Source organism: Flexivirga caeni (assembly GCF_003724155.1).
GTDB lineage: Bacteria > Actinomycetota > Actinomycetes > Actinomycetales > Dermatophilaceae > Flexivirga > Flexivirga caeni.
In genome coordinates this window covers 57,672-171,584 of sequence record NZ_RJJQ01000002.1, presented here as the reverse complement: position 1 = coordinate 171,584, position 113,913 = coordinate 57,672, and the positions used below count along the sequence as shown (strand labels likewise).

114 protein-coding genes and 2 riboswitches (2 of these 116 running past the window's edge) are annotated in these 113,913 nt (G+C 68.1%); of the genes, 56 read left to right on the top strand and 58 right to left on the bottom strand.

The genetic code is table 11. The features are described from left to right. From EFY87_RS03180 to EFY87_RS03140, 9 genes are all read left to right on the top strand, one after another. Positions 1-847, top strand: partial view of an MFS transporter gene (locus tag EFY87_RS03180; protein ID WP_148043223.1) — the 3' portion only. Its footprint begins 401 nt before the window's first position; 847 of the gene's 1,248 nt are visible here — the last part of the coding sequence; its start codon lies off the left edge, out of view; the stop codon is at positions 845-847. A 119-nt stretch (positions 848-966) separates the two neighbouring features. After that, the gene (locus EFY87_RS03175) at positions 967-2,103 is read left to right on the top strand and encodes a lactonase family protein (protein ID WP_123270008.1); all 1,137 of its coding nucleotides are present in this window, start codon (positions 967-969) and stop codon (positions 2,101-2,103) included. Between the two features lie 40 nt (positions 2,104-2,143). After that, positions 2,144-2,755, top strand: coding sequence for a sigma-70 family RNA polymerase sigma factor (locus EFY87_RS03170; RefSeq protein ID WP_123270007.1), 612 nt, complete (start codon positions 2,144-2,146; stop codon positions 2,753-2,755). Next, positions 2,752-2,991 (top strand): hypothetical protein, encoded by a 240-nt coding sequence (locus EFY87_RS03165; RefSeq protein WP_123270006.1) that lies wholly within the window; start codon positions 2,752-2,754, stop codon positions 2,989-2,991. The genes EFY87_RS03170 and EFY87_RS03165 overlap by 4 nt, the downstream gene beginning before the upstream one ends. Positions 2,992-3,092: 101 nt before the next feature. After that, positions 3,093-3,575: a redoxin domain-containing protein gene (locus tag EFY87_RS03160; RefSeq protein ID WP_123270005.1), complete on the top strand. Its 483-nt coding sequence runs from the start codon at positions 3,093-3,095 to the stop codon at positions 3,573-3,575. Between the two features lie 69 nt (positions 3,576-3,644). Further along, entirely contained in the window at positions 3,645-4,271 is a 627-nt protein-coding gene (locus tag EFY87_RS03155; protein ID WP_123270004.1) for an FMN-dependent NADH-azoreductase, read from the top strand. Positions 4,272-4,309: 38 nt separating this feature from the next. Continuing rightward, positions 4,310-5,164, top strand: coding sequence for an alpha/beta fold hydrolase (locus EFY87_RS03150; RefSeq protein ID WP_123270003.1), 855 nt, complete (start codon positions 4,310-4,312; stop codon positions 5,162-5,164). Between the two features lie 3 nt (positions 5,165-5,167). Next, complete coding sequence (locus EFY87_RS03145; protein ID WP_123270002.1) at positions 5,168-5,788, top strand: TMEM175 family protein; 621 nt, start codon at positions 5,168-5,170, stop codon at positions 5,786-5,788. After that, a complete protein-coding gene (locus EFY87_RS03140; RefSeq protein ID WP_123270001.1) occupies positions 5,788-6,651 on the top strand; it encodes an alpha/beta fold hydrolase in 864 nt (287 codons plus the stop codon). The genes EFY87_RS03145 and EFY87_RS03140 overlap by 1 nt, the downstream gene beginning before the upstream one ends. A gap of 21 nt (positions 6,652-6,672) precedes the next feature. Here EFY87_RS03140 and EFY87_RS03135 read toward each other — a convergent pair whose 3' ends face one another. Then, positions 6,673-8,514 carry an ABC transporter ATP-binding protein gene (locus EFY87_RS03135; protein ID WP_220093476.1) on the bottom strand — a complete coding sequence of 614 codons (1,842 nt, stop codon included), beginning with the start codon at positions 8,512-8,514 and terminating at the stop codon, positions 6,673-6,675. Continuing rightward, positions 8,511-9,215: an ATP-binding cassette domain-containing protein gene (locus EFY87_RS03130; protein WP_158607480.1), complete on the bottom strand. Its 705-nt coding sequence runs from the start codon at positions 9,213-9,215 to the stop codon at positions 8,511-8,513. The genes EFY87_RS03135 and EFY87_RS03130 overlap by 4 nt, the downstream gene beginning before the upstream one ends. A gap of 282 nt (positions 9,216-9,497) precedes the next feature. Between EFY87_RS03130 and EFY87_RS03125 the strand changes: the two genes are divergently transcribed. The 3 genes from EFY87_RS03125 to EFY87_RS03115 all read left to right on the top strand — a co-directional run bounded on the left by EFY87_RS03125 (position 9,498) and on the right by EFY87_RS03115 (position 10,844). Further along, positions 9,498-10,016, top strand: a complete 519-nt coding sequence (locus tag EFY87_RS03125; protein WP_123269999.1) for a TroA family protein — start codon at positions 9,498-9,500, stop codon at positions 10,014-10,016. A gap of 270 nt (positions 10,017-10,286) precedes the next feature. Then, a complete protein-coding gene (locus tag EFY87_RS03120) occupies positions 10,287-10,511 on the top strand; it encodes a DUF433 domain-containing protein (RefSeq protein ID WP_123269998.1) in 225 nt (74 codons plus the stop codon). A 3-nt stretch (positions 10,512-10,514) separates the two neighbouring features. Then, the gene (locus EFY87_RS03115) at positions 10,515-10,844 is read left to right on the top strand and encodes a DUF5615 family PIN-like protein (protein WP_123269997.1); all 330 of its coding nucleotides are present in this window, start codon (positions 10,515-10,517) and stop codon (positions 10,842-10,844) included. A 3-nt stretch (positions 10,845-10,847) separates the two neighbouring features. On the opposite strand, the gene EFY87_RS03110 is transcribed toward EFY87_RS03115, so the two are convergent. From EFY87_RS03110 to EFY87_RS03095, 4 genes are all read right to left on the bottom strand, one after another. Then, positions 10,848-11,510: a DUF2268 domain-containing putative Zn-dependent protease gene (locus tag EFY87_RS03110; RefSeq protein WP_158607479.1), complete on the bottom strand. Its 663-nt coding sequence runs from the start codon at positions 11,508-11,510 to the stop codon at positions 10,848-10,850. A 92-nt stretch (positions 11,511-11,602) separates the two neighbouring features. Continuing rightward, positions 11,603-12,883 (bottom strand): phosphopyruvate hydratase, encoded by a 1,281-nt coding sequence (gene eno / locus EFY87_RS03105; RefSeq protein WP_123269995.1) that lies wholly within the window; start codon positions 12,881-12,883, stop codon positions 11,603-11,605. A 10-nt stretch (positions 12,884-12,893) separates the two neighbouring features. After that, the gene (locus tag EFY87_RS03100; RefSeq protein WP_123269994.1) at positions 12,894-14,492 is read right to left on the bottom strand and encodes a MutS-related protein; all 1,599 of its coding nucleotides are present in this window, start codon (positions 14,490-14,492) and stop codon (positions 12,894-12,896) included. Further along, complete coding sequence (locus EFY87_RS03095; protein WP_123269993.1) at positions 14,489-16,030, bottom strand: MutS-related protein; 1,542 nt, start codon at positions 16,028-16,030, stop codon at positions 14,489-14,491. Before EFY87_RS03095 ends, EFY87_RS03100 begins: the two co-directional genes overlap by 4 nt. Before the next feature lie 14 nt (positions 16,031-16,044). Next, positions 16,045-16,117: riboswitch (Fluoride riboswitch) on the bottom strand. Positions 16,118-16,173: 56 nt separating this feature from the next. Then, a riboswitch (Fluoride riboswitch) is annotated at positions 16,174-16,248 on the top strand. A 275-nt stretch (positions 16,249-16,523) separates the two neighbouring features. On the opposite strand from EFY87_RS03095, the gene EFY87_RS03090 reads away from it, so the two are divergent. Together EFY87_RS03090 and fabG (EFY87_RS03085) are read left to right on the top strand one after the other, a co-directional pair. Continuing rightward, complete coding sequence (locus EFY87_RS03090; protein WP_123269992.1) at positions 16,524-17,720, top strand: acetyl-CoA C-acetyltransferase; 1,197 nt, start codon at positions 16,524-16,526, stop codon at positions 17,718-17,720. Between the two features lie 116 nt (positions 17,721-17,836). Then, positions 17,837-18,580 (top strand): 3-oxoacyl-ACP reductase FabG, encoded by a 744-nt coding sequence (fabG, locus tag EFY87_RS03085; RefSeq protein WP_123269991.1) that lies wholly within the window; start codon positions 17,837-17,839, stop codon positions 18,578-18,580. 1 nt (position 18,581) lies between these two features. Here the strand turns inward: fabG (EFY87_RS03085) and EFY87_RS03080 are convergent, their stop codons facing one another. After that, positions 18,582-19,235, bottom strand: coding sequence for a GntR family transcriptional regulator (locus EFY87_RS03080; protein WP_123269990.1), 654 nt, complete (start codon positions 19,233-19,235; stop codon positions 18,582-18,584). 345 nt (positions 19,236-19,580) lie between these two features. Here EFY87_RS03080 and EFY87_RS03075 point away from each other — a divergent pair, with 345 nt between their 5' ends. The 6 genes from EFY87_RS03075 (at position 19,581) to EFY87_RS03050 (ending at position 28,575) form a co-directional block, all read left to right on the top strand. Continuing rightward, a complete protein-coding gene (locus EFY87_RS03075) occupies positions 19,581-20,729 on the top strand; it encodes an acyl-CoA dehydrogenase family protein (RefSeq protein ID WP_123269989.1) in 1,149 nt (382 codons plus the stop codon). Positions 20,730-21,071: 342 nt separating this feature from the next. Then, positions 21,072-21,671 carry a peroxidase-related enzyme gene (locus EFY87_RS03070; protein ID WP_123269988.1) on the top strand — a complete coding sequence of 200 codons (600 nt, stop codon included), beginning with the start codon at positions 21,072-21,074 and terminating at the stop codon, positions 21,669-21,671. Positions 21,672-21,841: 170 nt separating this feature from the next. Next, on the top strand, positions 21,842-24,580 hold the full coding sequence (locus tag EFY87_RS03065) for an aminotransferase class I/II-fold pyridoxal phosphate-dependent enzyme (protein ID WP_245988365.1): 2,739 nt from the start codon (positions 21,842-21,844) through the stop codon (positions 24,578-24,580). Further along, the gene (locus EFY87_RS03060) at positions 24,577-26,274 is read left to right on the top strand and encodes a biotin carboxylase (protein ID WP_181445427.1); all 1,698 of its coding nucleotides are present in this window, start codon (positions 24,577-24,579) and stop codon (positions 26,272-26,274) included. Before EFY87_RS03065 ends, EFY87_RS03060 begins: the two co-directional genes overlap by 4 nt. A 108-nt stretch (positions 26,275-26,382) precedes the next feature. After that, positions 26,383-27,570 (top strand): serine hydrolase domain-containing protein, encoded by a 1,188-nt coding sequence (locus EFY87_RS03055; RefSeq protein ID WP_245988363.1) that lies wholly within the window; start codon positions 26,383-26,385, stop codon positions 27,568-27,570. A 33-nt stretch (positions 27,571-27,603) separates the two neighbouring features. Then, positions 27,604-28,575, top strand: coding sequence for a hypothetical protein (locus tag EFY87_RS03050; RefSeq protein WP_123269987.1), 972 nt, complete (start codon positions 27,604-27,606; stop codon positions 28,573-28,575). A gap of 39 nt (positions 28,576-28,614) precedes the next feature. Here EFY87_RS03050 and EFY87_RS03045 read toward each other — a convergent pair whose 3' ends face one another. The 4 genes from EFY87_RS03045 to EFY87_RS03030 form a co-directional block, all read right to left on the bottom strand. Continuing rightward, the gene (locus tag EFY87_RS03045) at positions 28,615-29,379 is read right to left on the bottom strand and encodes an SDR family oxidoreductase (protein ID WP_123269986.1); all 765 of its coding nucleotides are present in this window, start codon (positions 29,377-29,379) and stop codon (positions 28,615-28,617) included. 76 nt (positions 29,380-29,455) lie between these two features. Beyond that, positions 29,456-30,241: an ATP-binding cassette domain-containing protein gene (locus EFY87_RS03040; RefSeq protein WP_123270220.1), complete on the bottom strand. Its 786-nt coding sequence runs from the start codon at positions 30,239-30,241 to the stop codon at positions 29,456-29,458. Then, the gene (locus EFY87_RS03035) at positions 30,238-31,266 is read right to left on the bottom strand and encodes an ABC transporter permease (RefSeq protein ID WP_123269985.1); all 1,029 of its coding nucleotides are present in this window, start codon (positions 31,264-31,266) and stop codon (positions 30,238-30,240) included. The genes EFY87_RS03040 and EFY87_RS03035 overlap by 4 nt, the downstream gene beginning before the upstream one ends. A gap of 6 nt (positions 31,267-31,272) precedes the next feature. Then, positions 31,273-32,241, bottom strand: coding sequence for a substrate-binding domain-containing protein (locus tag EFY87_RS03030; protein ID WP_245988361.1), 969 nt, complete (start codon positions 32,239-32,241; stop codon positions 31,273-31,275). A 340-nt stretch (positions 32,242-32,581) separates the two neighbouring features. On the opposite strand from EFY87_RS03030, the gene EFY87_RS03025 reads away from it, so the two are divergent. Both EFY87_RS03025 and EFY87_RS03020 read left to right on the top strand, forming a co-directional pair. Then, complete coding sequence (locus EFY87_RS03025; RefSeq protein WP_123269983.1) at positions 32,582-33,598, top strand: LacI family DNA-binding transcriptional regulator; 1,017 nt, start codon at positions 32,582-32,584, stop codon at positions 33,596-33,598. After that, the gene (locus EFY87_RS03020) at positions 33,595-34,263 is read left to right on the top strand and encodes a nucleoside/nucleotide kinase family protein (RefSeq protein WP_245988358.1); all 669 of its coding nucleotides are present in this window, start codon (positions 33,595-33,597) and stop codon (positions 34,261-34,263) included. The genes EFY87_RS03025 and EFY87_RS03020 overlap by 4 nt, the downstream gene beginning before the upstream one ends. Before the next feature lie 79 nt (positions 34,264-34,342). Here the strand turns inward: EFY87_RS03020 and EFY87_RS03015 are convergent, their stop codons facing one another. After that, the gene (locus EFY87_RS03015; RefSeq protein WP_123270218.1) at positions 34,343-35,473 is read right to left on the bottom strand and encodes an aminotransferase class V-fold PLP-dependent enzyme; all 1,131 of its coding nucleotides are present in this window, start codon (positions 35,471-35,473) and stop codon (positions 34,343-34,345) included. Between the two features lie 73 nt (positions 35,474-35,546). On the opposite strand from EFY87_RS03015, the gene EFY87_RS03010 reads away from it, so the two are divergent. Further along, positions 35,547-36,221: a Dph6-related ATP pyrophosphatase gene (locus tag EFY87_RS03010; RefSeq protein ID WP_123269982.1), complete on the top strand. Its 675-nt coding sequence runs from the start codon at positions 35,547-35,549 to the stop codon at positions 36,219-36,221. A 177-nt stretch (positions 36,222-36,398) separates the two neighbouring features. On the opposite strand, the gene EFY87_RS03005 is transcribed toward EFY87_RS03010, so the two are convergent. Next, a complete protein-coding gene (locus EFY87_RS03005; RefSeq protein ID WP_123269981.1) occupies positions 36,399-37,235 on the bottom strand; it encodes a uracil-DNA glycosylase in 837 nt (278 codons plus the stop codon). Between the two features lie 45 nt (positions 37,236-37,280). Between EFY87_RS03005 and EFY87_RS03000 the strand changes: the two genes are divergently transcribed. Both EFY87_RS03000 and EFY87_RS02995 read left to right on the top strand, forming a co-directional pair. Continuing rightward, a complete protein-coding gene (locus tag EFY87_RS03000) occupies positions 37,281-38,081 on the top strand; it encodes a PIG-L deacetylase family protein (RefSeq protein ID WP_123269980.1) in 801 nt (266 codons plus the stop codon). Continuing rightward, complete coding sequence (locus EFY87_RS02995) at positions 38,078-38,533, top strand: MaoC/PaaZ C-terminal domain-containing protein (RefSeq protein ID WP_220093475.1); 456 nt, start codon at positions 38,078-38,080, stop codon at positions 38,531-38,533. Before EFY87_RS03000 ends, EFY87_RS02995 begins: the two co-directional genes overlap by 4 nt. 4 nt (positions 38,534-38,537) lie before the next feature. Here the strand turns inward: EFY87_RS02995 and EFY87_RS02990 are convergent, their stop codons facing one another. From EFY87_RS02990 to EFY87_RS02970, 5 genes are all read right to left on the bottom strand, one after another. Next, entirely contained in the window at positions 38,538-39,296 is a 759-nt protein-coding gene (locus EFY87_RS02990; protein ID WP_123269979.1) for a methyltransferase domain-containing protein, read from the bottom strand. 32 nt (positions 39,297-39,328) lie between these two features. Next, positions 39,329-40,699 carry a DNA polymerase IV gene (locus EFY87_RS02985; protein WP_123269978.1) on the bottom strand — a complete coding sequence of 457 codons (1,371 nt, stop codon included), beginning with the start codon at positions 40,697-40,699 and terminating at the stop codon, positions 39,329-39,331. A gap of 33 nt (positions 40,700-40,732) precedes the next feature. Next, a complete protein-coding gene (locus tag EFY87_RS02980; protein ID WP_123269977.1) occupies positions 40,733-41,782 on the bottom strand; it encodes a glucose 1-dehydrogenase in 1,050 nt (349 codons plus the stop codon). A 64-nt stretch (positions 41,783-41,846) separates the two neighbouring features. After that, complete coding sequence (locus EFY87_RS02975; protein ID WP_123269976.1) at positions 41,847-43,937, bottom strand: RecQ family ATP-dependent DNA helicase; 2,091 nt, start codon at positions 43,935-43,937, stop codon at positions 41,847-41,849. Between the two features lie 129 nt (positions 43,938-44,066). Continuing rightward, positions 44,067-44,771 carry a lysophospholipid acyltransferase family protein gene (locus tag EFY87_RS02970; protein WP_123269975.1) on the bottom strand — a complete coding sequence of 235 codons (705 nt, stop codon included), beginning with the start codon at positions 44,769-44,771 and terminating at the stop codon, positions 44,067-44,069. Between the two features lie 73 nt (positions 44,772-44,844). On the opposite strand from EFY87_RS02970, the gene EFY87_RS02965 reads away from it, so the two are divergent. Beyond that, positions 44,845-45,864 (top strand): LLM class flavin-dependent oxidoreductase, encoded by a 1,020-nt coding sequence (locus EFY87_RS02965; protein ID WP_220093474.1) that lies wholly within the window; start codon positions 44,845-44,847, stop codon positions 45,862-45,864. Between the two features lie 18 nt (positions 45,865-45,882). After that, a complete protein-coding gene (locus EFY87_RS02960; protein WP_123269974.1) occupies positions 45,883-46,422 on the top strand; it encodes a YbhB/YbcL family Raf kinase inhibitor-like protein in 540 nt (179 codons plus the stop codon). Between the two features lie 18 nt (positions 46,423-46,440). Here the strand turns inward: EFY87_RS02960 and EFY87_RS02955 are convergent, their stop codons facing one another. The 4 genes from EFY87_RS02955 to EFY87_RS02940 form a co-directional block, all read right to left on the bottom strand. Further along, a complete protein-coding gene (locus tag EFY87_RS02955) occupies positions 46,441-47,073 on the bottom strand; it encodes a hypothetical protein (protein WP_123269973.1) in 633 nt (210 codons plus the stop codon). A gap of 37 nt (positions 47,074-47,110) precedes the next feature. Next, the gene (locus EFY87_RS02950; protein ID WP_123269972.1) at positions 47,111-47,533 is read right to left on the bottom strand and encodes a PIN domain-containing protein; all 423 of its coding nucleotides are present in this window, start codon (positions 47,531-47,533) and stop codon (positions 47,111-47,113) included. Continuing rightward, the gene (locus EFY87_RS02945; protein WP_123269971.1) at positions 47,530-47,745 is read right to left on the bottom strand and encodes a type II toxin-antitoxin system VapB family antitoxin; all 216 of its coding nucleotides are present in this window, start codon (positions 47,743-47,745) and stop codon (positions 47,530-47,532) included. Before EFY87_RS02945 ends, EFY87_RS02950 begins: the two co-directional genes overlap by 4 nt. 220 nt (positions 47,746-47,965) lie before the next feature. After that, entirely contained in the window at positions 47,966-48,778 is an 813-nt protein-coding gene (locus EFY87_RS02940) for a TrmH family RNA methyltransferase (RefSeq protein WP_123269970.1), read from the bottom strand. 53 nt (positions 48,779-48,831) lie between these two features. On the opposite strand from EFY87_RS02940, the gene EFY87_RS02935 reads away from it, so the two are divergent. Both EFY87_RS02935 and EFY87_RS02930 read left to right on the top strand, forming a co-directional pair. Next, entirely contained in the window at positions 48,832-49,152 is a 321-nt protein-coding gene (locus EFY87_RS02935; protein WP_123269969.1) for a hypothetical protein, read from the top strand. Continuing rightward, positions 49,153-49,569: a hypothetical protein gene (locus EFY87_RS02930; RefSeq protein ID WP_123269968.1), complete on the top strand. Its 417-nt coding sequence runs from the start codon at positions 49,153-49,155 to the stop codon at positions 49,567-49,569. 6 nt (positions 49,570-49,575) lie between these two features. Here EFY87_RS02930 and EFY87_RS02925 read toward each other — a convergent pair whose 3' ends face one another. Together EFY87_RS02925 and EFY87_RS02920 are read right to left on the bottom strand one after the other, a co-directional pair. Further along, positions 49,576-50,343: a sulfite exporter TauE/SafE family protein gene (locus EFY87_RS02925; RefSeq protein ID WP_123269967.1), complete on the bottom strand. Its 768-nt coding sequence runs from the start codon at positions 50,341-50,343 to the stop codon at positions 49,576-49,578. Between the two features lie 30 nt (positions 50,344-50,373). Further along, positions 50,374-51,186, bottom strand: a complete 813-nt coding sequence (locus EFY87_RS02920; RefSeq protein ID WP_123269966.1) for an ABC transporter ATP-binding protein — start codon at positions 51,184-51,186, stop codon at positions 50,374-50,376. Positions 51,187-51,267: 81 nt separating this feature from the next. Between EFY87_RS02920 and EFY87_RS02915 the strand changes: the two genes are divergently transcribed. Continuing rightward, entirely contained in the window at positions 51,268-52,026 is a 759-nt protein-coding gene (locus EFY87_RS02915; RefSeq protein WP_123269965.1) for a hypothetical protein, read from the top strand. A 92-nt stretch (positions 52,027-52,118) separates the two neighbouring features. After that, positions 52,119-53,114 (top strand): IS5 family transposase, encoded by a 996-nt coding sequence (locus EFY87_RS02910; RefSeq protein ID WP_123269964.1) that lies wholly within the window; start codon positions 52,119-52,121, stop codon positions 53,112-53,114. Positions 53,115-53,263: 149 nt separating this feature from the next. Here EFY87_RS02910 and glgA read toward each other — a convergent pair whose 3' ends face one another. After that, positions 53,264-54,460, bottom strand: a complete 1,197-nt coding sequence (gene glgA, locus EFY87_RS02905; RefSeq protein WP_123269963.1) for a glycogen synthase — start codon at positions 54,458-54,460, stop codon at positions 53,264-53,266. A gap of 42 nt (positions 54,461-54,502) precedes the next feature. On the opposite strand from glgA, the gene glgC reads away from it, so the two are divergent. Genes glgC through EFY87_RS02880 form a run of 5 tightly spaced genes read left to right on the top strand, consistent with a single transcriptional unit; the run spans position 54,503 to position 61,447 of the window. Then, positions 54,503-55,753 (top strand): glucose-1-phosphate adenylyltransferase, encoded by a 1,251-nt coding sequence (gene glgC, locus EFY87_RS02900; protein ID WP_123269962.1) that lies wholly within the window; start codon positions 54,503-54,505, stop codon positions 55,751-55,753. Then, positions 55,750-57,027: a phosphoserine phosphatase SerB gene (serB, locus tag EFY87_RS02895; RefSeq protein ID WP_123269961.1), complete on the top strand. Its 1,278-nt coding sequence runs from the start codon at positions 55,750-55,752 to the stop codon at positions 57,025-57,027. Before glgC ends, serB begins: the two co-directional genes overlap by 4 nt. Beyond that, on the top strand, positions 57,020-57,904 hold the full coding sequence (locus tag EFY87_RS02890) for a cyanophycinase (RefSeq protein WP_123269960.1): 885 nt from the start codon (positions 57,020-57,022) through the stop codon (positions 57,902-57,904). The genes serB and EFY87_RS02890 overlap by 8 nt, the downstream gene beginning before the upstream one ends. A 33-nt stretch (positions 57,905-57,937) precedes the next feature. Further along, positions 57,938-60,766: a cyanophycin synthetase gene (gene cphA / locus EFY87_RS02885; RefSeq protein ID WP_123269959.1), complete on the top strand. Its 2,829-nt coding sequence runs from the start codon at positions 57,938-57,940 to the stop codon at positions 60,764-60,766. Positions 60,767-60,775: 9 nt separating this feature from the next. Next, positions 60,776-61,447: a hypothetical protein gene (locus EFY87_RS02880; RefSeq protein ID WP_123269958.1), complete on the top strand. Its 672-nt coding sequence runs from the start codon at positions 60,776-60,778 to the stop codon at positions 61,445-61,447. A 168-nt stretch (positions 61,448-61,615) separates the two neighbouring features. Here the strand turns inward: EFY87_RS02880 and EFY87_RS02875 are convergent, their stop codons facing one another. The 7 genes from EFY87_RS02875 to fabG (EFY87_RS02845) all read right to left on the bottom strand — a co-directional run bounded on the left by EFY87_RS02875 (position 61,616) and on the right by fabG (EFY87_RS02845) (position 67,384). Then, positions 61,616-62,038: a type II toxin-antitoxin system VapC family toxin gene (locus EFY87_RS02875; protein ID WP_123269957.1), complete on the bottom strand. Its 423-nt coding sequence runs from the start codon at positions 62,036-62,038 to the stop codon at positions 61,616-61,618. 9 nt (positions 62,039-62,047) lie between these two features. After that, positions 62,048-62,266, bottom strand: a complete 219-nt coding sequence (locus tag EFY87_RS02870) for a hypothetical protein (RefSeq protein ID WP_123269956.1) — start codon at positions 62,264-62,266, stop codon at positions 62,048-62,050. A 294-nt stretch (positions 62,267-62,560) separates the two neighbouring features. Continuing rightward, positions 62,561-62,869 carry a nucleotidyl transferase AbiEii/AbiGii toxin family protein gene (locus EFY87_RS20490; RefSeq protein WP_220093473.1) on the bottom strand — a complete coding sequence of 103 codons (309 nt, stop codon included), beginning with the start codon at positions 62,867-62,869 and terminating at the stop codon, positions 62,561-62,563. Further along, positions 62,866-63,444 (bottom strand): type IV toxin-antitoxin system AbiEi family antitoxin domain-containing protein, encoded by a 579-nt coding sequence (locus EFY87_RS02860; RefSeq protein ID WP_123269955.1) that lies wholly within the window; start codon positions 63,442-63,444, stop codon positions 62,866-62,868. The genes EFY87_RS20490 and EFY87_RS02860 overlap by 4 nt, the downstream gene beginning before the upstream one ends. A 181-nt stretch (positions 63,445-63,625) precedes the next feature. Further along, positions 63,626-65,815, bottom strand: coding sequence for a tetratricopeptide repeat protein (locus EFY87_RS02855; RefSeq protein ID WP_123269954.1), 2,190 nt, complete (start codon positions 65,813-65,815; stop codon positions 63,626-63,628). A 31-nt stretch (positions 65,816-65,846) separates the two neighbouring features. Beyond that, positions 65,847-66,614 carry an enoyl-ACP reductase FabI gene (gene fabI, locus EFY87_RS02850; RefSeq protein ID WP_425459345.1) on the bottom strand — a complete coding sequence of 256 codons (768 nt, stop codon included), beginning with the start codon at positions 66,612-66,614 and terminating at the stop codon, positions 65,847-65,849. Between the two features lie 59 nt (positions 66,615-66,673). Continuing rightward, positions 66,674-67,384, bottom strand: coding sequence for a 3-oxoacyl-ACP reductase FabG (gene fabG, locus EFY87_RS02845; protein WP_123269953.1), 711 nt, complete (start codon positions 67,382-67,384; stop codon positions 66,674-66,676). 124 nt (positions 67,385-67,508) lie between these two features. On the opposite strand from fabG (EFY87_RS02845), the gene EFY87_RS02840 reads away from it, so the two are divergent. Next, complete coding sequence (locus EFY87_RS02840) at positions 67,509-67,808, top strand: DUF3099 domain-containing protein (protein ID WP_245988355.1); 300 nt, start codon at positions 67,509-67,511, stop codon at positions 67,806-67,808. Then, entirely contained in the window at positions 67,805-68,053 is a 249-nt protein-coding gene (locus EFY87_RS02835) for a hypothetical protein (RefSeq protein ID WP_245988352.1), read from the top strand. The genes EFY87_RS02840 and EFY87_RS02835 overlap by 4 nt, the downstream gene beginning before the upstream one ends. Here EFY87_RS02835 and moaA read toward each other — a convergent pair. Beyond that, positions 68,050-69,066, bottom strand: a complete 1,017-nt coding sequence (gene moaA / locus EFY87_RS02830) for a GTP 3',8-cyclase MoaA (protein WP_123269950.1) — start codon at positions 69,064-69,066, stop codon at positions 68,050-68,052. The two genes, EFY87_RS02835 and moaA, sit on opposite strands and share 4 nt — an antisense overlap. A gap of 78 nt (positions 69,067-69,144) precedes the next feature. Here moaA and EFY87_RS02825 point away from each other — a divergent pair, with 78 nt between their 5' ends. Then, on the top strand, positions 69,145-69,897 hold the full coding sequence (locus tag EFY87_RS02825) for an SURF1 family cytochrome oxidase biogenesis protein (RefSeq protein ID WP_158607478.1): 753 nt from the start codon (positions 69,145-69,147) through the stop codon (positions 69,895-69,897). Between the two features lie 16 nt (positions 69,898-69,913). Here EFY87_RS02825 and EFY87_RS02820 read toward each other — a convergent pair whose 3' ends face one another. Together EFY87_RS02820 and EFY87_RS02815 are read right to left on the bottom strand one after the other, a co-directional pair. After that, a complete protein-coding gene (locus EFY87_RS02820) occupies positions 69,914-71,791 on the bottom strand; it encodes an ABC transporter ATP-binding protein (protein ID WP_123269948.1) in 1,878 nt (625 codons plus the stop codon). Positions 71,792-71,949: 158 nt separating this feature from the next. Then, positions 71,950-73,548: an ABC-F family ATP-binding cassette domain-containing protein gene (locus EFY87_RS02815; protein WP_123270214.1), complete on the bottom strand. Its 1,599-nt coding sequence runs from the start codon at positions 73,546-73,548 to the stop codon at positions 71,950-71,952. 163 nt (positions 73,549-73,711) lie between these two features. Between EFY87_RS02815 and ypfJ the strand changes: the two genes are divergently transcribed. Continuing rightward, positions 73,712-74,677 (top strand): KPN_02809 family neutral zinc metallopeptidase, encoded by a 966-nt coding sequence (gene ypfJ / locus EFY87_RS02810; protein WP_123269947.1) that lies wholly within the window; start codon positions 73,712-73,714, stop codon positions 74,675-74,677. Between the two features lie 104 nt (positions 74,678-74,781). Here the strand turns inward: ypfJ and EFY87_RS02805 are convergent, their stop codons facing one another. From EFY87_RS02805 to EFY87_RS02770, 8 genes are read right to left on the bottom strand one after another with little or no spacing between them, the layout of a single operon-like run. Continuing rightward, positions 74,782-75,108, bottom strand: a complete 327-nt coding sequence (locus EFY87_RS02805; RefSeq protein ID WP_123269946.1) for a metal-sulfur cluster assembly factor — start codon at positions 75,106-75,108, stop codon at positions 74,782-74,784. A gap of 5 nt (positions 75,109-75,113) precedes the next feature. Continuing rightward, the gene (gene sufU, locus EFY87_RS02800; RefSeq protein ID WP_123269945.1) at positions 75,114-75,572 is read right to left on the bottom strand and encodes a Fe-S cluster assembly sulfur transfer protein SufU; all 459 of its coding nucleotides are present in this window, start codon (positions 75,570-75,572) and stop codon (positions 75,114-75,116) included. Further along, a complete protein-coding gene (locus EFY87_RS02795; RefSeq protein WP_123269944.1) occupies positions 75,572-76,888 on the bottom strand; it encodes an aminotransferase class V-fold PLP-dependent enzyme in 1,317 nt (438 codons plus the stop codon). Before EFY87_RS02795 ends, sufU begins: the two co-directional genes overlap by 1 nt. A 36-nt stretch (positions 76,889-76,924) precedes the next feature. Next, entirely contained in the window at positions 76,925-77,683 is a 759-nt protein-coding gene (gene sufC, locus EFY87_RS02790) for a Fe-S cluster assembly ATPase SufC (RefSeq protein ID WP_123269943.1), read from the bottom strand. 58 nt (positions 77,684-77,741) lie between these two features. Beyond that, the gene (locus tag EFY87_RS02785; RefSeq protein ID WP_123269942.1) at positions 77,742-78,083 is read right to left on the bottom strand and encodes a non-heme iron oxygenase ferredoxin subunit; all 342 of its coding nucleotides are present in this window, start codon (positions 78,081-78,083) and stop codon (positions 77,742-77,744) included. Then, the gene (gene sufD / locus EFY87_RS02780) at positions 78,080-79,264 is read right to left on the bottom strand and encodes a Fe-S cluster assembly protein SufD (protein WP_123269941.1); all 1,185 of its coding nucleotides are present in this window, start codon (positions 79,262-79,264) and stop codon (positions 78,080-78,082) included. Before sufD ends, EFY87_RS02785 begins: the two co-directional genes overlap by 4 nt. 44 nt (positions 79,265-79,308) lie before the next feature. Beyond that, positions 79,309-80,727 carry a Fe-S cluster assembly protein SufB gene (gene sufB, locus EFY87_RS02775; protein ID WP_123269940.1) on the bottom strand — a complete coding sequence of 473 codons (1,419 nt, stop codon included), beginning with the start codon at positions 80,725-80,727 and terminating at the stop codon, positions 79,309-79,311. Position 80,728: 1 nt separating this feature from the next. Next, a complete protein-coding gene (locus tag EFY87_RS02770; RefSeq protein ID WP_245988351.1) occupies positions 80,729-81,415 on the bottom strand; it encodes a helix-turn-helix transcriptional regulator in 687 nt (228 codons plus the stop codon). 126 nt (positions 81,416-81,541) lie between these two features. Between EFY87_RS02770 and EFY87_RS02765 the strand changes: the two genes are divergently transcribed. The 4 genes from EFY87_RS02765 to EFY87_RS02750 all read left to right on the top strand — a co-directional run bounded on the left by EFY87_RS02765 (position 81,542) and on the right by EFY87_RS02750 (position 85,154). Then, a complete protein-coding gene (locus EFY87_RS02765) occupies positions 81,542-82,270 on the top strand; it encodes an ABC transporter ATP-binding protein (RefSeq protein ID WP_425459344.1) in 729 nt (242 codons plus the stop codon). Further along, the gene (locus EFY87_RS02760; RefSeq protein ID WP_123269938.1) at positions 82,267-83,010 is read left to right on the top strand and encodes an ABC transporter permease; all 744 of its coding nucleotides are present in this window, start codon (positions 82,267-82,269) and stop codon (positions 83,008-83,010) included. The genes EFY87_RS02765 and EFY87_RS02760 overlap by 4 nt, the downstream gene beginning before the upstream one ends. Then, positions 83,007-83,975, top strand: coding sequence for a COX15/CtaA family protein (locus EFY87_RS02755; protein ID WP_123269937.1), 969 nt, complete (start codon positions 83,007-83,009; stop codon positions 83,973-83,975). The genes EFY87_RS02760 and EFY87_RS02755 overlap by 4 nt, the downstream gene beginning before the upstream one ends. Positions 83,976-84,119: 144 nt before the next feature. Beyond that, on the top strand, positions 84,120-85,154 hold the full coding sequence (locus EFY87_RS02750) for a class I SAM-dependent methyltransferase (RefSeq protein ID WP_220093472.1): 1,035 nt from the start codon (positions 84,120-84,122) through the stop codon (positions 85,152-85,154). Positions 85,155-85,269: 115 nt separating this feature from the next. Here EFY87_RS02750 and EFY87_RS02745 read toward each other — a convergent pair whose 3' ends face one another. After that, entirely contained in the window at positions 85,270-86,253 is a 984-nt protein-coding gene (locus EFY87_RS02745) for a heme o synthase (protein ID WP_123269936.1), read from the bottom strand. A 154-nt stretch (positions 86,254-86,407) separates the two neighbouring features. Here EFY87_RS02745 and tkt point away from each other — a divergent pair, with 154 nt between their 5' ends. The 6 genes from tkt to pgl all read left to right on the top strand — a co-directional run bounded on the left by tkt (position 86,408) and on the right by pgl (position 94,684). Next, entirely contained in the window at positions 86,408-88,570 is a 2,163-nt protein-coding gene (tkt, locus tag EFY87_RS02740) for a transketolase (RefSeq protein WP_425459343.1), read from the top strand. A 1-nt stretch (position 88,571) separates the two neighbouring features. After that, positions 88,572-89,684, top strand: a complete 1,113-nt coding sequence (tal, locus tag EFY87_RS02735) for a transaldolase (protein WP_123269934.1) — start codon at positions 88,572-88,574, stop codon at positions 89,682-89,684. Then, a complete protein-coding gene (locus EFY87_RS02730) occupies positions 89,681-91,300 on the top strand; it encodes a glucose-6-phosphate isomerase (protein WP_181445425.1) in 1,620 nt (539 codons plus the stop codon). The genes tal and EFY87_RS02730 overlap by 4 nt, the downstream gene beginning before the upstream one ends. An 84-nt stretch (positions 91,301-91,384) precedes the next feature. Beyond that, positions 91,385-92,929 (top strand): glucose-6-phosphate dehydrogenase, encoded by a 1,545-nt coding sequence (gene zwf / locus EFY87_RS02725; RefSeq protein ID WP_123269933.1) that lies wholly within the window; start codon positions 91,385-91,387, stop codon positions 92,927-92,929. Further along, positions 92,926-93,849, top strand: coding sequence for a glucose-6-phosphate dehydrogenase assembly protein OpcA (locus EFY87_RS02720; RefSeq protein WP_123270211.1), 924 nt, complete (start codon positions 92,926-92,928; stop codon positions 93,847-93,849). Before zwf ends, EFY87_RS02720 begins: the two co-directional genes overlap by 4 nt. A 121-nt stretch (positions 93,850-93,970) precedes the next feature. After that, positions 93,971-94,684, top strand: coding sequence for a 6-phosphogluconolactonase (gene pgl / locus EFY87_RS02715; protein WP_123269932.1), 714 nt, complete (start codon positions 93,971-93,973; stop codon positions 94,682-94,684). A gap of 32 nt (positions 94,685-94,716) precedes the next feature. Here pgl and EFY87_RS02710 read toward each other — a convergent pair whose 3' ends face one another. Next, entirely contained in the window at positions 94,717-95,370 is a 654-nt protein-coding gene (locus tag EFY87_RS02710; protein WP_281276154.1) for an RDD family protein, read from the bottom strand. Between the two features lie 88 nt (positions 95,371-95,458). Continuing rightward, positions 95,459-96,577, bottom strand: coding sequence for a PheS-related mystery ligase SrmL (gene srmL / locus EFY87_RS02705; RefSeq protein ID WP_123269931.1), 1,119 nt, complete (start codon positions 96,575-96,577; stop codon positions 95,459-95,461). Between the two features lie 261 nt (positions 96,578-96,838). On the opposite strand from srmL, the gene EFY87_RS02700 reads away from it, so the two are divergent. The 3 genes from EFY87_RS02700 to EFY87_RS02690 are packed head-to-tail and all read left to right on the top strand — an operon-like array spanning position 96,839 to position 98,168. Then, on the top strand, positions 96,839-97,192 hold the full coding sequence (locus EFY87_RS02700; RefSeq protein WP_123269930.1) for an ArsR/SmtB family transcription factor: 354 nt from the start codon (positions 96,839-96,841) through the stop codon (positions 97,190-97,192). Further along, entirely contained in the window at positions 97,189-97,680 is a 492-nt protein-coding gene (locus EFY87_RS02695) for an SRPBCC domain-containing protein (RefSeq protein WP_123269929.1), read from the top strand. Before EFY87_RS02700 ends, EFY87_RS02695 begins: the two co-directional genes overlap by 4 nt. Beyond that, positions 97,677-98,168: a VOC family protein gene (locus EFY87_RS02690; protein ID WP_245988345.1), complete on the top strand. Its 492-nt coding sequence runs from the start codon at positions 97,677-97,679 to the stop codon at positions 98,166-98,168. The genes EFY87_RS02695 and EFY87_RS02690 overlap by 4 nt, the downstream gene beginning before the upstream one ends. A 15-nt stretch (positions 98,169-98,183) precedes the next feature. Here EFY87_RS02690 and EFY87_RS02685 read toward each other — a convergent pair whose 3' ends face one another. From EFY87_RS02685 to uvrA, 11 genes are all read right to left on the bottom strand, one after another. Continuing rightward, positions 98,184-98,534, bottom strand: coding sequence for an RNA polymerase-binding protein RbpA (locus EFY87_RS02685; RefSeq protein WP_123269928.1), 351 nt, complete (start codon positions 98,532-98,534; stop codon positions 98,184-98,186). Between the two features lie 40 nt (positions 98,535-98,574). Next, entirely contained in the window at positions 98,575-98,817 is a 243-nt protein-coding gene (gene secG / locus EFY87_RS02680; protein ID WP_181445424.1) for a preprotein translocase subunit SecG, read from the bottom strand. Positions 98,818-98,920: 103 nt separating this feature from the next. Next, a complete protein-coding gene (gene tpiA, locus EFY87_RS02675; RefSeq protein ID WP_123269927.1) occupies positions 98,921-99,733 on the bottom strand; it encodes a triose-phosphate isomerase in 813 nt (270 codons plus the stop codon). Positions 99,734-99,736: 3 nt separating this feature from the next. Next, positions 99,737-100,939 (bottom strand): phosphoglycerate kinase, encoded by a 1,203-nt coding sequence (locus EFY87_RS02670; RefSeq protein ID WP_123270208.1) that lies wholly within the window; start codon positions 100,937-100,939, stop codon positions 99,737-99,739. Between the two features lie 19 nt (positions 100,940-100,958). Continuing rightward, a complete protein-coding gene (gene gap, locus EFY87_RS02665; protein WP_123269926.1) occupies positions 100,959-101,954 on the bottom strand; it encodes a type I glyceraldehyde-3-phosphate dehydrogenase in 996 nt (331 codons plus the stop codon). 186 nt (positions 101,955-102,140) lie between these two features. Beyond that, positions 102,141-103,121 (bottom strand): DNA-binding protein WhiA, encoded by a 981-nt coding sequence (gene whiA, locus EFY87_RS02660; protein WP_123269925.1) that lies wholly within the window; start codon positions 103,119-103,121, stop codon positions 102,141-102,143. Between the two features lie 63 nt (positions 103,122-103,184). Further along, complete coding sequence (locus EFY87_RS02655) at positions 103,185-104,129, bottom strand: gluconeogenesis factor YvcK family protein (RefSeq protein ID WP_123269924.1); 945 nt, start codon at positions 104,127-104,129, stop codon at positions 103,185-103,187. 2 nt (positions 104,130-104,131) lie between these two features. After that, on the bottom strand, positions 104,132-105,025 hold the full coding sequence (gene rapZ, locus EFY87_RS02650) for an RNase adapter RapZ (protein ID WP_123269923.1): 894 nt from the start codon (positions 105,023-105,025) through the stop codon (positions 104,132-104,134). Next, positions 105,022-107,037 carry an excinuclease ABC subunit UvrC gene (gene uvrC, locus EFY87_RS02645; RefSeq protein ID WP_123269922.1) on the bottom strand — a complete coding sequence of 672 codons (2,016 nt, stop codon included), beginning with the start codon at positions 107,035-107,037 and terminating at the stop codon, positions 105,022-105,024. The genes rapZ and uvrC overlap by 4 nt, the downstream gene beginning before the upstream one ends. 268 nt (positions 107,038-107,305) lie before the next feature. After that, positions 107,306-107,773 (bottom strand): Rieske (2Fe-2S) protein, encoded by a 468-nt coding sequence (locus EFY87_RS02640; protein WP_123269921.1) that lies wholly within the window; start codon positions 107,771-107,773, stop codon positions 107,306-107,308. A gap of 78 nt (positions 107,774-107,851) precedes the next feature. Beyond that, positions 107,852-110,989 carry an excinuclease ABC subunit UvrA gene (gene uvrA / locus EFY87_RS02635; RefSeq protein WP_220093470.1) on the bottom strand — a complete coding sequence of 1,046 codons (3,138 nt, stop codon included), beginning with the start codon at positions 110,987-110,989 and terminating at the stop codon, positions 107,852-107,854. A 62-nt stretch (positions 110,990-111,051) separates the two neighbouring features. Here uvrA and EFY87_RS02630 point away from each other — a divergent pair, with 62 nt between their 5' ends. The 3 genes from EFY87_RS02630 to EFY87_RS02620 are packed head-to-tail and all read left to right on the top strand — an operon-like array spanning position 111,052 to position 113,410. Beyond that, positions 111,052-111,717 (top strand): MBL fold metallo-hydrolase, encoded by a 666-nt coding sequence (locus EFY87_RS02630; RefSeq protein ID WP_123269919.1) that lies wholly within the window; start codon positions 111,052-111,054, stop codon positions 111,715-111,717. Positions 111,718-111,753: 36 nt separating this feature from the next. Further along, a complete protein-coding gene (locus EFY87_RS02625; protein ID WP_148043222.1) occupies positions 111,754-112,524 on the top strand; it encodes a C40 family peptidase in 771 nt (256 codons plus the stop codon). 7 nt (positions 112,525-112,531) lie between these two features. Continuing rightward, positions 112,532-113,410, top strand: a complete 879-nt coding sequence (locus EFY87_RS02620; RefSeq protein WP_245988344.1) for an EamA family transporter — start codon at positions 112,532-112,534, stop codon at positions 113,408-113,410. 18 nt (positions 113,411-113,428) lie between these two features. Here EFY87_RS02620 and EFY87_RS02615 read toward each other — a convergent pair whose 3' ends face one another. Beyond that, on the bottom strand, positions 113,429-113,913 hold the 3' portion of the coding sequence (locus EFY87_RS02615) for an MFS transporter (RefSeq protein ID WP_245988342.1). Its footprint extends 943 nt past the window's final position; only the last 485 of its 1,428 coding nucleotides appear in the window; the start codon falls outside the window, past its right edge; it ends in the stop codon at positions 113,429-113,431.

Sequence of the window (113,913 nt, the reverse complement as noted above, 5' to 3'; positions counted from 1 at the left end):
CTATCTCGGTGAATTGTTCGCAGGTCATCGCCTGGCCGGGCAAGCGCGCAATCTGGCGTTGCTGTCGACCGCCGTGGCCATCGGAGGGCTGGGAGCCGGGCCATTGCTCACCGGCCTCGTGGCCGAGGTCGCCGGGCATTCGCTGGTCTCGCCATACCTGGTGATGCTGGTCATCTTCGTCGCCGGCTTCGCGGCGCTGCTGTTCGCACCGGAGACCCGCGACCGGATGGTTCCGCGGCCGGCATACCACGTGCAGCGCGTCAGCGTTCCGCACCAGCACCGACGCCGGTATGGCGCAGCATTAGCAGGCGTCGCAACGGTTTTCGCACTCTTCGGACTCTTCGTCGGCCTGGCCGGCACGATCCTCGGCCAGCGTCTCGGGCACATCTCGATCCTGCTCACCGGCGTGCTGCTCTTCATCGTCTACGCCACCGGTGTGGCCAGTGTGGCCATCACGATCCGGCTCGCGCAGCGTCGGCAGACCACGGCGGCCGGTGTCCTGATGATCGCCGGTCTGGCACTGCTTGCCCTGTCGGTGTGGCTCACCTCGGCGCCGACCGCGGCTTTCGTGGTGATGTTCCTGTGCGCCGGATCGCTGATCGGCGCGGGTGGCTCGACACTGTTCACCGTCAGCCTCGCGGTCGTCACCGGGCTGTCGCCGAAGGAGCGAACTGCGGAGACGCTCGCCGGGTTCTTCCTCGCCGGCTACGTGGCTCTGTCCGCCCCGGTCATCGGCGTCGGCGTCGCGCTGCAGCACTTCAGCCTGCGCAGCACGCTCAGCTGTTTCGCCGTCCTGGTGGGCATCACGGCGTGCTACGCGCTGGCTGGACTGGGACGGGAATCCTGACCCCGATCCTGGTGAGCAAGCCGAGCACGCGAGTCCAGTAATGAACGGTCCGACCGCTGCCACTAACCAGGTGCCGGAGCAAACTCCGGGCAACTCCACCCGAGCACTCAAGGAGCGTCATGCAGACCATCTCGAAGATCGCATCCGCTGCTGCGCTGGCCGCCGCCGCAGGCACCGTCTTCGCCGCGCCGGCCCACGCCGCGACTCAGCACCACGGCCACACACGCGCCGGGGCCGTATTCGTCCAGAACAACTCCACCTCCGGGAACAGCGTCATCGCCTACGACCGCTCCGCGAACGGCAGCCTCACTGAGGCCGGCAGCTACCCGACGGGCGGCAAGGGCGGGCAACTGTCGGGTTCGGTCGCCGACCATCTGTCCAGCGAAGGTTCCGTCGCCTACAACGCGCGGGCGCACCTCCTCTACACCGTCAACGCGGGCAGCGACACGGTCACCGTGTTCTCGGTGTGGGGCGACCGGCTCACCCGCTTGCAGGTGGTGCCGACGGGCGGCGACTTCCCGGTCAGCATCGCCGTCCACGGCAGCCAGGTCTTCGTGTTGAACGCGCGCGACGGCGGCACCGTGTCCGGTTTCGTCCAGTTCGGCGGAGTGCTGATCCGGATCCCCTTCTGGCAGCGCCACCTCAACCTGAACACCTCGGCGCCCGGACAGCCGAACGAGTTCGTCAGCACTCCGGGCCAGATCGGCTTCACTCCGGACGGGCGCCAGCTGCTGATCTCCACCAAGAACGGCGGCAACAGCGTTCTGTCCTTCGCGGTCGGACCGTTCGGACCAGCCGCCACTCCCACGACCACCTCGCTGCCGGGCACGGTGCCCTTCGGTTTCGACTTCGACGCACACGGACACCTCGTGATCACCGAGGCCGCAACCAACAAGGTCGCGACCTTCACGGTGAACCGCAACGGATCGCTGACTGCGCTGGACAGCGCGGCCACCGGGCAGACGGCGACCTGCTGGCTGGTCACCTCCCACAACACGGCGTACGCCTCCAACGCCGGCAGCGGCACCGTCTCGATCTACCGGACCGACCGCGCCGGAATGCTTACCAGCAAGGGCACGGCGGCGACCAACCCTGGCACCGTGGACGCGGCGACCTCTCACGGCTTCCTGTATGTCGAGACGGGTGTCGGCGGGGTCGTCGACTCCTACCGGATCAAGCCCGGCGGCGGGCTGGCCATGACCGGTTCGGTCACCATCCCCAACGGGATCGGCGCCGAAGGCATTGTCGCGAGCTGATGTGCAACTCCGAGTCCACGCTCGGCATAGGATCACGGGCGTGGACTCGGAGAGTGCTCACTGGATTGCTGCGCTGCAGGACAGCGGCATCGGCCACGACGACGCCGTCGGCAGGCTGCACGAGATGCTGCTGCGCATCGCCCGGTCCGAACTCAACCGGCGCCGCGGCAGCCACGGCCTGGCCGGTCCGGAGCTCGATGACCTGGCCTACCAGGCTGCCGCAGATGCCGTCGTGTCGATCACGGCGAAGCTGGAAGATTTCCGCGGTGAGTCCCGATTCACCACGTGGGCATACAAGTTCGCCATCCTGGAGGTCTCCAGCAAGCTCGGCCGGCACTACTGGACGCGACACCCGACGACCTCGCTGGATGCCGAGGACTGGGAACGACTGCCGGATCGGTTCGGCCTCCGGCCCGAGGAGTATGCCGGCCAACGCGATCTCGTGTGCGCGATCCGGGACGCGGTCGACGGCAGTCTGACCGTCAAGCAGCGGGCCATCTTCGTCGCGCTGGTGGTGCGCGGCATACCTCTCGACACTCTCGTGGCGCAGACCGGGTCGACCCGGAACGCGATCTACAAGATGATGTTCGACGCACGACGCAAGCTGCGCGCCGCACTGGTGGCGGGCGGGTATCTGGAGGAGGACGGATGACGAAACCGATCCCGCAGCAGCTGCGGCACTTCCTGCAGACCGACCCGGACGACGTCGCGTGCGACGAGGCGATCAGGCTGCTGCATGTGTATGCCGAACTGGTGGCGTCGGACCCTGGCGAAGCCGCGACCCGCTATCCCGGTGTCGCCGCTCATCTCGCCGCCTGTGGACCGTGCGGCGAGGACTTCGATGGTCTGCTCGCCGCAATCACCGCGTCCGAGCACGACGACTCGTGACCTGACACCGACGATTTCGGGTCAACTCCTCCGGTAAGACCGGCGGCGCTGCACGCACTAACCAGGGTGACAGCGTTTCGCCAGCCGATTGAGGAGAGCCCATGAGCCTGCTGAGCCCCGGTGACCAGTTCCCGGACCTGACCCTGAACATCCCGGGAGGCGAAAGCCTCACGCTTCCGGACGAATTCGCCGGCAACTTCGCCGTCGTGCTGTTCATCCGCGGTGCGTGGTGCCCCTACTGCAATGCGCAGTTGCGTGCGTTCCAGCGTGCCACGGACACCTTCGCGGCGGGAGGCATCAAGGTCGCGGCCCTCACCGTCGACGATGAAGAGACCACTGCCGGCCTGATCACCAAGCACCGCCTGAGCTTCCCGGTCGGTCACAGCGCGGACGCGGCAGCCGTATCAGCGGCGACCGGCGCCTTCGTCAACCCCGACCCGGTCTACCTGCAGTCGACCGGTTTCGTGCTCGACCCGGCCGGAAAGGTCCTGGTCAGCGTCTATTCCAGCGGCGCCATCGGCCGGCTGGTCCCCGAGGATGTGCTCGGCATGATCCGGTACGTGCGCGAGCACACCGAGTCCTGAAACCTCCGCAACCACCGCGATCGCTGATTGCGGCACCGTCATACCTCAACCACGAAGGACATACCGGCCATGACCACCTTGCTCTACGTTTCGTCCAGCCCGCGCGGCACGGACAGCGACAGCGGCGCGATCGCGCAGGAATTCCTCGACAACCACCGCGCCACTCGACCTGACGTGACCGTCGAGCACCTCGATCTGTTCGACGGATCACTCCCCCAGTTCGGCCGCCTCGCAGCCGGCGCCAAGATGGCCGCCTTCGCCGGTGGTGAGCCCAGCCCGGAACAGAGCGGCGAATGGCATTCCGCTCGCGAGGTTTTCGACCGCTTCGCGGCCGCCGACACCTACCTGTTCTCCGTCCCGATGTGGAACGGCGGCGTGCCCTATGTGCTCAAGCAGTGGATCGACATCATCACCCAGCCCGGATGGGCCTTCGGTTTCGACCCGGTCACCGGCTATAGCGGCTTGCTGAGCGGTAAGAAGGCCGCCGTCGTCTACACCAGCGGGGTGTATGCCGTCGGGGCGCCGCCGGCTTTCGGACGCGACTTCCACTCCACGTTCTTCACCGACTGGCTGCACTTCGTCGGCATCGAGGACGTCGCCGAGGTGAGGTGGCAGCCCACCGTCCGGACGGCTACTCGCGACGAGGACCGAGCCGTCGCGCTGGAGCAGGCGGCCGCCGCCGGCCGCGCCTTCTGACTGTCTCGTCATACCCGAAATCCGAAGGGAGACAAGCAATGTCCGCAATCCGTCACCGCACCATCTCCGTCGACGGCCTGGAGATTTTCGTCCGCGAGGCGGGCGACACGGACCGGCCCACGCTCGTGCTGCTGCCCGGCTATCCGTCCAGCACCCGCGCCTACGTCCGGCTGATAGACCGCGTTGCCCCTGATTGGCACGCGGTCGCGATCGACTACCCCGGGTTCGGCAGCTCCGACCCGTTGTCCGAGGCGCCCACCTTCGACCGGCTGGCCGAGGTCACCGCCAAGACCATCGACGCGCTGGGCATCGGTGACTACGCGGTCTACATGTTCGACTTCGGCGCTCCGGTGGGTTTCCGCATCGCCCTCGAGCACGATCAGCGGGTGCGCGGCCTCGTCGTGCAGAACGGCAATGCGTATGCCGAAGGTCTCGGGTCCGGGCTGAGTGCCATCTCCGACTGGTGGAAGGATCGCGCAGCCGGACAGGCCACCATCGATGCATTCGTCGGCCTCGCCGGCACGCAGTCCCAATGGCAGGCGGGAGCGCGCGATCCCGAGCTCATCGACCCGGAACAGGCGGTGGCCGACCAGCTGGTGCTGGACCGGCCCGGGCGCGCGGACTACATGCAGGCGTTGCTGTGGGACTACCAGACCAACCCGCCGCAGTATGCGCAGTGGCAGGCCTGGCTGCGCAGCCGTCAGCCGAAAGTCGTTGTCGCCTGGGGCAAGAACGACCCGTTCTTCATCGCGCCGGGTGCCGATGCGTACCGGACCGACGTGCCGGATGCGCGGGTGGAACTGCTGGACACGGGCCACTTCGCGCTGGAGGAAGAGGCGGATACGATCGCCACCCTCACCGACGGGCTGATGCGTTCAGCATTCGACGGGTGAGCGATGCCGGCCGACAAGTCGCGCGACACCGATCGGCTCTCGACATACTCCGACGGCGTCTTCGCCGTGATCGTCACGATCATGGTGCTGCAACTGCACGCGCCCAAGTCGCCACACCTGTCCGCCTTGATCACCATGTGGCAACCTGCGGTGGCCTATCTGGTCAGCTACGTGTTCATCGCCATCGTCTGGATCAACCACCACTACATCTCGCGGCTGGTTCACGAGAGTTCGCTGCCGATCATCTGGATCAACTTCGTCCATCTGTTCTTTGTGTCGCTGGTGCCATTCACCACCGCGTGGATCGCACAAACCAGGCTCGCGGCGGCACCTGTGGCTGTCTACACCGCATTGTTCGTCTGCGCGGACGCGACCTACAACGTGTTCGAGCGCCGAGTGCTGCGGGACTGCGGTGAACTCTCCGAGCAGCAGCGCAGGATCGCGCGCTATCGGTCGACAATGGCATTCGCACTCTTCACCAGCGCCGCGGTGCTCGCAGCGTTCGTGCCATGGGCCGGCTTCGGACTCACCTGTCTCGCGCTCGTGCTGCACCTGAAGCCCGATGTGGGCGTCCGAGGCACCGCCGACCGGACCTACCCGGCACCCATCGAAAGAGAGGCATGATGACCACCTACCGCACCGTCGATGTCGACGGGCTCGACATCTTCTACCGCGAGGCCGGCCCGGCCGATGCCCCAACGATCCTGCTGTTGCACGGCTTTCCGTCGTCGTCGCGGATGTGGGAGCCGCTGCTCACCCGGTTGAGCGACGCGTTCCATCTGGTGGCGCCCGACTATCCCGGGTTCGGGCACAGCGCTACTCCCGACCCTACGGACTTCTCCTACACCTTCGACAATCTCGCAGCGGTCGTCAGCGCATTCGTCGACACTCTGGGGCTGACACGCTACGCGCTGTTCCTGCAGGATTATGGCGGTCCGGTCGGCTTCCGGCTGGCCGTGCAGCGGCCGGAGCGGGTGCAGGCGCTGGTCGTCCAGAACACCGTCGCGCACGAGGACGGGCTCGGCCCGTTGTGGGAGGTGCGCCGGCAGTTCTGGGTGAACCGTGCGGAGCATGAAGCTGACTTCCGGGACAACTTCTTCTCACCCGCTGCCACCCGCGGGCGGCACATCGGCACCAGCCCCCATCCGGAGCGCTACGACCCCGACCTGTGGACCGACGAGCTCGCCTTCCTGTCGCGGCCGGGACAGGCCGACATCCAGACGGACCTGTTCTTCGACTACCAGACCAACGTCGCCAGCTATCCGCAGTGGCAGCAATGGCTCCGGACCCACCAGCCACCGACACTGGTCACCTGGGGGCGGTTCGATCCGTCTTTCGAATCCGCTGAGGCAGAAGCGTTTTCACGTGATGTCCCTAACGCCGAGATTCACCTGCTGGACGCCGGCCACTTCGCCCTCGACGAGCGGCCCGACCAGATCGCGCAGCTGACTCACCGGTTCCTGCAGACCATCGACTCCCACACGTGAGTCGGTGGGTGTCGCGCCGGCTCAGGAGTCGACGGCCGGCCTGGTGCCTGCCCAGTCCTTGGACCACGCCTCGAACAACCTCGCGTACGCGCCGTCGACTGCGAGCAGCTGCTCGTGCGTGCCGCGTTCGAGGATCCGCCCGCCGTCCATGACGATGATCTGGTCGGCATCCGCCGCCTGACTGAGCCGGTGCGCGATCACCACGGCTGACCGCCCGCGCAGCACGGCGGCCGCCGCACCGTCGAGGCTGCGCGCGGCGTCGCTGCCCGCCTCCGCGGTCGCCTCGTCCAGCACCACGACCGGCGGGTCCAGCAGCACGAGCCGGGCGAGCGCGAGGTGCTGGGCTTGGCTGGCGGACAGCGGCGTGCCACCGCTGCCCACGACCGTCCGCACGCCGTCGGGCAGCGCAGCCACCCAGTTCGCACCCACCGTCTCGAGTGCCCGCGCGAGGTCGCCGTCCGCGGCGTCCGGGCGCACGAGTCGTAGGTTGTCCGTGATCGTGCCGGCGAAGACGTGCGTCTCCTGCGTCACCAGCGCCACCTCATGACGCAACCAAGAGGATCCTTGAGCGGCGCCGGAACCGTTCCACGAGAGCGTGATCCGCCCGGAGCGCGGCGAACGCAGACCGGCGAGCAGCGTTGCGAGAGTGGACTTCCCGGACCCGGTCGTGCCGACGACCGCTACGTGCTCGCCGGGGGCGACATACACGCTCACCTCGTGCAGCACATCGGGGCCGTCCAGGTAGCCGAAACTGAGCCCGTCTGCCTCCAGCGCGGGCGGTTTCACCAGCGCTGCCGGGACCGCCGCGATGGGCTGCCCCGCGCGATCGGGTCCGGCGAGGGTAAGACCGACCAGTCGCTCCAGACCGGCCCCGGCCTGCTGGATGGAGTCGAAGACACCGAGAACGGTGTTGATCGGGTCGAACAGCCCGGCGAAGAACAGCGCAGCCGTCGTGGCTGCTCCGATGCTGGCACGACCGTCTCGCACCAGCACGAACGCGACGACCAGGATCGCGCCCAGTCCGACGAATTCGGCACTGTTCAGCCGCCCGAAGAATCTGGTGGCGACCCGGGTCGCACGGAATTCGTAGTCCATCGCCGCCTCAGATGACGCCTCGATACGATCGCGTTGCCGGTCGCCCATGCGCAGCGCCCGGAGCGTGGGCAGCGCCGCGAAGCCGGCCAGCAACGCCGACGCACGTCGTCCGTCGGCGATCCGGCCCCCCGCGTAGATCGGCCGGGAAGCGCGCAGATACCACCGCAGGGTGATGGCCTGGATCGGCACGGCGAGCAGGCCGGCGAGCGCGAATCGCCAATCGAGACTTGCCAGCCCGGCCAGGGTCGCGAGAATGGCGAGCCCGGCGCCCAGGAAGCTGCCCAGCGACCCCTCGGCCGCGTCGCTGATCCGGTCCACGTCGCCGGAGACTCGCGAGACGAGGTCCCCTGTTCCGCCCGCCTCGACCTCATCGATCGGCAGCTCCACGGCCGCGCTCAGAGCCTGCTCGCGCAACCGCCCGACGGCCGGCAGCACGACCCGCGCCAGCAGCACGGTCGAGCCCCAGCTGCTGACGGCGCCCGCTACTGCGGCACCCGCCAGCAGGACGACCGGCGCGATCAGGGCAGCCACCTGCCGGTGGTCGGCGATCGCCTGGGTGATCCAGCCGATTGCGATGGGACTGGCAAGCCCCAGCACGCTGTCGGCGAGTAAGACCAAGACAGCCGCGAGCAGCGCTCGCGAGCGGCCCCGCATCAGGATCCGGACCTGCCGCCGGGTGTCGGCACCGGTCGCGACCGGGAGCAGGGCACGCCCGGACTTCTCACGAGCCGCTCCGTCATACACTGCCGTCGACATCCCGGTGGTCATCGCCGCACCGCCAGTCGGTATGCCGGGTCATGATCAAGCAGTTCGGCGTGGCTACCGGTCACACAACTGTTCCCGGAAAGGTGCACCACCCGGTCGCAGCGAGCCAGCCACGCCGGACTGGTGGTCACGACGATCGTAGTCCGGCCGGCCCGCAATCCGGCCGTGCGCCGGGCGATCAGATCCTCGGTCGCCGCGTCGACTGCCGTCGTGGGGTCGTGCAGCACCAGCACCGGCGGCTCGGCCGCTAACGCACGAGCCAACGAGACCCGCTGACGTTGGCCGCCCGAGAGCGTCTCACCACGATCGCCGACGAGGCCATCCGCGCCCGCCGGCACCGTCTCGAGCACCTGGTCGGCCTGCGCGGCCCGCGTCGCATCGGTCACCGCGCGCTCGTCGGCGGTCAGTGCACGCAGGTTGTCGGCGATGCTGCCCGGCAGGAGCACGGCGTCATGCGGTGAGACGAGCGCGGTCCTGCGCAGTGCGTCCAGGGCAAGGTCGGCGATGCCGATGTCGCGACCGTCCGCAAGCCTGAACAGCAGCCGCCCGGCTGGCGGATCCGATTCGCGCGCAAGCAAATCGGGCAGCCGAGCCGCATCTGCGTGCTCGTCACACACGATACCGGTCAGCGCTCCTGCGCGGGCGGTTGCATCGAGCACAGGACCGCCCGGCAACACCTCGACGCGGTCGAACCGCACCGCCACCGACGGCCTCTCCGGCCAGAGGGGCAGCCCGGTCGGCCGGCGTGCCGCGACAAGGCGGGCTCGGCGATCAGCACCTCATGGATCCGGCCCGCGGATGCCAGTGCACGGGCGTACGCCGCGCTCGTTCCGGAGACCACCTGCATCGGTGAGATCACGAACCGGGCCAGTCCGAGCGCGGAGACGAGCTCACCCAGCCCGAGATGTCCTCGTAAGGCGAGCCACCCGCCGACACCCGCGACGAGGGTGAGATAGACGCCGCCGAGCAGCGACCCGACGGCGGAGATGATCGCCGCCGACGAGGTCGCGTGCAGTGCGGCGCTGACCGCCCCATCGCTGACCTGCCGGTACTCGTCCGCCGCCGCATGCTCGGCGCCGACTCCCGGCGCCGTCCTGTACGGCCCCGAATACACCCGGCTCGGCTGCATACTCGGCACGGCGGAGCGCAACCTCACCGGCGTCGACGGAACGCAGTTCTCTTCGGAGCGGCTGGACGCGCTTGCGGACGCCGACGTCATCGTGCTGTGGGATAACGGCGCGAAGCCGACGGCGGAGGCAACGACGCTGGTCGCCCAACCACTCTGGCGTCGGCTCAAGGCGGTGAGAAAGGGCCACGTCTACCGAACCAGCAACCCCAGCAGCTACGGGCGAGGCCGAGGCGTTCCTCGGCCTCGTCACCGGGATCTGCACGAAGCTGCAGGAGAACCACTGATGCCCACCGAGGCCGGCACCGCCAAGCTCGCTGATCGCGTTCCCCACCCTGTGCAGTCGCGGTGTCCGACCAGTTCCATTGTGACGAGGTGAAGGGTGTCATGTCCGTGGAGTGAGTCATCGTGCTGTCGTTACCGGGAGCCTTGCGACAGGAGCAGGTTTGCTCCTTGCTCGTTGCGGGAGTTCGTCGTCGTGCGGCAAGAAGAGCAGCGTGGCGGGCTCGATGACGGGAGCGTCGGCGGCGTCATCAGCGTTCCCGGTCTCGGTGGCTCACGCGTTCGATCCTGCGGTATTCCTCGGCCGAGGTCCCCCATCCGGCCGTCACGGCGTCCCGCAACGCGTGGACCCGGCTATCCTCGATGCATGCCGCTCCTTGATCGCATCGCCATCGACCCGGAGGTCGCCCACGGGCGTCCGACGGTGCGTGGAACCCGTATGCGTGTCGGCGACGTGCTCGCCCTGCTGGCCGCAGGTGCCAACGAGGCTGAAATCCTTGGGGACTACCCATATCTCACGGCGGACGACATCAAGGCCTGCCTCGAGTACGCCGCGGCGCAGGCCGACCACGCGATCCTGACCGCCTCGTAGGCCGTGCGGTTCCTCGTCGACGCCCAGTTGCCACCGGCGCTGGCCCGACTTCTGCGCGAGCACGGACACGAGGCCGACCACGTCATCGACATCGGGCCGGGTGACGCATCCGACCGGGAACTGTGGCGCTTCGCGCTCGACCATCAGGCTGTCATCGTGGCCAAGGACCAAGACTTCTCGAACATGATTGCCCACGGCGGTGAAGCACCATCGGTGGTCTGGGTGCGGATTGGCAATACCCGCCGCACCGTTCTGCTGGCGTGGTTTGAGCCGCTGATCGACGAGATTGTGCGCCTGATCGAAGATGGTCAGCGCCTCATCGAACTACGCTGACACTCAAACCCGGCCGTCCGGCCGTGTCAGTTCGTCGCTTCGTGCGGGGCTGTGCGCGGTTACCTCCTTGGCGGAGATGTTCACCAAGGCGGCTGCGCTCAACCCGCACGCTTGGGCGTAGGAGCGGGCCCATCGATAACCGACCGTGTAGCCCAGCCACAGGGGCATGTCACCGGCGTGGAAGCACCACCGACCGTCATCGGCGGGGTCCTCGTCCAACGATTCGATCATTCGCCCGACCTGATCGTCCGTGATGGTCTGATGTGCGAACTCCGACGCCGCGCCCAGGATCTCTTCCTCGAACAACATGGCCAGGCCCTCGGACACAACGCGATCTCGAAGGCTTGTACCGCACCCAGGTCCCCGCTCGCGCGCAACGTGGTGAAACTCGTGGACCAGAGTCGTGCGCACCGCAGACATCGTCGCCGGGTGTGACGAATCGACCGCAAGGACCACGGATCGCGCACTGTAGGTACATCCACCGCAACCCCAACTCGGGATCACCATGTCGGGTGCGTCGACAGCGAAGACATCGAGACGGTCCAGCTGCAAGACATCCCGGACCAGCCGGACAGCCGCCTGATGTCCGTCCTTCAGCACCGTCAACTGCTCCCCGGAATACGCACCAGATCCGGTGGGTAGGTGGAGTTCGATCTCGCCGGTCACAGCACCACCGTAGAAGGCACCAGAGCCACCAGGCACCGATCACCGCGCCGAGGGTCAGTTTTCGGTCGGCACCATCGCCGTAGCCAGGCAGCTCAGCTGGAACGTAGCTCGGCATAACGCAATTCGGGATGCAGCTCCTCGATCCGAGTGAGCCGGTTGTACTTCGCCACCCGTTCCCCGCGTGCCAGTGCGCCTGCCTTCAGTTGACCCACACCGGCACCGACGGCGAGGTCGGCGATGAATGTATCGAGTGTTTCCCCGGACCGGTGCGAGATCATCGCCGCAAGCCCGACCTCGCGGGCCGTGCGCAATGCCTCGAACGTCTGGGTGACCGTGCCGATCTGGTTGGGTTTGATCAGCGCCGCCGTCGCGATGCCGTCCTGCGCACCCTGCCGGATGCGGCGCGCGTCCGTGACGAAGATGTCGTCGCCCAGCACCTGCACGCGACCGCCGAGCTGATCGACGCACGCACGCCACGCCGGCCGGTCCGACTCGTCGAACGGGTCCTCCAGGCTCCAGATCGGGAAATCGCGGACCAGCTCGTCATACCGGTCCAGCAACTGATCTGCGGTGCGCCAGCGGCCGTGCAGCCGGTAGGCGCGACCGTCATAGAAGCCGTTCGCAGCCGAGTCCAGGGCGATCTGCACCTCGTGTCCCGGGGTGAACCCGGCATCCTCGATGCTGCGCACGAGCACACCGAGGATCTGCCGCTCGTCGTCGGTGTCCGGGGCGAATCCGCCCTCGTCGCCGACGCCGACGGTGCCGAACCGGCTCCGCAATTGACCGGCCAGCGCGGCGTAGATCTCCGCACCCATCCGCACCGCCTCGGCCATCGTCGACGCGCCGGTCGGAGCCACCAGGAACTCCTGGAAGGCCAGCCCGTTGGCGGCGTGTATGCCACCGTTGACGACGTTGAAGTGCGGCACCGGAAGCGTCGGCGTCGTCCCGAGGCGCGCGGCGATCCACGCGTGGAGCGGAAGCTCGTCGCGTGCGGCGAACGCCCGCGCGCACGCGGTGGAGACGGCGACGGCGGTATTGGATCCGATCCGGGCGAAGTGCCCGGTCCCGTCCGTGCGTTGCAGCGCGTCGTCGATGTCGTCCAGGCAGGTCCACTGCCCGTGGCGCAGCAACGGCTCGATCTTGCCGGCCACGACAGCGATCGCGTTGGTCACTCCCAGACCGCCGTATTCCGGCCCGCCGTCGCGCAGTTCGCGCGCCTCGTGTTCGCCGGTGGAGGCCCCGGACGGCGCGAAACCGTGGTGGACCGCACCGTCACCGGCCGTGAGTTCCACGTGCAGGGTGGGGTGACCGCGGGAGTCGAGAATCTGCTCGGCGTCGATGCCGGTGATCCGGAGTGGTTCCTTTGAGGGCATGGCGGTCCTTTCAGTCGGTCTGGTACGAAGCGGATTCCGGTGCCGATCGGACGACTCGCCGACGACCGGGCGGATCGCTCGACGCACCCTGCGCCGGCAGCCCGTGGTCATCGAGCGCGACCCCGAACACGGCGCGGTAGATGTCGCCGCCGAAGCTCGTCCGCAACGGTGGCGCGGGCTCCAGCTGGTAGGGACGCCTGCCGTCCGCGCCTCGCTCGGCGCGCAGGAAGCGCGACGGGCGCGAGTCGTCATACAGCTGCTGCGCCAGGGTGAACAGGTGTGTGACCAGGACGACGGTCACCCCGCTGTCGACCAGCGCGGTGAGGACGTCGAAGCCCACGTCCGACGCCTCCTGCTCGTTCGTGGACGCGAAGGACTCGTTCGCGAGCAGCAGACACCCCGGGCTGATCGCCTCGACGATGCGGGCCATCCGATCGAGTTCCTCGTCGAACTTTCCGTGCTCCATCGACGCGTCTTCCTCGCGCTTGAAGTGCGTGAAAACTCCTGCGCACACTGCGAACTCGAACGCGTCGGCGGCGACGAACATCCCGGCCTGCGCCATCAGCTGTGCGACGCCGAGCGCGCGCAGAGCCGTCGACTTGCCGCCGCGGTTGGCACCCGTCACCACGATGAGCGGCGCGTCGGCGGCCTTCACCGTCACCGGGACAGGGGCACTGCTGGTCCGCAGCGCGAGCGGCACGTCGCGCAGTTCGGTGGCGTTGAGCGCCCGGACGCCGGTGTCGATGACGGCCGGAACGCACACCGGCACACCGAGGTCGTCGAGGGATGCGTGCAGTCGCGCACACCCGAGGTAGAACGCCACCTCGCGCCGCAGGCAGCTCAGGAACGTCAGGATGTGCGTCGCCGATGTGTCCGCGGCGTGCGCGACCTGAGTCAGGCTCCTGTCCCGGAAGCTGCTGAACGCCTCCATGCCGGCCTGGTCCCGGTCGGCGATCGTGTAGGAGAAATTCGGTTTGCTCAGCCGTGGACGTCGCCCGATCAGCCGGTTGCCGGACAGGTTCGCCAGCTTCGGGCGCATGCCGGAGACGGCATCACCCTGGTCCAGCGACGCCGACACGAGCAGCCCGTGCGTGAGTTCCAGCTCATCGATGCGCTGGCGCGCCTCCTGCAGATAGGCATCGCCCAACTCCGTGCTGAGCGTTCGGCACATCTCACGCAGTGCCGCCGAATGCGCTTGGCCCTGCAGGGAATCAGTGACTTCACGCAGCTGCGCCACCGCCCCGAGCAGTCGGCGCAGGACGCGGACCGCACGCCGCAGGGTCGCCTCGGAACGCCACTCGAACGTCGTGCGGTAGATCTTGCGCTCGTCGGCCATCGCCTGGCCGGCGATGGTGTAGAGCTCTCGCAGCTCGGCGGTGTGCGCCAGCGCGTCGGCCAGCATCTCCTGCCGGTAGCGGACGGTCTCCGGTGTGGTGTCGGTCGCCGTCACCACCTGAGCGCACACGTCGTACACCAGGGGGTCGTCCCCGGCCATTGCGGTCAGCAGCGTCTCGAGCTCCAGATCGGTGACCAGGTCCGCGACCAGCGGTGCCACGCTCTCGGGCGGCTCACCGAGGTCCTTGTCGGCGAAGAGCAGGTGCGGTCTCACGAAGCCACCTGCTGCCGAATGTCCTGGTACGTCAGGTGATACCGCCGGGCGATCGCGGCTGCGTGCACCTTCCCGTCGGCCCGCTTGCGGACCACCTTGAACGTCCGCACGGAGTCGTCGCTGGTGTCCGTGGTGCTCATCATGCTGACCACGTGCTCGTCCAGCCGGGTCAGCTCGTCGACGAAGGTGACGTAGACACCGATCGCGCCGACATCGATGACGCGTCGCAGGACGCTCGCACCGAGCGCGTAGGCATCGGCGAGCGAGGTCGAGCCGAACGTCTCGTTGAAGATCACCACGCTGTCCTTGGTGGCCCGCTCCAACAGGCTTCTGGCGCGGCGCAACTCGTCCTCCAGCTTGCCGGCGAGCGTTTCGATGCTCTCAGCGCGTTCGAAGTGCGTGTAGACGGCATCAGGGAGGAAGAGGCGCGCCTCGACGGCTGGCACCGGCAGACCGAGTGAGGCGAGGTAGTGCAACTGGCCGAACATCCTTGCCGTGGTGGTCTTTCCGCCCTGGTTGGGACCGGAGACCGCGAGGATCTGCTCCGGCGGCGTCAGCTGCCAGTCATTGGCGACGCACCGCCGGTGGTCCTTGGCCAGCTGGCGGGCCAGGGCGACGTCGCACCCGGCGACGACGCGCTCGGTGCGGTCCGTGCGCGACAGCGTGGGCAGCACCCAGTGGGTGCCTGCCGCGTCCAGAGACTGCATGAAGTCGACGTACTGCAGGAAGAAGGCTGCTTCACGTTCATCGTCCTGCAGCCATTGCGGGACGAATCCGGCGTTGTTGCGGTGGAATTCGGCCGCATCGGTGAACAGCTTCGGATAGAGCTGGCTCAGCAGATGCAGCACGGCGGACTCGACCCGGTCCAGCTGGTGGGTCCCGCGGTGTTCCTCCCTGCGTTCTCCGGACCCGACACTCGCGAATCGCTCGAAGGTCGCGAGCACGGACCCGGCGAAGTCGGGTTCGTCGCCGGGCGCGGCGACGGTGATCTTGCCGGCGTGGGTGAACACGACGAACCGCAGCTCCTCGAACGCCTTGTCGAGGCGTGTGGCCTGGTCGAACAGCTCCGTGAACTCCGTGCTCTGCCGGTATGCCGCCAGCCGCCCGCGCAATGCACACAAACCCGCCGACGACACGGGAGCGCCCGCGAGGCCGTCCCCCGCCGCGGCCACCGCCCGACAATGCGCGAGCACTGTGCCCAGGAACCACCGGTGCGCCTGCAGGTCGTCATACAGTTTCTGGGCGAGCCGCGTGCGGACCGCTGCCGCGTCGACGACGAAATCCCGCAGCACGTGGAGTGTTTCGTCGTTCTCGAGATCACGGAACACCTCGTGCCGGTGCTCGACCACCTCGAGATCGTCGGCCGGACATTCGAAGATCTCTGCGAACTGGTATTCGTCGGCGCCGGCACTGATCGAGGCGAAGACCTGGTCGAGATTCAGGTCGTGCAGGGTGTCGGCCGGGGGCCGTCGAGCGAGCCGGCGCTCGTCGGGAGGCCGCGGGTACAACGGCGTGGGGCGATTGCGGAGTATGGGCATGGCTCACCTTCGTATCGATCGAAGGTGCCATCAGCCACGGGTGGCGGTTCGCGAAATTCGCGGGCGGGCTCCATCACCAGCTGTCACTGTAGCCGATGGCGCGGGCCGCGATGTTTCGGCGCTCGTCACGGCGTGTGGCTATGTTCGGGCTCGGTGATGGAGCCCGCCCGAGGCACGCCGTGCCCGAACCGCTGACCGCTGATGGCCCCTGTGATCCCTTCGTAGAAGGTGATTACAGGTGAAGACGAATGTCATCAGATGCTCCGCGGTCGTCCTGCGCGGATCGCGCGTGCTCCTCCTCGAACGCCGTGGGGACTGGGTGCTGCCGGGCGGCGAGCCCAACCCCGGTGAAAGCCTCCAATCGTGGCGACGGGGTCGACCTCGGCCTGGTCGGGGCTGGTGAAAGTTGGCCTGTGTGCGCGTCTTAGATTGTCGGCAGCCTCACGCGTCGCCGGGAACACCCGACCATCCAGGACAAGAGAAGAGCCCAGCCATGACCAGAGCCGCGATCGTCGCCCCAGCCCGCACGGGTGTCGGAGTCTTCGGGAAGTCCCTCCAGCCGGTGTCCGTCGAGCAACTCGGCGCGACGGTCGTCACGGCCGTGCTCGAACGTTCGGGCATCGACCCGGAAGCCATCGAGGACGTGGTCTTCGCGCAGTCCTACGCGAACAGCGAGACGCCATGCGTCGGCCGCTGGATCGCGCTGCAGGCCGGGCTGCCCATCCACACCGCCGGGATGCAGCTGGACCGGCGCTGCGGCGGCGGGCTGCAGTCAATCGCGACGGCGGCGATGATGGTGCAGACTGGCGCGGCCGACGTCGTGATCGCCGGCGGGGTCGAGAGCATGAGCAACATCGAGTACTACTCGACCAACCTGCGCTGGGGGAAGCGCGCCGGAAACGCCGCCTTCTACGACCGGCTCGACCGGGGCCGGGAGCGCTCGCAGCCCGAGGAGCGTTTCGGCTACATCTCCGGGATGATCGAGACCGCCGAGAACGTCGCGAAGCGCTACAGCATCACCCGCGAGGAAGCCGACGCCTTCGCGGCCCGCAGCCAGCAGAACGCCGCCGCCGCCTGGGAGCGTGGCACGTTCGACGACGAGGTCGTCCCGGTCTCGGTGCCGCAGCGCAAGGGTGACCCGGTGATCTTCGCCCGCGACGAAGGAGTGCGGCCCGGCACCACCGTCGAATCGCTAGCGGCACTACGCCCGCTGATGAAGGACGGCGTGACCACCGCCGGAAACGCCAGCCAGCAGAACGACGCTGCAGCCGCGTGCCTGATCGTCGCCGAGGACAAGCTCGACCAGTACGGCCTGGAGCCGATCGCCTTCCTGGAGGGCTGGACGGCCGTGGGCTGTGAACCGGCCGAGATGGGTCTCGGCCCGGTGCCGGCCGTCGAGAAGCTCTTCCGCCGCACCGGCCGCTCCTGGTCCGACATCGACCTCATCGAACTCAACGAGGCGTTCGCGGCACAGGCGCTCGGCGTGATCTGCGGCTGGGGGCTGGACGACATCGACCGCCTGAACGTGAACGGCTCCGGCATCTCGCTCGGCCACCCGGTGGGCGCGACCGGCGTCCGGATCATGACGACGCTCGTGCACGAACTCCACCGGCGCGGCGGCGGTCGCGGGCTGGAGACGATGTGCATCGGCGGCGGCCAGGGCGTGGCCGCGATCTTCGAGGTGATCTGAACAAAGGCAGTGGGGTGTCGCGGACCCGCGAGACCCAGCCGAGCACCTCACCGACCTGCGTGCACGCGGCGTGCTCGCCTCCTGAAATACCCACGACCACAACCAAGGAGAGACCCATGGCACTTCTCGACCAGCGCACCGCCGTCATCACCGGCTCCGCCCAGGGCATCGGCTACGCGATCGCCGAGGCGCTCGCCGCCGAGGGCGCGAACATCGTGATCGTCGACCTGGACGCGGATGCGGCCGGCGCCGCTGCGGCACGCCTGAACATCGGTGACCGCGCCGCTGGCGTGGCGTGCAACGTCGCCGACGGCGCAGACGTCGAGGGGGTCGTGCGGGCCGCGGTGGACCGCTTCGGGTCACTCGACGTGTTCGTCAACAACGCCGGCATCACCCGCGACGCGACTATGCGCAAGATGACCGAGCAGATGTTCGACGAGGTCATCGCCGTGCACTTGCGCGGCACCTGGCTCGGCACCCGTGCCGCGTCCGCCGTGATGCGGGAGCAGGAGCAGGGCGGGTCGATCGTGAACATCTCGTCGATCTCCGGCAAGGTCGGCCTGCTCGGCCAGACCAACTACAGCGCGGCCAAGGCCGGCATCCTCGGCCTCACCAAGGCCGCGGCCAAGGAGGTCGGCTTCGCGGGCGTGCGGGTCAACTCGGTCATGCCGGGCCTGATCCGGACGCCGATGACCGAGGGCATGCGGGAGGACATCCTGCAGACCCGGCTCAAGGAGATCGCGCTGGGGCGCATGGGCGAGGCGGCCGAGATCGCCCAGGCCGTCCTGTTCATGGCCAGCGACATGTCCAGCTACATCACCGGCGCAGTGCTGGAAGTCACCGGCGGCCGGCACATGTGAGCTACTTCGTCGAACGCTGCCGCTTGGCGAAATACTCCGAGAGCTTCTCCCCGGCGTCGCGGACGTGCTGCGCCATGAGTTCGCGCGCCTTGTCCGCGTCGTGGTTCTCCAGCGCGGCGAAGATCTCCCCGTGGTCGGCGGCGGTAGCCTCCGGCCACCCGTCGATCTGGGAGTAGAAGGTGCTGGGCACGTATTTCGCGAACGAGCTCAGCGCCCAGCGCAGCCGCTTGGATCCGGCGATGAGATAGACCTGCCGGTGGAAGTCGTGGTTCAGCTGCTCCAGTCGCTCATTCTCGCCGTTCTTCGCCGATTCGAGGAGTTGCTCGTGCACGGCGCGCAACTCCTGCAGCTGCGCGGGATCGACCCGGGCGGCTGCACGCGCGGTCAGCTCCCCTGCGATCAGCGCGTACGCTTCGAAAATGTCGCGGATGTCCTCGCCGGTGAGCGGCGCGACCGTGAACCCCTTGCGCGGCACCAGGTCGAGAAACCCCTCCACCCGCAGGGCTTGCAGCGCCTCGCGCACCGGAGTCGCAGATACGTCGAGATCCCTCCCGACGGCCTCCGTGCGGACTGCCTGACCGGGCACAAATCCACCCGCCAGAATCTGCTCACGGAGGTAGGTAGCGACGTCGTCACTGAGCTGACTCCTGTGCACGCACTTCCTCCGAACGACGTCGAACCGACGATCGGCGTGTCATCTACGCCGCCCATCAGCAATTCTCAGTATTCTATATAGTACCACGCCACCGTGATCGCCCTCGGGCCGCCAAGTCCGCCGCAGTGGGAAAGTCTTGGTATGAAGGGCAACTCCGATTGCATCGTTCGACGGCCCCAAGGTGAGTCACTGGCGCGTGATCGACGGCGCTCACGGCCTCTCGGCAACGGTCGCTTCCGGCACGCACGACCTTCAGCCACCAGGACGGAAACCGGCGACCGCTCGGTGCGCGTGGCCACGATCGTGACACTCTTCACCGCATAAGTCAGAACGAGGAGAAACACCATGGACGACGACGACTTCACGGACATCCTGGCCAGCGTGCGCGAGTTTGTGCGCACCCGGGTCGTTCCGCTCGAGGAGCAGATCGAGGCCGCGGACCGCATCCCGGACGAGCTGATCGCCGAGTCCAAGCAGATGGGCTTGTTCGGCTTGGCCATCCCCGAGGAGTATGGCGGCATCGGCCTGGACGCGCTGCAGGATGTCCGCCTGGCGATGGAGCTCGGCTACACCACGCCGGCCTACCGCTCGCTGTTCGGCACGAACAATGGCATCGCCGGCCAGGTGCTGGTCAACTACGGCACGGAGGAGCAGAAGCAGCAGTGGCTGCCCCGGCTCGCTTCCGGCGAAGTGATCGCCTCGTTCGCGCTCACCGAGGACGGCGCCGGGTCCGACCCGAGCGGCATGCGCACCGCGGCGGTCAAGGATGGCGACACCTACCTGATCACCGGCTCGAAGCGTTTCATCACCAACGCCCAGCTGGCTCAAGTGCTGGTTGTCTTCGCCCGCACCAACCCGAACGCCAGTGGCACCAAAGGCATTTCGGCATTCCTGGTCGACACCGACTCCCCCGGTCTGACGATCGGCCCGCACGACAAGAAGATGGGCCAGGAGGGCGCCTGGACCAGCGAGCTGTTCTTCGACGACGTCGTCGTCGGCACCGACCGGCTGATCGGCGGCAAGGAGGAGGTCGGCTTCCACGCCGCGATGGCCTCGCTCGCCAAGGGTCGGCTGCACATCTCGGCCATCTGCGTCGGGCAGGCGCAGCGGATCCTGGACGAGTCGGTGCGGCATGCCGCGACCGCGACGCAGGGCGGCAAGCCGATCGGCACCTTCCAGCTCATCCAGGGCATGATCGGCGAGTCGTATGCCGAGCTGCGCGCCGCACGAGCGCTGGCGCTGGAAGCAGCGCACGAGTTCCGCGACGGCACGGACCGCAAGCTCGGACCGTCGGCGTCCAAACTCTTCGCCAGCGAGATGCTCGGCCGGGTCGCCGACCGAGGGGTGCAGATCCACGGCGGCATGGGCTACATGCGCACCGTGCCCGTCGAGCGCTTCTACCGCGCGGCTCGCCTCTTTCGCATCTACGAGGGCACCAGCGAGGTGCAGAAGCTGGTGCTGGCACGGCAGCTGCTCAAGGCCGAAGGGCTGTGACGGAGCTTCAGAACCGGCAGATGCGCCTGGCGAGCCCGGAGCATCAGTCGCCGCTGCTCTGTGAGATCAGTTGCAGTTCGTCGTCCTGGACCACCGACCAGTACACCGAAGTGACGCCCGGCTTCAGACTGAGCCGAGCCACCGGGCGGTCGGCCGCGCACCGCTACGACCAGCAGAGCAGCGATCACCGCCGGGACCGGATACCCCGCACCGCACAGAGTCCCCCCGGCCGCAGGCAGGCCACGCGCACCACGGCACACGGCGACCGGGCTGCTCCAGCCGAAGGCACGGTCAGGTCTGACACGATCGAGGTGCCGCACCCAGCTACCCAAGGAGACCACGATGCCCAGCCACCTGGATCCCGAGATCATGAAGCGCTTCCCCGTCGTGGATGTCGCAGACCTGCCGCAGGACCTGCAGGACCGCATCATGGCGGTCGACGAGAAGTCCGGCTTCATTCCCAACGTGTTCATCGGCATCGCGCAACGGCCCGACGAGATGCGGGCGTTCTTCGATTTCCACGACTCGCTGATGGACCGGGAGACGCCGGGGCTCAGCAAGGCCGACCGGGAGATGATCGTGGTGGCGACGAGCGCCGCGAATTCCTGCCTCTACTGCGTCGTCGCGCACGGCGCCATCGCCCGCATCCGGGCCCGAAACCCTTACATCGCAGACCAATTGGCGACCGACTGGCGCAAGGCCGACCTCGACGCCCGGCAGTACGCCATCATCGCGGCCGCGATGAAGCTGGCGACCCGGCCGGCCGAGATCATCGACGCCGACCTCGACTCGCTACGCGAGCACGGGCTCTCCGAGGAGGACGTGTATGACGTCGGCACCATCACCGCCTTCTTCGCCATGAGCAACCGGCTGGTGCATTGGAGCGGCCTGATGCCGAACGCGGAGTTCTACCTGATGGGACGCGTCCCGAAGGGCAGTTGAGCGCGCGAACAGCCGCGTTCCACGGCCGGACCGCGCCGCAGCTAAATCGAGTCCAATTAGTTCTCGCACTCACCGTCCTGGCACGTCGGACTCCACTAATGTCGTTCGTGCATCAGCGCACGCGCCCCATTGTGATGGGAGGCGGGCTGCCTAACTACGCAGGAGGCGTCGTGGCCAGTCGATCCCGTACCCGTGTCTACAACAGCTGGTGGAGCTACCGCGCCGACTGCTGGTCGCGCCTCGAAGAGGCCGTGAACCGCGTTGTCGTCGCGCAGCGCCGAGATTCCCCGATCGACGGACTCGTCGAGCCGATCATGGAGCAGTGCACCGCACTGGTGCCCATCGAGCAGTTCTGGGCCTTCCCGGGTCCGGAGCTGTTCGCCCGGGTGCAGGAGCTGGCCGCCTCGGCCGACTACCCGCGGCTGCTGCACCTGGTCGCATCGATCAACCGGGCACTGGTGACCGAGTCCTACCGGCACGGGTCGATGGCCCTGCGCGATAATCAAGAGGCATCCGAGGACGACCTGCCGGAGCTCGAGCACAGCGACAGCGACCGGCCCTACTTCGAGGTGCTCGTCGTGGACACGCTCACCCCCGAGCAGGAACACGACCTGCGGGAGGAGATGCGTTCCTGGCGCCGGGCGGACGACAAGTTCGTCTACGAACTCGTCGTGGTCGGCTCCGGGCCGGAGGCGCTGGTCGCCATGCGGCTCAACGCCAACATCCAGGCGTGCGTCATCCGGCGCAGGTTCTCGCACGGCTCGCTGCACGACCTCACCGACCTGGACGAGTTCATCGATCCGGACCTGAGCGCCGAGCTCGCCGACCACACCCCCGATGAGCGCGCGCAGATCCTGGCCCGGCGGATGGCTCGCGAACGTCCCGAGGTCGACCTTTACTTGATGACCGAGGTCGGCGTGGAGGAGATGGCCGGTCGCCTGAGCCACCACTTCCGCCGCGTCTTCCACGCCCGTGAGGGATCGCTCGATCTGCACCAGAGCATTCTCGCCGGGGTGATGCACCGCTACCGGACCCCGTTCTTCGACGCCTTGCGCGCCTACGCCCACCGGCCGACCGGGGCGTTCCACGCGCTGCCGATCTCGCAGGGCAAGTCGATCGTCGGCACGCACTGGATCCGCGACATGGTCGGGTTCTACGGCCTGGACATCTTCCTGGCCGAGACGTCCGCGACCGGCGGCGGCCTCGACTCCCTGCTGGAGCCGACCGGCCCGCTGCGCGACGCGCAGGACTGCGCGGCGGAGACCTTCGGGTCCCGGCAGACCTTCTTCGTGACCAACGGGACGTCGACCGCGAACAAGATCGTCGCCCAGGCGCTGGTCGGGCCGGGCGACATCGTGCTCGTCGATCGCAACTGCCACCAGTCCCATCACTACGGCCTGATGCTGGCCGGCGCGCAGGTGTCCTACCTGGACGCCTACCCGCTCAACGAATTCGCCATGTATGGCGCGGTGCCGATCCGGGAGATCAAGCAGCGCCTGCTCGATCTGCGGGCAGCCGGCAAACTCGACCGGGTCCGCCTGCTCATGCTGACCAACTGCACCTTCGACGGCGTCGTGTATGACGTGGGCCGCGTCATGGAGGAATGCCTCGCGATCAAGCCCGACCTGGTCTTCCTCTGGGACGAGGCGTGGTGGGCGTTCGCGCGGTTCCACCCGATCTACCGGCCGCGCACCGGCATGCGCGCCGCGCGCACCCTGGTGGAGAAGCTGCGCACCCCGGAATACCGGGCGGCATACGAGGAATGGGACCAGACCGAGCGCAGCGACCGGGAGCTCGTCGAGGATCGGCTGATGCCCGACCCGGACACCACCCGGGTGCGGGTCTACTCCACCCAGTCGACGCACAAGACGCTGACCTCGTTGCGGCAGGGTTCGATGATCCACGTGCACGACCAGGACTTCGCGCAGAAGTCTCGCGAGGCGTTCCACGAGGCCTACATGGCGCACACGTCCACGTCACCGAACTACCAGATCCTGGCCTCGCTCGACTTGGGCCGCCGGCAGGCTGCGCTGGAAGGGTTCGAGCTGGTCCAGCGGCAGCTGGAATCGGCGATGCGGCTGCGCGACGCGATCGACAACCATCCGCTGCTCAGCAAGTACATGCACTGTCTGAGCACCGCCGAGATGATCCCTGACGAATACCGGGAGTCGCACCTGGCGCACCCGTTGCGCAGCGGGCTGCACAACATGATCCGGGCGTGGAGCACCGACGAGTTCGTGATGGACCCGACCCGGATCAGTCTCTACATCGGGCTGACCGGCATCGACGGCGCGACCTTCAAGCAGGCCGAGCTGATGGACCGCTTCAACATCCAGATCAACAAGACCTCCCGCAACACCGTGCTGTTCATGACGAACATCGGCACGTCGCGCAGTTCGGTGGCCTACCTGATCGAGGTGCTGGTGAGCATCGTGCGGGAGATCGACGAACGCAAGTCGGAGGCCAGCCGGGCCGAGACGATCGTCTTCGAGCGAGCTGTCGCGCGACTGACCAACGCGGCCGCCCCGTTGCCGGACTTCAGCGGATTCCACGAAGCGTTCCGCGATCCGTCCGAGCATCCCACTCCGGAAGGCGACGTGCGGCGGGCGTTCTTCCTGTCGTATGACGACACGAATTGCGAATACCTGCTGCAGGCCGAGGCAGAGGCGAAGCTGGCAGCGGGTGGCACCATCGTCTCGGCGACCTACGTCACGCCATACCCGCCGGGATTCCCGGTGCTGGTGCCCGGCCAGGTCTTCAGCACCGCGATCCTGGAATACATGGGCGCCCTGGATACCCCGGAGGTGCACGGCTACAACCCGGTCGTGGGCTACCGGGTCTACACCGATGCCGCCGTGGAGATCGCCATGGCGGACCGAGCCCGTCTCTACGCCGGGAGTGAGCAATGACCGAACGCAAGAATCCGGCGGCGAAGACCCCTCGCAAGCGGGCCCGTCCGGCGGCCAAGAAGGCAGCCACCCCCACCCCGGCCGCACCGCCGACGCGCGTGCCCAGCGGACCGGAGCCGCTGCCCACGATGGCCGGGGACGCGGCGTTCGCCCCGGCCGCCGCCGCCCACCGGCCGCTGCGCAACATCTCCGAGGTGCGGCACTTCTTCCGCACCAACGACGTGCCGGTCTACTTCTTCGGCGCGACGCCGTTCAACCTGCTCGGGCTGGATCGCTGGGTGCGCAACTTCACCTACGTCACCTACTACGACGCCTGGGACGGCGCCCACCCGAGGGTCTTCACCCCGCGCTACAAGCCCTACATCGAGTTCGAGAGCGGCGAGGAGATCAACAACTGGCTGCTGGAGAACGCCGAGGTGCGGGCGCTGATGAGTGCGCGGCTCGCGCCGGGCCAGCGGCCGAAGGTCGCGATGGTCTTCTTCGACGAGGAGACCGAACGCATCTGCGAGGAGCTCGGATACGATCTGATCCTGCCCTCGGCGCAGCTGCGCAATCACCTGGACTCCAAACTGGTGACGACCCGGCTGGGCGAGGAAGTCGGCGTCCCGAGCGTGCCGAACACCCTTGCGACAGTAAAGGATTGGGACGGTTTGTGCGCTGCGGCCGAAGCTGCCGGGCTCGGCACCGACCTCGTCGTGCAGACCGCGTACGGCGACTCAGGCAAGACCACGTTCTTCATCGCCACGGAGAGCGACTGGCGCAAGCATCGCAAGGAGATCGTCGGCAACGAGGTCAAGGTGATGAAGCGCATCAACAACCGCCCGGTAGCGGTTGAGGCTGTCCTCACCCAGTGCGGCACGGTGGTCGGCCCGTTCATGTCCGAACTCACCGGACACGCGAAGCTCACGCCATACCGGGGCGGCTGGTGCGGCAACGAGATGTACCCCGAGGTCCTCACCGGCGACGTGCGCGCGCGGGCGACCGCGATGGTGCGCCGGCTTGGCGACCGGCTGGGTGCGGAGGGCTACCGCGGCTTCTTCGAAGTCGACGTGCTGGTGGACATCGACACCGACGAGGCCTACCTCGGCGAGCTCAACCCGCGCATCAGCGGCGCCTCGTCGATCACCAACGTGACCTCGGGTGCGTATGCCGACGTGCCGCTGTTCATCTTCCACCTGCTCGAATACCTCGACGTCGACTTCGACCTGGACGTCGACGAGATCAACGAGCGGTGGCAGGAGCTGGCCGCGGTCGACCTGTGGTCGCAGATGATCATCAAGGAGGTCTCCCCCGCGGTCGAGCGCATCCTCACCGCGGCGCCCACCGGGCAGTACTACCTGGACCCGAGCGGCACCCTGGTCTTCCGCCGGGCGGCACTGGACTGGCATCAGTTGCAGGACGAGCACGAAGCGTTCTTCCTGCGCATCTACGGTCCCGGAGACTACCGCTGGAAGGGCGCCGACCTCGGCGTGCTGGTGACCAAGGGGCGGTTGCAGACCGAGCAGGGCGCAGGTCCGTCGAAACTGACCATCCGGGCCAAGCATCTGATTGATTCGATCCGCGCGCAGTACACCGGTGTCGCGCTGATGCCGGCGCCGGTAGCGCCGCCCACGGACGTGGTCAAGGGCAGTGCGCCCGCCGCCGTGGCGGACGTGGCCGGCAGTGCGCCGGACGCTGCCGGTTCCACCGGCTGATCGACGTCCCGCCCGGTCACGGGCGGGACGTCCGCCGTACCATCGACAGGCCGCGCGCCGTGGAGGCGCCGGCGCTGCGTGCAGTTGTCGCGAGAGTGGAGTTGGCAAGTGGTCCTGGGCGAGTTCGACATGCATCCGCACTCGCAGGTGACGCTGGACAACTGGCAGATCGCACCGCAGCTGCACTGGTCGATGCAGCACATCGAAGACCTCTTCCCGACGGCGGCGATCTCCCGCGGGACGGGACCCGTGGCGGCGCTCGACTACCGGCCCGACGCGCTCGGCGCGGTCCAGGTGGCCCACCCCGACGGCACCACCTCCAGCGTTGCCGACGTCATGGCATTCAGCAACACGGACGCGTGGATCGTGACCCAGGGCTCGCGGATCATTGCCGAGGAGTACCCCTCGGAGATGCTTCCGGACACGCGCCATCTGCTGATGTCGGTCAGCAAGTCGCTCGTCGGGACTGTCGCCGGGGCACTCATCGCGTCCGGCGAGCTGGACCCGGCGCAGCTCGTCAGCACCTACGTGCCGGACCTGGCGGACAGCGGGTATGCCGGGGCGACCCTCCGCAACCTGCTTGACATGCGGTCCGGCATCCACTTCTCCGAGGAATACCTGGACCCGACCGCGGAGGTCCGGGTGCTGGAGCAGGCCATCGGCTGGGCGACCCGCACCCACCCCGGTGTGCCCCGCACGATGTACGACTTCCTGCTGACCCTGCGGCAGAAGTCCCCGCACGGGGGCCCGTTCGAATACCGCAGCGGCGAGACCGATGTGCTGGGCTGGGTCTGCGAGGCCGCCGCCGGGACACGCATGCCACAGCTGATGTCCACGTTGCTCTGGTCGCGCCTCGGCACCGAAGAGGACGCGGTCATCGCGATTGACTCGGCCGGCGCGGGAATGTTCGACGGCGGCATCTGCGCCATCCTGCGTGACCTGGCCAGGTTCGGAGCGATGCTCGTGCGGGACGGGATCTCGCTGACCGGCGAGCAGGTGGTGCCGGCCTGGTGGATCGACGACGCCTGCACCGGCGACCCGGACAGCCGCGCCGCGTTCGCGCAGAGTCCGACCATCACCCTGATGCCGGGCGGGATGTACCGCAACCAGTTCTGGCTGCCCTACCCGGACCGGAATGTGTTGCTGTGCCTGGGCATTCACGGTCAGATGATCTACGCCGATCGTGACACCGGCGTGGTCGCGGTGAAGCTGTCCAGCTGGCCCGACCCGCAGGATGCGGTCAAGCTCTTCTCCACCCTGCGCGCCTTCGAGACCATCTCCCGCCTCTACGCGTAGCAGCGGTCGGCGCATCAGGCCTTCGTCATACCCATGCAGGGTTCGCAACCGGCAGGCGGCACATCGCCACCGACGTGGCGGACGCCGCGAGCGTGGCTGCCCGTCGCGTTCGCCGCTGCCATGGTCGCCGCTGCGCAACTGAGCGGGCAGCGAGCGGTTGTCTTCCCCGAAGGTGCCGCGCTGGCCTTCGGTGCCTGGGTGATGTGGCACCCGCAGTGGATCGTCCCCCGGTGGCGCCTGGTCGCGACGCCGACGTGCTGCGCGGTGGCAGGGGTGGGGATGGCGCGATTGCTGCCCGCTCGGCTGGCGGCCGAGGTCGCCGCGCTGGCCTGCGCGACCGTGGTCCTGCTGGTCCTGCGGTCGCAGATCGCGCCCGCCCTGTCAGCGGCCACGCTGCCGACGGTCTTCGGCATACGGTCCTGGGTCTATCCGGTGGCAGTGCTGGCGATCGCGACGGTGATGGTGGTCGGCGTCACCCTCCAGGCACGTGCGACTCCCGGGCACCCGGCCCGGGCCGAGCCATCCGCACCCGGCGGGCGATGGCCAGTGAGCGGGTTCCTGTGCTACGCCGCCCTGGCCGCCGCGTGGTTCGGGGCAGCGGCGGCATTGCACCTGCCGAGCGTCGCAGTGGCTCCGCCGCTGGCGGTGTCGGGCCTCGAATGGTTCTTCGAACATCCGAGATCGGTGCGGGTGGGTGCCGGGCGTGCTCTGCTGCTCGGACTGGCCTGGGCGATCGGCTCGGCTGCAGTGTGGCACCTGCCAGCGGTCCTCGCCGCCGTCCTGGCCACCAGCTGCGCCCTGGTGCTCATGCTCACTCTGTCGCTCCGCTGCGCACCCGTTCTCGCGATGGCACTGGTCGCCCAGATCGCCGGGCCGGTCCGCAGCTGGACCGGCACCGCCCGCGACGCCGGCCTGATCGTCGCCAGCGTCGTCGTGCTTTATCTGGCCGCGGCCGTCGCGGCGCGGCTGTGGCGACGCAGGCCGGGCTCTTCGCCGGGCGGGTGATGAATTGCGTCGCGCCGGCGACTGACCTTGGCTGCACATCTACACAACAGCTGTCATTCCTCCGTCGACGTACAGCGTCTGTCCGTTCACGAAATCCGAGGCTCGCGAGGCGAGAAAAACCACGGCGCCAACCAACTCCTCCACTCGGCCCCACCGGCCAGCTGGAGTGCGACTCTGGATCCACGACGAGAACTCCCGATCCTGAACGAGCGACGCCGTCAGATCTGTCGCGAAATAGCCTGGCGCAAGCGCGTTCGCTTGGATTCCGTGCGGTGCGAGCTCCGCGCAAAGGCCCTTGGTGAGCATCACTACGCCACCCTTGGTAACGCCATACGCTGTTGTACCTGGTCGCGCGAGGCTGCTCTGGATCGAGGCGATATTGATGATCTTGCCGCTGCCTCGGGCAATCATCCCGGGCGTGAACTGTTGCGTCAGGAAGATGCCAGGAGTCAGGTTAGTCGCAACCAGCGCCTGCCAGTCCGAGGGGGTGAAGTCGGTGATCGCGCCGCGCCGCTGGATCCCGGCGTTGTTCACGAGTATGTCGGGGGTGCCAAAATCTGACACAATCGCGCTCGTAGCGGCGGCGATCGCCTCAGGGTCGGTCAGATCGAACGCAGAAGCATGAGCACGCTGTCCAGAGCTCTGCGTGACTTCAGCTGCCGCTGCGCGAACTGCCGAGATGTCCCTGCCGTGCAGGATGACCTCTGCGCCTGCGGCAGAAGGTCCATGAGCGAGCGTCAAACCGATGCCACGCGTCGACCCGGTGACCAGAGCCGTTCGCCCGGAGAGATCGAACAAGCCCACCGCCGAGCTCCCTTCACAGGCGTAGTGACCCCGGTGGGCAGCGCGTCTGTGCGCTGCCCACCGGGACCAATTGTCGTTATGCGGCGCGAGCGCCGGTCATGATCGCGACAGCATCCTCCATCGTGTGTGTCTGCGGCGACAGCACGGCCGCGCGGCGACCGAGCCGCTGGACGTGTATGCGGTCAGCCAGCTCGAAGACACTCGGCATGTCGTGACTGATGAGCACGATCGGCAGGCCGTGGTCCCGCAACTGCTTGATGATCGCGGCAACTTGCGCTGACTCTCGCACGCCCAGTGCCGCGGTCGGTTCATCGAGGATGACGACCTTGCTGCCAAAGGCCGCTGCTCGGGCGACGGCTACTGCCTGGCGCTGACCACCGGAGAGCGTTTCCACGGGTTGAGTAATATCCTGCAACGTCTGGATTCCCAACCGATTCACATGTTCTCGCGCTTCCCGTCGCATCCTGGCAATGTCCATATGTCGCAGGACACTGCCCAGTAGACCTGACTTGCGGATCTCTCTGCCCAGGTAGAGGTTGCTCGCGATATCCAGCGCCGGAGCAACCGCAAGTGTCTGATAGACCGTTTCGATACCCGCATCCTTTGCGTCTTGCGGTGACCGGAAGGTCACCTTTTTGCCATCGAGGTAGATCTCGCCGCTGTCCGGACTCGAAGCACCCGACAGACACTTGATCAAGGAGGACTTCCCGGCCCCGTTGTCGCCGATGACCGCCAGGATCTCGCCCGGAAACAGCTCGAAGTCGGCTCCGCGCAGCGCCTCGACGCGTCCGTATGCCTTCCGGAGCGCTGTGGCTGACAGGACCGGCTCCTTGCGGGCGTTTGCCGGACTTCCGTCGTTCATGTCCGCACCTTCCGGATCCACTGGTCCACGGCGACCGCTGCAATGACGAGAAGCCCCTCTGCCAGCTGCTGGTAAAGGTCTTGCACTCCAGCCAGCGCGAGACCGTTCTGGAAGACCTGAACGATGAGCGCCCCGAAGAGGGTGCCGAGAACGATTCCACGGCCGCCGAACAAGCTCACCCCACCAATGACCGCCGCAGTGATGCTATCCAGGTTCAAGGTGGAGGAGATGTTGGTGCTCGCGTCGCCGACCCGGCCGATCTGGACCCACGCGGCGATGCCGTAGATAAGACCCGCCAGGACGTACACGCTCAACAGCAAGCGAGCGGTGTTGATGCCCACCAGTCGAGCGGCCTCCGGGTCGTCTCCGACGGCATACACATGCTTGCCCCACGCTGTCCGGCCGAGCGCGTAGCCCACGATCAGATAGAGCACGAGCATCACGATGACGCCGGTCATCAGGGAGAACGAGCCGATCTTGATGAGGTTTCCGGGCCACAGCAAGAAATTCCCAGCTGAAGGAGTGAGCGTCTGCCCGTTGGCGTAGAGCAACCCGAGGGCCGTGAAAACGCCAAGAGTGCCAAGGGTGCCGATGAATGGCGGCACCTTGAACCGGGTGACCAACAGGCCGTCGACCAACCCGGTGACCAGGGCAACGACGAGGCCACCGGCGATCGCCAGCCACACCGGCCACCCTGAGGTCAACGCCAATCCGGCCATCACCATCTGGGCAAGGATCATCGCCGCGCCAACGGCCAAGTCGATGCCCGCTGTCAGGATGATGACCGTCTGGCCAAGCGCAAGTAGCCCGATCACTGCCACCTCTTGCAACATGATCGACAAGTTCGCGGCGCTGAAGAACCGGCCGTTGATCAGATCGAAGATGATCGCCGAGATCACCAGTACGACCAGCGGGCCGAGCGAGGGGTGAGCGTGCAACACATGCTGCACTCGATTGCCGATCGTCGGCGCCTTCGCCCCTTCGGGGGGCGGACCGGACCCTGTGTCGGTCGCCTCTACAGTCATCCCTGATCAGCCCCAGCACATATTCGCGGCGGCCTTGGTGGTGATGCTCGGGATCCCTGGCTGCGGGCTATCGGTGTAGAGCTTGGTGCCCGTGTTGTAGAAGTCCTTCCCGCTCTGATTGGTGGGCTTCTTACCAGTCTTGACGTATTGCGCGATCGCGTCGACGCCGTCCGCTGCCATCTTGCCGGGGAACTGACCAGCTGTGGCACCGACCTCGCCACTGGCGACGAACGGCAGGTTGCTACAACCACCGTCGATGGCGACCACGGTGACGCCCTTCTTCCCGGCTGCCTTCAACGCATGTGCGGCGCCTTGGGACGCGGGTTCGTTGATGGCATAGACCAGATTGATGTTCGGATCCTTGGAAAGGCAGGTCTCCATCGCCGTCTGCCCGCCGGTGACGGATCCGTTCGTCGGCAGCTGACAGGCGATCTTGTAGGTTCCGCCCTTGCCGCCGGTGTACTTGCCGGACTTGGGCTCCTTGCCATTGACGTTGTTGTCCCCAACCGGGATGCCCATCCCCTGCAAGAATCCGTGATCGCGATCGACGTCAACGGTGATCACCTGGTTGGCGAGATCATCGAGCATCGCGATGTCAGCGGACTTGCCGTCCAGCTTCGCTGCTGCCCACTTGCCGTCGAGGACGCCTGCGGCAGTGTTGTCCGTCGCGTACGTCACGTTCGCCACACTCGCCGGGATCGGTGGGGTGTCGACCGCAACAACGATCAGCCCCGCCTTGCGTGCCTTGAGCAACGCATTGTTGACCGCGTCGCCATTGAGGCTGATGATGATGCCCTTGTCACCCGCGGCGATCGCCTGCTCGATCTGGTTGATCTGCGACGTCGTGTCGTCGTCAGCCTTGCCGGCCGTCACCTGCAGCTGGATACCGTCCTTCGCAGCCTCCTGTTTGGCCGTCTTCTCCATCGAGATCCAGTAGGGGTTCGTGAACTCCTTCAGGATCAACGCGACCTTCACCTTGCCGCCTTTGCCGCCAGATGTACCGCCCTGGGACGAGGCGGTCCCACCGCTACTGCACGCGGCCAGGGCGAGCGCACCCGCACCGATGCATAGCAGTCCTGCTACAACGCGACGCTGCGGCTTCCTGTGTCTGCGACTGATCATTCGTAACCTCCGGAACAAGCACTTGAGAGTGTGATGGCGAACACACTAGAGCTCGCGCAAGCGTTTACGCAAGCGTTTGCGCGACATCGCTCAAACGGCTTCGCGGAGGCCGAGAGGGTTGTTAAATGGTCATAGTCAGCTCTTCGCGCAGAATGTCGAAGGGTCCGGCTACTACCATCAAGGAGGGACCACCATGGTGAAAATGGCCGACGTCGCAGCGACCGCGGGGGTGTCGATCACGACCGTCTCCCACGCACTCAACAACACCCGCCCCGTGAGCGACGAACTGCGCGCGCGTGTGCTCGCAGCCGTCCGCGACACCGGCTATACGCCCAACAGTGTTGCCCGCGCGCTGGTGACCCAGAGCACCATGCTGATCGGGGTCGTCATGTCCTTCCTGTCCAACCCGTTCTTCGCCCCGCTCGTCACCCACATCGACCGCACGGCCCGTCGCCGCGGATACACGCTGCTACTCACCGAGAACCACGAGAACGCAACGGATGAGGCGATGCAGGTCAAGGTCATGCTCGACCGGCGTGTCGATGGCATCATCATCGCTCCCGCAGCACGCAACCTCCACGAAGTCATCAGCCGGCTCACCGCGAGCGGCACCCCGACCGTGCTGATCGACCGGCTCTCCGAGGGTGAATTCGACGAGGTGGGCGCGGACAATATCGAGCCCACGGCGCAAATGATCGAACACCTAGCAGCCCACGGCCACACCCGAATCGGGTGCATCAGCGGGCAACCTGGTCTGTCCACGACATCGGAGAGGCTCACTGGCTACAGAGTCGGGCTGCAGCGGGCCGGACTGCTTTTTGACCGCAAACTCGTTCGGGCGGGGGCTTCACAGATCGAGCCCGCACGCAAGTCGGTCAAGGCACTCATGACCGGGCCGAACCCGCCCACGGCACTCTTCAGCGCCAACAATGCGATGACGGTCGGCATGTTGCGCGGGTTGCGCGACCTCGGTCTGCGTGTTCCGGACGACGTGGCGGTCGGGGCCTTCGACGACTTCGAGTGGGCCGATCTGATGTCGCCGCAGCTGACGACGGTGGCCCAGCCGATACCGCAGATCGGTAGTCTCGCAACGAAGCTGCTGCTGCGACGTATCGACGGATACGACGGCCCGACGGAGCGGCACGCCATACCCCCGCTACTGCAGGTGCGCGATTCGTGCGGTTGCAACCAGGTGGAGCTCGGCCGGTGATCGGTCGAGAGCAACCCCAGTTGCACCACGATCTCGACCTCGCATTCCTCACCCAACGCGCGGAGCGTTTGATCGCCCAGGACGGCCGACGATTGCTGGCCATCGCGGGAGCGCCCGGCGCTGGAAAGAGCACTCTTGCTGCCGCCCTTCTCGCAGCCCTGCCGCAAGGCTCCGCCGCACTGGTGCCGCAAGACGGCTTTCACCTCGCCGACAACGTACTGACCGACCTCAGCCTCCGCGATCGCAAGGGAGCACCGGAAACCTTTGACGCCAGCGGATTCCACGCTCTGCTGCAGCGGCTCTCACACAACACCGAACCCGTCGTGTATGCCCCGCAGTTTCACCGTGAGCTGGAGGCAGCCGTTGCCGGAGCGATCGGAGTGCCGGCCGAGACCCCGCTCGTCGTCGTCGAAGGCAACTACCTGCTGCTCGACGACGAACCGTGGGCAGCGAATCACAATCTGTTCGACGAGGCCTGGTTTCTCACTGTGGACGACGTGACCCGACGCGAACGGCTCATCCGGCGACACCAGAATTTTGGGAAGTCATCTCAGGATGCGGTCAGTTGGACAATGGGAAGCGACGAGCGCAACGCCGCACTGGTGCGGAGTTCGGCAAGCTTCGCCGATCTGATCATCACCGCCGACGCCCCACGGTTGCATTGAGACGACGACGTCACGCTGAATCGGTGGAGAGGACAGGACCCTCGACTCGATGACCCAGCCGATGCGGGCGTGTGCCGGCTCAGCTGCCGAGTCGGCGCAGCGCCGACTCGAAGCGCCCAACCGTCCCGTTCACGTCGGTCAGTTTATCCAGCCCGAAAAGGCCGAGCCGGAAACTGGAGAAGTCGCCCGGCTCGCCGCAGTGCAGCGGCACGCCGGCGGCGACCTGCAGGCCGACCCTCTTGAACGCGGCGCCACTCTTCAGCTCGGGGTCGTCGGTGTGAACGACAACCACACTGGGAGAAGCGAATCCGTCCGCGGCGACCGAACGGAAACCCGCACCTGCGAGCACGTCGCGAACCTTCGAGCCCAGCTCGACCTGCGCGTCGCGCAGCTTCTCCAGGCCGATGTCGCGCGCCTCGAGCATCAGTGCCGCGTTGTGCGCGAGACCGTCGGTCGGCAACGTCGCGTGGTATGGCGTGGCGCCCTCGACATACGACTCGCTGATGGACAGCCACGTGGCCAGATCCATCGCGAAGCTGGTCGACGTGCTCGCGCTCACCGCCGCCCGCCCGGCGTCCCCAAGCATCACGTAGCCGGCACACGGCGTGCCGCTCCAGCCCTTCTGCGGTGCCGTGATTAGCACGTCGACGCCGAGCTCGGTCATGTCCACCCAGAGCGCCCCGGACGCCACACAGTCGAGGACGAAGAGCCCGCCTGCCTCGTGGACCGCCGCCGAGACGGCGCGCAGGTAGTCGTCCGGCAGCACGATGCCGGAGGCGGTCTCGACGTGCGGGGCGAAGACGATCTCCGGACGGTGCTCGCGGATCGCCTGCACCACCTCATCGACCGGCGCCGGCTGCCAGGCCGCCTGGTGCGCGTCGCTGACCGAGCGCGCCGCGCAGATCGTCACCTCGTCGGTCACCCGACCGGCTGCCAGGATCTGCGACCAGCGGTAGGAGAAGAGACCATTACGGATCACGAGCGCGCGCTTGCCCGTGGCCAGTTGCCGCGCCACGGCCTCCATCGCGTAGGACCCGCCGCCGGGGACCACCGCGACGGTCTCGGCGTGATAGGTCGTGCGCAGCACACTGAGCAGGTCTTGCATCGCGTGCAGGAATCGCTGCGACATGTGGTTGAGCGAGCGGTCGGTGAAGACCACCGAATACTCGAGCAGGCCGTCCGGGTCGATGTCGTCGTGTGGCAGGTTCACGTTCGCACGGTGCCACACTCCCGGTGAGTTCGGAAGTCAGGCCCAACGCTCGGGCACGTCATACGCTCGATCCGTGACGACACGCACCTGGCTCAGCTGGAGCAGCGGCAAGGACAGCGCGACCGCCCTGCGGGCGTTGCGCGCGGATCCGCAGATCGACCTCGTCGGCCTGCTGGTGACGGTGAACGAAGCTGCCAACCGGATCGCGATGCATGCGGTACGACGCTCACTGCTCCACGCGCAGGCAGAGCGGCTGGGGCTGCCGGTCCACGTGGTGCAGATCCCGCAGCACTGCTCCAACGAGGCTTACGAAGAACGAATGACGCTGGCACTGAACGACGCTCGCGCATCCGGCATCGAGGCTGTGGCCTTCGGCGACCTGTTCCTGGCGGACGTGCGCGCCTACCGGGAGACCGCGCTTGCCGGCACCGGGCTGCAGCCGCTGTTCCCGCTCTGGGGGCGACCGACCGACCTCCTCGCGCACGACCTCGTCGCCGGCGGGCTGCGCGCCGTGCTGACCTGCGTCGACCCGGCCCAGCTGGACGCTTCGTTCGTGGGCCGCCCGTATGACGAGGAGTTGCTCGCCGATCTACCGGCCGGCGTCGACCCATGCGGCGAGAACGGCGAATTCCACACGTTCGTCTGGGATTGCGCGGACTTCGCGAGTCCCGTCGAGATCCGCACCGGTGAGGTCGTGTCACGTGACGGGTTCGTCTTCTGCGACGTGATCGAGACCGGCGGGGCGTGAGCATCGCCCCACCATCCCGCCTCCGGAGTATGCAGAGCGAGCGCTCCGGCGCGCGCTGGGCATGCTCCCGACATCTGGCCGCGCCTGGAGTATGCCGAGCGAGCGGTCCGGCGCGCGCTGGGCATACTCCAAATAGCGCGGCGCGAGGTGATTGCCGGACGCGCAGGGCTCCGACGGTCAGCCGAGCTCCTGCACCATCGCGATGATCTCGTCGAGCATCGCCTCGGTGAGGCGGCCGGTGAAGGTGTTCTGCTGGCTGACGTGATAGCAGCCCACAAGCTCGACCGGGCCACCTGGACTGCCCAGCGTGGCGCGGGCGCCATGGCCGAACTTCGGCTTCGGGCGCGGCACCTCCCAGCCGATCGAGCGAACGGTGGAAATCGTTGTGTCCCAGCCGATCCCGCCCAGCGTAAGGATGACGCGCAGCCGGTCTTGCGATAGCTCCAGCTCGCGCGCCAGCCACGGTGCGCACGTGGATTTCTCCGAGGTGGACGGCTTGTTCGCCGGCGGCGCGCAGCGCACCGGTGCCGTCAGCCGGATCCCCGTCAGCTCCAGCCCGTCCCCCGCACTCACCGAGTCAGGCTGGCTGGCGAACCCGCCGCGGTGCAGTGCCGCGAAGAGCCAGTCGCCCGACTTGTCACCCGTGAACATCCGGCCGGTCCGGTTGGCGCCGTTGGCGGCCGGCGCGAGACCGATGACGAGCCGGGTCGCGTCGGGATCACCGAAAGGTGGCACCGGCCGGCCCCAGTAGGGCTCATCCGCGAACGACCGGCGCCGCCCGGTCGTGGCCACTTCCTCGCGCCAGGCCACCAGCCGGGGACAGGCCCGGCATGCCGACTCCACAGCGGCCAGCTCGTCGAGGCTGTCGGCGCTGCGCGCCAGCCGGAGCACCGAAGCCGGGTTTCGGGCGATCGGCGTATCTGCTGTCGCAGGGTCGCCCGGCCATCCTGTCCCCGGCGGCACGGGTGATGCGAAGGGCTCGCCCGTGACCGGGTGCTCGCTGCGCTCGCTCATGACCTCTTGATAGCCGGTGTCGCACCGTCCTGCCAAAATGCTCCGGTGTCCACGATCGTGTTCTTCCACGCCCACCCCGACGACGAGAGCTCGCAGACGGCCGGTTCCATGGCACGCGCGTCCGACGAGGGACACCGCGTGGTCGTCGTCTACGCCACCGGCGGCGAGCACGGCGAGGTGCCGGACGATCTCGCTCCCGGCGAAACCGTTGCCGACCGGCGGCGCGCCGAGGCCGAGGCCTCCGCGCGGGTCACCGGCACCGCCCGAGTGGCCTGGCTCGGCTACCACGACTCCGGGATGACAGGTTGGGAGCAGAACGCCGACCCACTCTCCTTCCACCAGGCACCCGTGGAGCAGGCGGCCGCGCGGCTCGCGGCGATCCTGGACGAGGAGGACGCCGACGTCCTGGTCGGATACGACTGGCACGGCGGCTACGGACACCCCGACCACGTCAAGGTCCACACCGTCACCTATGCCGCGGCGGCACTCGCCGCCCGCGCGCCACGTGTGCTCGAGGAGACGATGAATCGCGACGCGATGCGCACCCAGCTCCAAGCGGCCAGGGCTGCGGGCATCGAGGTCGAACTCGACCCCGACGGCCCGATGGACGACGGCAACCCGATGGGCCTTCCCGAGGCCGAACTGCACTGGGCCGTCGACGTTTCCAGTTATCTGGACCGGATCCGGGCGGCAATGCAGTCGCACCGCAGCCAGGTCTCCGACATCGGCATGTTCATGGCGATGCCGCGCGGGGTCTTCGCCGCCTCGTTCGGCACGGAGTATTTCCGGGAACGTGGCCGCCCGGACGGTATGACGCATGCCTGGTTCCTCGGCGGTGAGCAGTGACGCTGCGGCCTGCCGAAGACATCCCCGTCGGGCAGGAAATCGACTGCGGCAGTTACCAACTGACCGAGCCGGAGATCATCGGCTTCGCCACTGCGTGGGACCCGCAGTATTTCCACATCGACCCTCAGCGGGCCGCGCGTAGCGAGTTCGGGGGCTTGATCGCCAGCGGCGTGCACACGCTTGCCATCTATCAGCGCCTCGCCGCCGACGGCTTCTACCAGGACTATGACGTCATTGCCGGTCGCACCCTGGAGCAGGTGCGCTTCCTGCGGCCCGTCCGCGCCGGCGATGTGCTCACCTGTTCGATCACAGTGCGCTCGGTGGAGCCGGACCGGCCAGGAAGGTCCCGGGTGCTCATCGACGGACGGCTGCGCAACCAAGCGGGCAAGGAGGTTTTCGAGCTTGAGGTCGATTGCCTGATGCGGTCGCGTGACGACCGCAGGTCGGTCTGACGCATCACCCGGGTTGGGACGCACGCACCAGCAACCGGGTGGAATGCGCGACGAACGGGCCGGACTCGCGGATCCGAGCGTCCAGGTCGAGCAGCCTCTCGGCATACCTCGGGGCGGTGAAGTCAGGCACCCACCACACGCACTTGCGCAGGATGTAGACGACCGCGCCGACGTCGCGAAACTCCATGCGACACCGGGCGGTTCGCAGGTCGTCGACGACCAGCCCGGCGCTCGCGGCCCCGTCCCGGTCATGCCGGGGATGGCGGCCGTCACGCACGTGCGCCGGCAGTGGACCGGTGAGCCACTCAATGAGCTCGAACGCCGACTCCGGGCCGACGTGCTGCGCCAGGTAGTGCCCACCGGGACTCAGCACACGCGCAATCTCCGGCCACGGGGTCCGGACCGGGTGACGGGAAGTCACCAGGTCGAAGCTGCCGTCCGCGAACGGCAGCGGATCGTCGACACCGATCTCAACTACTTGGACTCCCCTGGGCCCCAAACGTTTTCGCGCTTCAACCGCATTCGGGGGCCAGCCTTCGGTGACCGTCATGCGCGCGGGCAAGGTGGGTGCCGAGTCCACCACCTCTACCCCGCCGGTCTGCAGATCCAGCGCGCTGCGGGCATCCGCGAGGGCCGCGGCGAGCAGCCCGGCATACCCCCACGGCGGCCGCTCCTCGGTGGCGCGCCCGTCGAGCCAGGAGAAGTCCCAGCCCGAGACATCGACCGCTACCGCTTCTTCCACGAGTTCCCGAAAACTCCGCATGGGAGCTATCTTCCAAGTACCGTCAACCGGATTCACCAGCGCGGCGGCCCCGCCTTGCTCAGCTGGGCGTCGCGGGCACGGAAGGTCCGCACCGGACCCGGCACCGTGGTCGGGCCCTCGAAGCGCACGGTCACCCGGCCCAGACCACTGCCCCAGACCCACCCCGCACCGTGCACCTCGTGCTCGACGTCCTGGCCCGGCCACCACTGGGGCGGCCCCGTCGAGTATGCCGCGGGGCCGGGCGTGCGCCGGACGTCGCCAGCGGGTGTCGCCGGCACGTCCACCTCGGCAGCGTCCACCGGGATCGGCAACTCCTGCTCCGCGTCCTCGTCGAACCGCAGCTGCTCCTGTGCGTGTGTGCTCAGGCCGGACACGCCGACGCCGAGCAACCGCAACCCGCCGGAGACGTCCACGCCGGCGAGCAGCCGCCGCGCCACGTCGAGGATCGCGCCCGCGTCACCGGTCGGGTGCAGCAGGGTCTCCGACCGGGTCGAGGTTGCGAAATCGTGCTGTCTAACCTTGATCGTGACGGTGCGCGCGAACATGGCCGACTTTCCCAGCCGGGCCGCGGTGCGACGAGCGAGGCTCACGAGTTCTGCGTCCAGCACGGCGTGGTCGACGACATCCTGCTCGAACGTCTCCTCCGCGGACACGCTCTTCGCCTCGCGCTCGACCACGACCGGCCGATCATCCTGCGCACGCGCCAGCCGGTGCAGGCTCTCTCCGTGCGCCGACCCGAAGATGCTCACCAGGTCGGGCAGCTCCATCCGCTGCAGGTCGGCGACCGTCTCCACCCCGAACGACCGCAGCCGCGCCTCGGTCGCCGGACCGACCCCGCTGATCACCCGCACGGACATCGGCGCCAGCAACTCCAGCTCCCGCCCCGGAGGCACGACCACCAGGCCGGCCGGCTTCTCCAGGTCCGAGCAGATCTTGGCGAGCATCTTCGAGCTCCCGATGCCCGCGGATGCGGTCAAACCGCCTGTGGCGCGGGCGATTTCGGTTAGCAGCTCACGCGCGGCAGCACGCACGCCCTCCGGGGTCAGTTCGATGCCGTCGCTCGCGGCGAGGTCGACATACGCTTCGTCGACGCTGACCTGCTCCACCAGCGGCGAGGCCTCGTGCAGCAGGCCCATGACGATGCGGCTCGACGCGCGGTAGGCGTCACCGCGTGGGTAGAGGAAGGCGGTGCCGGGCGGGCAGCGCCGGCGCGCCTCGGCCGTCGGCATCGCCGACCGCGCGCCGAACTTGCGAGCCTCGTATGACGCGGTGGCGACCACCCCGCGCGCGCCGATTCCCCCGACGCACACGGGTTTGCCGCGCAGCGACGGCTTGTCGCGCTGCTCGACGGCGGCGAAGAATGCGTCGAGGTCCAGATGCATGATGCTGGCCGTGGAACGCACGGCGCCATTCTTCCGGACCGCTCTGACAGCCGCTCACTCGACGGTGAGTACGACCTTCACGTCGTCCGGCTGTGCCGCGAACGCGTCGGCATACCGCTCCATGGGCACCCGCCGGGTGATCATCCGCTGCAACCAGCCGAGATCTGCCGCGGCAAGCACCGCAGCACCGGTCTCGTAGTGCCGCAGGTTCGCATTGACCGATCCGACGGCAACGGCGTTGCCGAGCACCATCGCCCGATTGACGGGACCGAGATCGATCGTGACGTGCTCGCCCGGGTTGGACAGACCGGTGAGCACGGTGATCGCGTAGGGCTTCGGGTTCGACAGGACCGCCCGCACGACGGGCACCGCGCCGGTACCCTCGATGACCACGTCCGGGGCCAGCCGCTCCACCAGCTCGGCTGCGTCGCCGGCGTGGTAGGTCGCGCCCAGCATCCGGACCAGCTCGGGTTTCACGCCGCCGGCCATCCGGTCCAGCACGTGGACATCCAGGCCGCGCTGGGCGCCGATCAGCGCGGCCAGCAGCCCGACCGGCCCGGCGCCGGTGATCAGCACCGACTGCGGATCCGACCACGCTCGCGCACCGATGCGGTCGACCTGCTCCCACGCCTTCGCCACGATGGTCGTCGGCTCCAGCAGCATGCCGACCGGCTCCAGTCGCGGGTCGAGCCGAACCGCGTGATCGGACCGCACGCGCCACCGTTCGGCGGCGAAGCCGTGCAGTGACTTGATCCCGTGCTCGGTGTATTCGCCGTTGCGGCACATGTCCCACTCTCCGTGCGCGCATGCGCCGCACGGTCGCGGATCGGGCATCCGGACCACGCCGACGATCAGGTCGCCCGGTGCGAATCCACTGCCGTCGGGCGCGGTGCGCACCCGGCCGAGCGATTCGTGGCCGATCACCAGGCGTTCCGACCCGGCCGGTGCCCAGCCGTAGAGGCCCTCGGCCAGCTCACGGTCCGTGGCACATACGCCGACCGCCATACCGTCGACCAGAACGTCGCCCAGCGCATCGTCCGGTTCCGGAACGTCTTGCACAGCAAGGCTTCCGGCCTTGCCGGGTATGACGGTGAGAGCTCGCATGGCCGCGAAGCTACCCGACCTGGCCATCCGTTCGATGAACGTCCGGTGGCCGGCAAGCGCCGCGTCAGCCGCCGATGTTGCGGTGCAGCAGGAGCGGCAGCACGGCCTGCGCACCGGCATTCCGCAGTGCAGCGGCCGCGAGCGTCGTCACCCAGCCGGACGACGACTGGTCGACGACCAGCAGCACCACAGCTCCGGCGACCTCCGGTGGCGCAGCCGCGGCGAACGCATCACGCCAGCAGGCGGCCTCGGTCGCGGACGTTGCATCCTCGGGCGTGCTCACCCCCACCTGCCAGATCGCGGTGGGCAGCCGACCTGCGCTGCCCAGCGCATCGACGACGCCGCCGACCAGTTGCGGGTGCCCAGTCGCACTGAGCCCGACGATCAGCGACGGGCGCTCGGCCCAGCCCCACCGGGCGAGAGTGCGCACGCACGCCTCGACCAGGTCGGGCGGCGGTGGCCCGTCCTGCCGCAACGCGCCGGTGAGCAGGTCGGCCCACTCGACGGCGTTCGCATGCACGATCACCCGCCCCTCGTCCGCCGCCTCGGCGGGCGGGATCCGGCCGCGCCGCCCGAACCTGCCGCCGGGCCACATCTTGCGTGGATCGAGCACGTGCTGCTCGGTGCGCAGCACCCGCCTGACACCGGCGATCGTCTCCGGCTGCGCTCCTGCACCCAGTGGCTCGGGCAGGGCGCCCAAGCAGACCGAGCACCGCCCGCACGGAGCGGCCTGCGGGTCGTCCAGCGACTCCTGCAACAGCTGCATCAGGCACTGCTCGCCACCGGTATAGCGCCGCATGATGTCCGCCTCGCGACGTCGCACGGCGAGCACTCCGTCGTAGTGATCCTGGTCGAACTTCCAGGTCCGGCCGGTGGCGCGCCAGCCGTCCGGCGAACGCTCGGTCACTCCGTCGACCGCGAGCTGCTTGAGCAGCAGCTCCACTTTGGTGCGCCGCAGCCCGGTCTCGGCCTCGAGCTGTGGCACCGACATGGTGTCTTCGGCAGTGCCGAGCGTGTCCAGCAGCCGGCGCACCTCCCGCTCCTTCGGGATCGTCGCTGTCGCGAAGTAGTCCCACACGCCGTCGTCGCCCGCCGACGGCAGCAACGCGACCAGCGCGTGGTCGATGGCCCGTCCGGCACGGCCGACCTGCTGGTAGCAGGACACCGGCGACGGCGGCGCCCCCACGTGTATGACGAATCCCAGGTCCGGCTTGTCGTAGCCCATGCCGAGTGCCGACGTCGCGACCAGCGCCTTCACCCGGTTGGCGCGCAAGTCCTCCTCGAGTGCCTCGCGACGATCGGAGTCGAGCTGACCGGTGTATGCCGCGACGGGCAGCTCGTCGCCATACCGGCTGCGGAGCGCCTCCGCGAGACGTTCAGCGTCGGCGACAGTGAGGGTGTAGACGATCCCGGACCCGGGCAGCCGCGGCAGGTGGTCGACAACCCATGCGAAGCGCTGCAACGGGTCGAGCTGCGGGAGCACCGCGAGTTGCAGGCTCGCCCGGGCCAGCGGGCCGCGCAGCACCAGCGTGCTGTCGCCGAACTGCGCGGCGATGTCGTCGACCACGCGGGCGTTGGCGGTCGCGGTGGTCGCGAGCACCGGGGTTTCGGGGTTGAGCCGGCGCAGCACGTCGGTGACCCTGCGGTAGTCGGGCCGGAAGTCATGGCCCCAGTCGGACACCGAGTGCGCTTCATCGACCACGACCAGTCCGAGTGCGCCGGTCAGCTGCTCCATGACGCGCGCACCGAATGTCGGATTGGCCAGCCGCTCCGGCGAGACGAGCAACACATCGATCTCCCCGGCCGCCAGTGCGGCCTCGATCTGCTGCCAGTCACCGATGTTCGAACTGTTCAGTGTGGCTGCGCGCAGCCCGGCCCGGGCGGCGGCGGCCACCTGATCGCGCATCAGCGACAGCAGCGGCGAGATCACCAGCGTCGGCCCGCGACCTTGCGCACGCAGCCAGGAGGTCGCAATCCAGTAGACCGCCGACTTGCCCCATCCGGTCGCCTGCACGACCAGCACCCGTGCACCGGGCTGCGTCAGTGCCTGCAGCGCCTCCAGCTGGCCGTCGCGCAGCCGGGCTCCTGGACCGGCCAGGACGCACAGGACCTCGTCGGCGGTGGTCTCGATGGTCGGTGCAGTCACGCTCGTCATGGTGTCAGTCTGTGGCTGGTCACTGACAACCCTCCGCACGCAGGGGCCTCTCAGGGCACGGCATACCGCGACTGACGCCGGTGCCACCGAGTGACGCAGTTGCACGTGCGTCACTCGGTGCGGATTGCGTCAGCCGGCATCCTCCGGCAGCGGCGCCGTGCCACCGAGCCGGGCCGGCAGATACTTCAGGTCGTCGCCGGTCAGCGGCTCGTAGGACTCCTGCACGGCGTGCAACATCGTCGCCATGCGCTCCCGCAGCGCTGCTGTCTCGGCCTCCACGTCCGCATCGGACGCAATAGCGAAGGGCGCGCCGACATCGATCCGGATCGGCACCTTGGGCCGCCACAGCTGCCGCGGCAGACCCTTGGTCCAGACACGCTGCGAACCCCACAACACCATCGGGATCACCGGCACGCCGGCTGCCTGCGCCATACGCACCGCACCGGACTTGAACGGCCGCAACTCGAACGACTGCGAGATGGTCGTCTCCGGGAACACGCCGATGAGTTCACCGGCGCGCAGCGCGTCGACCGCGGCATGATACGCGTCCGCTCCGGCGGAGCGATCGACCGGGATGTGTTTCATGCCACGCATCAACGGCCCGGAGAGCCGGTGCTCGAAGACGTCCTTCTTGGCCATGAACCGCACCAGCCGGCTGACGTCGAGCGCGGAATAGCCGGCGTAGGCGAAGTCGAAGTAGCCGATGTGGTTCATCGCGATTACCGCGCCGCCGGTGCGCGGAATGTGCTCCGAACCGGTCCGCTCGAACTTCAGCCCCTGCACGGCAAAGACACCTCGAGCGAAGGTGATGACGCCGGTGTAGATCGGTTCCATGGGCGAACCTTACCGATGGGTAGGTCTCGCGCCCGCCGGAATGCCGTGACCGGTTCCCGATGTTGCACGAGTCGTGACCGACACCGCCATACCCCTGTCCGTGCTCGACCTGTCCCCGATCTCCGCCGGGCGCACCGCGTCCGACGCGCTGCGCGAAACGATTGCGCTCGCGCAGGAGACTGAATCACTTGGCTACGAACGGTTCTGGGTCGCCGAGCACCACAATTTGCCCAGTGTGGCGAGCTCCTCGCCGGTCGTCATGATAACTGCAGTCGCCGCCGCGACCGAGCGCATCCGCGTGGGGGCGGGCGGGATCATGCTGCCCAACCATGCGCCGCTGCAGGTTGCGGAGACATTCCGGGTGCTGGAAGCCCTGTACCCAGGGCGCATCGACCTCGGCCTGGGTCGCGCGCCGGGCACCGACCAGCTGACCGCGTTCGCGCTGCGGCGCAGCAAGGAGGCGCTGATCGCCGACGACTTCCCGCAGCAGTTCGCCGAGTTGCGTGCGTATGTCGATGGCTTCCCCGACGACCACCCGTTCGCGCCGATCAGCGCCCAGCCGACCGACGTCCCGCTGCCGCCGGTCTGGATCCTCGGCTCCAGCATGTATGGCGCGCAGGCGGCCGGTCTCCTCGGCACCAACTTCGCCTTCGCCGGGCATTTCGGCAGCGTGGACCCCCGGGAGGCGTTCGACGCCTACCGCGCCTCGTTCCAGCCGAACGGCCGACCGGACTGCCCCAGCGAGCCGCACAGCATGCTCGCGGTGTCGGCCATCGCAGCCGAAACTCCTGAGCGCGCAACCGAACTCGACCTGGCGGCGTCCCTGTCCACTGTGCGGCTCCGGCAGAACCGGCCGGGACCGCTTCCTTCCCCGGAGGAAGCGCTGGCTCACGAATGGACTCCCGAGGAGCACGGTCTGGTCGAACGCCTCGGAAGGTTCGTCACGTCCGGCACCGGCCCCGAGGTGTATGCCGGCATTACCGCGCGAGCCACAGCGAGTGGCGCCGACGAACTGATGATCACCACGATGGTCCACGACGCGGCAGAGCGACGGGCGTCATACCGGCTGATCATGGCGGCGGCCCGCGCGTGACGCGAGTAGCGTGGCGTCATGGATCTGGAACGCCCCGAAGCACCTGACCCCTATTCGCTGTTGCCGCGGACTGCGGCCCTGACTGTCACCAGTGAGTCGTTCGCCGACGGCGACCCGTTGCCGGACGAACAGGTCTTCGACGACTGGGGATTCAGCGGCGGCAACACATCACCGCAACTGTCCTGGAGCGGTGCCCCGGAGGGCACGACCGGGTATGTCGTGACGTGTTTCGACCCGGACGCACCCACGCCGTCCGGTTTCTGGCACTGGCTGCTGCTCGGCATACCGGCTGACGTGACGTCCCTTCCCGCAGGGGCGGGCTCGGGCACTGACCTGCCGTCGGGCGCCTTCCATGTGCGCAACGACTTCGGCAACAAGGCGTATGGCGGTGCCGCGCCGCCCGCCGGCGACCGTCCCCATCGCTACATGTTCGCGGTGCACGCGGTGGGCGCTGACCTCGGTCTCGACGACTCAGCGAGCCCAGCTGTCGCCGCGTTCACCACGGGCGGCAATTTGCTCGCCCGCGGGGTGATCACCGCGATGTACCAGGCGAAATAGCCTGATATTCGCGAGGATTCACTCCTTCGCGTGCGGCGGCAGGTCGCGCACGGCCCGGTTGTCGGGCTCCGCGTCAGATGCGGCCGACGTGGGCGAATCCGCCTGCGTCGACTCGGTTTCGGGCGCCGGTGAGTCCTGCTCCGGCTCGGGCACCGGAGAGCCTCCATCCGGGCCCGTGCGTTCGACGTGCGGGTCTTCCTGCCGCGCAGCTTCCTCCACCGGGCGGTCGGTCGCGGGGTCGATCGGGCTGTCCCCCTCGCTGCCGGACGCGGTCCCTTCGATCCGGTTGCCGCGCCGGTCGGTGGGGGTATCCGGGTCGAGCCGGTCCGCCTTCCGCAGCAGTTCGGCCTGCTCGTGCTCGATCGCGGCGGCGGCGCTCTGCTCGAAGCGCGCCTCGTGTTCGAGTTCCTTCGCTCTCTTCGCCTGCTCCTCGGCGGCCGCGCGAGCTTCCTCCGCCTCGGCCGTCGCTCGTGCCGCGCGCTCTTTCGCCTCGGTCACGGTGGTCGCGTTGCCCTTGGCCTGACCGCGCAACTCCAGCGCCTCGGTGCGCCGCGCTGCGGTCCGGCGCCGCCCTTGCCAGACCGCGATGAGCGCGAGGATCGCGACCACCACCACGATCGCGAGGATGATCCACCAGGTGGTGCTGTCCATGATTCCTCCGGTCGGTCGTGAGCTGACCGTTACGAACCTACAGGGAGTCGACCGACGGCGGAACGTACTCGTGTTGCAGGTCGCTCACCGTCGCGATGTGGTCGAAGTCGTGGTCAGCCGCCAATACCTTCGCATGGTTCACGATCGCGTAGCCGGCAATGAGGATGTCCACCGCACCTGCAGCACGCACCAATCCGGAGTCCCACAGTGCGCCCTGCATATCGAGCACCAGCGATTCGTCCGGAGCTCGTTCCAGGGGAAACCCGAGCGACATCTGCGCTCGGTGGCGATCGTGTTCCTCAGGGGACCGGGCGCTGTGGCAGAACTCGAGAACCTGTGCCGGGCAAGTGACGAAAAGGTCGGACGGTGCACGCTCTATACGCCGCAGCCGAGCCACGATGCCCGCGTCGCCGGCGATTGCCCTTGCCCAGACAGAGTTGTCGACCAGGTAATCCGTCACGAAGCCGGCGGCGGGTAGGAGACGACGGGAGTCCCAAGCTCTTCGGGAAGATGGGTCAGGCCCAGAACGCCGTCGATCATCGCGCCCTTCTGCCGGGATGCAATCAAGCGACGTAGTGCCAGGTCGAGCACGGCACGATTCGACCTTTCGCCAGTCAACTCTCGCGCCCGCTCCAACAACGTCGGATCCAGGTCCACGCTGGTGACTACCATGACGATCTCCCTTCGCTATATATCTCATTATATAGCGAAGGGAGATGTTGTCGGCCCGCTCAGCCGTCCCCGCGGCGCCACCGTCGCGACTTCGGGACACCCCCACCCCGGATCCCCGTCCCGAAAGCCCGACCGTCGCGACTTCGGGACACCCCCACCCCGGATTCGCGTCCCGAAAGCGCGACCGTCGCGACTTCGGGACACCATCCACGCCGGCTTGTCACCGCGTTGCATAGAACGCGACCGCCGACGACGCGGCGATGTTCAGCGAGTCCACGCCGCCCGCCATCGGGATCGTGACCCGAGCATCGAGCAGCCGGTCGGCGGCCGCGGTCAGCCCGTGGCCCTCGGTGCCGAAGGCGAGCGCCAGCCGGGGATGGTCCTGCGCGACCAGGTCGTCCAGACTGATCGCGTCATCGGCCAGCGTCATACCGGCCACGACATACCCGGCCTCCTGCAGCACCGGGATGGCGCTCGGCCACGGCTCGATCCGGGTCCACGGCACCTGGAAGACCGTGCCCATCGACACGCGAATTGCCCTGCGATACATGGGATCCGCGCACCTCGGCGTGACCAGCACCGCGTCCACCCCGAGCGCCGCAGCCGACCGGAAGCACGCGCCGACGTTGGTGTGCTCGACCAGGTCCTCCAGCACTGCGATCCGGGAGCGCGGCCCATCACCGAACAGGTCGGCGTATGACGGCAGCACCGGCCGCTGCATCGACGCGAGCGCGCCCCGGTGCAAGTGAAATCCAGTCATTGCCTCGATGACGTCGTCGCTGCCGACATACACCGGGGTGCCGTCGGCGTCCGCCTGCGCGACCAGGTCCGCGAGGTCGGTCAGCCAGCGGCGGCCCATCAGGTAGGACCGCGGCACATGCCCGGCGCCGAGCGCCCGCCGGATGACCTTCTCGCTCTCGGCGAGATAGAGCCCCCGCTCCGGCTCCAGCCGCCGGCGCAGTGCGACATCGGTGAGCTTGAAGTAGTCGCGCACCCGTTCGTCGGCAGGATCGGTGATCTCGATGACTGGCACGAGCGAAGCCTAGACGGCGCTTCAACGTCGCCCGCGAAAGCTACGCTGCCGCAATGAACAAGCCCACCATCACCTGGCCGGCGTTGCAGGACCTGATGATCACGCCCCAGCCCGACCTGGTCGTGGAAGGTGTTGTCAGCACCGACGAGCGCGAACTCAGCTACGGAACGCTTTACGGCGAGGGTATGGCGCCACCGCTCACTCCGGTGGTCCTTGCCGACGATGACGGGCCGGCCACCCTGCACGTGCGCATCAAGGGGGCGCGCCGGCGACTCGACCGTCCGGACGGCCGGGTCCTCTTCATTCAGGACCGCGACCGGGCGCTGCAGTTCCACGACGACGAACCGAACCGGCCGGACCAGGGCGGGCCGTAGGTGAGCTTCGTCGGAACCGTCGACGACGTGTTCACGCGGACCGGCGACGTCGTGACCGAGGAGGAGCGGGCCGCCGCACAGTGGGCAGAGCACGAGGCCGACATGCGGTCACGCTCGGAGTGGTTCGAAGCGAACGCCGCGCCGCAGCCACTGACCGTGGAGCTCACCGTCACCGACGCCGTCCACGTGCACTGTTGGGAGGACGACGGCTCCTTCGACGGCAGCTTCTCCGCGCCGGCCATCTCGTTCAGCCGGCGCCCGCTGCATCGCCAGGACTTCGACGGTGCGGACGGAACCGCCTACGGATGGACCAGCGGCACATGGCGCTGGCGCATCACCACGTATGGCGCCACGCTCTCCCCCGCCGCACTCGCCTCGCTGCAGGAGCAGGTGCGCGCCATACCGGACCGCAGCTGACCGCCCTCAGATCATCGTCACGATGGCAACGACACCCACCACGACGATGAACGCACGCAGCAGCCACGGGGGCAGCTTGCGCCCCACCTTCGCGCCGACCAGGCCGCCGATCAGCGAGCCGATCGCGATGAGCAGCGCCACCCACCAGCGCACGTTGTGAAACGACACGATGATGAAAACCATTGCCGCGACGCCGTTCACGATGGTGCCGAGCACGTTCTTGATGCCATTGAGCCGCTGTAGGGAGTCCGGCAGCAGCGCGCTCAGCAGGCCCATCAGCAGCACGCCCTGCGCGGCACCGAAATAGCCGCCGTACACCCCGGCGAAAAAGACCCCGCCCGCCAGCGCGACCTTCCGGCCGGCCGATTCCGGTTGCGTGCCATCCGGGTGATGCGCGGCCATCCGTCGCTGCAGGCGCGGGCCGAACACGACCAGCAGGAGCCCGACCAGGATCAGCACCGGCACGATCGCCTTGAACGCGGACGGCGGCAGCCAGATCAGCAGCAGCGCCCCGACTACCGCGCCGAGTAACGACATCGGCGCGAGTTGCCGCAGCCGCTGCCGCCCGGCCGTGATCTCTCGACGGTAGCCCCACGACCCGGAGACGCCGCCGGCAACCAGACCGACCGTGTTGGAGATGTTTGCGGTCACTGCCGGATAGCCGAAGGCGAGCAGCGTGGGAAAGGTGATCAGAGTGCCCGACCCGACCACGGTGTTGATCGTGCCGGCGGCCACGCCGGCCAGCATGATCAAGAGGATGTGGGCCAGGGACATGACTGAGTCACCGTGCGGTCCGCAGACTGCTCAGCTCGCGGAGTGCCGACCACGCGGCTGCTGCACCGCGCGTGCCGCCCACCGGTCACCCACGCGTTCGAGAGTGAGCTCGAGTCCGAAGGTGGCGGAAAGGTTTCCGGCGGTGAGGGTCGCTTCGATGGGTCCGGCGGCGACCACCTTGCCGGCGCGCAGCAACAGCACATCGGTGAAACCCGGCGGGATCTCCTCGACGTGGTGGGTCACCAGCACCAGCGCCGGCGATTCGATGTCCTCGGCGATGTCACCGAGGCGCACCACCAGGTCCTCCCGGCCGCCCAGGTCCAGCCCTGCCGCCGGTTCGTCGAGCAGCATTAGCTCCGGGTCGGTCATCAGTGCACGGGCGATCTGCACCCGTTTGCGCTCGCCCTCGCTGAGCGTGCCGAACCGCCGGTCGGCCAGGTGACCGGCGCCGAGGGCACTCAGCAGCTCCCGAGCGCGTCCGTGGTCGAGGTCGTCATACCGCTCCCGCCACCGGCCGACCATGCCGTATGCCGCCGTCACGACCACGTCGGCCACTATCTCGCCATTCGGGATGCGCTCGGCGATCGAGGCCGACGCCAGTCCGATCCGTGGACGCAATTCGAAGACGTCGACCGTGCCGAGCACCTCGCTCAGCACACCGACCACACCGCTGGTGGGGTGCATCCGCGCGGCGGCGAGCTGCAGCAGCGTGGTCTTTCCGGCGCCGTTCGGCCCGAGGACAACCCAGCGTTCGCCCTCCTCGACATCCCAGGTGACGTCGTCCAGCAGTCGCTTGCCACCGCGGACAACGCTCACGCCCGCGAGGGCCAGCACGTCACTCATACGACAGACCTTACGGCGTGGCAGCAACGCCGTGGGCGACCGGTCAGCGGTCGGCCACGACGCCCGGCATACCCTGCCTGCATGTCCGAGCTGCCTGCCGCCGTGCGCCTGAGCCTGTGGGTGACCGCTGCGTGGGCCGGTCACCTTGATCTGACCGAGGCTGTGCGCCGCGCACTTCCCGATGCCGACGAACTCACCGGAGACACCGAGCAGCTGGCGATGTGGCAAGACCTCGGCGAACGCGTGCTGGCCTGCGCCCTCCCCCGCGCCGGAGACCTCACCGGTATGCCGCGGGGAAACCCCGAACTCACCGCTGCTGCAAGCGATTCCGGTGAGTGCGTCTTCGTCCCGGCCATCGGCGGCGCGCTGGTCCCGACCGTCGAGCTCTTCGGCCCGGCCGGCGATCAGGGTATGACGGTGCGCCTCACGGCATACGACTGCGAACCCACTCCCGCGCACCGCCTCGAGGAGTTGCACGAGTCGCAGATCGAGCGGGAGCTGCGGGCCCGATTGGCACAGGCAGCGACCACGCTCGAGGGTCTGGACATCCGGCCGTTCGCCGGGTCCGGCCTGCGCGCCCAGGCCGACGAGGTGGCGACGCTGCGCGAGTGGGGGCTGCCCTCCGGGCTCCCCGGTCGCGCGATCCGGGTGCTGCAGACTGCCGGAACTGTTGGCGCCGCAGTCGATTTCGCGCTCGGTCACTCACACGCGGTCAATGCGGCAGCCGACGCCGGGCGGCAGCGGGCGCTGCGCGAGTTGCAGGCCGCCACCGACCAGGCGCTCGCCCGCGCGACCACCGCCGCGGCGTTGCATCTCGCGGGGATGCGCGCCGACGGCTGAGGCGGCTCGGGTCTCGTGCCTCGATACGCCTCGCCTAGGGAAACGCTGACTTATTGACCGCGTGGGGCGCTGCTGGCTGGGAGAATCGGGGCATGCCTGGTCGTGTTGTGCAGCAGCCGAGTTTCGCGGATGTGGAGTATGGGAACCGTCGTCGTCGGACCCGGCGGGATGAGTTCTTGGCGATGATGGATGAGGTGATCCCGTGGGATGAGTGGACGGGGTTGATCGTGCCGTTCTATCCCACGACCGGGCGGCGTGGCCGGCAACCAGTCCCGGCCGAGACGATGTTGCGGATGTACTTGCTGCAAGCATGGTTCTCGTTGTCGGATGAGGGCACCGAGGACGCGATCTACGACTCGTACGCGTTCCGCACGTTCCTGGGGTTGGACTTCACGACCGCCCAGGTGCCGGATGCGACCACGTTGTTGCATTTCCGGCACCTGATCGAGAAGCACGACCTGGGAGCGGCGTTCCTGGACGCCCAAACGAGGTTCTTCGAGGCGAATGGGTGGATCATGCGCGGTGGGTCGGTGATCGACGCGACGATCATCAACGCCCCCAGTTCGACGAAAAATGCTGCCGGTGCGCGGGATCCGGAAATGCACCAGACTGCCAAGGGGAACCAGTGGTTCTTCGGGATGAAGGCGCATACCGGGGTGGATGCGGGTACCGGGTACGTGCACACCGTGACGGTGACCGCAGCCAATGACGGGGATGTGACGCAGGCAGCGCACCTGGTGCGCGGCGATGACGAGGTGGTGTACGCCGACTCGGGGTACACCGGTGTGCACAAACGCCCGGAGGTGGTCGGCGACGAGCACTTGGCCAGGGTCCAGTGGCGGGTCGGCGCACGGAAGTCCACGGTGAAGCAGATGCACCCGCACGACCAGCACCTGGAATCGCGGAAGGCGTCGGTGCGAGCGAAGGTCGAGCACCCGTACCTGATCGTCAAACGCGACTTCGGGTTCACCAAGACCCGGTACCGCGGGCTGGCCAAGAACCACAACCTGCTCAACGTGCTCTTCACCTCAGCGAACCTGCTGATGCGTGCCCGAGCGGTCCGGATAGCCGGGGTGCCTGGGCGGTAGCCTGCCCAAAACCGGGCCGAACGGCCCGCGAAACCCGGGTCACCGGCCAAAACCACGCAGTATCAGCACGATTCAACGCCGACCGATCGAGTGGCACCCCACCCCTGCACCGACGTTGCCGTTAGATCAGCGCTTCCCTAGCGGCTCGGCTACTCGACCAGCGCCCGGTAGAGGTCCTGGATGCGGCGGGCGATGGTCTCCCAACCGAACTCCCGCACGGCACGCTCCCGCCCCGCAGCACCACGCCGCCGCGCCTCCTGCGCGTCACTCGTCGCCGCGGTCAGCGTCGTCGCCAGGTCGGCGACGAAGCGATCCGGGTCTTTCGGTGTGCCGGTGCCGTCGGTGACCTGGTCGATCGGCACGAGCCAGCCGGTCACGCCGTCATCGACCACCTCGGGGATGCCACCGGTCGCGGTGCCCACGACCGGACACCCGCAGGCCATGGCCTCCAGGTTGACGATGCCGAGCGGCTCGTAGACCGACGGGCAGACGAAAACCGTTGCCGCAGAAAGCAATGCAATGACCTCGGCGCGCGGCAGCATGTCGGGGAGCCAGGTTACGCCGGAGCGCGTCTCGCGCAGCCCGGCGACCAGGCCCTCGACCTCCTGCAGGATCTCGGGCGTGTCCGGGGCACCGGCACACAGCACCAGCTGCACCTCCGGCGGCAGCTCGGCCGCCGCGCGCAGCAGGTAGGGCAGGCCCTTTTGCCGGGTGATCCGCCCGACGAAGATGACGCTCGGCCGGTCGGGCTCGACGCAATGCCGGCGCACGATGGCTGTCGCGTCGTCACCGGTGTCCCGGTGCCACAGCTGCGAATCGATGCCGTTGTGCACCACGTGCACCTTCCCCGGGTCGAGGTCCGGGTAGCTGGCCAGCACGTCCTTGCGCATCCCGTGACTCACCGCAATCACGGCGGCGGCACCGTCATACGCCGTCCGTTCGATGTATGACGACAACCGGTATCCGCCGCCCAGCTGTTCGGCCTTCCACGGCCGCATCGGCTCCAGGCTGTGCGCGGTGACCACGTGCGGCACACCGTGCAGCAACGACGCGACGTGCCCGGCGAAGTTCGCATACCACGTGTGCGAGTGCACGATGTCGGCTCCCGCGCAGTCGGCGGCGATGCGCAGGTCCACTCCCATCGTCTGCAGCGCGGCGTTCGCGTCTCGCAATTCGGGCAGATCCGGATACCCGGTCGTGCCCGCTTCCTCCACGGGGCGGCCGAAGGCACGCACCTGCACATCGTCGCCGAGGCCTCGCAAGGCGCGCACCAGCTCGGCAACGTGCACTCCGGCGCCGCCGTAGATGTTCGGCGGATATTCCTTGGTCAGCAGATCGACTCTCACACCGACTGACGCTAGCGCCTTTCCGACCTCTAAGGTCTGTGTATGGCGCGACGCAACGGTCCTTCTGTCCTGGCAATCGTTCTCGCTGGCGGCGAGGGCAAGCGACTCATGCCGCTCACGGCCGACCGCGCGAAACCGGCGGTGCCGTTCGGCGGCATCTACCGGCTGATCGATTTCGCCCTGTCCAACATCGCGAACAGCGGCTACCTGAAAATGGTCGTGCTGACGCAGTACAAGTCGCACAGTCTCGACCGGCACATCACTAAGACGTGGCGGATGTCGACGCTGCTCGGCAACTACGTCGCGCCGGTGCCCGCCCAGCAGCGGGTGGGCAAGCAATGGTTCGCCGGGTCCGCCGACGCGATCTATCAGAGCCTCAACCTGATCCACGACGAGAAGCCGGACATCGTGGTCGTCGCCGGTGCCGACCACGTCTACCGCATGGACTTCGCCCAGATGGTGGACCAGCACATCGAGTCCGGCGCCCGGGCGAGCGTCGCCGCGATCCGCCAGCCGATCGAGCTGGCCGACCAGTTCGGCGTCATCGAGCTCGCCGACGGTGCCGGCCAGAAGATCAGCGCGTTCCGTGAAAAGCCTTCGGACCCGGTCGGTCTCGCCGACTCCCCAGGCGAGGTCCTCGCGTCCATGGGCAACTACGTCTTCGACACCGACGCGCTCGTCGAGGCCGTGGTGGCCGACGCTGAGGACGACGACAGCAAGCACGACATGGGCGGCAACATCATCCCGGCGTTCGTCGAGCGCGGCGAGGCACATGCCTACGACTTCCGCGACAACGTCATTCCCGGCGCGACCGAGCGGGACTTCGGCTACTGGCGAGACGTGGGGACCATCGACTCCTTCTACGACTCACACATGGACCTGGTCTCGATCCACCCGATCTTCAATCTCTACAACTACGCCTGGCCGATCCGCACCAGCGACGCCGGGCTGCCCCCGGCCAAGTTCGTGCACGGCGCCTCCGACCGCAGCGGCATGGCGACCGGATCGATGATCTCCCCGGGGTGCATCGTCAGTGGGGCGCTGATCGGCAACTCGGTGCTCTCGCCGAACGTGCGCACCCACTCCTTCGCCCAGGTCGACGACTCGATCCTGATGGACAATGTCGACGTCGGGCGCTACTGCCGGATTCGCCGCGCGATCATCGACAAGGACGTACGGGTGCCGGAGGGTGCCAGCATCGGCCTCAACGCCGACGACGATCGGGCGCGTGGCTTCACCGTGACCGACTCGGGCATCACCGTGGTCGGCAAGGGTGCGGTCATCACCGCGTGAATTCGCCTGGCACGCAGCATGACTCGCCATACCCGACCGTCCTGATCACCCTCGTCGGCACGGATCGGCCGGGCGTCAGCGCAGATCTGCTCGCGGTTGCCGCGCAGTCGGGCTCGCACGTGCTCGACCTCGAGCAGGCGGTCGTGCGCGGCCGCCTGCTGCTGACCGCGCTGCTGCAGCCGACCGGCCCGGCGGACGAGCTCTCCGGCGCGATCGACCAACTGGCTGACCGGCACGGGCTGAACGCGAGTGTCGAGCCCGGTCACGGTGACAACCCGTCCCGCCGCACCGGCCGCGCGTCGGTCGTCGTGCTCGGCAGTCCGCTGGGTGCGGACGACCTCGCCGAGGTCACCGCCGCCATCGGGCGCCAGGGCGCGAACATCGACCGCATCCGCCGGTTGTCGCGCGACCCGGTCACGACCATCGAGTTCGATCTGTCGGGCGCCGACGTGCCGTCGCTGCGCCGCACACTGGCGCTCATCGCGGCCGAACGCAGCCTCGACCTGGCCGTCGCCCCGGGCGGTCTCGCCCGGCGCGGCAAGCGGCTGCTCGTGATGGACGTCGACAGCACGCTGATCCAGGACGAGGTGATCGAACTGCTCGCCGCCCACGCCGGACGCGAGCGGGAAGTCGCGGAAGTGACCGAGCGCGCCATGCGCGGCGAACTCGACTTCGCGGCCAGCCTGCGCGAGCGGGTGGGCTGTCTGGCCGGCCTGGACGTGTCCGTCTTCGGCGAGGTGCGGCGTGCCGTGCGCCTCACCCCGGGCGCCCGCACCCTGGTGCGCACCGTGCAGCGGCTCGGGTATGCGGTCGCGGTCGTCTCCGGTGGTTTCCTGGAGATCGTCGGCCCGCTCGCCACCGATCTCGGCATCGACCACGCGCACGCCAACCGGCTCGAAGTGCGCGACGGGCGCCTGACCGGGCGAGTTGACGGCGAGATCGTGGACCGGGCCGGAAAAGCCTTGGCACTACGGCGTTTTGCCGACGCAGAAAACCTGCCGCTGTCGCGCACCGTTGCCATCGGCGACGGCGCGAACGACCTGGACATGCTGGCCGCAGCAGGCCTTGGCATCGCGTTCAACGCCAAGCCGGTCGTGCGCGACCAGGCGGACGCGAGTGTCAGCGTCCCCTATCTGGACACGGTGCTGTTCATGCTCGGCATCTCCCGCGACGAGGTCGACGAAGCCGACCGGGTTGCGGCCGGCGGTGACGCGACGGGCCATGAGACGTCCCGCGCAGCCGGCGCAGCTTCCCTAGACTCACCCCATGCCTGAACCTGCGACCCGATCCCTCCTGATCATCGGCGGCGCGGAGGACAAGGTCGGCCGGGTCACGATCCTGCGGCGCTTCGTGCGCCTCGCCGGCGGTCGAAAATCGCGGATCGTCGTCATACCGACCGCATCCTCGGTGCCCGACGAGGTCGTCGAGGTCTACTCGACCGTCTTCTCCCGCCTCGGGGCACCGCAGATCGACGCCGTCAATCCGCCCGACCGCGCGCACAGCAGCGACGCCGGCCTGGTGGCGCTGATCGACCAGGCGACGGGCGTGTTCCTCTCCGGCGGCAACCAGTTGCGGCTCAGCCAGCTCATCGTCGGCACGCCGCTGGGAGCCGCGATCCTGCGGGCATATGAACGTGGCGCGGTCATCGCCGGCACGTCCGCCGGTGCGTCCATCATGAGCCAGTTCATGATCTCCATGGGCGACGAGGGCGTCACCCCACGGCAGCGGTCCAGCCAGCTGACCGCAGGCCTCGGGCTGTTGCCGGGCGTCATCGTCGACCAGCACTTCGACCAGCGGGCGCGCTATGGGCGGCTGCTGTCCCTCGTCGCCTCTTCCCCGAGCCTGCTCGGCATGGGCATCGACGAGGACACTGCCGCGGAGATCACCGACGGCACCGAGCTGACCGTGGTCGGCTCAGGCGCGGTCTTCGTGGTCGACGCACGCACCGCGGTCACCGACGCGCACGAGGCCGAGCGCGACGCCCCGCTGCTGGTCACGGGCGCGATCGTGCACACGCTGCCGTTCGGCGCGACCTTCGACCTGGAGACGGCGACGCTGACCGACTTCGACGAGAAGTATGCCGACCTGGCGGTCTCCACCAGCAGAGACCGGCACGACACGGCGACCGCCGCTGCGGCGCTGCGCCGCTGACCGGCATACGAGCACCACGAGAGGAGCACGGCGATGGAGCAGTCCCCGACGACCGGCCAGCTGAAAGTCCTGCGCTCACGCGTCTACCGCGGGCCGAACATCTGGCACTACGGCCCGGCCGTGCACCTGCTTGTCGGCCTCGGTGAGTTGGAGGACTTCCCCACCGATACGCTGCCCGGCTTCACCGATGCGCTGCTGGAGTGGCTGCCCGGCCTGGCCGAGCACACCTGCTCGCGAGGACACCGCGGCGGCTTTGTCGAACGACTGCGCGAAGGCACCTGGCTCGGACACGTCACCGAGCACGTCGCGCTGCAGCTGCAGCAGGAGGCGGGCCACGATCAGCGCCGTGGCAAGACCCGTGGTGAGAAGGACCGGCCGGGCATCTACAACGTGATCTTCGGTTTCTACGACGAGCGCGTCGGCGTCGCAGCCGGTGATCTCGCCGTGCGCGTCGTCAACGAATTGATCATTCCCACAGCCGATTTCGACTTCGGCACGGAGCTGGACCGCTTCCTGCGACTGGCCGGGCGCACCGCCTTCGGCCCGTCGACGGCAGCGATCATCGAGGAAGCCGTCAGCCGGGACATCCCCTGGACGCGGCTCAACCAGCACTCGCTGGTGCAGCTCGGGCAGGGCGTCCACGCGCAGCGGATCCGCGCGACCATGACCTCGCGCACGTCGGCGCTGGCGGTCGACATCGCGGGCGACAAGAACCTGACCGCGATTCTCCTCGGCTCCGCCGGGCTGCCCGTGCCCAAGGCGATCACCGTGCGCACCGCGGAGGGTGCGGCGGAGGCGGCCCGCTCCATCGGTTTCCCGGTCGTCATCAAGCCGCTGGACGGCAACCACGGCCGCGGCGTGATCCTTGACTTGCAGTCTGAGGAGGCGGTTCGGACGGCGTTTCCGCTCGCTGTCGAGCAGAGCCGTCGTGGCGTGGTGCAGGTCGAGTCGTTCATCACCGGCAAGGACTACCGGTGCCTGATCATCGGTGGCCGGATGGCGGCGATCGCCGAGCGCGTGCCGGCACACGTCGTCGGCGACGGCACGCACACCGTGGGCGAACTCGTCGAGATCACCAACTCCGATCCGCGCCGCGGCGTCGGGCACGAGAAGGTGCTCACCCGCATCGCGGTCGACGACGCCGCGGTGGCCCTGGTTCGTGAGCAGGGCTACGAGCTCACTGACGTCCCGCCCGCCGACGAAATGGTCAAACTGGCGCTGACCGGCAACATGTCGACGGGTGGCATCTCGATCGACCGCACCTTCGACGCACACCCCGACAACGTCGAAATCGCCGAGGAGGCAGCGCAACTCATCGGCCTGGACGTCGCCGGCATCGACTTCATCTGCCCGGACATCACGGCGCCGGTGCGGGAGACGGGCGGCGCGATCTGCGAGGTCAACGCGGCACCCGGCTTCCGGATGCACACGCACCCGACGGTGGGCGAACCACAGTTCATCGCGAAACCCGTTGTCGATCTTCTGTTTCCGCCGGGTGCGCCGTCCCGGGTGCCGATCGTCGCGGTGACCGGCACCAACGGCAAGACGACCACGTCGCGCATGCTGGCGCACATCATGAAGGGCCTGGGCCGCAAGGTCGGCATGACGTCCACCGACGGCATCGTGATCGACGAGCGGCTGGTCATTAAGGCCGACGCTTCGGGTCCGCGCTCGGCACGCATGGTGTTGCAGAACCCGCGCGTCGACTTTGCGGTCCTGGAGGTCGCCCGAGGCGGCATCCTCCGGGAGGGGCTGGGCTACGACCGCAACGACATCGCGATCGTCACCAACATCGCGCCGGACCACCTCGGCATGCACGGCATCGACACCCTCGAACAGCTTGCCCGCGTGAAATCCGTTGTGGTGGAAGCCGTTCCGCGCGACGGATATGCCGTGCTGAATGCCGACGACCCGCTGGTGCGCGCGATGCGCCGCCGGTGCTCGGGCACGGTCGTGTGGTTCTCGATGGAGCCGCCCGGCAGCCGAGTGCGCGACTTCATCGACGAGCGGTGCCGCCGCGGCGCTCGCGCTGTCGTGCTCGAACCGTCCGACCGCGGCGAGATGATCGTGCTGAAGCAGGGCCGGCGTGCGATGCCGCTGGCGTGGACGCACCTGCTGCCCTCCACCTTCGGCGGCACCGCCCGGATGAACGTCGCCAACGCACTGGCGGCGGCCGGCGCGGCGTTCGCGGCAGGGGCGCCGCTGCACGACATCCGGCAGGGTCTGCGAACGTTCACGACGACCTACTACCTGTCCCCCGGCCGGCTCAACCGGGTTGAGGTCAACCACGCCGAGGTCTTCGTCGACTACTGCCACAATCCGCCCGGCATGCACCGCCTCGGCGAGTTCGTGCAGGGGTACGTCGAGCAGCGCCAGGGCGCGGCCGATCACCGCATCTCCCGGATCGGCATGGTCGGTGCGGCCGGTGACCGCCGGGACGAGGACATTCGCGAGCTCGGCCGGGCGGCTGCGCAGTATTTCGACATCCTCATCGTGCGGGAGGACGACAACCTGCGCCGGCGCGCGCCCGGCGTCGCGGCCGGGCTGGTCGAGGAGGGCGTGCGGGAAGCGATGACCGCCGGAGCCCGCTGCCGCCAGGTGTTCATCGTCCTGAACGAACTCGAGGCCACCCGGCACGCGGTGCACCTGGCGAACCCCGGCGATCTGGTGATGCTCTGCGTCGACCAGCACGCAGCGGTCCTCGCCGAACTGGAAACCTTTACCCACCAGGCAAATGCCGGTGCGCACACCGACGACGAGCGACCCGGTGACCCCGACCTCGACCCGCAGCAACTGACGACGGAAGCCGGCACGGCCGACGGCGAACGGCTCGAGACTAGTGACGAGCCAGGCACTCCGTAGGGCTTGGTGATGGCACCCACTTCGTGGTCTCCGACCGAGGAGCAGTTCACGGCGGTCTACGGGCCGTGGCGCAGCCGCACACCCGGCGACGCCCGCGCGCTCGTCGACGGATATCCCGGCACCTGGTTCGTCGCGGGCGGCTGGGCGATCGAGGCGTTCACCGGCGTGCCGCGGTCCCACGAGGATTGCGACATCTCGATCCTGCGCGCCGAGGTCGAGACGTTCCGCGACTTCGTGCGAGGACGGTATGACGTCTGGGCCGCCGGGTCAGGTGCGCTGAAACCGGTGTTCGCCGACGACCCTGCACTGTTCGACGAGCGCGCCCACGACGGCGCCGAACAGATCTGGCTGCGCCCCGGCTGGGACCAGCCGTGGGAGTATGACGTGCTGCTCGCCCCAGGAAACGCGAAAACGTGGGTCTACAAACGTGATTCGTCGATCACCCGGCCAATGGACGAAGCCCTGTGGCACCGGGACGGCCTTCCCTACCTGCGCCCCGAGATCCAGCTGCTCTACAAGGCCCGCGGTCTCCGGCCCAAGGACCAGGTAGATTTCGACGCCACGTGGCCGCTGCTGGACGCGGCGCAACGTCACTGGCTCCAGGAGATGCTCGACCGCACCCTTCCCGGTCACCCGTGGCTGACCGCGGCGCCTCCGGTCCCTCGTTACCCCCACGAGTAGACACATCGCGCGCCATACCGCGCGATCGGCATACCCGACGGAAGCGCTGCTCTCAGGAGTATGCCCAGCGCGCGCCATACCGCGCGATCGGCATACCCGACGGCTGGGTAACGCGAACCTTCGTCATCTCCAGCCGGCTGCTACTCCCAGACCGCGGAGTCGGGCGCTCTACGTGGGGACAATGGTGAAGGCGGGCAGGTGGCGGGGTCGTACGTTGTCGAAGTCTCTGCGGTTTACGGTGGCGATGGTGGTGACGCCAAGCCGTTCGGCGACCGCGACCAGCGAGGCGTCGGTGCCGCCGATCCGCCGATCGGCATACTGCCGGACGAGTTCGGACATTCGGCGCAGATCGCCGTCAGTGAGGTCCAGTACACGGAAGCGGCGGTGAGGCTCACTGCCCATCGAATCGAGGAACCGCGCCTCTGCGGTCGGGCCGCCGAACCGGTCGATGAGGTAGCACGCCTCAGCCAGAACGGTGACCGGCAGGGCCAGCACGTCAGTCTGTTCTTCCAGCCAGCGAAGGCAGCGTTCGTGATCGGTATCGGACCTATCCGCCAGCGCCACGATGACGTTGGTGTCGACCAGAATCACGACGAACGGTCAGCGACCAAAGCCGTCGGCAAGCAGCTCGTCCACCCGCTGGGACAGGTCGCGGCGTCCGCTGTCGAAGCTCCCTACGAAATCAGGCAGGGGCTGCCGCCCAGGTTCAGCGTCGGTAGAGCGGGGATGCACAATCGGACCAACTACCCGCAGAGCGCGCTCGACCTGCTCGTCGTCCATATCGTCGACGAGCAGATGCAGCCGCTCACGGGTGGTCACAGGTCTATTGTGCCAGCTCAGCGCGAATGCGGCTGGAACGGGGCTGCGTGCTGATGGATGTCCTGACAGCCCTTCCGCTGGTCATGTGTCAGCGCCTGCATAAGGTGATCAGGTGGTGGAGCACACTCATCGCGAGTTGAGTTCGTCCTTCGGAGCAGCGGCGGTCGCATATGCCGAACAGCGGGATCTGTGCCGATGCCAAGCGTGCGGCCATCCGAACGCCGCACTCCCGCGTAGGCCGCGTCATCTCGGATCAGCTCACCGTCGATCGAATCTGGGTCAAAGGTGAGCCCGTCATCCACCTCCTGTGCCACATACCTGCTGGATTCGTCGTTCGACGTCTGGCACGTCATTGGTGAAGCCAGTGGCTGCGAGATCGATGTCCCGGGTCGGCCGCCTCGCCGTGAATGCCGCGAGGAGCACACCCCCTTTGAGGACGACGTCATCGGCATACGCCGACGCAGCGAGCCGCACCAGAAACCCTTCCAGCGCATAGAGCGTGAAGTATTCGGCGGGGTCCCTGCCACGGCGCCGTGCCAGACTTCGCAGTGCGTTGTAAGCGCGTCCTTCGGGAGTGTTCCCGGCCGGCGCGGGCGGAGTCACAGCAGCACCTCCAGAGCCGAACGCAGCCGGGGCAACGCCTTCGGGAACGATGATGCCGTCTTCAGCAAGGCCGACGGAGAGTTGCCACGGCGGGAAAGCCAACGCCGCAGGGCGAGGTGGGCGACATCGTTGCCCTCCTGGTGCATCAGGCGGAAGCAGTCGACGATCGTCCGCTCCGCTGAATACAGAGCGACCTCCATCCCCTCGCCAGCATCGGCGAACTCACGACCGATGTCGAAGGTCGCCACGTCGAAGCTGTGCCAGGAAGCGTGCTCCAGTCCCACAGGGTGCCTGGTTCCACGCGGGAGGGCGATGTCCGTGCTCAGCGGGATGGCATCACTCAGCTCGTGGCGGACGAGTGCACTCGTGAGGCACAGCGTCGCCGCGGGTCGCGCGGCGGTCGCTGCGGCAAGAGTGAGATACGTCGGGTCAATGGACTCCGGTCGCACGAACAACCCCCGGCCGAGCCGCTCGATCTGGCCGTGGGCCAGTAGCTCGTACACCTGGTCCTTCCGCAGGCCGGCGACACGAGCATCCGAGAGGGTGAACGCCGGAGGCAGAGCAATCGTCGACATGCCACTCCTTCAGCGCCCTCATCCGAAACGATGACACACTGAGGGTATCTGTATGCGTTTCGGAAAGCCACTGAGCCGATGCCAGCCGTCCCGGGAATGCCATTGCCATCCGTTCGAGTAGACACATCGCGCGGCATACCGCGCGATCGGCATACCCGACGGAAGCAGACGCCGCCGAGTGCTATTCGATCGCGGCGGTGAAGCGGGTGAGCGAGTTGAGGTATCGCTGCACGTCCGGCTCGGCACTGGATGCGACCAATTGGCCTGCGGTTGCTTGCAATGCCTCGGCATCGCGGCCGAGGTCGTGCAGCGTCAGCGCCCGGAAGAGGATGACAGCACTGTTGTCGGGGTAGTCCTCCGCCAGCTGGTCGAGGATCGCCAGCGACTCGCCCAAGCGGCCGAGGTGTCGCAGCGTGGACGCCTGCTGGATCATCGCCCGGTGCCGGTAGGGCTCGTCGAGCCGCCGCTTGCGGGCGCGTTCGTACCATTCGAGCGCCTGCTCCTCCTCCCCCGCGGAGTCGTAGCTGCCCGCCAGTTCGTAGAGCACGCGCCCGTCCTTCGGGAAACGCCGGTGCAGCGCCCGCGCGGCGTCGATCCGCGCCGCACTATCGGCCAGTTCCCACAGCTCGGCAATCTCGCGCTCCGCTTCATGCTCGCCCCGGGCAGCCACGACCTTGCGCCGGATCGTCGCAGCGTCGTCTGCAGTCGCACCGTGCGCCATCAGCCACTGGTGCAGCTTCGCCCGGTCCGAGTGGGTCATCATCGCCAAAACATCGCCATCGTGGGCCGCCGCGAGCAACCCGGTCAGCCCGCTGAACTCGTCCGGCCAGGACGCCGTCGGTATGCCGCCAACATGCGAAAGCCCTTGGCGTAGAAAACTTTCCAGCTCCTCCATGGACCGGCCGCGCAGATAGCGCTCCTTGTGCTGGATCTGCACCCGGTCTGCACCGACACCCGCCATCTCGCCCATCCGGACCAGGATCTCGTCCGTGCGGTCGCCGCCGGTGCCGAGTCCCAGCTGCAACTGCGACCCGGGCCGGACGAGGCCCCGCCCGACCCGCAGCAGCGCTTCCAGGCCGGCCTCGTTGTGCGCCATGTCGAGGATCACCGTGGCCGTGCCGGCCTGCGGCAGCGTCACCGTGTAGATGTTCATCCGCCCCGGATTGAGCCGGTAGTCCGGGGTGAAGGTGCGCAGACCCTCGACGACGGCATCCCGGGGCAGACCTGCGCCGAGCCCGGCGGCAGCACCGGCCAGCGCGTTGGCGACATTGTGCTCGGAGAGCCCGGACAAGGTCATGGGCACATCCACCAGGCTGATCAGCCGGTCCGGTGACGCGCCCGGACGCAGCACCGCGATGTCGCCATCGAGCACCGTGATGCCGCGCCCGTGCGCCTCCAGCGACTCGCGGAGCGAGGGCGATTCGGGATCCAGGCTGAAGCACCACGGCTGGCCGCTCGCCGACGTACGCATCGCCCAGACCCGTGGGTCGTCGCCGTTCAGCACGACCCAGCCCTTCGGCTTGGTCACCTTGGTGATGATCGCCTTCACCTCGGCCAACTGGTCAAGGGTCTCGATGCCATCCATGCCCAGGTGGTCCGGGCTGACGTTGGTCACGACGCTGACGTCGTTGTATGCCGTCCCGAGCCCGCGCCAGAGCATCCCGCCCCGCGCGGTCTCCAGCACCCCGAACTGCACGCCCGGTGCGCCGAGCACGGCCCGCGCGCCACCTGGGCCCGAGTAATCCCCGGAGTCGACCAGCTCGCCCTGGACCAGCACCCCGTCCGTGGAACTCCATCCGGTGCGCAGCCCGGCCGCCATACCCAGGTGGGCGATCAACCGGGTCGTGGTCGTCTTGCCATTGGTGCCCGTGACCGCCACCACCGGGATCGTGGGGCGCAGTGCCCGCACCCGCTCGCCGAGCGGTGCCGAGCGCACCCGATCTCCTGCTACGGCAAAGGCTTCCGTGACATTGGCCCCGTCGAGCAGGTCCTGCAGCAGCGGGCCGAGCACCTCGGAGACGACCTCGGCGCGCCCGGCATTGGCGAGTGCGCACACCACGACGATCTCGTCAATCTCCTCCCCCGCGCGTACCCGCACGCCGATGCGGACCACCCCCGCCTCACGCAGCACCAACCGGATGGTGCGCTCGACCAGCCGCAGCACGAAGCCGCGCCGTGCCTCGCTGCCGGGCTGGCCGGCCTCCCGCGCACGCACCCCCAAGGTTGCCCCCAGTGCGCGCAGCCGGTCGCCCTCGCCCTCGAGATAGCCCGGCACACGCAAGGTCAGCTTGACTGCTGGCCGGGTGAAATACAGGTTGGGGCCGCGCAGGATTCGCGCCCCGACGACGCGGACGCTGGCCGAGGTCTCCATGTCGGAGCAGCCTAGTGAATCGGTCTGGGACTCACTGCCCCATCGCGTGCACGCCGCCGTCGACGTGCACGATCTCACCTGTCGTGGCCGGGAACCAGTCCGACATGAGCGCCAGGCACGCCTGCGCGGCAGGACCGGGGTCGGTGACGTCCCAGCCCAGCGGCGCGCGCTCACTCCACCCTTGTTCCATCTCCTCGAAGCCGGGGATCGACTTGGCGGCCGTCGTCCGGATCGGCCCGGCCGACACCAGATTCGCACGGATGCCCTTCGGGCCGAGGTCGCGCGCGAGGTAGCGGTTGGTCGACTCGAACGCCGCCTTCGCGACCCCCATCCAGTCGTAGACCGGCCACGCGAACTTCGCGTCGAACGTCAGCCCGACCAGCGAGGACCCCTGTGTCATCAGCGGAAGTGCAGCAACCGCAAGTGCTTTCAGCGAGTATGCCGAGGCGTGCAACGCGGTCGCCGCGTCCTCCCAGGTGCCCGCCATGAAGTCGAACGCTCCGGGCGGCGCGAAGCCGATCGAGTGCAGCACTCCGTCGAGGGAGTCGATGCCCGCCGCCTGCAGCCGATCGGCCAGGCTGTCGAGGTCTTCGGCGCTGGTGACGTCGAGTTCGAAGAGCTCCGGCGTCGTCGGCAGCCGCTTGCTGATGGTTTGGGTGATCCGCATGATCCGGCCGAACGAGGTCAGGATCACCTCGGCGCCCTGCTTCTGCGCCAGCTTGGCCACGCGGAACGCGATGGAGGACTCCATCGTGATGCCGGTGATCAACAGCCGTTTGCCTTCGACGATGCCTGCCACGTCGACTCCCTTGTGTCCGTGTCGTTTTCGGTCTGGTTGTGGTTTCGGTGGGTGCGCGGTCAGTGACCCATGCCGAGACCGCCGTCGACGGGGATCACGGCGCCGTTGATGTAGGAAGCAGCGTCACTGGCGAGGAACCGCACCACCTGGGCGACCTCGTCGGGCTCGGCCAGCCGGGCGGCCGGGATCGAGTCGACATACGCCTTGCGCTGGGCCTCGGGCAGAGCACGCGTCATGTCGGTGTCGATGAAGCCCGGCGCGACGACGTTGGCGGTGATGGCTTTCTTGCCGAGTTCGCGTGCGATCGAACGCGCCATACCGACCAGGCCGGCCTTGGACGCGGCGTAGTTGACCTGACCCGGGCCGCCGAGCAGCCCGACAACACTGGAAACAAAGATAATTCGCCCGCCCTTGTTGCGAATCATGCCTTTGGTCGCGCGGCGTGCGCAGCGGAACGCTCCAGCGAGATTCGTGTCGATCACCGAGTCGAACTGCTCGTCCGTCATCCGCATCAAGAGGGTGTCCTCGGTGATACCGGCGTTGGCGACGACGACTTCCACCGGACCGCCGAAGTGTTCCTCGGCCGCAGCGAACGCGGCGTCGACCGAGGCGGTGTCGGTCACATCGCACGCCACCGTCGTGGCGCCGCCGGGACCGTCGGTGCCGCTGCGGGAGGTCACCACCACGTCGTCGCCGGTCGCAACGAACGCTTCGGCGATCGCCCGGCCGATTCCTCGGTTTCCTCCGGTGATCAGCACGTGCTGCGGCATCTGATGTCTCCTCGGCGATCGCTGCTCGCCGCTCCGGGTCCGGCGCGGGAACGACAGGCTATTGGACTACCCGACGGTAGCGCGCATGGCGTGCCAGAGTACGGCGACACCTACAATGGATGGCGTGCCCCGCCCGAAAGACCGTCCTGACGTGCCATCGGCGACCGATCTGCCGATGCCGGGCAAACACGACCTCGACAAGCGAATGCGCAACTACGCGATCGCGATGGGATTGCGGACGGCGGCATTCGTACTGGCCTACCTCCTCACCGGCCCGGCTCGCTGGGTATGCGTCGTTCTCGCCTGTGTGCTTCCCGAGATCGCGGTGATCGGCGCCAACGCGGCCAACCAGAAACGCAAGCGGGTGCGTGGCCGGCAGCGGCCGTTGTCGCCGCGGCAGCAGTTGCACGGCCCGCACCCGTGAGCCTTCCCGAGCCGATGGCGGCAGCGCGACCCACGCAGTGCAGCGCGAAAGGCTGCCGCCGGGATGCGTCATACGCCATCGTATGGCGCAACCCGCGGATCCATGCCGAGGACCGGCACAAGACCTGGCTCGCCTGCGACGAACACCGCACGACGTTGTCGGATTTCCTGTCGCTGCGCGGTTTTCCGATGCACGTCGTGCCGATCGATGAGCTCGACCCGGCCGACCGACCGAGCGCTCCTTAGCCGCCGATCGACGACATCGGCCGATCGGGCTGCTGGAAGGTCGGCTCCCCGATGCCGTGCCCGCGGTGCTTTCGCAGCAGGTTGGCGCGGATGACGTCCGCCAGTTCTTCATCGCTGGCGCCCGCACGCAACGGACCGCGCAGATCGTTCTCGTCACGCGCGAACAGGCAGTTGCGAACCTGACCGTCGGCCGTCAACCGCACCCGGTCACACGCCGCGCAGAACGGCGCCGTCACACTCGCGATGACGCCGACCGTCTCCGGGCCGCCGTCGACCAGGAAGAGCTCCGCGGGCGCGCTGCCACGCGTCTCGTCGGGCAGCGCCGTGAGCGTGAAGTGCTCCTCGAGCACCGTCCGCAGCTCGGCGGCGGTGAACATCCGGTCGCGCGCCCAGGTGTGCCCTGCGTCGAGCGGCATCTGCTCGATGAATCGCAACTGCAGGCCGCGGTGAAGGCACCACCGCAAGAGATCGGCCGGGTTGTCGCGTCCGCTGGCATCGTGCATCGCGACGGCGTTGATCTTCACCGGCGCGAGGCCTGCATCCTGGGCAGCCTTGATGCCGCGCTCCACGTCGGCGAAACGATCGCGCCGGGTGAGCTCCTTGAACCGCTCCGGCTCGACCGTGTCGAGGGAGATGTTGATGCGCTCCAGGCCCGCCTCCGCAAGCGGTCCCGCCAGGCGATCGAGGCCGATCCCGTTGGTGGTCATCGCGATTCGTGGCGCGTGGGGCAGCTCCGAGATGCGACGCACGAGACCCGGCAACCCGCGGCGCAGCAGCGGCTCGCCCCCGGTCAGGCGGATCGTCCGGATGCCGAGCCGGGTGAAGATGCCGATCACCCGCACGAGTTCGTCGTTGTCCAGCAGCTCCGGCCGCGGCAGCCAATCGAGCCCTTCTGCCGGCATACAGTAAGCGCACCGCAGATTGCATCGATCGGTCACCGAGACACGCAGGTCGGTCGCGATGCGGCCGAAGGTGTCCGGCAGGCCGGCGCGGGTTTCGTCGAGGGTGCTCATATGCCTCCAGGATATGCCGGTTACCGTCTTCATGTGCTCCGCAGGTTCTTCACCCGACGATGGTTGACGTGGCTCCTGGTGGCGATCGTGTGGGCCGTGGCGTGTGTCTTCCTCGGCAGGTGGCAATGGCACCGCTTCGAGGGCAAGAAGCTGTCCCAGCACCAGCTCAACGACAACTACAACGCCGATCCGGTGGGCATCACGTCGATCCTGCCGACCCAGGACGCCGTGCTGTCCCCCAACGACACGTGGAAACAGGTGGCGCTGCACGGCAGCTATCTCGCCGCGAAGCGCATCCTGGTGCGCAACCGGCCGAACGACGGCTACTACGGCTACGAGGTCGTCATACCCTTCCGGCAGACCAACGGCACCACCGTGCTGGTCGACCGGGGCTGGATCAACAACGGCCCGACCGCCGAAGCACCGTCCGCAGTGCCGGAAACGCCGCCCGGCGAAATCACCGTCGTCGGCTGGCTGCGCCCCGGAGAACCGATGAAGGACAAGAGGTCCGTGCCCGGTCAGGTGAATTCGATCGATCTGCACCAGATTTCGGGCCTTACCGGGCAGCAACTGCTCGGCGGCGCGTACGTCCTGATGCGCACGGAGAAGCCGGCCGCGGCGGTGACGCGGCACGGCCTGGCACCGCTGCCCAAGCCGACGCCCGGGGATTACGCGGGGGTCAATCTCAGCTATGCACTGCAGTGGTGGTTCGGTGCAGCCGCCGGCCTCGTGTTCTACGTCGTCCGGCTGCGCCGCGAGGAGCTGGAGTCCGACGAGACGCATCCGGTGAAGCCGAAGAAGGTGCGCATCTGGGACGAAGAGGACGAATAGCGCACGTCGGACTCGCTCAGCCCGCGGCCGGCTGCTCGCTGCGGTCCGGTTCGCGGAACTGCGTGTGGTAGAGGTCGGCATACGTGCCACCGGCTGCGAGCAGCTCCTCGTGCGTGCCACTCTGCACAATGCGCCCGTCCTCCATCACCAGGATCAGGTCGGCGTCCCGGATCGTGGACAGCCGGTGGGCGATCACGATCGAGGTGCGCCCGGCCAGCGCCGAGTCGAGCGCGCGGGAGACGGCGGCCTCCGACTCGGAGTCCAGATGGGCGGTCGCCTCGTCCAGCACCACCACAGACGGAGCCTTCAGCAACAAGCGCGCGATGGCGAGGCGCTGCTTCTCGCCGCCGGACAGCCGGTGCCCGCGGTCGCCGACCATCGTGTCCAAACCGTAGGGAAGTCGCTGCACCAGGTTCCAGACCTGTGCCTCGCGCAGCACCGTCTCCAGTTCGGCGTCGGTGGCGTCCGGCTTCGCATAGAGCAGGTTGGCGCGGATGGTGTCATGGAACATGTGCGCTTCCTGCGTGACCACCCCGACGCGGTCCCGCACGGTCTCGAAGCTTGCATCCCGCAGATTGACATCGCCGATGCGCACAGCGCCCGAGGTCGGGTCGTAGAGGCGCGAGACCAGCCCGATGGCCGTGGTCTTGCCCGCGCCGGACGGTCCGACGAGCGCCACCATCTGACCCGGCCGGGCGCTGAACGAAACTCCGTGCAGGACAGTCGATCCGTCGCCCTTGTCCCGGGTGAGCACGGTCTGCAGCGACTCGATGGAGACCTGCTCGGCAGTCGGATAGCGGAAGCTGACGTCATGGAACTCGACGCTCAGCGGACCTGCGGGAAGGTCTCTCGCGCCGGGCTTTTCGGCCACCAGCGGCTTGAGGTCGAGCACCTCGAAGACTCGCTCGAAGGAGATCAGCGCGGTCATCACGTCGACACGGACGCTGGACAACTGGGTCAGCGGTGCGTAGAGCCGGCCGAGCAGTGCCGCGAGTGCGAGCAGGGTGCCGATGGTCAGCGCACCGTGCACCGCCATAACGCCGCCGATGCCGTAGACGACAGCGGTCGCGAGTGACGCGAGTAGGGTCAGGCCGACCAGGAAGATCGCCCGCTGCACCGCGATGCTGATGCCGAAATCGCGCACCTTCGCGGCGCGTTCGGCATACTCCTGGTCTTCCTGCGCCGGGCGGCCGAAGAGCTTGACGAGCAACGCTCCGGCGACGTTGAAGCGCTCCGTCATACGGGCACCGAGGTCGGCGTTCTCGATCATCTGACCGCGGGTCAGGCCGGCCAGCCGGCGGCCCAGCATGCGCGTCGGGATGAGGAAGAACGGCACCAGCACCAGCGCCGCGAGAGTGATCTGCCACGACAGCGCCGCCATTGCGATCACGATGACGACAACGCTGACCAGGTTGGAAACCACGTTCGACATCACCGAGGTGAACGCCTGCTGAGCGCCGATCACGTCCGAATTCAGCCGGGTGACAAGGGCCCCCGTCTGCGCCCGGGTGAAGAACGCGATCGGCTGGCGCAACACGTGCCCGAAGACCTCGCGCCGCAGGTCGTAGATGAGTCCCTCGCCGAGGTTCGCCGACAGCCACCGCTCCACGACGCCGAGGGCCGCGTCGACGACCGCGACGACCGCCGCCGCGACAGCCAGCCAGACGACCAGCCGGGTGTCCTTGTCGCCGACGCCCTTGTCGACGATTTCCTTCAGAATCAACGGGGTTGCGATCACCAGCAGGGCGTCGAGCACGACGAGCACGAGAAACGCGCTGATGGTGCGCCGATAGGGGCGGGCATAGCCGAGGACCCGCTTTGCCGTTCCCGGCTTCAGCTTTGCCGCCTCGGTCGAGTCGCGCGTGAGCGAGTGCATCACCTGCCAGTTGCTCATCTGTCTCCCATCTCCGCGAACGACGGCTTCCTCACCGAGCGACGGCGCGATTGCACCGTCTCTCGGCGAATTCGCCGTCAGTCGGCAACAACGACCGCCCCGGATGTATGCCGCAGGCGTGTCTCAACGCCCGGCGCGGCGCAGGCCGGACGGGCCCGTCAGGCCAGCTCCACCAGGTCCGCGTAGTCCGGGCCCCACAGATCCTCGACCCCGTCAGGCAGCAGCAGCACGCGCTCGGGTTCGAGCGCCTCGACGGCACCCGGGTCGTGCGTGACGAGCACGACCGCACCCTCGAAGGCGTGCAGGGCCCCGAGGATCTCTTCGCGGGATGCCGGGTCCAGATTGTTCGTCGGCTCGTCGAGGAGCAGCACGTTCGCAGCCGAAACCACAAGCAGGGCAAGGGAAAGCCGCGTCTTCTCGCCACCGGACAGCACCCGTGCGGGCTTCTGCACGTCGTCGCCGCTGAACAGGAAGGACCCCAGTACCTTGCGTGTCTCGGTTTCGTCCAGGTCGGGCGCGGCCGACTTCATGTTCTCCAGGACGGTGCGATCGACGTCGAGATTCTCGTGCTCCTGCGCGTAGTAGCCGAGCTTGAGCCCGTGCCCGGCGATGACCTCGCCGGTGTCCGGCTGGTCCACCCCGGCGAGAATGCGCAGCAAGGTCGTCTTGCCGGCTCCGTTCAGGCCGAGGACGACGACCTTCGAGCCGCGGTCGATCGCCAGATCGACATCGGTGAAGATCTCCAGGGATCCGTAGGACCGGGACAGTCCCTCCGCCATCAACGGTGTCTTCCCGGACGCTGCAGGCGTCGGGAACCGCAGCTTGGCCACCTTGTCCTGCGCTCGCGTACCCTCAGCGCCGGCCAGCATCTTCTCGGCCCGGCGGATCATGTTCTGCGCCGCCGTGGCCTTGGTCGCCTTGTAGCGCATCTTCTCGGCCTGTGCGAGCAGCGCGGAGGCCTTCTTCTCGGCGTTCTGCCGCTCCCGGTGCCGGCGACGCTCGTCGGTCTCCCGCTGCTTCAGATAGGTCTTCCAGCCGACGTTGTACTGGTCGATCGCGGCCCGGTTCGCGTCCAGGTGGAAGACCCGGTTGACCACCTCGTCCAGCATCTCGACGTCGTGGCTGATGATGATCAGGCCGCCGGAGTAGGTCTTCAGGTAGTCGCGCAACCAGTGGATGGAGTCCGCGTCCAGGTGGTTGGTGGGCTCGTCGAGCAGCAAGGACTCAGCGCCGGAGAAGAGGATCCGGGCGAGCTCGACGCGGCGCCGCTGACCACCGGAAAGGGTCTGCAGCGGCTGGTCCAGGATGCGGGCGGGCAGACCGAGAGACGACGCCAGCGACGCGGCCTCCGACTCGGCGGCATACCCGCCCTTGCCGACGAATTCGTTGTCCAGCCGGGTATACCGGCGCATCGCGCGCTCGCGCTTGTCATCGTTCTCGTCGGCCATCGCCTTCTCGGCGGCACGCAGGTCACGAATCACCACATCCAGGCCACGCGCCGACAGGATGCGGTCACGCGCCACCATCGTCAGATCGCCGGTGCGAGGGTCCTGTGGCAGGTAGCCGATCTCCCCGGACGAGGTGACCGAGCCGGCCGCGGGCTGTCCCTCGCCGGCCAGCACCTTGGTCAAGGTCGTCTTCCCGGCGCCGTTGCGTCCGACGAGGCCGACGCGGTCACCGGCGGCGACCCGGAAGGTCGCTTCCTCCAAGAGGATTCGGGATCCCGCACGTAACTCGATCCCCTGGGCGGTGATCACGATCGTCCTTCCGTTCTGGCACATGACTGAGCGCATGAGGCGAAGATTCGTTCCACATCTTCGCCTCATGCGCCCGAAGCTCTTCAGTCGCTAGTCTACGCACGAGAGTCAGCGACGCCTCAATCGATTTCCGGTGTCGCTGGGAGGAAGGGGCACCCTGGTCGTGACGTTCAACGACAACGCCAACATCGGCACAAGTGACGTGTCCAGCGGGGGAAACGGTGGTGGCGGCGGGATGATGCCCGGCGGGGTCGCCGTCGGCGGGGTCGGCGGCGTGATCCTGGTGCTCCTCCTGGTGTTCTTCGGCGGCGATCTCACTGGTGGCTCCGGCGACAGCGCCTATCCCGGGCAGATCACCCAGGACCAGTCAAATCCCTACGGCCAGAAGCAGATCGGCTCAGGAAGCGACGCCATCCAGCAGCAACTCGACCAATGCCGGACCGGTGCCGACGCCAACAGGAACGATCTGTGCCTGATCAAGGGCACCGTCGCCAGCATCGAGGGATTCTGGCGGGTGTTCCTGCCTGAGCAGACCGGCCACAGCTACACCCCCGCGATGACCAAGGTCTTCGCCGGTCGGATGCAGACGGGCTGTGGCACGGCGAGCACACAGATGGGTCCGTTCTACTGTCCGCTCGACAAGCGGGTCTACCTCGACTCCGGCTTCTTCCAGGAGTTGCAGAGCGACTACGGCTCAGACGGCGGCCCGCTGGCCAAGGAATACGTGCTCGCGCACGAGTACGGCCATCACGTCCAGGACGTCCTCGGCCTGCTCGGCAAGGCACAGCAGGACCCGCAAGGCGCTGAATCCGGTTCAGTCCGAACGGAACTGCAGGCCGACTGCTTCGCCGGCATCTGGGCCGGGTATGCCGATGGCTCGCGCAACGGGCAGCACGGCGTGACCATCGAGCCACTGCTGAAGAAGATCACCAGTTCGGACATCGATTCGGCCCTGTCCGCGGCCGCAGCCGTCGGCGACGACCGGATTCAGGCCAAGGCTCAGGGCCGCGTGACTCCCGAGACGTGGACGCACGGCTCGTCCGCCGCACGGCAGAAGTGGTTCACCATCGGGTACGAGCAGGGCACCCTCCACGCGTGCAACACCTTCGGCGCAGCCGACGTGGAGTGAGCCGCACATTCCCACAGTTCGCCGCCTGGACGGCACCGCGCGGGCGCTGAGCCCGAAACCTCGACCGTCGAAGGTTACGTACGACGAGAACGGCCGCCGCTCGGTCAGATGTTGAACCCGAGGGCGCGCAGCTGCTCCCGGCCGTCCTCGGTGATCTTGTCCGGACCCCACGGCGGCATCCACACCCAGTTGATCCGGTGCGTCTCCACCAGACCCTCCAGGGCAGCTGAGGTCTGGTCCTCGATCACGTCCGTGAGCGGGCACGCGGCGGACGTCAGGGTCATGTCGATGACCGCGCTGTTGGCGCCGTCGACGGTGATGCCGTAGACGAGCCCGAGGTCGACGACGTTGATGCCGAGCTCGGGGTCGACGACGTCGCGCAGCGCTTCTTCGACGTCGGCGACGTTCGGTGGTGTGACTGTTTCGGCCATATCGATCAGACTCCCGATGTGCTGGTGACAGAACTGATGTCGACGCCCGCCTGCGCGAGTGCGTCGGTGTATGCCGCCCAGGGCAGCAGCGCGCACTTGACGCGCGCGGGATATTTCGAGACACCGGAGAACGCGACGCCGTCGCCGATGATCTCCTCATCGCCGGGGTCCTGACCCTTGGAGGTGAGCATCGTGTGCATGGCGTCATACGTCTGCAGCGAGTCGGCGACCGAGTGGCCGATTACCTGCTCGGCGAGCACCGATGCGGACGCCACAGAGATGGAACAGCCGAGGGAGTCGTAGGAGACGTCCTGCACGGTGTCACCTGCCACCCGGACGCGCAGCGTCACCTCGTCACCGCAGGTGGTGTTCACGTGATGCGTCTGCGCGTCGAACGGCTCACGCAGCCCGGCATGTTCGGGATGCTTGGCGTGGTCGAGGATCAGCTCCTGGTAGAGGTCCATCAGACGGCCACCCCGAAGATCGCGGGCACCCGGTCGAGCGCCGTCAGGAAGGCGTCGACCTCCCCGAGTGTGGTGTAGGGACCGAAACTGGCTCTCGTCGTCGCGGTGATCCGCGATGCCCGATGCAGCGGCCAGGCACAGTGGTGTCCCGTGCGCACGGCGACGCCCGAGTCGTCCAGCACCTGCCCCACGTCATGCGGGTGGACGCCATCGATGACGAATGCGACTGCGCCCGTGCGCTTTTCAACGGACCGCGGACCGAGCACACGCACCCACGGGCGCTCCGCGAGCCCGTCGAGCACCGCCTGGGTGATAGACCGGTCATGCGCGGCGACGGCGTGCATGCCGAGAGCCGACAGGTAGTCGCACGCGGCGGCCAGGCCGACGGCCTGCGACTCGTTCGGCACGCCGGCCTCGAAACGCTGCGGCGGCGCCGCGTAGGTCGAACCCTCCATCCGGACCAGCTCGATCATCGAGCCGCCGTAGAGGAAAGGCGGCATCGCGTCCAGCAGTTCGCGCCGCCCGGCGAGCACGCCCACGCCATACGGCCCGAGCATCTTGTGTCCGCTGAACGCCATGAAATCGACACCGAGCGAGCCGAAGTCCACCGGCAGGTGCGGCACCGACTGACAGGCGTCCAGCACTGTGAGCGCACCGACCGCCCGAGCCTTGGCCACCAGCTCCCGCACCGGATTGATGGTGCCCAGGACGTTCGAAACATGAGCGAAGGCAACGACTTTCGTGCGCTCGGTGAGCAACTCGTCGATGCCGGTTAGGTCGAGTTCGCCGTCGCCGGTCACTTCGATCCAGCGCAGCGTGGCGCCGGTGCGGCGCGCGAGTTCCTGCCACGGCACGAGGTTGGCGTGGTGCTCCATGACCGTGGTGAGGATCTCGTCGCCCGGCCCGATGCGGAAGCGTGCGGTGACCGCCGGGTCCGCACCGGGTATGCCGAGAGCGTCCGGCGCGTCTGCGTCTGCCGCCACGACCGCCACGTTGCTGAACGCGTAGGCGACCAGGTTGAGCGCTTCGGTCGCACTCTTGGTGAAGACCACCTCACCCGGCTGCGCGCCGATGAAACCCGCCACGGTCGCCCGGGCGCCCTCGAATGCCTCGGTCGCTTCCTCGGCCAGCTGATGCGCGCCACGATGTGCGGCGGCGTTGTGCTGCTCGTAGAAGTCGCGTTCGGCGTCAAGCACCGCACGCGGCTTCTGCGAGGTCGCACCCGAGTCGAGGTAGACCAGCGGCCGTCCGTCGCGCACGGTGCGCGACAGGATCGGGAAATCCTGCCGGACTGTCTCGACGTCAAAGCCATTCATTACTGAACTTCCCTGTGCCCCAGGTGACTTCGCCGCTCAGACCCTCGCCGCGAGGAAGCGGTCGTAGCCCTCTTCCTCCAAGCGCTCGGCCAGCTCCGGGCCACCTTCCTCGGCGACCTTGCCGTCGACGAAGACGTGCACGAAGTCCGGCTTGATGTAGCGCAGGATCCGCGTGTAGTGCGTGATCAGCAGCACGCCGGTGTTGTCCTTGCCCTGGGCGCGGTTGACACCCTCGGACACGATGCGCAGCGCGTCGACGTCCAGGCCGGAGTCGGTCTCGTCGAGGATCGCGATCTTCGGCTCCAGGAGCTCGAGCTGCAGGATTTCGTGGCGCTTCTTCTCACCACCGGAGAAGCCCTCGTTGACACCGCGCTCGGCGAAGTCGTTGTCCATCCGCAGCTCCGCCATGGCGGCCTTGACGTCCTTGGTCCAGGTGCGCAGCTTGGGCGCCTCGCCGGAGACGGCGGTCTTCGCCGTGCGCAGGAAGTTGGTGACCGTGACGCCGGGCACCTCAACGGGATACTGCATCGCCAGGAACAGCCCGGCGCGGGCGCGCTCGTCCACGCTCATCGCCAGCACATCCTCGCCGTCGAGCGTCACGGTGCCGCTCGTCACGGCATACTTCGGGTGTCCCGCGATGCTGTAGGCGAGGGTGGACTTGCCCGAACCGTTCGGGCCCATGATCGCGTGGGTCTCCCCCGACCGCACCGTCAGGTTGACGCCCTTGAGGATCTCCTTGGTGTCGTTCTCGGTGTCGACCGAAACGTGCAGGTCTCGAATCTCCAGCGTTGCCATTGTATTTCAGCTCTCAATCTGTGAGTTTCACGAAGTCGGTAGGCGGCTACGGGCAGCCCTAGGACGTGGGGACGGAGACGAAGACGTCGCCGTCCTGAACGCGGACGGGGTAGACCGCGATGGGCACCGTGGCCGGCGGTCCGGTCGGTTTGCCAGTGCGCAGGTCGAAGCGGGAGCCGTGCAGCCAGCACTCGATCGTGCAGCCGTCGACCTCACCCTCGGAGAGCGAGACATTGGCATGGCTGCACGTGTCGTTGACCGCGTGGACGACGCCCTCGTCGTCCAGCACCATGGCTACCCGCACGCCGTTGATCTCGGCAAGCGCGGCTTCTCCCGCGGGCAACTCGGTCAGCGCGCACACGCGGACGAAATCGGCGGTGAGCTGGTCGGTTTCGCTCATGCGGTGTCACCCACGGCGAGTTCCTCGTCGATCGCGGCCATCAGCGGGTCCACGACGTCCGGCACGCCGATCTTGTTGATGACGTCGGCGAAGAAGCCACGCACGACGAGCCGCCGCGCTTCGTGCTCGGGTATGCCGCGGGCCTGCAGGTAGAAGAGCTGCTCGTCGTCGAACCGGCCGGTGGAGCTGGCGTGTCCGGCGCCCGCGATGTCCCCGGTCTCGATCTCCAGGTTGGGCACCGAGTCGGCGCGCGCACCGTCGGTGAGCACCAGGTTGCGGTTGAGCTCGTAGGTGTCCGTGCCCTCCGCCTCTGCGCCGATCAGCACGTCACCGACCCAGACGCTGTGCGCACCGTCGCCCTGCAGGGCTCCCTTGTAGGTCACCAGGGACTTGCAGCGCGGAGCGTTGTGGTCGATGTAGGTCCGGTGCTCCAGATGCTGGTGCGCGTCGGCGAAGTAGACACCGAGCAGGGTGGCGTCGGCGCCCGGACCGGCATACTTCACGTTCGCGTTGATCCGGACGATCGCACCACCCAGCGTGACGGCGATGTGCCGGTAGGTCGCATCCCTACCGACGAGCGCCTCGTGCTGAGCGAGATGGATCGCGTCGTCCGCCCACTGCTGGACGGAGACGACGGTGAGGTGCGCTCCGTCACCGACGACGACCTCGACGTTGGCCGTGTGCTCACCGGAGCCGGTGTGCTCGAGGATGACGAGGGCATGCGCGTTCGCGCCGGCCTCGATGACGACGTGACCGTTGGAGCGCTTGCCCTGGGCGCCGCGCACCTGCACGCGCACCGGCTCGGCATACTCGGTGTCCGCGGCGAGCAGCAGGTGCAACGCCTTGCGGCTGTGCGCATGTGCGAGCGCTGAGGCACGGTCGCCGGGGATCAGCGCAGTGCCGCGCACACCCTCGCCGGCAGCGAGCGGTGGTGCGATCACCGACGAGTCGGAGACCTCGACGGTCATCGCGCCCTCGTCGGTCGGCTCGTCAGCAAGGAGACCGGTCAGCCGGTCGACCGGCGTGAAGCGCCAGTCCTCCTCGCGGCCGTGCGGCATCGGGAAGTCGGCGACATCGAACGACGCGGTGCGCTCGGCGCGCGACTTCTCGGGGACTGCGGCGAGCTGGGCGGCCGGGTCAATGTGCGTCTTCGGCGAAGACGTCAACAGGGAGTTCAACATGGTCCTTTCAGGTGGTGGGGGCGACCGGCTGGGTGGGCGGCGAGTCAGCCGACCGCGCCCTCCATCTGGAGTTCGATCAGGCGGTTGAGTTCGAGGGCGTACTCCATCGGCAGCTCCCGCGCGATCGGCTCGACGAAGCCACGCACGATCATCGCCATCGCCTCGTCCTCGGTCATGCCGCGTGACATGAGGTAGAAGAGCTGGTCCTCGCTCACCTTGGAAACCGTTGCCTCGTGGCCCATTTCGACGTCGTCTTCGCGCACGTCGACATAGGGGTAGGTGTCGGAGCGGCTGATCTGGTCGACCAGCAGCGCGTCGCACACCACGGAGCTCTTGGAGTGCTCGGCACCCTCCAGCACCTGCACCAGGCCGCGGTATGACGTGCGGCCGCCGCCCCGCGCCACGGACTTCGAGACGATGTGCGAGCTCGTGTGCGGCGCCGCGTGCACCATCTTGGAGCCGGTGTCCTGGTGCTGGTCCTCGCCGGCGAAGGCAATCGACAGGGTCTCACCGCGGGCGTGCTCACCGAGCAGGAACACCGCGGGGTACTTCATCGTGACCTTGGAGCCGATGTTGCCGTCGATCCATTCCATGGTGGCGCCGGCCTCGCAGGTGGCCCGCTTGGTGACCAGGTTGTAGACGTTGTTCGACCAGTTCTGGATCGTCGTGTAGCGGACGCGCGCGTTCTTCTTCACCACAATCTCGACGACGGCCGAGTGGAGCGAGTCCGACTTGTAGATCGGGGCGGTGCAGCCTTCGACGTAGTGGACGTAGGAGTCCTCGTCCGCAATGATCAGCGTCCGCTCGAACTGCCCCATGTTCTCGGTATTGATCCGGAAGTAGGCCTGCAGCGGGATGTCGACGTGCACACCCTTGGGCACGTAGATGAACGAACCACCCGACCAGACAGCGGTGTTCAGTGACGCGAACTTGTTGTCGCCGGCCGGGATGACCGAGCCGAAGTATTCCTTGAAGATGTCCTCGTGCTCGCGCAGGCCGGTGTCGGTGTCGACGAAGATGACACCCTTCTCCTCCAGGTCCTCACGGATCTGGTGGTAGACGACCTCGGACTCATACTGCGCCGCGACGCCCGCGACCAAGCGCTGCTTCTCGGCCTCCGGAATGCCGAGCTTGTCGTAGGTCGCCTTGATGTCCTCGGGCAGTTCGTCCCAGGTGGCCGCCTGCTTCTCGGTGGACTTCACGAAGTACTTGATGTTCTGGAAGTCGATGCCGGTGAGGTCCGCGCCCCACCACGGCATGGGCTTCTTGTCGAAGAGCTTCAGCGCCTTCAGGCGACGCTGCAGCATCCAGTCGGGCTCGCTCTTGCGACCCGAGATGTCGGCGACGACCTCCGGCGAGAGACCTCGGCGCGCACTGGCACCAGCGACATCACTGTCCGCCCAGCCGTACTCGTAGTTGCCGATGCCCTTCAGTCCCGGGTTGAGCTCTTCAATGGTGGTCATCTCACGAATCCCTTTCCGTCGCATGGGGTGTGGCCGTTGGTACGAAGGTGGTGCACACGTGGTCGCCGTGTGCGAGCGAGGCGAGGCGCTGCACGTGGACGCCGAGTGTCCGGGAGAACGCCTTGGCCTCCTCCTCGCAGAACTGGGGGAACTCGGCCGCGACATGCTGCACCGGGCAGTGCCCCTGACAGAGTTGAACCCCGGCCAGGTGGGTGTCATTCCCGACGGGCCGGGTGGACGCGGCGAAACCCTGGTCGGTGAGCGCAGCCGCAAGTGCCTCGGTGCGGCTGCCGACGTCCGGGCCGGCAGCCTCGACGACGGGCGTCGCCTGACGCGCCATGGATTCCGCACGCTGCCGGGCGAATTCGGTCACCGCGGCGTCACCGGCGGTCTCTCGCAGGAAGTGCAGCACCGACCCGGCGAGCGAGTCGTAGTCACCGCGCAAACGCGCGTGGCCGAGAGACGACACGACATACGCTCGCGCGGGACGCCCGCGCTTGCGCTCGGCGGCGCCGGTCGGCTCGTGCTCCTCGACCAGCTCGTCGTGCGCGAGGCAGTCAAGGTGGCGGCGGACCGCCGCGGGGGTGAGGCCGAGCGACTCCGCCAGCTCGGCCGCCGTGATGGGGCCGCGCTCGGAGATCGTGCGCAGCACGCGTTCGCGCGTGCTGACCTCGCCACCGATAAACACAACATCAGTGTGACGTAATTCGGCGCGAGGGATCCAGCCAGGCTTACCTAAGTTCCCTATGGGTCGCCGGCATCGAGCAGAGGGCATGACAGGTTGCTCCCAGGTGACGACCTACACTTGTCGGTCGTGAGTGCTCCCGTTCCGCCGGTCATCGTCGACGGTGTGACGCACCACTACGGCAGCAAACTCGCGCTCCACGACATGAGCTGGCAGGCGCCGCAGGGAGCGATCACCTGCATCCTCGGCCCCAACGGCGCGGGCAAGACCTCGATCATGGAGATGGCCGAAGGTCTGCGCCGGCCGGAGTCGGGCACCGTTCGCGTGCTTGGCAATGACCCGTGGCACGCCGATGCCGATCACCGCCGCCGGGTCGGCGTGATGCTGCAGGACGGCGGGCTGCCCGGCTCGGTCAAGCCGCTACGGCTGCTGCACCACCTTGCCAGCCTGTATGACGAAACCGGCGAACTGTCTTCTCTCGTAGACGAACTCGGCATCGAGGAGTTCCGCCATACGTCCTTGCGACGGCTCTCCGGTGGCCAGCGTCAACGCGTCGCCCTGGCTGCCGCACTCGTCGGCCAGCCCGACGTCGTCTTCCTCGACGAACCCAGCGCCGGCCTCGACCCGCACGCGCGCCTGGATGTCTGGGACCTCGTGCGGCGCACTCGCGACCGCGGCTGCTGTGTCGTCGTCACTACGCATTCCTTCGAGGAAGCCGAGCGCCTCGCCGACCGGGTGATCATCGTCGCTGCCGGCACCGTTGCCACCGCGGGCAGTGTGACCGAGGTCAGCGGCACGGCCAGCCTCGAGGACACCTACTTCTCCCTCACCCGCATCCCTGGAAAGACCATGCGATGACCAGTCCGGCGATCCGCGCGCGCAGCCAGGCCGGCTTCGAGATCCGCACGCTGCTGTCCAACGGTGAGCAACTGCTCGTCTCCCTGCTGCTGCCCGCGCTCGCGCTGGTCGGCCTGGCCGTCACCAGTACGCCCCACCTCGGCCCGGGCCGGCGCATCGACATCGTGGTGCCGAGCGTGCTCGCGCTCGCTGTGGTGTCGACGGCGTTCACCGGGCAGGCAATCGCGACCGGTTTCGATCGCCGGTATGGCGTGCTCCGCCTCCTCGGCATCACGCCGCTCGGCCGCGGCGGGCTGCTCGCGGGCAAGGCCATTGCCGTCGTGGTGATCGTCGCCCTGCAGACCCTCGTGCTCGGCATCCTCGGCGCCTGCTTCGGCTGGCATCCGGACGGTCCCGGCCTGTTCGTCGGCCTGCTGCTCATGCTGGTCGGCACGTGGACCTGGGTCGCGTTGGCGCTCTTCATTTCCGGCATCCTGCGCGCGGAGGCGGTGCTGGCCGTCGCCAACCTGCTGTGGATCCTCTTCGCCGGGGCCGGCGGGTTGCTGCTGCCCACCCACCGGTTCCCCGAAGCGGCCGGTGCGGTCGTGCGGCTGCTTCCCTCCGGCGCACTGGGCGACGGCCTGCGCGACGCGATGACCGGGCACTTCGACTCCCTCGTCGAGCCGGTGCTGGTGCTGCTGGTGTGGGGCGCAGTCCTGACCGTGGCGACGGCCAAGACCTTCCGATGGGACGACCGATGATCACCGCACCCGAGGCAGCCGTCGAGCGACCGGAGCCCGTCACCAGCTGGTCACCACTGCCACCGGTCGAGCCACCCACCGGGTGGACCCGCTGGCTGCGCCGGCTGTTCTGGCTGAACCTCTTCGTCGAGGTCCTGATCGTGGCCAGTGGTGGCCTCGTCCGGCTGACGGCCAGCGGGCTGGGGTGTCCGGACTGGCCGCAGTGCGTGCCCGGTTCACTCACCCCGGTGAAGCACCAGGCGCAGTCGTGGCACAAGTACGTCGAATTCGGTAATCGCACGCTGACCAGCGTGGTGAGCGTGGTCGCCGTCGCGCTGCTCGTCGGACTCATCCTCGACCAGCGCCGGGGCTCCCGGCGGCGCGGACTGTGGCCGCCGGTCGCGTTCATCCTCTTCGGCATTGCGGTCCAGGCGGTCGTCGGCGGCATCGCCGTACGCACCGAGCTCAATCCGGCCATCGTCGCCACCCACATGCTCGCGTCGATGGTGCTGGTCTGTGCCTCCGCGTGGCTGGTCTACCGCTCGCGCGAAACGGACCGGCCGGCAACGGCTCTGGTGCCTCGGGAAGTGCGCTGGCTGGCCTACGTGACCTCCGGTGTGCTGGCGGTGGTGCTCTTCCTCGGCACCATGGTCACCGGCTCCGGTCCGCACTCCGGTGACAGCGCCGAGCACCCGGCGCGGCTGCACTTCGACCTGCGCACGGTCGCCTGGCTGCACGCCGACACGGTCATGCTGCTCACCGGTCTGGTCGTGGCGATGCTCGTGGCGACCCTGCTGGTGGCTCGCCATACCCGCGCGCCGCGCGCATGGGTCTGGGTGATCTGCGTGATCATCGTGCAGGCGATCGTCGGCTACACGCAGTACTTCCTGCAGGTGCCCGCAGGGCTGGTCGAGGTGCACATGATCCTCGCGAGCCTGCTCGTGGTCGTGACCACCTGGGCCGTGCTCAGCCTGCGCACGCGCTGACGTTCAGAGGCTCAGATCCGGCAGCCGCACGCCTCGATCACCACGTGGATCGGCGCGCTGGCCGTCCGGGCGACGGGGCCTACGGGCGAGGCACCCCGATCGCCTACGCTGTGCTGGACGTGCCCGCGAACAGAAGGACTGTGTATGTCGATTCGTTCAGTGGTCGGAACAGGCTTGCGCACGACAATCGGGCGAGCCGAGACCGAGCAGTTGCGCCGACGAGAGGTGGCTGCGCGACGGCGGCTAGCCCGGCTGATCGCCCCGCCCGCTCCGGAATCGAACCACGCACCGAAACCCCCGACTGCGAAGCCGAAGCCGAAGCTGACCCGCGAGGAGATGATCGATGCCCTGGGCCGGGCCGGAGTGGAAGGCCTGGGCGCCGGCTCACAACTGCCCGCCGGGCTGAGCTGGGCGTCCCCGGATCCCTTCGAGCACGTGAGCAGTGGATTCCACAAGCACGAGTTCCTCGGAGCCCTGCACGAACTGCTGCAACCGCGCCGCTACTTCGAGATCGGCGTCGACCAGGGTCAGAGCCTCACTCTCTCCCGAGCACGCACTATCGGCGTCGACCCGGCATACCGGATCACTCGGTCCATCCACTGTGACGTCCAGACGTTCCTGCAAACCAGCGACGACTTCTTCGCAACAGACGGCAATTTCGATCACTTCGAGGGTCAGCCGGTCGATCTGGCATTCATCGACGGCATGCACCTGGCGGAGTTTGCGCTGCGCGACTTCATGAACACCGAGAAGCACATGTCACCGGGCGGAGCGATCGTCCTCGACGACATGCTTCCGCGAAACTCCCTGGAGGCGCAGCGCATTCGCCGCACGTCAGCATGGGCCGGCGACGTCTACAAGGTGCACGAAGTGCTGCGCCGGCACCGGCCCGACCTGACCATCGTGCCGGTCAACACCGAACCGACCGGCAGCTATCTGGTCGTCGGGCTCGACCCCTCGTCCACCGTGCTGAGCGAGGTGTACGACGACGTCCTGGCCGAGTTGAGTTCGCCAGACCCGCAGACCGTCGATGCGGACTGGTTGCGTCGCTCTACTGCCCACGCTCCCGGCCCAGTGCTCGAATCGTCGGTGTGGGCGCAGGTCCGGGAGCTGCGGGACGACAACGCACCGGCCGAGGAGTTCCGCGGTCGGTGGAGCGCGTTGCACGACCTCGGCTGATTCTCGACCGTGCCGCTTGGCCCACCCGGCCTCCCGAGTATGCCCAGCGCGCGGTAGGGCGCGCGCTCGGCATCCTCGAAGGGACTCTGCAGACCCTCGGACTCGACCGGCGCGCTCAGAAGTGCAGGTGCACCAGCGGGTCGACGGCGACGCCCACGAAGACGAGCGTGAGGTAGCTGATCGAATAGTGGAACAACCGCATCGGCTTGAGCACCTTGTATGACGCCCCGGCGGCAGCGCGCCGCAGCAGCAGGTGCGCCTCGCGCAGGAAGACCGCACCCGCGACCACCGCGATGACGGTGTAGATGATGCCCATGTCGGCGATCGGCACCAGCACGAGCGTGGTCAGCACGGTCACCCAGGCATAGAGCACGATCTGCCGGGCGACGGCGATGTCCTCGGCAACCACCGGGAGCATCGGCACACCGGCGTTGGCGTAGTCGTCGCGGAAGCGCATCGACAGCGGCCAGTAGTGCGGCGGGGTCCAGAAGAAGACGACCAGGAAGAGCACGACCGCGGACCAGCTCAGCGAATTGGTCACGGCGGACCAGCCGATCAGCGTCGGCATACAGCCGGCAATGCCGCCCCACACGATGTTCTGAGAGGTGCGGCGCTTCAGCAGCAGCGTGTAGAAGCCGACATACAGCACGATCGCACCGAGCGACAGCGCCGCCGACAACCAGTTGACCAGCAGCCCGAGCCACAACACGGACACCAGCCCCAGCACCAGCCCGAAGATCAGGCCGTTGCGAGGTGAGATCGCGCCGGTGACCAGCGGCCGGCCCTCGGTGCGGTGCATCAGCCGGTCGATGTCGCGGTCGAGGTAGCAGTTGAGGGCGTTCGCCGAGCCCGCCGAGAACGAGCCGCCGACGAGCGTCGCGAGGATCAGCCACACCGACGGAACGCCCCTGGCAGCTAGGAACATCACCGGGAACGTCGTGACGAGCAGCAGCTCGATGATGCGGGGTTTGGTCAGCGCCACGTAGTCGCGCACAACCTGACCGCGCGAGCGGCGGGACGGCGGGGATGCGGGGCGGTCGGCTGGTGCGCGGCCGTCGGCCGAACGTGGCTCGATCGCAGTCACTCGCGTCACTTCCATGCTTGAAGGGGAACCGTCTGCGGGCGGCTGGATCAGGCCCGTAAACACCCCGAGTCTATCCCTCCGAGACACTTTGCTTTCGCGGCGGGTCGCGGGTCTAGGCTCAACTTCGAAAGATCCCGATTTCCGACAAACTTCGTGGGAGCCATCTGCCGTGACCCAGGACACCTCAGCCACCACCGGACGCCGGGACCCGGCGCTCGCGGAGCCCATCGCCACCAACGCCGGCTGGACCGGCGTCGACGTTCGCGCGGTCGACACCGTCCGGGTCCTCGCCGCCGATGCCGTGCAGAAGACCGGCAACGGTCACCCGGGCACCGCGATGAGCCTCGCTCCGCTGGCGTACTTGCTCTACCAGAACGTCATGCGCATCGACCCGGCTGACCCGCACTGGATCGGACGCGACCGCTTCGTGCTCTCCTGCGGTCACTCCAGCCTGACTCAATACATCCAGCTCTACTTCTCCGGCTACGGCCTGCAGCTGTCCGACCTGCAGGCCCTGCGCACCTGGGACTCGCTGACCCCCGGCCACCCCGAGGTCGGCCACACCGCCGGCGTCGACATCACCACCGGGCCGCTCGGCTCCGGCATCGCCTCCGCGGTCGGTATGGCGATGGCGGAGCGTCGTCAGCGCGGCCTGCTCGACCCCGACGCGGCCCCGGGCACCAGCCCCTTCGACCACCACGTGTGGGTCATCGCCTCCGACGGTGACCTGATGGAAGGCGTTTCCGCAGAAGGCGCATCGCTGGCCGGACACCAGGAGCTGGGCAACCTGATCGCGTTCTACGACCAGAACCAGATCTCCATCGAGGACGACACCAACGTCTCCTTCACCGAGGACGTCGCAGGCCGTTACGCGGCATACGGCTGGCACGTGCAGACCGTCGACTGGCGGGCGGGCGCCAAGCCGGACAGCGACCGCGACACCTACACCGAGAACGTCGACGAGCTTCTCGCCGCGATCGAGCAGGCCAAGCAGGTCACCGACAAGCCGTCGCTGATCTGCCTGCGCACGATCCTCGCGTGGCCGGCGCCGACCAAGCAGGGCACCGGCAAGGCACACGGCAGCGCGCTCGGGGACGAGGAGGTCGCGGGCATCAAGAAGCTGCTCGGCTTCGACCCCGAACGCACCTTCCAGGTGGACGACGAGGTCATCGAGCACGTCCGCAAGGTCAAGGACCGCGGCGCCGCGGCGCACGCCGAGTGGGACAAGGCCTACCAGGCCTGGCGTGCAGCCAACGCCGACGGCGCCAAACTGCTCGACCGGCTGGTCAAGCGCGAGCTGCCGTCCGACTACGCGTCAGCCTTCCCGGTCTTCGACGCCGACCCCAAGGGCATCGCCACCCGGGCCGCGTCCGGCAAGATCCTCACCGCGCTCGCGCCGGTCTTCCCCGAGCTGTGGGGCGGTTCCGCCGACCTGGCCGAGTCCAACAACACCACCATGGTCGGCGAGCCGAGCTTCGTCCCGGAGAACTGGCAGACCGACGAGTGGCAGGGCGGGCCTTACGGCCGCACGCTGCACTTCGGCATCCGCGAGAACGGCATGGGTATGGCGCTGAACGGCATTGCGCTCGAAGGCCTTACCCGTCCGTATGGCGGCACGTTCCTCGTCTTCTCCGACTACATGCGGCCTGCAGTGCGTCTCGCGGCGATCCAGAAGCAGCCGGTGACGTTCGTGTGGACCCATGACTCGATCGGCCTCGGCGAGGACGGCCCGACCCACCAACCCATCGAGCACCTCGCCGCACTGCGCGCGATCCCCGGCCTGGACGTGGTGCGTCCCGCCGACGCCAACGAGACCTCCATCGCGTGGCGCACCATCCTGGAGCACACCGACCGCCCGGCCGGGCTGATCCTGTCCCGCCAGGCGCTGCCGACGGTCGACCGCTCCGAGTTCGGCTCGGCCGAGGGTGTCGCGCGCGGCGCCTACGTCCTGGCCGACACCGAGGGCACGCCCGACGTCATCCTCATCGCAACCGGCTCCGAGGTCTCGCTGGCACTCGACGCCCGGAATGCATTGTCCGACAAGGGCGTTGCTGCCCGCGTGGTGTCCATGCCGTGTCGCGAATGGTTCGAGGCGCAGGACGACGACTACCGCAGCAGCGTGCTGCCCGCGACTGTCAGAGCGCGGGTCAGCGTCGAGGCCGCCACGCCGTTCGGCTGGCGCGACCTCGTCGGAGACGCGGGACGAACGGTCGGCATCGACCACTTCGGCGCCAGCGCGGCCGGGCCGGTGCTGATGGAGAAGTTCGGTTTCACGGTGGACGCCGTCGTGTCCGCCGCCCAGGATTCGATCGCAGCCGCAGGAGGCAAGTGAGATGGCAAACGACAATACGCAGGCACTGAGTGACGTAGGTGTCTCGATCTGGCTGGACGACCTGAGCCGGATGCTGATCAGCAGCGGCGACCTGCAGAAGCTGGTCGACGACAAGAACGTCGTCGGCGTCACCACCAACCCGACGATCTTCGCGGGAGCCCTGTCGGACGGCTCGGCATACAACGAGCAGGTCGCCGAGCTCGCCGCAGCGGGCACCGGCGTCGACGACGCGGTCTTCGAGATCACCACGCGCGACGTGCACAACGCATGCGACGTTCTGCGTCCGGTGTATGACGCCACGGCCGGTCAGGACGGCCGCGTGTCGATCGAGGTCGACCCGCGCCTGGCACGCGACACCGACGGCACGATCGCGATGGCCAAGCAGCTGTGGGCCAAGGTCGGACAGCCCAACGCGATGATCAAGATCCCGGCGACCGTCGAGGGCCTGCCCGCGATCACCGCGGCACTGGCCGAGGGCATCAGCGTCAACGTGACGCTGATTTTCTCGCTCGACCGCTACCGCGGCGTGATGAACGCCTTCCTCACCGGCCTGGAGCAGGCGAAGGAAGCCGGCAAGGACCTGTCGACGATCCGCTCGGTCGCATCGTTCTTCGTCTCGCGCGTCGACACCGAGATCGACAAGCGACTGGACGCGATCGGCACCGACGAGGCGAAGGCACTCAAGGGGAAGGCCGGCGTTGCCAACGCTCGGCTGGCCTACCAGGCGTTCGAGGAGGTCTTCTCGACCCCGCGCTGGCAGACCCTCGCCGATGACGGCGCGCACGTGCAGCGTCCGCTGTGGGCGTCGACCGGGGTCAAGGACCCGGCATACTCCGACACGATGTACGTCGTGGACCTCGCGGTCAAGGAGACCGTCGACACGATGCCGCCGAAGACCCTCGACGCGCTGGCCGACCACGGCCAGGTCGAGGGCGACCAGGTGACCGGCAACTACGCCGATGCCGCCGGCGTCCTGGACGCACTGGAGAAGCTCGGTGTCTCCTACGGTGACGTCGTCGAGGTCCTGGAGACCGAAGGCGTGCAGAAGTTCGACGCCTCGTGGGACGAGCTGCTCGGGTCGGTCAAGAGCGAGCTGGACAAGGCGAGCCGGTGAGCAGCGACATCGCCGTGACGGCGACCGGCGCAGCCGCAGACGCGATCTCGTCGCACGTCCCAGAGCTGGTGGCCGGCAAGTTCGCCAGCAAGCTCTTCGCCCAGGACCCCACCTTGTGGGGCCCGGCGGCAGAGTCGGAGTCGTCGAAGCGGCTCTCCTGGGTCGGCCTGGGCACCTCATCACGCCCGCTGGTTGCCGAAATCGCTTCGCTGCGTAGCAAGTTCAGCGCAGCTGGCCTCGACCACATCGTGCTGTGCGGCATGGGCGGCTCGTCGCTCGCGCCGGAGGTCATCTGCGCGACCGACGGCGTGCCGCTGACGGTGCTCGACTCCTCCCAGCCGGACATGGTGCGCGCCGCGCTCACCGACCGGCTGGAGCAGACGGTCGTGGTCGTGTCCTCCAAGTCCGGCTCGACGGTCGAGACCGACTCGCAGCGCCGGGTTTACGAGCAGGCGTTCACGGACGCCGGCATCGACCCGACCGAGCGCATCGTCGTGGTCACCGACCCGGGCAGCCCGCTCGACAAGGATGCCCGTGCCACGGGTTACACCGTCATCAACGCCGACCCCGACGTCGGTGGCCGCTACTCCGCGCTCACCGCATTCGGTCTGGTGCCAAGTGGTCTGGCCGGTGCCGACATCGGCCGCCTGCTCGATGAGGCCGAGGCCGTCTCCGGCACTCTCGCCGCCGACGACGAGGCGAACCCGGCGCTGCGGCTCGGCGCCGCCCTGGGCGGCACGCAACCGCTGCGGGACAAGACGGTGCTGATCAATGCCGGCACCGCGGCCGTCGGCTTCGGTGACTGGGCAGAGCAGCTCATCGCCGAGAGCACCGGCAAGGACGGCAAGGGCCTGCTGCCGGTCGTCGTGGGCGACTCCCCCACCGGCGAGCAGCTCGCGGACGAGCTGTGGGTGCGGCTGGTCGCGAACGACGACGAGTCACAGCCCTCGGGTGACGCGGTCATCAATGTCGGCGGGTCGCTCGGCGGCGCCATGCTGCTCTGGGAGGCCGCGGTCGCGACTGCGGGTCGCCTGATCGGCATCAACCCCTTCGACCAGCCGGACGTCGAGAGTGCCAAGGCTGCGGCGCGTGAACTCCTCGGCAAGGGCACCGGCGATGCGGCGCCTGCGGCATACACCGACGGAGCGGTCGAGGTGCGCACGGCCGGACCCGACTTCCTGGGTGATGCCACGACCGTCGCGGACGCGCTGCGCGCACTCTTCGCGCAGTTGCCGCCGAGCGGCTACCTGGCGGTCATGGCGTATGTCGACCGGATCGCCGACCAGTCCCTGGCCGACGTGCGAATCCCGTTGGCGCACAAGCTGAACCGTCCGGTGACGTTCGGGTTCGGGCCGCGTTTCCTGCACTCGACCGGGCAGTATCACAAGGGTGGCCCCGCCGACGGCATCTTCCTGCAGATCACCACAGCACCGACGCAGGATCTGTCCATCCCAGGTCGTGAGTTCACCTTCGGTGACTTCATCGCCTCGCAGGCCGGTGGCGACGCCAAGGTCCTCGCCGACCACGGACGCCCCGTGCTACGACTCAACCTGACCGACCACGAGGCCGGGCTGGCACAGCTGCAGGCGGCGATCACCGAGGTCACCGCGTCCTAAACCATCGATGTCCCGTTCCTCGCGCCCCGCGAGGGGCGGGACGTCGGTGTTTCTCCGAATCCCCAACGTTCTGAGGCGCATTCGATGAGTCCAGCCCGCATTTCCCGCGGCACCAATCCACTGCGGGATCCCGACGACCTACGCCTGCCGAAGATCGCCGGTCCATGCGCGGTCGTGATGTTCGGCGTTACCGGCGACTTGGCCCGCAAGAAGCTACTCCCCGCGATCTACGACCTTGCCGGACGCGGGCTGCTCCCGCCGGGGTTCTCGCTCGTCGGCTTCGGTCGCCGCGACTGGGACGACGCGCAGTTCGCGCAGACCGTCCGCGAGGCGGTCGAGGCGGGTGCCCGCACCACCTTCCGCGAGGACGTATGGCGCAACCTGTCCGACGGGTTGCGTTTCGTGCAAGGCGAATTCGACGATGACGCGGCATTCGACAAGCTTGCGGCGACGCTGCGCGCGCTCGACGAGGAGCGCGGCACCGGGGGCAACGCGGCGTTCTATCTGTCGATCCCGCCGGATGCGTTCGAGCCGGTCTGCGCGCAACTGGACCGCTCCGGCCTTGCCACCCAGGAGCAGGATTCGTGGCGCCGGGTCATCATCGAGAAGCCGTTCGGCCACGACCTGGCCAGTGCGCGCGAACTCAACCAGACCGTCGAGCACGTCTTCGGCGCTGACTCGATCTTCCGCATCGACCACTACCTAGGCAAGGAGACCGTCCAGAACCTGCTGGCGCTGCGGTTCGCCAACCAGCTCTTCGAGCCGGTGTGGAACTCGCACTACGTCGACCACGTGCAGATCACGATGGCCGAGGACATCGGCATTGCGGGCCGGGCCGGATACTACGACGGCATCGGCGCGGCGCGCGACGTCATCCAGAACCACTTGCTGCAGTTGCTCGCGCTCACCGCGATGGAGCAGCCCAACTCCTTCGGCGCCGACGAGTTGCGCGCCGAGAAAGAGAAGGTCCTGGCGGCCGTCCGGCTGCCGGAAGACCTGGCAAAGGCCACCGCGCGAGGGCAGTACACCGCTGGCTGGCAGGGCAGCGAGAAGGTGACCGGCTTCCTGCAGGAGGACGGCATCGACCCCGGCTCGACGACCGAGACGTATGCCGCCGTGAAGCTCGAGGTCTATACGCGGCGCTGGGCCGGAGTGCCCTTCTATCTGCGCACCGGCAAACGGCTCGGCAAGCGCGTCACCGAGATCGCGGTGATCTTCCGGCGCGCGCCGCATCTGCCGTTCACCGACACCGCGACCGAAGAGCTCGGGCAGAACGCGATCGTCATCCGCGTGCAGCCCGACGAAGGCACCACGCTCCGTTTCGGGTCCAAGGTGCCGGGAGCGGGGACGATGCAGGTCCGCGACGTGACGATGGACTTCAGCTATGGCAGTGCCTTCACCGAGTCCAGCCCGGAAGCCTACGAACGACTCATTCTCGACGTACTGCTCGGCGATCCCCCGCTCTTCCCGCGGCATCGGGAGGTCGAGCTGTCCTGGCGCATCCTGGATCGCGTCGAGCGTTTCTGGGCGCGCAAGGGACGACCCGAGGGGTACGAAGCGGGCACCTGGGGACCGCGCAGCGCGGCCGAACTGCTGGCCCGCGACAGGCGGGAGTGGAGACTGCCATGATCACCGAATTGCCTGACACGACAACGAAAGACATCAGCAAGCTGCTGGTCCGGTTGCGGAGCGAGACCGGCGCCATGGCTCTCGGCCGGGTGATGACCCTCATCATCGTCGTCGATGAGGGCGGTGCCGACGACGCCGTCGAGGCGGCCATCCACGCCAGCCGGCAGCATCCCAGCCGGATCATCGCGCTGGTCGCCGGCAGCGGCCGCGGCGCGAGCCGGCTGGACGCGCAGGTGCGACTGGGCACCGAGGCCGGCGGCAGCGAGGTGGTCGTGCTGCGCCTGTATGGCGAGCTGACCAAGCATGGTGCGAGCGTGGTGACACCACTGCTCGCGGCCGACTCCCCGATCGTCGCCTGGTGGCCCGGCCCTGCCGACGACGTCGCGACGTCACCGATCGGGCAGCTCGCCAGCCGGCGCATCACCGATGCCTCCCAGGGAGGCAACCCACGAAAAGCGTTGCACCGCAGGCGTGCCGAGTATGCCGCGGGCGACACCGACATGGCCTGGGCGCGTGCCACCCGATGGCGGGGACTGCTCGCGACCGCGCTCGACCTGCCGCCATACGAACCGGTCACCTCGGTCACCGTCACGGGTGCGACCGACTCCGCCAGCACCGACCTGCTTGCGGGATGGCTCGCGGTGCGGCTCCGGTGCCCGGTGCGGCGGGCACGCTCGGCTCCCGGCACCGGTCTGGTCCACGTGCGCATGGAGCGCAAGTCCGGGCCGATCGAACTCGACCGGCCCGATCGGCGCACTGGCACCCTGACCCAGCCCGGGCAGCCGGACCGCCGGCTCGACCTGGTCCGCCCCGGCACTGCGCAATCGCTCGCCGAAGAACTCAGCCGGCTCGGCGCGGACGAGGTCTACCGCGAAGCCCTGGTCAAGGGACTCCCCCTGGTGACCAACGCCCGCAACTAGCTGGCCACCCGCGTAGCGCAGGAAGGGCGCGAAACCTGGCTGGTCGAGTAGCCGCAGGAGCGGAGCGGAGGAGGCGTATCGAGACCCAGTACCCTGCAAGAAACGGCAGAAGAGGTTGAGCATGACAATCGAGCAGCGGGCGACGAAGGACGAGCTCGGCACGGCGATCTCCGAGAAGCTGGTCGCGGAAATCGTTGCCGCACAACATGATCGGGGTGTCGCGCACATCGTCCTGACCGGTGGCTCGATGGGCGGGCTGTCCCTGCAGGCTCTACCCGGTGCGACCGGCATCGACTGGTCCGCGGTGCACTTCTGGTGGGGCGACGAGCGTTTCGTGCCGGCCGGTTCACCCGACCGCAACGACGTGGAAGCCGACCGCGCGGCGCTGGATGCGCTGCCGGTGCCGGCGCAGCATGTGCATCGCGTCGCCGGCCCGGACACGGTGCCTGATGCGGAGAGCGCGGCCGCGGCATACAGCGACGCGATCCGCAGCACCGAAGGCGACGGGCTCTTCGACGTGACGATGTTCGGCGTCGGACCGGACGCTCACCTCGCGTCCCTCTTCCCGCATCACCCCGCGCAACGCACCGAAGGCGCGATCGCGATCGCGGTGCACGACTCCCCCAAACCGCCGCCGGACCGGGTGTCCCTCACCTTCGAGTGCCTCGGCCGCAGCCGCACTGTGTGGCTGATGGTTGCGGGCGCGGAGAAGGCCGACGCGGTGGCTGCCGCGCTGGCCCCGGGCGCCGATCGCTGGGACGTGCCGGCCAGCGGCGTGCACGGCACCGAATCGACCGTGTGGTGGCTCGACGACGCCGCCGCCTCCAAGCTCTAGCGTCCCTCGCCGAGCGGGCTCAGCACTTGTCGCTACCGGGGGGGCGGACCCTGCACGACGACCGTGCTCATCACCTTGTCGGAAAAGGTCTGGCGCCTGGCATCCCACAGCGGCCACAGGTAGCCGAGGTAGCAGATGATGCTGTCGAGGAAGTGCGCGATGTCGCGGACGAACGCCAGACCCGTGCCGATCGGCTGCCCAGTGTTCGCGCTGATCAGCGAGATCCCGAGCACCTTCTTGCCGATCGACTGACCTTGCCCGCCCTTGATCCAGCGGTTCCAGATCTGCAGTCCGAGCGCCACGAGGCCGCCCAGGAAGATCAGGATGAAGGCGGCCGGCGACGGCGATCCGTGGCTCACGGTCTGGCAGTTGCCGTAGGCGTCGCAGTTGGTGTCCGTGTGGATGGACGACAGGATCATCACGTATCCCGGAATCATCAGGATATATGCCGGGATCGTCACCAGCAGGTCGATGATGAACGCGCCAACCCGCTGACCCCAGTTCGCATACGGCTGCGGCGGCGGTCCGCCGTAGGGCGACCCGCCATACGGAGAACCGCCGTACGGCTGCTGGCCGTATGCCGGCTGCCCGTACCGCCGGCTGCCCGTACCCCTCGCCGTACTGCGGCTGCCCGCCCTGTGGTGCGCCGTACTGCGGCTGGCCGCCCGCTGGGGATGTGTAAGGATCGTTGGTGCTCATCGTCTGAGACCCCTCGGTGTCGCGTGGTGTGGATTGCACAAGGTCGACGCCTCGGGGTGACCATCTGGTTCCACCTCAGCGGCTGGCCATTTCCACCACGTCGCCACGGTGGATGGCCAGATATACCGCGTCCCGTAGGTCGTTTGCTTCCGCCGAAGTGAGCGTCCGCTCGATCGGCCGCAAGGTGACACGCACCAGCGCATTTGCTTGGCCGAGTCGAATGCCAAGCCGGCGTCGAGCACCCGCCGGAAGGTCGTCATACGACGTCTTCGACAGCAGGTGCACGGACTCCAGATCGGCGACCCTTTCCCCGAGAGCGCTTCGCACCTGATCACCGAGCAGCTCCTCGTCCGTGTCCCACGGCACGACCACCGACAGGTCGCGGCGAATTTCCGGGAGCAGTGAAACTTGTTGGTATGGCGAGAGGTTCATCATCTGCCGGGCGACCCGCGCGTCACCGGAGCGCAGCAGCCGGATGTCCGGGATGCCCTTGCGGAGCATCAGCGCGCGGTCCAGCCCGACTCCGGCCGCGATGCCGGACCAGTGGGCGGATGGCAGACCCGCAGCGTCCAGCAGCCAGGGCGCGATCACGCCGCCTTCGGCGAGCTCCAGCCAGCCGCCACCGGCCGGGTCCAGCACGTCGAGCTGCAGACCGCCGGCCGTATAACTGTGCGGCGACGGCGTCACCCGCCAGCGGCAATCCGGCAGCACCGCCTGCGCGAGGACACCGAGCCGCTCGGCGAGTTCGCCGTCGACCGGCTCGCTACTGCGCGTGAGCCACCACAGATCGAGCTGGTGCGGCTCGCCGGTGTGCGTCCGATCGATCGAGTCCCGCCGGTAGGCAAGTCCGGCCGCGGCATACAGCACGTTGTCGGCTCCGTCGTGCGTGGCGAGGAGCGGTGGCAGCATCGCGCTGGTGTGACTGCGAAGCATGACGGTCGGGCTGACATAGCGCGAATATCGTTCATTCCGAGTGATATCCGCGATGCCGTAGCCCAGCGCGTCGTAGTTGGCGGAGACGGCGACGAGTGGACTGTGCCGCACCTGCCGCACCTGGCTGTCGCGCAGTTGTGCGCTCGCCTGCACGATGCCGTCGGTCAACGACTGCATCGCGTGCGGGCCGGCGGCCGGGTCGGTCAGGTCGCGGAGGTCGAGGGCGATGCGCAACGCGTCAGGGGTCAGATAACTGGTCATCAGAGGTCCTTGCTGGTCGGTCGGATCGGGACTGTTCTCCCTCGACCGGGGCGGCGGACCTCAGCTGCAACTGCGAGCGAGCCCACGACCGCTGACCGGTCGAGGGCACCCAAATCGCCGAACATGCTGCATGCGGGCACCTTACGGGCACCGCGAACGGGCCGCCACCCATTAACTGCGCAACCACCTGGTTGACAACGTCGGCACCCAGCGGTCACACTCTCCGTATTCAACCACTAGGTTTACAAGGAGAACCTCCCGATGGATCAGCTGTCCCGCGTCTTCGGTGCGCTGGCCGACCCGACCCGGCGCGACATCGTCGCCCGGCTCACCCGGGCCGACGCGACGGTGAGCGAGCTGGCCGCGCCATACGACGTGAGCCTGCAGGCCGTGTCCAAACACCTCAAGGTGCTCGAGGAGGCGGGCCTGGTCACCCGCACCAAGGACGCACAACGACGTCCGGTGCACCTGGAAGCGGAGGTCTTTGACCTGGTGAACAAGTGGATCGAGCGCTACCAGCGCCAGGCGGAACAGCGCTACCAGCGGCTGGATGCCCTGCTCGACGAACTCAACGAACGCGACACGCGCAACTCCACGGAAGGCACCGCATCATGAATCCCACGACCTACCCGGCCGCCGTCATCGAGGCCGACGAACGCGTGCCGATCATCCGGATCACTCGCGATTTCACCGCAACTCCGGCACAACTGATGAAAGCCCACCTCGACCCCGACCTCTACGCACGGTGGGTCGGACCGGACGATGTGACGACCCGGATCGACTACTGGGACGCGCGCACCGGCGGCAGCTGGCGCTTCGTGAACGTTCGCGGAAACGAGGAATACGCCTTCCATGGCAGCTTCCACGACGTCGGCGACGACCGCGTCGTCCAGACCTTCACCTGGGAAGGTATGCCGGACGGTGTCGCCCTCGACACGCTGACCGTCGAAGACCTGGGCGAAGGCCGCACCCGGTTGCATGTCCAGTCACTCGTCGACTCCTTCGCCGCCCGCGACGGCTGGCTGGCCAGCGGCATGGAGGTCGGAATCAACGACGGCTACGCGAAACTCGACCTGCTGCTGACCGAAGGAGCCATCCGATGACCGTGCTGACCACGTCGCTGCGACCCTGCCTGTGGTTCCACGACAACGCCGAGGAGGCGATGCGCTACTACGTCGGCCTCTTCCCGGGCTCGCGCATCGAAGGCATCGAGCGCTACCCCGACGCATCGCTGGACCGGCACTTCGAAGGTATGGCGGGCAAGGTCCTCAGCGGCCGGTTCACCCTCGACGGGATGCCGTTCACCTGCCTGGACGGCGGACCGGCGTTCACCTTCACCGAGTCCATCTCGATCACGGTCGCCTGCGCCGACCAAGCCGAGATCGACCGTTACTGGGCGGCGCTGTCCGCGGTGCCGGAGTCCGAGCAGTGCGGCTGGTGCAAGGACCGGTTCGGCCTCAGCTGGCAGATCCTGCCGGCACATCTGGACGAGCTGATGACCGGACCGGCCGCCATACAGGCACTGATGGGGATGGGCAAGATCGTCATCTCCGAGTTCCCTGCCGCCGACGGCGAGCCGCGCGGTCAGTGACGGCTGGCGGCGGCCTTACGTGATGAGGCCGCGCTGCCGGAGGGTGTCGAGCGCCTCGTCGAGTATGACGGCACCCTCCTCCTCGCTGCGGCGCTCCTTCACATAGGCCAGGTGCGTCTTGTAGGGCTCGGCCTTCGGGGCGGCCGGCGGGTTCTGCTCGTCCTGGCCGGCCGGGAGACCACAGCGCGGGCAGTCCCAGGTCTCCGGGATCGCCAGGCCGGGCTCCTGGGCGAAGCTGGGACGGGTCTCGTGGCGGTTGGCGCACCAGTAGGAGATGACCACCCGCGGTGCGGACTCGCCCCGCTCGGCCTCGCCCATGGGGCCAGCGCCGACACGACTGCCTCGAATTGCATTGCCACCGGCCACGATTGCTCCTTGACGGCGAAGAGTTCTAGGGAAGAGGGAGTTACTGGAACCGGGCGACGAGCCCGAGACCGATGATCGCCAGCACCCAGACGATGCTGACGATAATCGTCATCCGGTTGAGGTTGCGCTCCGCGATCGACGAACCACCGAGGCTGCTGCTCACACCGCCGCCGAACATGTCGGACAGGCCCCCGCCCTTGCCCTTGTGCATCAGGATCAGCAACACCAGGAACAGGCTGCTGATGACCACGACCGCCTGGAGAGCGATGCGCATGACGTCCACGCTGGAGACACCTTCATGTCGAGAACTTCGGATCGGCACCCGGCACGGACACCGCAGACCAGGGTACCCCGGGAATGATACGCGGTCGGGCTGCGGGACCCGGTCAGCCGACGAGACCCTGGTGCGCCTTGTAGCGACAGATCGCGGCGAATTCCCCCGCGTCCAGGGACGCACCGCCGACGAGCGCGCCGTCGACGTCGTCGCGGGCCATGATCGACGCGACGTTGCCGGACTTGACCGACCCGCCATACAGGAAACGCACCTGATCGGCAACGTCACCGGAGTAGAGCTCGGCGACGGTGTTGCGCAGCGCCCCGCACGCCTCCTGCGCATCGTCGGGGGTGGCGACCTCGCCGGTGCCGATCGCCCAGATCGGCTCGTAGGCGACCACCAGCTTCGCGACGTCCTCGGCTCGCACTCCGGCGAGGTCCGCGGTCAGCTGCGCGACGATGTGCTCGACCTGCCGGCCTTCCGTGCGCACCTCGAGCGGCTCGCCGACGCACAGGATCGGGGTGAGTCCGTTCCGGATCGCGGCCTGCACCTTGGAGTTCACGATCTCGTCGGTCTCGCCATGTACTTCGCGCCGCTCACTGTGCCCAACAAGCACGTACGCGCAGCCCAGCTTCGCCAGGAAGACGCCCGAGACGTCACCGGTGTAGGCGCCCGCGTCGTGCGGCGACAGGTCCTGCGCACCGAGCTTGAGCGGCAGCTTGTCGCCGTCGATCAGGGTCTGCACCGAGCGCAGGTCGGTGTATGGCGGCAGGACCGCGACCTCGGTCTCGCCGTGGTCGTGCTTCTTGTCCTTCAGCGTCCAGTCGAGCTTCTGGACCAGCACCGTCGCCTGCTGATGGTCCAGGTTCATCTTCCAGTTGCCGGCGATCAACGGGGTCCGCCCGGCCGGCTTGGCCTCCACCACGGCTCAGGCCTCCAGCACACTGAGGCCGGGCAGCGTCTTGCCCTCGAGGAATTCGAGGCTGGCACCGCCGCCGGTCGAGATGTGGCCGAAGTCGGAGTCGGCGAAACCGAGTTGGCGCACCGCGGCAGCCGAGTCGCCGCCGCCGACGACGGTGAGCGCGCCGGACGTGGTCGCATCGACCAGCGCCTGAGCGACCACCTGGGTGCCGGCTGCGAAGGCCGGCATCTCGAAGGCGCCCATCGGGCCGTTCCAGAAGACCGTTCGCGCACCACGGATCGCCTCGGCGAACCGGGTCGCCGACTCGGGCCCGATGTCCAGGCCCATCCGGTCCGCGGGTATGGCGTCCGCCGGCACGACCTCGTGCTCCGCATCCGCGGCGAAGGCGGTCGCGGCGACGATGTCGGTCGGCAGCACGATCTGCACGCCGCGGTTCTCGGCATCCGCGAGGTAGCCGCGCACTCGCGCCACCTGCTCGGACTCCAGCAGGCTGGTGCCCACCTCGTAGCCCTGTGCGGCCAGGAAGGTGAAGACCATGCCGCCGCCGATCAGCAGCAGATCGGCCTTCTCGAGCAGGTTCTCGATAACACCGAGCTTATCGCTGACCTTGGCGCCGCCGAGCACCACGGCATATGGGCGCTGCGGCTTGCTGGTCAGCTGCCGCAGCACGCCGACCTCGGTCTGGACGAGCTGCCCGGCAGCCTGCGGCAGGCGTTCGGCGATGTCATAGACGCTGGCCTGCTTGCGGTGCACCACGCCGAAACCGTCCGAGACGAATGCGTCGGCGAGGTGGCTCAGCTGATCGGCGAACGCGCCGCGCTCGGCGTCGTCCTTGCTGGTCTCACCTTCGTTGAATCGGAGGTTCTCCAGCAGCGCCACCTGGCCCTTGTGCAGCTTGTCCACGGTCTCGTTCGCCGACTCCCCCACCGTATCGGTGGCGAAAAGCACTGGGAAACCGAGTAGTTCGGACAAACGGTCAGCGGCCGGACGCAGTGAGTACTTCTGCTCCGGCGTGCCTTTCGGCCGGCCCAGGTGCGCGCAGACGACGACCCGGGCGCCCGCGTCGGTGAGCTGCCGAAGTGTCGGCACCGACGCGCGGACCCGCCCGTCGTCGGTGATGTTTCCCTCGGAGTCGAGCGGCACGTTCAGGTCGCTGCGGACCAGCACGGTCCTGCCGCTCAGCGCACCCAGGTCGTCGATCGTTCGCATCGTCATCGGTGGCGACGCCTCAGAGGCTCGTGCCGACCAGCAGCGCGAGGTCGATCAGCCGGTTGGAGTAGCCCCACTCGTTGTCGTACCAGCCGACGACCTTGACCTGGTTGCCGATGACCTTCGTCAGGCCGGAGTCGAAGATGCACGAGGCCGGGTCGGTGACGATGTCGCTGGAGACGATCGGGTCCTCGGTGTAGCGCAGGATCTTGCCGTCCGCAGCCTTCTGCACCGCCGCGTTGACCTCTTCGACGGTGGTCTCGCGGCCGGCCTCGAAGGTGAGGTCGGTCGCCGAGCCGGTCGGGGTCGGCACCCGCAGGGCGTAGCCGTCGAGCTTGCCCTTCAGCTCGGGCAGCACCAGGCCGATGGCCTTCGCGGCACCGGTCGAGGTGGGCACGATGTTCAGGGCGGCGGCGCGCGCACGACGCGGGTCCTTGTGCGGGCCGTCCTGCAGGTTCTGGTCCTGGGTGTAGGCGTGGATCGTGGTCATCAGGCCCGTGACGATGCCGAATTCGTCGTTCAGGGCCTTAGCCATCGGGCCGAGGCAGTTGGTGGTGCACGAGGCGTTGGAGATGATGGTGTGCTTGGCCGGGTCGTAGTCGCCGTCGTTGACGCCCATCACGATCGTGATGTCCTCGTTCTTGGCCGGCGCGGAGATGATGACCTTCTGGGCACCGCCGGCAAGGTGCACCTTCGCCTTCTCGGCGTCGGTGAAGATGCCGGTCGACTCGATCACGATGTCGGCGCCAAGGTCACCCCAGGGCAGGTTGGCGGGGTCGCGCTCGGCGAACGCCTTGAAGGTCGCGCCACCCGCGGTGATGTCGGAGTCGGTCGCCGACACGTCGCCCGGGAAGCGGCCGAGGATCGAGTCGTATTTCAGCAACTGCGCCAGCGAGGCGTTGTCGGTCAGGTCGTTGACGCCGACGACCTGGATGTCGGCACCGGACGCGACGACCGCCCGGAAGAAGTTGCGGCCGATGCGGCCGAAGCCATTGATTCCCACACGGACGGTCACGGGCGACTCATCCCTTTCTGTCGGTCGGAGTGATCGGGTCAACCGGAAGTTGATTCGCGGACACGCAGTTCGCGGCGCGGGCGCGACACTGCGCCCACAGCCACGACCCTATGGGATGACCGGCGAGTAGCAGGCACCACCCGGCCGGACCGTCCGCCCGTCGGACGCATCGCCGGTACGCGGGGCTCAGCCGTCGAGCAGATCACCGGACAGTGCGGCGTCGGTGCCCGGTATGCCGAGTTCGGCCGCCCGTTTGTCCGCCATCGCGAGCAGACGGCGGATCCGCCCTGCGACGGCGTCCTTGGTCATCGGCGGATCGGCCTTCTGGCCGAGCTCCTCCAGGCTGGACTCCTTGTGAGTCAGGCGCAGCCGGCCGGCCTGGGCCAGATGGTCGGGCACCTCGTCGCCGAGGATCTCCAGCGCGCGCTCGACCCGGCTGCCCGCCTGCACCGCCGCCTCGACGGACCGACGCAGGTTGGCGTCGTCAAAGTTGGCCAGGCGGTTGGCGGTGGCGCGCACCTCGCGGCGCATGCGGCGCTCCTCCCACGCCATGAACGCGTCCGTCGCGCCGAGCCGGGTGAGCATGACCCCGATCGCGTCCCCGTCGCGTATGACGACCCTGTCGACGCCCCGCACGTCGCGCGCCTTGGACTGCACACCGAGCCGGCGGGCCGCGCCGACGAGTGCGAGAGCTGCCTCCTGACCGGGGCAGGTGATCTCGAGCGAGGAGGACCGGCCCGGCTCGGTCAGCGAGCCGTGCGCGAGGAAGGCACCGCGCCAGGCAGCCTCGGAGTCGCACACGGAACCGTTGACGACCCGGGGCGGCAGACCGCGCACCGGCCGCCCGCGATGGTCGATCAGGCCGGTCTGGCGGGCGAGCGCCTCACCGTCCTGGGCAACGCGCACGATGTAGCGGCTGCCGCGGCGCAGCCCACCGCCGCTCATGACGAGCACCTGAGGAGTCTGACCGTAGAGGTCGGCAATCGCCTGACGCAGCCGGCGGGCCGCCGACGCGGTGTCGAGTTCGGCCTCGATGACGATGCGGCCGCCGATGATGTGCAAGCCCCCGGCGAAGCGCAGCATCGCGGAGATCTCGGCCTTGCGGCAGCAGGTCTTGGTGACCACATGCCTGCTGAGTTCGTCCTTGACGGCTGCAGTCATCGACATACGAGTTCAATCCCTAGGGTGGCGGGCGGTAGGCACATGTTACGGCTCGGTAAGCACGTCGGATCAGTCCACCACGTCACGGTATGCCGCCGCGAGGCGGAGGGTGTCGTGCGCACCGGGTCGGTCCGAGTCGGCGACATCGGCGAAAACCACTTCGGCACCGAGAGATTCAGCGGTGCTCCGCAACTGTTCGCCACCGTCGACGACCACAGAAGGATCCGCCAGGACGACGTCCAGGTGCAACTCCGGCGCGTGCGCGGCGAGCACTTCGAGATGGTCGGAGGCGCTGAAACCGGACGTCTCCCCGGTGTTCATCACCATATTGAGCGTCAGCATCCGTTTGGCGGTGGTGTGCACGAGCGCCTCGCGCAGGTCGGGCACCAGCAGGTGCGGCATGACCGAGGTGAACCACGAGCCCGGGCCCAGGATGACCCAGTCGGCGTCGTAGACCGCGTCCACCGCCTCCTGGCAGACCAGCGGCGGGTCCGGGTGCAGCCGCACGCTGAGCACGCGCCCCGGCGTGGTCGCGACCTCGACCTGGCCGACGATGTCGGTCACCGCGTCGGGCTCCGCCGGGTCGGCACCCAGCACACTCGCCTCGATGCGCAGCGGTTCGGCGGCCATCGGCAGCACCCGCCCACGCGCGCCGAGCAGCCGCCCGACGAGGTCCAGTCCGGCGATGGGGTCACCGAGCAGATCCCAGAGCGAAGCAATGATCAGGTTGCCGAGCGCGTGACCGCCGAGCGGTCCGTCGCCGGCGAAGCGATGCTGCAGGGCGTCGGCCCACTGCAGCCCCCACTCCGAGTTGTCGCAGAGCGCCGCCAGCGCCATCCGCAGGTCGCCCGGCGGCAGGATGTCGAACTCCTTGCGTAACTGACCGCTGGAGCCGCCGTCATCGGCGACCGTGACGATCGCGGTGATCTTGTCGGTCACCAGTTGCAGCGCCTGCAGCGACGCGAACAGACCGTGGCCGCCGCCGAGGGCGGCGATGGCGGGACGCCGCGGCATACCTATTCACGCCCCAGATCGCGGTGTACGACGAGCGACTTCACCTGGTCGGAGTTGATCCGGTCGGCGAGCGCCTCGGCCATCGCGACCGAGCGGTGCTTGCCACCGGTGCAGCCCACCGCGAGAGTGACATAGCTGCGCCCCTCACGCAGATAGCCGGCCGTCATCGGCTCCAGCAGGCTGAGCGTGCGATCGAGGAATTCGCGGGCGCCCGGCTGCGCGAGCACATAGTCGGCGACGATCGCCTCCTGGCCGGTGTGCGGACGCAACTGAGGATTCCAGAACGGGTTGGGCAGGAAGCGCATGTCGAAGACCAGGTCGGCGTCCAGCGGGATGCCGTACTTGAAACCGAAGGACATCACCGCGATGCGCAGGGCCGGGCCTTCGTCGCCGCCGACGAATTCGCGCACCTTGCTGCTGAGCTGATGCACGTTCAGGCCGCTGGTGTCGATCAGGATGTCGGACGTGGCGCGCAGGTCACGCAAGGTCTCACGCTCGGCCTGGATCCCGTCCAGCAACCGCCCCTCCCCCTGCAGGGGGTGCGGGCGGCGCACCGACTCGAAGCGGCGCACCAGAGCCTCGTCGGTCGCGTCCATGAAGATGACGGTCGGCCGCCACCCCTCGTCGCGCAGGTGGTCCATGCCCTGCCGGAAGTCGGTGAAGAACTCGCGCGAGCGGACGTCGACGACCGCCGCGAGCCTCGGCATACCGTCGCGATGTTCGGCGTCCTCCCTGGCCAGCAGGTCGGCCATGGCGACCAGCAACTGCGGCGGCAGATTGTCGATGACGTACCACCCGCGGTCCTCCAGAACGTTGGCCGCGGTGGTGCGGCCCGCACCGCTCATGCCGGTGACGACGATGAGTTCGGGCGCTGCCGCGGACTCCTGGGTGGTCATCGGGTGGTCTCCTTGTCATCGAGCACTTCGCCGGTGGTCAGGTTGACCGCGGGTGCGGTGCCGTCATCTTCTCGCAGCTGTGCATGCACCGTATCGGCGAGGCCGGGGCCGATGCCCTTGACTGCGGCAATCTGCTCGACGGTGGCGGCGCGCAGCTTCTTGACCGACCCGAACTGCGTGAGCAGGGCCTTGCGGCGTACGGCGCCCAGCCCTGGTATGTCGTCCAGCGCCGACCGGGTCATGGCCTTCGAGCGGCGCTGCCGGTGAAAGGTGATCGCGAAACGGTGCGCCTCGTCGCGCACCCGCTGCAAGAGGTAGAGGCCCTCACTCGTGCGCGGCAGGATCACCGGGAAATCGTCACCGGGCAGCCACACCTCCTCGAGGCGCTTGGCGAGCCCGACCACCGCGACGTCGTCGATGCCCAGCGCGTCCAGCGCGCGCGACGCCGCGTCGACCTGCGGCTTGCCGCCGTCGACCACGACGAGCTGCGGCGGATAGGCGAAACGCTTGGGTTTGCCGGTCTTTTCGTCGATCGGCCCGCTGCCGGAGGAGTCGTCGGCGTCGTCCAGCTCGATGTCGCCGGCGTTGTCGCGGTCGTCGAGGTAGTGGCGGAAGCGACGGGTGAGGATCTCGTCCATCGCGGCGGTGTCGTCGACGCGGACGGTGCCGTCGGGCTGCGGGGTGCCCCGCACGATGAACCGGCGGTATTCGCCCTTGCGCGGCAGGCCGTCCTCGAAGACGACCATCGAGGCGACCACGTTGGTGCCTTGCACATGGCTGACGTCGAAGCATTCGATGCGCAGCGGAGCCTGCTGCAGCTCGAGCGCGTCCTGCAGGTCCTGCAGCGCCTGGCTGCGCGCCGTCAGGTCACCGGCGCGGGCGACCTTGTGCCGGGCGAGCGCCTGCGTGGCGTTGCGGCTCACGGTTTCCATCAGGGTGCGCTTGTCGCCTCGCTGCGGGACCCGCAGTTCGACGCGCGCGCCGCGAACCTCGCTGAGCAGGTCGGCCATCGCCTCGGGCTCGGGTGGCAGCGCCGGCACCAGCACCTCGCGCGGCACACCTTCGGCAGACTCTCCGCCATACACCTGGCCGAGCAGGCGTTCGACCACCTCGGCCAGCCCGAGATCGCCCTCGCTCTGCTTGTCGACGACCCAGCCGCGCTGGCCGCGGACTCGTCCGCCGCGCACATGGAACACCTGCACGGCCGCTTCGAGTTCGTCGTCCTCGATGCCGAAGACGTCGGCGTCGGTCGCGTCGGGCAGCACGACGGCGGATCGTTCCAGGGCCTTCTCCAGCGCGATCAGGTCGTCGCGACGCCGGGCAGCCGCCTCGAAGTCGAGTTCCTCGCTGGCGGAACGCATTTCGCGTTCGAGTCGCTTGACGAACCGGCCGGTGTTGCCGGCCATGAAGTCGCAGAACTCCTCCGCGATCTCCCGGTGCTCGTCCGGGGTCACCCGGCCGACACAGGGCGCGGAGCACTTGTCGATGTAGCCCAGCAGGCAGGGCCGCCCGACCTGGCCGGCCCGTTTGAAGACCCCGCCGCTGCAGGTGCGCATCGGGAAGACGCGCAACAACTGGTCCAGCGTCTCGCGGATCGCCCACGCGTGGGCGTAGGGCCCGAAGTAGCGGGTGCCCTTGCGTTTGCTGCCGCGCATCACCTGTGCGCGAGGGAACTCCTCGCCCATCGTGACCGCGAGGTAGGGGTAGGACTTGTCGTCGCGGTATTTGACGTTGAAGCGCGGGTCGAACTCCTTGATCCAGGAGTATTCGAGCTGCAGCGCCTCGACCTCGTTGCGCACCACCGTCCATTCGACGCTGGCGCCGGTGGTGACCATGGTGCGGGTGCGCGGGTGCAGTGCCCCGATGTCCTGGAAGTATGACGACAGCCGGCTGCGCAGCGACTTGGCCTTGCCGACATAGATGACGCGGCCGTGCTTGTCGCGGAACTTGTAGACGCCCGGGTCGACCGGGATCTCCCCCTGTTTCGGACGGTAGGTCGACGGATCAGCCACGACTCCACTCTATGGAGTGGTCCCGACACGCCCGCGAGCCCGTCGCGCCTTCGGGACGGAAACTGCGGGCTGCCGCGCCCCTAACCCTCGACCGTCGCGCCTTCGGGACGAGATCGGCGGGATTTCGGTCCCTAACCCTCGACCGTCGAGATTTCGGGACGAGATCGGCGGGATTTCGGTCCCTAACCCTCGACCGTCGCGCCTTCGGGACGGGAATGCCTGGGAATCCCGGGAACCCGGCAACAGCCGCCGTATGCCGGGGCCGATCTCAGGAGACGACGATCTCCGCGCCCTTGACGGTGGCGGTCTTCGGGGCAAGCGGTTTCGTCGCCGGGCCCTGGACCGCGTCGCCGTTCTTGATGCTGAATTCGCTGCCGTGGCAAGGGCAGATGATCGTGTCGCCGCTGATGTCGGTGACCAGGCAACCCTGGTGGGTGCACACATTGCTGAACGCCTTGAACTCTCCGGTGGTCGGCTGCGTGATCACGGCGCCAAGATCGGCGTCGATGAAGCCGCTACCGACCGGAACCTTCGCCTTTGCGACGCTGCCGCCGGCGCCCCCACCCGAGGCACTCGACCCGCTCCCCGCACCGCTCGACGAACCCCCTGAGGACCCGCATCCCGCAACGGCCGTCGCGGCGGCGATGCCGCCCACGATACCGGCGGAACGAAGCACGACACGGCGGGAGGTGCCGTCATTCGCGGGGGCTGCGGAATTTTCGTCTGGTGTGCTCATCGTCCCAGCGTGTGATAGTTGAATGATCAACAGGTAACTTTCGCCTGTATTTTGCCTGTGCGATCGGACGACCGGCAATCAGCCGCTCTTCCGGGCGCCCGCCGAGCGCGTCGCCTTCGTCGTCGCCGCGGGTTTCGCCGAGCGCTCGCTCGCCGCCGCGGTGCGCGCTCGGGCTGCTGACTTGGTGGCGCCGCTACCCTGGCGGCCGGTCGCCTTCGCCGCCGCCTTGGTGGCGGCCGACTTCCGGACGCCGGGCTTCTTCGCCACCGCCCTGCCAGCGCCCGTCGTAGTTGCCCGCTGCTGCGACGGACGAGCCGCGCGGCTGGACTTGGCCAGCAGCGGCGCGAGGAACTGACCGGTGTAGCTCTCGGCGACCTCGGCGACCTCTTCCGGCGTGCCGGTCGCGACGACGGTGCCGCCCCGATGGCCGCCCTCTGGTCCCATGTCGATGATCCAGTCGGCCGACTTGATCACGTCGAGGTTGTGCTCGATGACGATCACCGAGTTGCCCTTGTCGACCAAGCCCTGCAGCACACCGAGCAGTTTGCGAATGTCCTCGAAGTGCAGGCCGGTGGTCGGCTCGTCGAGCACGTAGATCGTCCGCCCGGTCGACCGCTTCTGCAGCTCCGACGCCAGTTTCACGCGCTGCGCCTCGCCGCCGGACAGGGTGGGCGCCGGCTGCCCGAGCCGCACGTAGCCGAGACCGACATCGACGAGCGTGTTCATGTGCCGCGCAATGGCCGGCACCGCTGCGAAGAAGTCCTTCGCCTCCTCGATCGGCATGTCGAGCACGTCGGCGATCGACTTGCCCTTGAAATGCACTTCGAGCGTCTCGCGGTTGTAGCGCGCACCGTGACAGACCTCGCACGGGACATAGACGTCCGGCAGGAAGTTCATCTCGATCTTCAGCGTGCCGTCGCCGCTGCACGCCTCGCAGCGGCCGCCCTTGACGTTGAACGAGAAACGCCCGGGCTGGTAGCCGCGCACCTTCGCTTCGGTGGTCTCCGCGAACAGCTTGCGGATGTTGTCGAACACCCCGGTGTAGGTGGCCGGGTTGCTGCGCGGAGTGCGGCCGATCGGGCTCTGGTCGACGTGCACGACCTTGTCGAGTTGCTCGAGTCCTTCGACCGTGCGGTGCCGGCCCGGGACGTGCCGGGCGCCGTTGAGCTGGTTGGCGAGCACGTTGTAGAGGATGTGATTGACCAGGGTCGACTTGCCCGAACCCGAAACACCAGAGACCGCAACCAGATTGCCGAGCGGTATGGCGACATCGATGTCTTGCAGGTTGTGCTCGCGCGCACCGCGCACGACGATCCGGCGACCGTCCTGCGGGCGCCGGACCGCTGGTGTGACGATCTCGCGGCGTCCGGACAGGTAGGCCCCGGTGATCGAGTCGGGGTGGTCGAGCAGCTCCTTGACCGGCCCGGAGTGCACGACCTTGCCGCCGTGCTCCCCCGCGCCCGGACCGATGTCGACGACCCAGTCGGCCGTCGCGATGGTGTCCTCGTCGTGTTCCACGACGATCAGCGTGTTGCCGAGGTCACGCAGCCGGGTCAGTGTCTCGATCAGCCGGTGGTTGTCCCGCTGATGCAGCCCGATCGACGGCTCGTCCAGCACGTAGAGGACGCCGACCAGTCCTGAGCCGATCTGTGTGGCCAGCCGGATGCGCTGCGCCTCTCCGCCCGACAAGGTCGCCGCGGGACGGTCGAGCGACAGGTAGTCGAGGCCGACGTCGAGCAGGAACCCCAGCCGTGCGTCGACCTCGCGGATCACCCGCTCGGCGATCTGCCGCTCGCGCGGGGTGAAGTCGACGTTGTCCAGGAACCCGGCGGACTCCGAGATGGGCAGCGCGCACACCTCCGCGATCGACCGGCCGCCGATGGTCACCGCCAGCGACTCCGGCTTGAGGCGGGCGCCCCGGCATACGGGGCACGGCACCTCACGCATGTAACCCTCGTAGCGGTCGCGACTCCAGTCGGATTCGGTCTCCTCGTGCCGCCGCTTCACGAACGGTATGACGCCCTCGAACCCTGTCGAGTAGCTGCGCTCGCGGCCGTAGCGGTTGCGGTATTTGACGTGCACCTGGTGGTTCTTGCCGTGCAGCAGAGACTCCTTGGCGCGCTCCGGCAGCGCCCGCCAGGGCATGTCCAGGCTGAACCGTTGCTCCTCGGCGAGCGCGCCGATCACCCGCAGGAAGTAGTCGGACGACTGCGCGCCCTGCGCCCACGGCAGGATGGCGCCTTCACGGATCGACTTGTCCTGGTCGGGGATCACCAGGTCGATGTCGACCTCGAGCTCGGTGCCGATGCCGGTGCAGGCCGGGCACGCGCCGAACGGGCTGTTGAACGAGAACGACCGCGGCTCGATCTCGTCCATGGCGAGCGGGTGCCCGCCCGGGCAGGCCATCTTCTCGGAGAAGCGCCGCTCCCGCGCCGGGTCGCCGGCGTCGAGATCGACCAGGTCGGCGATCATCACCCCGGCGGCCAGCCCCAGCGCGGTCTCGACCGAGTCGGTGATGCGCTGTTTGGCGGAGGTGTCGCCCTCCTTGGCGACGAGCCGGTCGACCACGACCTCGATCGTGTGCTTCTTCTGCTTGGTCAGCTTCGGCGGGTCGGTCAGCGACACGACGTCACCGTCGACGCGCGCCCGGGAGAAACCCTTGGCCTGCAACTCCGCGAACAGCTCGACGTATTCGCCCTTGCGCGCGCGCACCACCGGCGCAAGCACCTGGTAGCGAGTGCGGTCGGGCAGCGCGAGCAGCTGGTCGACGATCTGCTGCGGCGTCTGCCGGCCGACCGGTTCGCCGCACACCGGGCAGTGCGGCCGCCCGGCGCGGGCGAACAGCAGCCGCAGGTAGTCGTAGACCTCGGTGATCGTCCCGACGGTCGACCGCGGGTTGCGGTTGGTCGACTTCTGGTCGATGGAGACCGCAGGCGACAGGCCCTCGATGAAGTCCACGTCGGGTTTGTCCATCTGGCCCAGGAACTGCCGGGCGTATGCCGAGAGCGACTCGACATACCGCCGCTGGCCCTCGGCGAAGATGGTGTCGAACGCCAGCGACGACTTGCCCGAACCCGACAGGCCGGTGAAGACCACCAGCGCGTCGCGCGGGATGTCGATGGAGATGTCCTGGAGGTTGTGCTCGCGAGCACCACGGACCCGGAGGTGGTCGTGGCCGCGACTGGATGGCACGGTGGATGACGTCGGCGAAGGCACGGGCCAATGCTAGGTCGCGCCACCGACAACCCCGAATTCGAAGGACCACAGAGGAGAGACAGATGGGCTACGACGGACGGGTGGCACCCGGCGATGCCCCCGCGACACGCGAGGCCGCCCACGCCCGCATCAGCAAGATCAGCGTTTCGAACATGCACAACAACGTCTACCTGGTGACCGACCTTGCAAGCAACGACGCATTGCTGATCGACGCCGCCGACGACTGGCCGGCGATCCGGGCGATGCTCGACGCCGACGGCGGTCACGTGACCCAGATCGTCACGACGCATCGGCACTGGGACCACACCCGCGCACTGCCCGACGCGGTCGAAGCGACCGGCGCACGGACGCTCGCGGGCGCCGAGGACGCCGCCGAACTGCCCGTGCCGGTGGACCGGCCGCTGCACGACGGCGACACCGTGCAGGTCGGCGAACTCCTCCTGGAGGTGGTCGCGCTACGCGGTCACACACCGGGCTCGATAGCTCTCGCCCTGCATGCAGCCGACGGGCACACACACCTATTCACCGGCGACTCGCTCTTTCCCGGTGGCGTCGGCGCGACCGATCACTATGAGTACCAATCGTTTCCGCAGCTCATCGACGATGTCGAGGAGCGGATCTTCGGCCGGTATGACGACAACACCTACGTCTACCCGGGGCATGGCGACGACACCACCCTCGCTGCGGAGCGCCCGCACCTGGCGGAGTGGCGCGCTCGGGGCTGGTGAGATGACCGCAGCCGCGAAACCGTGTTGGATGGTCCGGTGATCATTGACATGAACTGCTCTCAGCTGGCAATTGTGAACGTCCCGGTGACCGGGCTCTGGACGAACCCGACCTCGCCGCGGCCGATCGACGCGCCGCTGCTCGCCGACGAACCGGACCACGACCGGTGGCTCGCCGGTCTCGATGCCCAGCCCACGCTCGAGCAAGGCCGCCTCGGTCTCTTCGACCGCTTCGACTCCGAACTCGTCGAGGGCGAACCGGTCGTCGTCACCGGCCACGACGCGGACGGCTGGACCCGCGTCGCCGCGCCCTGGCAGCCGTATGACGGCAGCACCGCCGGCTACCCGGGCTATGTCCGGACCGCCCACCTGCGCCCGGCCGCCGACGCGCCGCTCGACCAGCTCCCCGCCGCCGGCCGGACACCGAGCGTCGACGCGTTCCTCGACGCGGCCCGGCGTCACATCGGGCTGGCCTACCTCTGGGGCGGCATCTCGCCGGCCGGTCTGGACTGCTCCGGGCTGGTCCACCACAGCCTGCGTCATCTCGGCGTGATCTTCCCGCGCGACGCCGGTGACCAGTACAGCGCGTGCGAAGACATCCCGATCCCGGACGCGCAGCCCGGCGACCTCTACTTCTTCGCCCACCCCGGCAAGCCGCTGCACCACGTTGGCATCGTCACCGGCCCGGGCCGGATCCTGCACTCCCCGAGCACCGGCGAAGTCGTCGTCGAGGAGCCGATGCCCGCGCCGCGACAGGCGACGCTCACCGCGGTCGGCCGCATCCGGCAGTTGCACAGCCGGTACCTATGATCGCCGCGTGACCCGTCGACCCGGGGCGGTGCCCGCACCCGTGCTGATCCTCGGCAGTGTCGTGTCGGTGCAGTTCGGCGGTGCGCTCGCGGTCACCCTCCTGCCGTTGATCGGCGTCGCCGGATCGGTCGCGCTGCGGCTCGGCATCGCGACCGTGCTGCTGTGCGGGTGGCTGCGGCCCAGTCCGCGCGGCCGGTCACGCGCAGACTGGGGCGCCGCCGCGGCATACGCCGTCGTGCTGGGTTCGATGAACCTCTGCTTCTACGGCTCGCTGCAACGGCTGCCGATCGGGGTTGCCGTCACCATCGAATTCATCGGTCCACTGGTGCTTTCCGCGGTCTTGTCGCGGCACCTGCGGGACCTGCTCGCCGTGCTGCTCGCAGCCGCGGGAGTGCTGCTCGTGTCCGGTGCGATCGGCACGCCCCTGGACCGGCTGGACGGCACCGGCATCATGCTGGGGCTCGGCGCCGGGGCGTGCTGGGCGGCATACATCGTCACCTCACGCGGTGCGGGCAGGCATTTCGCCGGTCTGGACGGCCTGGCGATCGCCATGCTGATGGCAACGGTGGTCGTGCTGCCGCTCGGGCTGGTCGAGGCGGGCGGCTCGCTGTTCAGCCCGACCGCGCTGCTCAAGGGCGCCGGGATCGCCGTGCTCTCCTCGGTGCTGCCCTACTCGCTCGAACTGGTCGCGCTGCGCCGGCTGTCACCCCAGGTCTTCGGCATCCTGCTCTCGCTCGAACCCGTCGTGGCCGCCGGCGCAGGCCTGCTCGTGCTCGGGCAGCGCCTGTCCCTGCTGAAACTGGCGGGGATGCTGTTCGTGGTGGCGGCGAGCGTGCTCATCCTGGGCGCGGCCCGCGGGGCCGGCCAGCCGCCGCGTGACGTATGACGTCTGCCGTATGACGACTCACCGAGGTCGCCGCGAGCCGAATTCTCGTGACACGTCACGGATCCCGGACACGTTGTGAATGCCGGGACGGTCCCGGCCGGCATCGTCCGCAGGTTCGTCCTCACCGGGAGTGCCGCGACCGCGCAACGACTTGCCGGCGGTCTCCGGCACGAAGACGAGCGCAACCATGCCGACGACCATCGCGGCCATCATGTAGAAAGCCGGCATGTAGCGGTTGCCGGTCGAGCTGACGAGGGAGTCGTCGACCGAGGCGACGGTGCCACCGAACGCCGCGGTCGCCACGTTGTAGCCGATCGCCATACCGGCATAGCGCACGTGCGCCGGGAACATCGCCGGGAACGTCGCCGAAATGGTGCCCAGCTGCGGCAGGAAGACCAGCCCCAGCACCGCGAAACCGATGATCGCCCACGCCATACCCTGGCCCATCAGCCAGAAGCACGGCACCGCGAGCACGAAGGTCGCGGTCAGCGAGAACCACCACA

Excerpts from the sequence above, each read along its gene's own strand:
- EFY87_RS03035 (WP_123269985.1), bottom strand. The coding sequence starts at position 31,266 with ATGACTGTAGAGGCGACCGACACAGGGTCCGGTCCGCCCCCCGAAGGG.
- pgl (WP_123269932.1), top strand. The coding sequence starts at position 93,971 with ATGACAATCGAGCAGCGGGCGACGAAGGACGAGCTCGGCACGGCGATC.
- EFY87_RS02695 (WP_123269929.1), top strand. The coding sequence starts at position 97,189 with ATGAATCCCACGACCTACCCGGCCGCCGTCATCGAGGCCGACGAACGC.
- eno (WP_123269995.1), bottom strand. The coding sequence starts at position 12,883 with ATGCCCTCAAAGGAACCACTCCGGATCACCGGCATCGACGCCGAGCAG.
- EFY87_RS02910 (WP_123269964.1), top strand. The coding sequence starts at position 52,119 with ATGCCTGGTCGTGTTGTGCAGCAGCCGAGTTTCGCGGATGTGGAGTAT.
- EFY87_RS03005 (WP_123269981.1), bottom strand. The coding sequence starts at position 37,235 with ATGAGCGAGCGCAGCGAGCACCCGGTCACGGGCGAGCCCTTCGCATCA.
- srmL (WP_123269931.1), bottom strand. The coding sequence starts at position 96,577 with ATGACCAGTTATCTGACCCCTGACGCGTTGCGCATCGCCCTCGACCTC.
- EFY87_RS02890 (WP_123269960.1), top strand. The coding sequence starts at position 57,020 with ATGCCTGAACCTGCGACCCGATCCCTCCTGATCATCGGCGGCGCGGAG.
- EFY87_RS02820 (WP_123269948.1), bottom strand. The coding sequence starts at position 71,791 with ATGAGCAACTGGCAGGTGATGCACTCGCTCACGCGCGACTCGACCGAG.
- EFY87_RS02755 (WP_123269937.1), top strand. The coding sequence starts at position 83,007 with ATGATCACCGCACCCGAGGCAGCCGTCGAGCGACCGGAGCCCGTCACC.
- EFY87_RS03125 (WP_123269999.1), top strand. The coding sequence starts at position 9,498 with ATGATCGCCGCCGACGAGGTCGCGTGCAGTGCGGCGCTGACCGCCCCA.
- EFY87_RS02935 (WP_123269969.1), top strand. The coding sequence starts at position 48,832 with ATGAACAAGCCCACCATCACCTGGCCGGCGTTGCAGGACCTGATGATC.
- EFY87_RS02860 (WP_123269955.1), bottom strand. The coding sequence starts at position 63,444 with ATGTCGACGATTGCTCTGCCTCCGGCGTTCACCCTCTCGGATGCTCGT.
- EFY87_RS02700 (WP_123269930.1), top strand. The coding sequence starts at position 96,839 with ATGGATCAGCTGTCCCGCGTCTTCGGTGCGCTGGCCGACCCGACCCGG.
- EFY87_RS02785 (WP_123269942.1), bottom strand. The coding sequence starts at position 78,083 with ATGAGCGAAACCGACCAGCTCACCGCCGATTTCGTCCGCGTGTGCGCG.
- EFY87_RS03135 (WP_220093476.1), bottom strand. The coding sequence starts at position 8,514 with ATGACCACCGGGATGTCGACGGCAGTGTATGACGGAGCGGCTCGTGAG.
- EFY87_RS02920 (WP_123269966.1), bottom strand. The coding sequence starts at position 51,186 with ATGAGTGACGTGCTGGCCCTCGCGGGCGTGAGCGTTGTCCGCGGTGGC.
- EFY87_RS02760 (WP_123269938.1), top strand. The coding sequence starts at position 82,267 with ATGACCAGTCCGGCGATCCGCGCGCGCAGCCAGGCCGGCTTCGAGATC.
- EFY87_RS02805 (WP_123269946.1), bottom strand. The coding sequence starts at position 75,108 with ATGGCCGAAACAGTCACACCACCGAACGTCGCCGACGTCGAAGAAGCG.
- glgC (WP_123269962.1), top strand. The coding sequence starts at position 54,503 with ATGGCGCGACGCAACGGTCCTTCTGTCCTGGCAATCGTTCTCGCTGGC.
- sufD (WP_123269941.1), bottom strand. The coding sequence starts at position 79,264 with ATGTTGAACTCCCTGTTGACGTCTTCGCCGAAGACGCACATTGACCCG.
- fabG (WP_123269953.1), bottom strand. The coding sequence starts at position 67,384 with ATGCCGCAGCACGTGCTGATCACCGGAGGAAACCGAGGAATCGGCCGG.
- EFY87_RS03175 (WP_123270008.1), top strand. The coding sequence starts at position 967 with ATGCAGACCATCTCGAAGATCGCATCCGCTGCTGCGCTGGCCGCCGCC.
- EFY87_RS03025 (WP_123269983.1), top strand. The coding sequence starts at position 32,582 with ATGGTGAAAATGGCCGACGTCGCAGCGACCGCGGGGGTGTCGATCACG.
- EFY87_RS03120 (WP_123269998.1), top strand. The coding sequence starts at position 10,287 with ATGCCGCTCCTTGATCGCATCGCCATCGACCCGGAGGTCGCCCACGGG.
- rapZ (WP_123269923.1), bottom strand. The coding sequence starts at position 105,025 with ATGACCACCCAGGAGTCCGCGGCAGCGCCCGAACTCATCGTCGTCACC.
- EFY87_RS02640 (WP_123269921.1), bottom strand. The coding sequence starts at position 107,773 with ATGAGCACACCAGACGAAAATTCCGCAGCCCCCGCGAATGACGGCACC.
- EFY87_RS03060 (WP_181445427.1), top strand. The coding sequence starts at position 24,577 with ATGACCGAACGCAAGAATCCGGCGGCGAAGACCCCTCGCAAGCGGGCC.
- EFY87_RS03040 (WP_123270220.1), bottom strand. The coding sequence starts at position 30,241 with ATGAACGACGGAAGTCCGGCAAACGCCCGCAAGGAGCCGGTCCTGTCA.
- EFY87_RS02630 (WP_123269919.1), top strand. The coding sequence starts at position 111,052 with ATGGGCTACGACGGACGGGTGGCACCCGGCGATGCCCCCGCGACACGC.
- EFY87_RS02655 (WP_123269924.1), bottom strand. The coding sequence starts at position 104,129 with ATGCCGCGGCGTCCCGCCATCGCCGCCCTCGGCGGCGGCCACGGTCTG.
- EFY87_RS03140 (WP_123270001.1), top strand. The coding sequence starts at position 5,788 with ATGACCACCTACCGCACCGTCGATGTCGACGGGCTCGACATCTTCTAC.
- sufU (WP_123269945.1), bottom strand. The coding sequence starts at position 75,572 with ATGGACCTCTACCAGGAGCTGATCCTCGACCACGCCAAGCATCCCGAA.
- EFY87_RS03165 (WP_123270006.1), top strand. The coding sequence starts at position 2,752 with ATGACGAAACCGATCCCGCAGCAGCTGCGGCACTTCCTGCAGACCGAC.
- zwf (WP_123269933.1), top strand. The coding sequence starts at position 91,385 with ATGAGTCCAGCCCGCATTTCCCGCGGCACCAATCCACTGCGGGATCCC.
- EFY87_RS03075 (WP_123269989.1), top strand. The coding sequence starts at position 19,581 with ATGGACGACGACGACTTCACGGACATCCTGGCCAGCGTGCGCGAGTTT.
- EFY87_RS02945 (WP_123269971.1), bottom strand. The coding sequence starts at position 47,745 with ATGGTAGTCACCAGCGTGGACCTGGATCCGACGTTGTTGGAGCGGGCG.
- EFY87_RS02750 (WP_220093472.1), top strand. The coding sequence starts at position 84,120 with ATGTCGATTCGTTCAGTGGTCGGAACAGGCTTGCGCACGACAATCGGG.
- EFY87_RS02955 (WP_123269973.1), bottom strand. The coding sequence starts at position 47,073 with ATGGACAGCACCACCTGGTGGATCATCCTCGCGATCGTGGTGGTGGTC.
- EFY87_RS02915 (WP_123269965.1), top strand. The coding sequence starts at position 51,268 with ATGTCCGAGCTGCCTGCCGCCGTGCGCCTGAGCCTGTGGGTGACCGCT.
- EFY87_RS02990 (WP_123269979.1), bottom strand. The coding sequence starts at position 39,296 with ATGCGGAGTTTTCGGGAACTCGTGGAAGAAGCGGTAGCGGTCGATGTC.
- EFY87_RS03150 (WP_123270003.1), top strand. The coding sequence starts at position 4,310 with ATGTCCGCAATCCGTCACCGCACCATCTCCGTCGACGGCCTGGAGATT.
- whiA (WP_123269925.1), bottom strand. The coding sequence starts at position 103,121 with ATGTCGATGACTGCAGCCGTCAAGGACGAACTCAGCAGGCATGTGGTC.
- EFY87_RS03050 (WP_123269987.1), top strand. The coding sequence starts at position 27,604 with ATGCAGGGTTCGCAACCGGCAGGCGGCACATCGCCACCGACGTGGCGG.
- EFY87_RS02745 (WP_123269936.1), bottom strand. The coding sequence starts at position 86,253 with ATGGAAGTGACGCGAGTGACTGCGATCGAGCCACGTTCGGCCGACGGC.
- EFY87_RS03095 (WP_123269993.1), bottom strand. The coding sequence starts at position 16,030 with ATGCCCATACTCCGCAATCGCCCCACGCCGTTGTACCCGCGGCCTCCC.
- EFY87_RS03160 (WP_123270005.1), top strand. The coding sequence starts at position 3,093 with ATGAGCCTGCTGAGCCCCGGTGACCAGTTCCCGGACCTGACCCTGAAC.
- EFY87_RS03145 (WP_123270002.1), top strand. The coding sequence starts at position 5,168 with ATGCCGGCCGACAAGTCGCGCGACACCGATCGGCTCTCGACATACTCC.
- EFY87_RS02690 (WP_245988345.1), top strand. The coding sequence starts at position 97,677 with ATGACCGTGCTGACCACGTCGCTGCGACCCTGCCTGTGGTTCCACGAC.
- EFY87_RS02970 (WP_123269975.1), bottom strand. The coding sequence starts at position 44,771 with ATGGAACCGATCTACACCGGCGTCATCACCTTCGCTCGAGGTGTCTTT.
- EFY87_RS02960 (WP_123269974.1), top strand. The coding sequence starts at position 45,883 with ATGGATCTGGAACGCCCCGAAGCACCTGACCCCTATTCGCTGTTGCCG.
- EFY87_RS03155 (WP_123270004.1), top strand. The coding sequence starts at position 3,645 with ATGACCACCTTGCTCTACGTTTCGTCCAGCCCGCGCGGCACGGACAGC.
- EFY87_RS02925 (WP_123269967.1), bottom strand. The coding sequence starts at position 50,343 with ATGTCCCTGGCCCACATCCTCTTGATCATGCTGGCCGGCGTGGCCGCC.
- EFY87_RS02670 (WP_123270208.1), bottom strand. The coding sequence starts at position 100,939 with ATGCGAACGATCGACGACCTGGGTGCGCTGAGCGGCAGGACCGTGCTG.
- EFY87_RS02855 (WP_123269954.1), bottom strand. The coding sequence starts at position 65,815 with ATGGAGACCTCGGCCAGCGTCCGCGTCGTCGGGGCGCGAATCCTGCGC.
- cphA (WP_123269959.1), top strand. The coding sequence starts at position 57,938 with ATGGAGCAGTCCCCGACGACCGGCCAGCTGAAAGTCCTGCGCTCACGC.
- tal (WP_123269934.1), top strand. The coding sequence starts at position 88,572 with ATGGCAAACGACAATACGCAGGCACTGAGTGACGTAGGTGTCTCGATC.
- EFY87_RS02795 (WP_123269944.1), bottom strand. The coding sequence starts at position 76,888 with ATGAATGGCTTTGACGTCGAGACAGTCCGGCAGGATTTCCCGATCCTG.
- EFY87_RS03090 (WP_123269992.1), top strand. The coding sequence starts at position 16,524 with ATGACCAGAGCCGCGATCGTCGCCCCAGCCCGCACGGGTGTCGGAGTC.
- sufC (WP_123269943.1), bottom strand. The coding sequence starts at position 77,683 with ATGGCAACGCTGGAGATTCGAGACCTGCACGTTTCGGTCGACACCGAG.
- EFY87_RS02975 (WP_123269976.1), bottom strand. The coding sequence starts at position 43,937 with ATGACGAGCGTGACTGCACCGACCATCGAGACCACCGCCGACGAGGTC.
- moaA (WP_123269950.1), bottom strand. The coding sequence starts at position 69,066 with ATGAGCACCCTCGACGAAACCCGCGCCGGCCTGCCGGACACCTTCGGC.
- sufB (WP_123269940.1), bottom strand. The coding sequence starts at position 80,727 with ATGACCACCATTGAAGAGCTCAACCCGGGACTGAAGGGCATCGGCAAC.
- fabG (WP_123269991.1), top strand. The coding sequence starts at position 17,837 with ATGGCACTTCTCGACCAGCGCACCGCCGTCATCACCGGCTCCGCCCAG.
- EFY87_RS02720 (WP_123270211.1), top strand. The coding sequence starts at position 92,926 with ATGATCACCGAATTGCCTGACACGACAACGAAAGACATCAGCAAGCTG.
- EFY87_RS02880 (WP_123269958.1), top strand. The coding sequence starts at position 60,776 with ATGGCACCCACTTCGTGGTCTCCGACCGAGGAGCAGTTCACGGCGGTC.
- EFY87_RS03070 (WP_123269988.1), top strand. The coding sequence starts at position 21,072 with ATGCCCAGCCACCTGGATCCCGAGATCATGAAGCGCTTCCCCGTCGTG.
- EFY87_RS02980 (WP_123269977.1), bottom strand. The coding sequence starts at position 41,782 with ATGCGAGCTCTCACCGTCATACCCGGCAAGGCCGGAAGCCTTGCTGTG.